Source organism: Xenorhabdus innexi, assembly GCF_002632485.1.
GTDB classification, from domain to species: Bacteria; Pseudomonadota; Gammaproteobacteria; order Enterobacterales; family Enterobacteriaceae; genus Xenorhabdus; species Xenorhabdus innexi.
On record NZ_NIBU01000006.1, the window covers coordinates 57,672 to 141,359 of the forward strand.

Genomic DNA, 83,688 nt, shown 5'->3' on the forward strand with positions numbered 1-83,688 from the left:
CGGGGATCGGTAACAACAACTGCTGCGCGGCTGGTTGTCAGGATCTCTTCAATGTAGGTTTGCAGCTCTAAATCTATTGACAGGTAAATGTCTTTACCTGCTTGCGGCGGTTGCTCATGCAGCTGACGGATGACTTTGCCACGGTTATTCACTTCAACTTCTTCATAGCCGGGTTTGCCATGCAGAATGGATTCATAATAACGTTCAATACCCAGTTTCCCGATATCATGAGTAGCTGCATAATCCTGTAAAAGCCCATCTTGTTCTAGCCGTTCCACATCTTTGTCATTAATTTTGGAAACATAGCCGATAACATGGGTGAGGGCAGAACCATAAGGATAATAACGGCGTTGATATCCCTTGATTTCCAGACCGGGGAAACGGTACTGATTAACTGAGAATCGGGCAACCTGCACCTGAGTCAGAGGTGTTTTCAGCGGAATTGAAGTAAAACGACGGGCACGTCGCCGTTCTTTTTGGAAATTCTCGATATCTTCATCAGTTAACCCGATGATAGAACGCAGCTCATTTAGCGTCTTATCAAGATCATCCACTTTTTGTGGCACAATCTCCAATTGGTAAATCGTACGGTTTGCTGCCAGCAGTGTCCCGTTACGGTCATAAATAAGCCCGCGGCTTGGCGCAATGGGAACAAGCTTAATACGGTTCCCATTTGAGCGTGTCTGGTAATCTTCATGCCGGGTTATCTGGAGATTATAGAGGTTGGCAACCAGAACCCCTGTTAAAAGGATAATGCCAACAAACGCCACGAGTGCGCGGCGTATAAAGAGGGCTGATTCAGCCGTATAATCGCGAAAAGGAGTTCGTTTATTCTTCATCCCATTACCAGAATTCACGGTGATAGATTACCTAATTTATTCCCGATGATAAGGGTGATTAGTGGTGATACTCCATGCCCGGTACAGGCTTTCAGCAACCAAAACCCGTACCAGAGGATGTGGAAGAGTCAGTGGGGAAAGTGACCAGCTCTGTTCTGCCGCTGCTTTACAGGCAGGAGCTAACCCTTCCGGACCACCAATCAGCAAACTGACATTTCTTCCGTCCTGTTTCCAGCGTTCAAGCTGTTGTGCCAGTTGGGGTGTTTCCCAACGGGAACCGGGGATATCCAGCGTGACAATACGATTGCCTTTACTGACCGCCGACAACATCTGCTCGCCTTCTTTTTCCAAAATGCGTTTAATGTCGGCGTTTTTGCCTCGTTTTCCTGCCGGAATTTCAATGAGTTCGAATGGCATATCTTTGGGAAAACGGTGCAAGTAATCCATGAAGCCGGTCTGTACCCAGTCCGGCATTTTTGTTCCTACAGCGACAAGTTGTAACTTCAAACTCAGCTCCAGAGTTTTTCCAGTTCATACATACGGCGGCTGTCTTCCTGCATGACATGTACCATCACTTCGCCGAGATCCACAACAATCCAGTCTGAAACCCCTTGCCCTTCAACACCCAAAGGCATAATGCCGGCTTCACGGCAGTCATCAACCAGATTGTCAGAGACTGACATCAGATGGCGGGTTGATGTACCGGTGCAGATAACCATGCAGTCTGTAATGCTGGATTTTCCGCGAACATCTATAGAAACAATATCCTGTGCTTTTGAATCTTCAAGTTTATCAATAATAAATTTTTGTAGTTCTGTGCCTTGCAAAAGGATCACCTTAATTTTATCAAAGTAGTTGAGTAACGCAGAATAATAGCATGCCCGTCTCTATAAACGTAAGCTACTGATCCGGGAAATCACATATGATTTAACTATCAACTATATAACTGCTGGGAATCAATATAATTTTGTATTAATGGAGGCAATAAATCATCACAGTTTAAGCCCTGTTGATGGCGGCGGCGAATATCGGTTGCTGAAATGTCCAACAACGGTGTTTCAGCCAGATAAATGTAACCGTGTGATTTATGACTTAAGGGGGCAGGTGTATCAATTTTGTGTTGTTCAAGCCACTCCTGCATTTCCGGCGTTGAAAGTTGTTTTGAATATCCGGGACGGGAGCAGACCAGTAAATGGCAGATATCCAGTAATTCAGACCAGCGATGCCAGGTATGAATAGATTGCAGGGAGTCCTGCCCGATGATAAATGCCAGCGGGCATTGCTCACCAACTTCTGCACGGAATGATTTTAATGTATCAATCGTGTAAGAAGGTGTCTGACGCTGCAATTCCCGCGTATCAACAGTAAACAGGGGATTATCCTGTATAGCCAGACGCACCATTTCCAGCCGTTGCTGTGCGGTAGCTTCTGGTTGAGGGCGGTGCGGCGGGACATGATTAGGTAACAGAATAACCTGTTTAAGCCCTGCCAGTTTTGCTAATGCTTCTACCGGACGTAAATGACCATAATGGATAGGATCAAAAGTACCACCAAATAAAGCATGAATAATGGGTGAGTCTGAGGGTGAATTAGTGGTGTGAAGCATTCAAAAAACTCTCTGGTAATATTTTTCCGTGCGTTTTTCCGAGGTCTTTTCCATATAACAGCAGCATAGAAAGAGTTTCCAGATCAGCCCAAATAGATTGGCCATAATCCTGTTTAATACGCAACTCCATCCGGGTCAACAAATGTATAGCAGTGTGCAGATCTTGTAGTGATAGCCGCTGTAATGCGGTTGTCAGAAGCACTCGACGGTTCTGCCAGACTTTATGTTGATCAAACAGTGTCTTTAATGGTGTTATCTTTTCCTGACGCTTAAATGTTAACAGTAGCATCAGTTCTCGCTGTATAGTACGAAGCAGAATAATCTCTTCGGTATCTTCCTGCCGTAATTGTTTCAGGACATGCCATCCGCGTTTGACCTTGCCAGCCAGCAAAGCATCAACCCAATGGTAAGGTGCAAAATGTGCCGCATCATTGACAGCCTCTTCGACCCGATGAAGGGTCAACCGATTATCAGGATAGAGCAATGAAAGGCGTTCCAGCGCCTGCGACAATGCCAACAGATTACCTTCATAGCAATAGCACAGTAACTGGTTAGCCTCATCCTCCAGTGACAGACCCATATTTTTAGCGCGTTGTGCAACCCATTGAGGCAGACGATTCTGCTCAGGATTCAGACAGCTAACATAGACACCATTTTTCCCGATTGCTTTGAACCAGTTGCTGTTTTCCTGCGCTTTAGTCAGTTTATGCCCGCGCAATATCAACAAAATATCATCATGCAATAATTCGGATAGCTTGGTCAGACGCTCTGCCATTGCCGCATTGGGGCCATTTTCAGGTAATAGCAGAGTAATTGACTGGCGGCTGGCGAAAAGACTGAGCGACTGACACAGGCTGAAGATGTCATCCCACTCGGTATGGTTATCCAGTGAGAATGAGAAATGCTCCATAAAGCCGTGCTGTTCAGCCACCCTACGGATATTGTCCTGACTTTCCTGTAGCAGCAATGGTTCATTGCCCCATAGCAGGTAGTTATTCCGCAGCCCTTCATTGAGCTGCGAAAGAAGTTGTTCAGGATAGAGTCTGATCATTGTTTTTGTGTTTCAGCCGATTTTGGTTGCTCTGCACTTTGAATTGTCAGCAGTTTGCGTATCAACTGACGGGCAGCCTGTTCACGCATTTCCTGCTTAACAAGTTCGTTTTCTGCATCTTTTGCCAGAGCTTCCAACGGGTTATCAAAGAACGAACGTTCAACTCTTGCCTGTAATGGATAAATATTACCATTCGGCATCAGAACCTGTGCATCAACATCCAGCACCATCTGGCGTTCCGCCGCTTTACCATCCTGAAAGACTGAAACAGTGACATTGTTTTCACTTGAACCCACTAATTTCAGTATCGGTAGTGAGGCACTGGCCTGTTCAGCAATTCTGACATCATTCAGACGTAGTTGCTGACGTACCGCCCGTGCCAGAGGACCATAAGGATCGCCAGAACTCAGCTGTAATGTCTGGAGTTCTTTGGGAACCTGTGTTGTGCCACGAAGATGAAAGCCGCAGCCAGCGGTGACAAGCACCGCTAACCCCAGCAACAACGTGAAAATACGATGTCGCATACTCTTTCCTATAATATTAACCAACGACCAGATTCAGCAATTTACCCGGAACATAGATAACTTTTCGGATGCTCACGCCTTCAAGGTATTTCGCTACGCTGTATTCCTGAGAAGCCATCTCCTGAACATATTCTTTTGTCGCATCTGCCGGAACAGTAATGCGGCCACGAACTTTACCGTTGATCTGAATGATGACCAGTTTAGTATCATCAATCATCGCCTGTTCATCAGCCTGCGGCCATGCAGCGGTATCAATATCACTTTCATTACCGAGGGCTTTCCACATTACGAAGCTGGCATGTGGTGTGATAGGTGAAAGCATACGCACAACGGCGGTCAGTGCTTCCTGCATCAGCGCACGATCCTGCTCTGTCTCCTGTGGTGCACGGGTCAGTTTATTCATCAGTTCCATGACGGCAGCTACTGCGGTATTGAATGCCTGACGGCGACCGATATCATCGGTGACTTTCGCAATCGTTTTGTGCAAATCGCGGCGCAAATCTTTCTGTTCTGTTGTCAGGCTGGTGATATCCAGAGGCTGGATTTCACCTTTATCAGCATTGTTATTGACATGCTCGTGAACCAGACGCCATACACGTTTCAGGAAACGGTTAGCCCCTTCTACACCAGATTCCTGCCATTCCAGAGTCAGCTCTGGTGGTGCAGCGAACATCATAAATAAACGAACGGTATCAGCACCATATTTATTCACCATCTCTTGTGGGTCGATACCGTTATTTTTGGATTTTGACATTTTGCTCATGCCGGTATAGACCAGCTCATGCCCATCCTGATCCACTGCTTTGATGATGCGGCCTTTCTCATCACGCTCAACAATAGCATCAGCCGGAGACACCCATATTTTTTCGCCGTTGCTACCCGTGTAATAGAAAGCATCTGCCAGAACCATACCCTGACACAGCAGACGTTTTGCCGGTTCATCCGAATTGACCAGACCAGCATCACGCATCAGTTTGTGGAAGAAACGGAAATACATCAGGTGCATGATGGCATGTTCAATACCACCAATGTATTGATCAACAGGCAGCCAGTGGTTGGCAGCAGCAGGATCAAGCATTCCTTTATCATAATCCGGGCAGGTATAACGTGCGTAATACCAGGAGGATTCCATAAAGGTATCAAAAGTATCAGTTTCACGCAGAGCCGGCTGACCATTAATCGTTGTTTTGGCCCATTCTGGGTCTGCTTTAATCGGGCTGGTGATGCCATCCATGACGACATCTTCCGGCAGAATAACCGGCAGTTGATCTTCAGGAACCGGAACAACAGTACCATCTTCCAGTGTTGCCATCGGAATTGGTGCGCCCCAGTAACGCTGACGGGAAACTCCCCAGTCACGCAGACGATAGTTAACCTTACGTTTGCCTGCTCCCATTTCAACCAGCTTATCAGCGATGGCATTGAAGCCTTCTTCGTGGCTCAGGCCACTGAATTCGCCGGAATTGACCAGAGCGTTCTTATCGGTAAATGCGCCTTCCTGAACGTTTGGTACGTTACCCTCGTTGTCCAGAATGACGGCTTTCATTGGCAGGCTGTATTTAGTCGCAAATTCCCAGTCACGCTGATCATGGGCCGGAACCGCCATAACCGCACCTGTGCCGTATTCCATCAGAACGAAGTTGGCTACCCAGATAGCAATTTTTTCGTTAGTTAACGGATGGATCACGAACATGCCGGTTGACATGCCTTTCTTCTCCATCGTTGCCATATCAGCTTCAGCAACTTTAGTATTACGACATTCGTTGATAAAGTCTGCCAGCTCAGAATTATTTTCTGCTGCCTGTTTGGCCAGAGGATGACCAGCGGCTACAGCAACATAGGTAGCCCCCATAAAGGTATCTGGACGGGTGGTATAAACGGTCAGTGTTTCCTGACTGTCAGCAACATTAAAGGTAATTTCAGCACCTTCTGAACGGCCAATCCAGTTACGCTGCATAACTTTGACCTGCTCCGGCCATTCTTCCAGTTTATCCAGATCATTCAGCAACTCTTCAGCGTAATCGGTGATTTTAATAAACCACTGTGGGATCTCTTTGCGTTCTACAGGGCTGTCACAGCGCCAGCAGCAGCCATCAATAACCTGCTCATTTGCCAGAACAGTCAGATCGTTCGGACACCAGTTAACAGCGGAGGTTTTTTTGTAAACCAGTCCTTTTTCATACAGCTTAGTAAAGAACCACTGTTCCCAGCGATAATATTCTGGTGTACAGGTTGTGACTTCCCGATCCCAGTCGTAACCGAATCCCAGCATTTTCAGCTGACCTTTCATATATTCGATATTGGAATAAGTCCACGGTGCTGGTGCGGTATTGTTTTTAACCGCAGCGCCTTCTGCCGGTAAACCGAATGCATCCCAACCGATAGGTTGCAGCACATTTTTACCCAGCATACGCTGGTAACGGGAAATTACATCGCCGATAGTGTAGTTACGAACATGGCCCATATGTAGTCGGCCAGAAGGGTAAGGTAGCATGGACAGGCAGTAGTATTTTTCTTTACTGCTGTCTTCGGTCACTTTAAAAGTTTGCTTCTCTTGCCAATGAAGCTGGACTTGTTGCTCTATGTCTTCTGGACGATATTGTTCTTGCATGGAACCGATGATCCTATGGTGAGTAATAATGCTACGCTTTATACATTTGGTCTTTCAAGCTGCTTTGCCGATGCGGTGCAACTCGAAATCCATCAGGTATGGCGAATGTTTGTTTATGAAATTTAAGATGACATAGCATAGCGGATAGGAATAGGGGCAACAACACCTGTTAGTGGAACAACATAGAAAATTACTGAATTTTTATCCTATTCATCTTGCTATTTTCTATCAGAAACAGATGCAGTTTAAAGTCGGCAGTAAGCCAATGCCGCCGACCGGGAAATCAGTGCAGAATTTTTGCCAGAAAATCGCGGGCGCGTTCTGATTTTGGATTGACGAAGAAATCTTCTTTCCTGCTGTCTTCGACGATTGTACCTTCATCCATAAAGATCACACGGTGAGCCACTTTTTTGGCAAACCCCATTTCGTGGGTCACGACCATCATGGTCATCCCTTCGTTAGCCAGTTCGACCATAACATCGAGTACTTCATTGATCATTTCCGGATCAAGGGCGGAAGTGGGTTCATCAAACAGCATAGCAATCGGGTCCATGCAGAGAGCACGGGCAATGGCAACACGCTGTTGTTGTCCGCCGGAAAGCTGAGAAGGGAATTTATGGGCATGGTTTGCTAACCCGACTCTCTCCAACAGTTTCAGGCCTTTTTCAATTGCTGCCTGCTTATCACGTTTTAACACTTTGACCTGAGCCAGTGTCAGATTGTCAATGATCGACAGATGAGGAAACAGTTCAAAATGTTGAAATACCATGCCAACTTTGGAACGTAATTGTGCCAGATCTGTTTTTTTATCATTTACCTGTGTGCCATTGACCAGAATCTCACCCTGCTGGACGGCTTCAAGGCCGTTAACCGTTTTTATCAGCGTGGATTTACCTGAACCGGAAGGCCCGCAGACAACAACGACTTCACCTTTTTTGACTTCAGTAGAACAGTCACTCAGAACCTGAAACTGGCCATACCATTTGGATACATTTTTCAGCGAGATCATTAAACAGTCCTTTTCTTTAAATAGTTAACCAGCATCGAGGCGGAAAAACTAATGACAAAATAAACCAAACCGGCAAACAGAACCATTTCAACCTGTGTACCGTCACGTTCACCAATATTGCTTGCTGTACGGAAAAAATCAGCCAGACTCAGAACATATACCAGAGAAGTATCCTGAAATAAGACAATGCCCTGTGTCAGCAGCAACGGTATCATTGCCCGGAATGCCTGTGGCAGAATCACCAGACGCATACTTTGCATATGCGTCATCCCTAATGCCAATGATGCGGCTGACTGACCACGGGAGATACTCAGGATACCGGCCCGGATAATTTCAGAATAATAGGCCGCTTCAAAGATTGAGAACGCTACCATAGCTGAAATTAATCGGATATCCGTTTTTGGTGATATGCCCAGAACATTTTGCACTAAGCTAGGCACAATTAAATAGAACCATAACAACACCATCACCAGAGGTACGGAGCGGAAAAGGTTAACGTAGAGAGCAGCAAACCAGCTCAGTGCCTTAATGGATGAGAGCCGCATCATTGCCAGAATGGTTCCCCAAGCAATACCAATAACAATAGCTATCAGCGTGATCTCAGCGGTAATGATTAATCCATTCAACAGCAGCGGCAGGCTGGGAACGATCGAACTCCAGTCAAATTGATACATGTTCTATTTCCCTCCCATCATACCCGGCAGACGTATCTTTCTCTCAAGCATACTCATTGCCAGCATAATCAAGAGATTAATGCCCACATATGCCAGAGTGATCACCGTAAATGTTTCATAAGCATGTGCTGAGTAATCGAGTAATTTTCCTGCCTGTGCTGCCATATCCACCAGACCGATAGTTGAAGCAATCGCGGAGTTTTTTACCAGATTGAGCATTTCTGAGGTCATTGGTGGCGTAATGATACGGTAGGCATTGGGTAGCAGAACATAGCGGTAAGTCTGAGGCAGGGTCAGACCCATAGCCAAGCCTGCGGCTTTTTGCCCCCGGGGCAGGGATTGAACCGCAGCCCTGACCTGCTCACATACGCGCGCTGCGGTGAATAACCCGAGACAAACCAATGAGGAAAGGAAAAACTGGATATTAGGATCTAAGTCCATTTTGAACCAGTCACTCAGGTTTTTGGGCAACAATTCCGGGACAACCAGATACCATATAAAAAACTGGACGATGAGGGGAACATTACGGAATAGTTCGACATAGCAGGTTCCCAGCCCGGAAAGAAACCTATTCGGGACAGTACGCAGAATGCCGAAAAAAGAACCGATAATAAATGCAATAATCCAGGCACAGATTGAAAGAGCAACAGTTACCTGAAATCCAGAAATGATCCACCCCAGATAGGTGGTATTACCAAAAGGCGCCTCCTGTAGAAAGATGCCCCAGTTCCAATCAATTGACATACATATGCTCCCTGAAACATAAAAAATGAGGTAGGAACGACTACCTCATACCCGTCGTGCCAATAAAATCTGGATTTTGGGTTTATAGTTAATTCAATGACTTATCATTTGGTGCTTTAAACAACTCTTTCATCTCATCAGACAGAGAGAAATTCATATTCAGGTTTTTTGGCGGAATTGGCTGTTTGAACCAGATATCGAACATTTTTTCGGCTTTGCCTGATGTCTGTATTTCTGCAACAGTCTCGTCCAGCAGCTTTTTGAACTGAGGGTCGTCCTTACGCATCATACAGCCATAAGCTTCTTTGGATTGAGGTTCACCAACAATAATCCACTGTTCAGGTTTTTTCGCTTTGGCGCGTTCTCCTGCCAGTAGTGCATCATCGACCATGAAGGCAACAGCACGGCCTGATTCCAGCGTTCTGAATGAATCACCATGATCTTTTGCGCTGATAATGCGCATCTTCATTTTTTTCTCGTCATTGAGCTTATTCAGCAGCATTTCAGATGTTGTACCGGCACTGACAACAACATTTTTTCCGCCCAGATCATCAAACCCTTTGATACCGGAGTCTTTATTAGTCAGAAGGCGGGTATTGACGATAAAAATAGAATTGGAGAATGCAGCTTGTTTTTGGCGCTCAGGCGTGTTTGTGGTCGAACCACATTCAAAATCAAAAGTACCATTCTGGAGTAATGGGATACGGTTCTGAGAGGTAACCGGAATCAACTTAACTTGCAGGTCAGGCGAACCAATTTTTTTCTTAATCGCCTCCACGATTAAATTGGAATGATCTTGGGCGAAACCGACAACATTCTGTTTTCCATCATAATAAGCAAATGGAACAGAAGATTCTCTGTGCCCGACAGTCACAACGCCACTGTCTTTAATTTTTTTCAATGTGCCGGTCAGTTCCTCAGCATGGGCAGCTCCTACCGCGCTAAGTAACATCATGGTTAACATCAACTTACGCATATACAGCTCCTTCATGTGGTTGTTTCTTTAAATATAAACACGGTTTGTTTGCAGATACCTATGAGCCTTTCTATTTTCAAGCTACTCCTTCGTCGGTTGCATTCATTCATACAACCACGGTTTTTTATAACTTGAAATTTACTGGGTCATGCTTCCATTTTTATAAAGGCTATTATCATAGAAACGATTTTCTAAATTATTTTGTATATAGGTCGTAAAAAAATAATTCATAATGTTACTTTTTTGAAACATTGATGTTTTCATTTTGCGAGCCAACTCGAACTATAAACAAACAATTTTGTTTAAGTGTGATTTTGTCGAAAATAATTTTGAATCTCGTTCACAATTTGCACTTTTTAGGATTATGTACCGCAAAAAGGTGACTGTTTAGTCAGGTTTTATCTTTTTAATGAGTGTTTTTGAGGTGAGATCAAACAAGTAGATAATTTTGGATAAAACAAGCAGAAGGTGATACGAAATATAAGAAAAAATAAGTTCAGCGCATTCAATATGTGCTGAACTTATGCTTTGATAATTTGAATTTAATTTCTGTTTAATTATTAATTAAATGCGGCGACGGTTATTGATTAATCCGAGTAAAATAAACAACACTGTCATTCCCCACACCGGCCAATTGCCAACGCGGAAATAGGGAGTAACCCCACTGGCTGGAGTGACTTCTGCTTCCAATACCTGACGGGTAAACTGCGGGATTTCAGACTGTATTGAACCGTCCGGTCTTATTACTGCGGTAATTCCATTATTGGTTCCCCGCAATAATGGCCGGCCCAGTTCAAGAGAACGCATCCGTGCCATCTGGAAGTGTTGCCACGGCCCAATAGAACTCCCGAACCATGCATCGTTGGAAATTGTCAGCAGAAATTCTGTGCTGGGTTTGAAATTATCGCGGACTTGTTCACCCAAAATAATCTCGTAACAGATTGCAGCAGTAATTTCATGCCCTGCAACAGAGAGCTGAGGCTGTATATAATTTCCCTGACTGAAAGAGGACATCGGCAGGTTAAAAAAGGGTGCCAAAGGGCGCAATAATGATTCCAGAGGGACAAACTCACCAAATGGAACGAGGTGATGTTTATCGTAACGATCAAGCGCAGGGTAGTGATAAGGCGTTTTTTCCCCTAACACAATAATGCTGTTATAGAATTTATATCCGTCCAGTGTAGGACGTGCATCAGGAATCCCGGTTATCAGGCTGGAGTGATTCTCCCTGAGCAGCTTATCCAGTTTGATTAAAAAGCTACTCATATCGTGTTCATAGGCAGGGATCGCCGCTTCAGGCCAGATAATGAGAGGTGTTTTTCCAATAAAAGGGCGGCTGTTATTCAGGTAGATATCCAGCGTTTTCCCCAATTCATCGGGGTCCCATTTTATTTCCTGCGGGATATTGCCTTGTACCAGAGCAACATGAGTCGATTTTTCCGGCAGCAGGGTATACCACTGATAGTGCCTCATTGGCCACGGTAACATTAGTAGAGCAATGGCTGCGATGGCAGCTATCAATTTTTTATGTACCGTAGCAAAAACCAGTAACCCGCTGATAATCATCAGCAGGAAAGTGATGCTTTCTACCCCAAAAATCGGCACAATAGCTTTTAATGGGCCATCAATCTGACTGTAACCAAATTGAAGCCACGGAAATCCGGTAAGTACCCAACCGCGTAAAAACTCAGTTAACTGCCACAGTGCGGGGCTGGCAATCATCAGCCTGACCCCGTTTGAAGCTGGGAAAAACCGGTTAAGTAACCCGGCAAACAGGGCCGGATAAAGTGCAAGGTAAGCCGCCAGCAGGATAACTAAAAAGATATTAACGGCGGTTGGCATTCCTCCGAAACCTGCAATGCTGACGTACACCCAGTTTGTTCCGCTGCCGAACAGCCCTAGCCCCCAGCAGAAACCAATAAAGATGGCTTGTCGGCTGGTTCGGTTTAACGTCAGGATTTGCAGACCGAAGAGGGAAATAAGAGCCGCAGGCCAGAAATCAAAAGGTGAAAAAGCCAGCGTTCCACTGGCTCCGAAGAAAAGCGCCAGCAAGGCGCGCAGCCGCTGGCAACTTATTAATGAGGTTTTGTTCATCCAGATCCTATTAGTCTTTATCAAGGCCAGGAACTTCAGCATCATCCGGTATTTTTACATGAACCTGAATAATTTTACGGCTATCTGCCATTGCTACTTTGAAATGATAGCCATTAATGCTGATGGATTCTCCACGGGATGGCAGATGCCCGAATGCCTGCATAACCAGTCCACCGATGGTATCAACTTCTTCGTCACTGAAATTAGTGCCGAAAACATCGTTGAAATCTTCAATCTGAGCCAATGCTCGTACTGAATAAGTATGGCGGCTCAGGGCACGGATGTCGTTATCATCGTCATCATCGTATTCATCCTCAATTTCGCCAACAATCAGTTCAAGTATATCTTCAATCGTGACCAGACCGGAAACACCGCCGAATTCATCGATAACAATCGCCATATGGTAGCGTTGGGAACGAAACTCTTTCAGCAATCGGTCAACGCGCTTACTTTCCGGCACTACTACCGCCTGCCGCAGAACTTTATCAATGCTGAAAGGTTCTGTGTTCGTGCGCATAAATGGCAGAAGATCTTTTGCCATTAAAATGCCTTCTATGTGATCTTTATCTTCGCTGATCACAGGAAAGCGGGAGTGGGCTGATTCGATAATTACATCCAGACATTCGTCCAGTGATTGATTGCGTTTTAAGGTAACGATTTGTGAACGTGGGATCATAATGTCACGCACGCGCTGGTCAGCAATATCCATCACCCCTTCGAGCATTTCTCGGGTATCGGGGTCGATCAGGTCGTTCTGTTCTGAATCACGGATCAGTTCAACTAAATCGTTACGGTTTTTCGGCTCACCGTGGAAAATCTGATTAAGAAGTGCAAAAAAGCCTTTCTTAGGTCCAGGGCTATCGTTACTAGAAGGATGGTCGTCGCTCATGGCGTTCTAATTACATTTCCTCATTAATTAAAGTGATCGTAATATTTAACATAAAAATATTATTGATGGTTATTCTTTTTCCGCAAGATAGGGATCAGGATAACCCATTTTTCCCAGAATTTCTGTCTCCAGAGATTCCATTTCTTCTGCTTCTTCATCTTCGATATGGTCATATCCGAGCAGATGAAGACAGCCGTGTACCACCATATGTGCCCAGTGTTCTTCGACTGTTTTTTGCTGTTCGAGTGCTTCTTTTTCAACAACCTGACGGCATATGATTAAATCACCGAGCAAGGGCAACTCAACTTCAGGCGGCACTTCAAACGGGAAAGATAACACATTGGTTGGTTTGTCTTTCCCCCGATAAGTGAGGTTTAAATCGTGGCTTTCTGCCTCATCAACTAAACGGATTGTAACTTCACTTTCTGCCTGAAATTGTGGCAAAACGCTTTCCAGCCAGCGTTGGAAAAGGACTTCCTCAGGAAGCCCTTCTGGTTTTTCACATGCAACTTGTAAATCTAATATCACTGAACTCATTGTGCTTCCTGCCTGCGCTTTTCATTAAGCGCCTGTTTACGTTTCTGCTCAGCCGCTTCCCATGCTTCATAGGCGATGACGACTTTGGCAACCACCGGGTGGCGCACCACATCTTCGCTGTAAAGGAAGTTAAAGCTCAGTTCATCAACGTCAGATAAAACTTCCATCGCGTGACTAAGGCCTGATTTCTGGCCTCTGGGCAGGTCGATCTGGGTTACGTCACCCGTGATAACCGCTTTGGAGTTGAAACCAATACGGGTCAGAAACATTTTCATCTGCTCAATGGTTGTATTCTGGCTTTCGTCGAGAATAATAAAGGCATCATTGAGCGTTCGTCCACGCATATAGGCCAGTGGAGCAACTTCAATAACGTTTCTTTCGATCAGCTTCTCAACTTTTTCAAATCCCAGCATCTCAAATAATGCATCGTAAAGCGGACGCAGATAAGGATCGACTTTCTGGCTCAGATCCCCCGGCAGAAAACCCAGTTTTTCCCCGGCTTCAACAGCAGGACGGGTGAGCAATATCCGGCGGATTTCCTGACGCTCCAGTGCATCAACTGCGGCTGCAACGGCCAGATAGGTCTTACCCGTTCCCGCAGGCCCGATACCAAACGTAATATCATGACCAAGAATATTGGCAATATACTGTGCCTGATTAGGCGTACGGGGTTTGACTACGCCACGTTTGGTTTTGATATTCACAGCCTTACCGTAGTCAGGAACGCTTTCTGCTGATTGCTCCAGTACGCGGGTTTCCGTGATAGCCAGATGAATCTGCTCAGGTTCAAGATCCGGTATCACGCCGCGTACAGGTGCGGTTTCAACATACAGGCGGCGCAGTATACTGGCTACTGCGCTGACACACAGTGGCTTGCCCACCAATTTGAAACGATTGTCGCGGCGGTTTATTTCTATTCCCAAACGGCGCTCAATTTGTTTCAGATTGTCATCAAGTGGGCCACACAGGCTCATTAATCGCTGATTATCTGCGGGTTCCAGAAAGATCTCTTGTGTTGCTACTTGTGGGTTTATTTGTGTCACTGATTATCTCTATGTTAAGGCCTGTGAATCCGGCCTGTTTGTTAAAGTTATCCTGTTTTTAAGACTGATTTATATCATTAAAGTTGGCTTGTCTTATTAAGGTTGATAAGTACCAACACCGATTTCGTCTTCCTTACGGGTTCGGGCAATGACTGATTCGGGTGATTCATAGACACGTAAATCCATTTCATCTTCAGTACGGATGACCTTACCGCGCAGGGAATTGGCATATACATCAACGATTTCAACATCAACAAATTTGCCAATCATATCAGGAGAACCTTCAAAATTGACTACACGGTTATTCTCCGTGCGCCCGGAAAGCTCCATAATATTCTTACGGGATGGGCCTTCAACAAGAATACGCTGAGTGCTGCCCAGCATTTCCCTACTGAAGCTCATCGCCTGTTGGTTAATACGCTGCTGGAGCAGGTACAGGCGCTGTTTTTTCTCTTCCTCACTCACATCATCCGGTAAATCTGCCGCAGGTGTCCCCGGACGTGCTGAATAGATGAAGCTGAAACTCATGTCGAAATTAACATCGGCAATTAGTTTCATCGTTTTTTCAAAGTCATCCTGTGTTTCACCGGGGAAGCCAATGATGAAATCTGAGCTGATTAGGATATTCGGACGTGCCTTACGCAGACGACGAATTATCCCTTTATATTCCAGCGCAGTATGAGCGCGCTTCATCAGGGTCAGAATGCGGTCAGAGCCACTCTGGACGGGTAAATGCAGGAAGCTGACCAGTTCCGGTGTATCTTCATATACCGCGATGATATCGTCGGTAAACTCAATCGGATGGCTGGTGGTAAAGCGTATACGGTCAATGCCGTCAATAGCCGCCACCAGACGCAGTAATTCAGCAAATGTGCAGATCTCACCGTCAAATGTTGCACCACGATAAGCATTAACGTTCTGGCCGAGCAGGTTAACTTCACGCACACCCTGTGCAGCAAGCTGAGCAATTTCAAATAGGATATCATCGCAGGGACGGCTGACTTCTTCCCCTCGAGTGTAAGGGACAACGCAGAATGTGCAGTATTTATTACAGCCTTCCATGATGGAAACGAATGCACTCGGGCCTTCAGCACGGGGTTCCGGCAGGCGATCGAATTTCTCGATCTCAGGGAAACTGATATCAACAACAGGGCTGCGGGTGCCTTTTACATGATTAATCATTTCCGGCAGACGGTGCAGGGTTTGTGGCCCGAATATAATGTCAACGCTCGGAGCGCGTTGGCGAATATAATCCCCTTCCTGAGAAGCAACACAGCCACCAACGCCGATAATCACTTCAGGGTTTTTGTCTTTCAGCCCTTTCCAGCGCCCGAGTTGGTGAAAGACTTTTTCTTGGGCTTTTTCACGGATTGAACAGGTATTCAGGAGTAAGATATCTGCGTCTTCGGCGATATCGGTTAACTGATAACCGTGAGTGGTTTCCAGCAAGTCAGCCATCTTGGATGAATCGTATTCATTCATCTGACAGCCCCAGGTTTTGATATACAGTTTTTTTATCGTCGACATTTTGTGTATCCGGTGTTTCCAGTGGAATGATGCGTCAACACTGAAAAGCATAGTGTATTGAACCAGCGTATTGAATACAGTGTGTTTAGCATAATGTTACAGGCTATTGTATTCATTTGAGGCACCAGTGACCAGACTGTAACACCGGATATTCACAGCCGGAAAGGGAAAATTCCGGTACACTATTTTAATCAAGAAGTTAATAGCGTGATGAATATGAATAATCCACAACAAAAATTCGATATGGTTATCGTGGGTGCCGGGATGATTGGTGCGGCAACGGCACTGGGATTGGCGCAGGAAGGTTGGCGTGTCGCTCTGTTGGAACATCAGCCCCCGCAACCCTACAATGCAGAGAGTGAGCCGGATATCCGTATTTCTGCCATTAGCCGGGCATCCGTGGATTTACTGAAGCAGTTGGATGTGTGGAAACATGTTGTACAGATGCGCTGTGCACCTTACCGGAAGCTGGAAACATGGGAGCAGAATGATTCAAATGTGGTTTTCGATGCCGCAAGCCTCGGTTTACCGGAGTTGGGGTTCATGGTAGAAAACCGCATTTTGCAATTGGCTTTATGGCAGGAATTTGAGCGATACCCTAACCTGACGCTGCTTTGTCCCGCAGAGCTGAAATCGATGCAGCGGGATGATAGTCATAAAACGTGGCGGCTTGAACTGGCTGATGGTACAGAATTAAACACGCGTTTGATTATCGGTGCTGATGGAGCCCGTTCTCAGGTTCGGCAATTAGCGGGTATTGGCAGCAGAGGGTGGCAATATCGTCAGTCATGTATGCTGATTACCGTCAAAACAGAGCAACTTCAGCAGGATATAACATGGCAGCAGTTTTTTCCTTCCGGCCCCCGCGCTTTTCTGCCATTGTTTGAACAGTGGGCATCGTTGGTATGGTATGACTCTCCCGCCCGCATTCGCCAGTTACAGGCGATGTCAATGACACAGCTTGAACGGGAAATATTTCAGGCATTTCCGGCTCGTCTGGGCAAAGTCACCCCGATTGCGGCTGGTTCATTTCCTCTGACTCGTCATCATGCCAGCGATTATGTACGTGAGGGGGTGGTTTTGCTGGGTGATGCAGCTCATACGATCAATCCATTGGCTGGGCAAGGGGTAAATCTGGGTTATCGTGATGTGGATGCTTTGCTCAAGGTGTTGATTAGTGCCAAAGAGTCACTGGAAGAGTGGGATTCTCTGGCTGTCCTGAAGCGTTACCAGCACCGGAGAATGCCTGATAATCTGGTTATGCAGGCGGGAATGGATCTCTTTCACACGGCATTCAGCCACGATTTACCGGGATTGAAGACCGTGCGTAATCTGGCATTGATGGCGGCGCAGCGTTCAGGTGTGATGAAAAAACTGGCGCTGAAATATGCGCTGGGAGTTTGATTCCTGTTTTTTTAAGTTTTCCATACCGTGTCTTAAACGCATTCTGGAAAAATACTCTTACCTGCGGCAAAAAGCAGGTAAGGGAGCCAAAGAGAAGAAAGAGAGATTGATTGCAAGGAGAGAAGTTCTTCGCGTTTGAGACCGGTGCTTTCCATAATCGGTTCAAGACTGATACCGTTTTGATTGTTGAAATTCTTGCAACGTTGAGCTCTGCAGTTTTCATGTTGCTGTTCAGCATTCAGCATTCAGCATTCAGCATTCAGCATTCAGCGCCGCAGAGGGTTCTGTTGCATTAATATTAATGACGAAAGCTCAAATGTATAGTTCGAGTAGCCTAAAGAGATCTCACCCTCAGGCTCTCAGGTGGTGTAATCCCCCGAATTTGGCGACTAAGAAAAGTTTTCGGAGATTCTCCACCCATTCATATGGGAATAATTTCTGTAAAAATATAAACTTTATTTGAATTCAATCACAATATTGTATTCTTTTGATAATACGATAGATATAACTATTGGTGATATATGCAATGTTTTGTTAACATTTTCTCGTGTTAATACGAAGAATAATTTTTACAAAATCTAATATTTGAACTAAAAAATATCAGTATTGTTTTTTAATTAGTCAGTTTGCTATAAAAATATAAAGAATTGTTCTTGTGGCTAAATCTTATTCGACAAATACACGATTAAAGCACCACATTAAGAAATAATCACCCATAAACAAGGCTAAAATAGTGTTCTGGCACCCTAAGGTCAAATAAATAAAAGAGAAATAAATGAAAAAAGTAGAAACTTTAGGGATAGGTCTAATGGCATATTCCTTATTCTTAGGTGCTGGAAATATTATATATCCCCCTATGTTAGGAATTGAATCAGGAAGTAACTTTTTTTCTTCAATGTTGGGTTTTTTAATAACGTCTGTTGGGCTTCCGGCGATAGTGCTGCTTGTTATGAGTAAATTTAAGAGTGAGAATGTACTTACTTCGTTCATTTCTCCATCTCTTTCAGTACTATTCTGGGTGAGCTTATACCTTTCAATAGGCCCAGCTTTCGGCATGCCTAGAGCAGTCAATATTGCGTATGAAATAGGTATTCAATCGTTATTTCCTTCAGTGAATCTAACGGTGTTCTCTATAGTATTTTTGTTAATCGTAATGTTGTTCAGCTTTAGATTAGAGAATCTAATTAATATCATAGGGAAAGTTATTACTCCATTAATAATCTTGATGATTTTCTCTTTTACATTCTACGCAGTTATTAATCCAGCAGAAGTTCAAGCTGAGCCTTCTAATAAATTCAGAAATAATCCATTTATCTCTGGATTGTTAGAAGGATATATGACGATGGATGTCCTTGCAGCTGTTGGATTCGGAATTGTCATCTTGAATAAAATCCGATCTCATTATCGTATAGATGAGCCTGTCTATAGAAAAGCGGTGATTTCTTCATTACTGGTATATATGGCTCTCATGTCTTTGACATATCTCTCGCTAGCATACATAGGGTTATCTTCTTATTCCATCCTGAGTCATGTATCAAATGGTATAGATCTTCTAACCCAGTACTCAGATTTTAGCCTTGGAAATTACGGCAAAGTGATATTCTCTCTGATTGTTCTGCTGGCATGCTTTACAACTTTGGTTGGTTTGGCAAGTGCGTGTGGCCAATTTGCTTTTAAAACGTGGGGAATTAACTACAAGCTCGTTTCCTTTTCAGTAATAGTTATGACATTTATTCCTGCGAACTTTGGCCTTGATAAAATCATTCAGTTCAGCCTTCCTGTCATACTCGTACTGTGCCCTATTGCAATGATATTATTGATTGGCTGTATGTTTTCCGAGAAAAAAAAGACTTTCGGGACAACTAATTTAGTTCTTTTTGGGGGGGCTTGCGCGTTACTTGATACAGCTAATATATTAGGATATATAAACGATCAGTATTTTTTAAAGGTAATCAGACATTACAATCCATTGTTCGATTATCATTTATCTTGGCTTATTCCTGTTTTTATTTATATATCGATAAAGTTAACATATCGAATTTTTATCTGGAAAAAAAATACCGACAACTTAAATTAATCAAGAATGACAATAAAGTTTAGCATTATCGGGAGATAGCCCCTGGGAGCATAGATAACTATGTGACTGGGGAAAACGCAGGGCGCGAGCACACTATTTACCTATGCTTTAATGATTATTTTTTCTTTAAATGAGGTTTTGATGGTGTTTTTGTCGAGTTAATCTTGACAGCTTATGTAATTCTGTAGACTTTTAAAGCAACCTAAAGAACAATATTGATAATTTTAGTTTAAATATTAATTAAAGCATGCTTGCGCTTTGGGAGAGCTAGTGTAGCCAACAAAGAGGGAATAGGAAAGACGAAGCGTATAAACGTTTTGTTTTTTTATTGTAATTTACACTTTCAACCTGAGTTACAATTTGACAATAAGACATAATATAAAAAAACCTTAAATGATAATGTGAATTTATAAAGCACATTGCTAATGACATTATTTTTTGCAATTTTCTAGTTAATGATTTTTAGGTGGATTTTGATTTAATCCTATAATCCATCAAGTAGTTAAAAATATAAATTATTACCTCGGAACGAAATATGAATAATAAAATCTATACTGACCTTGATAAATCTTTATTTAAGTTATCTGAAGAGGGTTTAACAGATACTGAACGTGGAAAAGCATTGTCAGATCTAGGGTCATATGTAAAGAAAACACAGAATAAATTCTTAGGCTATCAAACCAATCAAAAACTTAGTTACTCATCGGAATTGAGTAACTATCTGGATATTCAGTTAAACAATGTTGGTGATCCGTTTCTGTCGGGTAGTTTTAAGCTTAACTCAAAGGTTGCTGAGTGCGCTGTATTGGATTATTTCGCTAAACTTTGGAATGCATCTGACAGTAATAACACCACATTGGGAGAGGGTTATTGGGGCTATGTTTTGTCAATGGGAAGCACTGAAGGAAATTTATATGCTCTGCGTAATGCGCGTGATTATCTGGCCGGAAAAATACTCTGGATTGATCTGAATTCAAACAATCACATTGAACAAGGAAGCTGTCTGGGAGGTAATGATAATTCGCTGACCCCCATACTTTTTTACTCCGAAGATACACATTACTCAATTGATAAAGCGAAAGATCTTTTGGCACTGTCTACTTTTGCTGAAATCGGTGAATCCCGTTATCCGGGGCAATGCCCGATTCCAACGAGTAATGGAAAATGGCCGACAAAAGTGCCATCTCTGCCAACGGGATCAATTGATATCAATAAGCTGAGCATACTGGTAGAGTTTTTTGCATCGCGTGGTTTCCCGATAGTGATAAATTTCAACTATGGCACAACCTTTAAAGGTGCACTTGATGATGTCAGCGGCGCGATTGATTTACTGCTGCCTATACTTGAGAAATATGGTCTCAAAGATAGAACACTTCAAATTACACTGGAAAATGGCACAGTTGTTAAAAGTCCTCGAAATGGATATTGGTTCCACATTGATGCCGCTCTGGGCGGTGTTTATGGCTCATTTATGGAAAAAGCGAGAGAGCAGGGAATCGATATTGGTGCAGGAACGCTTCCTTCATTTGATTTCAGAAATCCAATCCATTCGATTGTGACCAGCGGTCACAAAGAAATGGGGACACCATGGCCGACAGGTGTTTATATGACCAAACAAAAATACCTGTTAAACTTCGCCAATGTGGATTATATCGGCGCTCAGGATTCTACTTTATCGGGTTCGAGAAATGGTTTTTCAGCGCTACTGCTTTGGCATTATCTGGCCAGATATTCTTACAATGACCAGATTGAAAGTATCGTCCATCGACTTAAGATGAGTGAAAGTGTCTATCAGAAATTGCGAGCGTTGGGTGTCGAGCTTGGCCTTGATCTCCACGTACATCGTTCACCCCTTTCCCTTAGCATCCTATTTCGTTGCCCTAACAATGCTATTGTTGATGATTTCTCCCTGTCTACGGAAGCTAAAAATGGCATTAAGTATGCACACCTTTTTGTTATGCAGCATGTGACAGATGAACTCATTAACCAGCTAATAGCGGCATTGCGCCAACCTGATGCTTTTAACAGAGTGAGATCTTTGGATAACCAGGCGCAACTAACTGATATGATTATCTAATTAACCCGAATATATAGACACTGACTTAATTCAAGTAGGCGAGTGAATGCCTCTGACATTGTAATCGCAAGCATATATTCGGTTTCAAAGGGCCTGCTTGGGAAACGGAAAACATCCTACGTAAAGGATGTTTTCTGTACAAAATAATGTAGCGATGCCTGTGAAACATCCCATTCAGGGGCAGCAGACATCGCTCGGATCTTAAATTTTGGTTTGAGTAAAGCACATCAGATATTTTTGAACGTAAATGATGATCAATAAATGAAGAGTTAGTCAGTTTTAGCGTATTAAAATCACATAACCTCTTAATCTTTTCCGGTAGATGAATGTCAAAAAAATCACGGGCATTCTCAGTTTGAGCCATGAATCTTTTGAATGCAGCGTTATGGGGTGTGGGGACTGTCTTTTTACTGTTCATCTACTAAACAGGAAATCGACCAGTATGAGGGTGATATTTTTGTCGGTACTCTTTGGGGGTCAGGCCATTACAGCGTTTAAATAACTCCCTGAAATAACGGGTGTCTTCATAACCCACTTCGTGGCTGATTTCTTCAATGGTTTTTTGTGATTTTTCCAGCCAGTGTTTGGCCTGTGACAACCGTATTTTCTGGATATACTGGATTGGTGTCTGCCCTGTGGCAATTTTGAATCTGCGTTTCATCTGCCGTTCGCAGAGGTGTATTTTACTGGCTAAATCAGCGACGGATAAAATCTCAGAAGGGAAAGCGTGCATCCAATCCTGTAATTTGTGAATGAGCAGGTCAGAATGCTGGCGATAAGGGACAAAACTGACTGAATCATAAGAACTTTTATTTTCACTTTCCCCGAACAGAAAATGTGCGCAATGTTCTCTGGCACATGTGCCATAGAGCAGTTCGACAATATTCATCATGGCGCTGGCTGTGCCATAAGCGCTGGAAATACAGAATCGGTTATTGTCGCAAGTTATTTTTTTATCCATATAAAGAGGAATATGGGGAAACAACGTTTTAAATTCAGCGGAGAAATGGGGGTGAATAGTCGCCCCTGTTTTCAATAGACCAGCTTTGGCCAGCATGAACGTACCTGAACATACGGAAACAATCGGAATATGTTTCTCATCCATGGCCTTAATCCAGTCTATTATTTCCGCTGAACAGTGTTGTGGCTGCCATTCAGGAAAACCCAGTGAGCCGATCAGAATGAGATCAGGATATCCAACCTGATAAAGACTGTTGTGAGACACTGGAGTATATTCAATCAGCAGGTCATGGATTTCATCCATTTTCTGGGAGGAGGGGGAAATAACATGGACATGAGGAGAAGGGCCGCCAACAGTATTGGCGGCGATAGTCAGTATTTCAATTGGCATGGTAACCGAGGTGACTGACGAATGTGAAAAAACCAGAGCCGTAATAGAGATTTGTTTCATAGTCGTATTCTCTTCCTTAAGAACGTCTTACAATGCTGTGTTAATTTCGTTATGAAATTAATTTTAAAATGAAACAATCCATCTATTCAATGAATTTCACATCGTAATAATCACGCTGTTTGTTGATGCCAGAGTTGAGCATAAAGTCCATTTTGTTGTAACAGGTCAGCATGTGAACCGGATTCGATGATTTTTCCCTGGTCTAAAACGAAGATTTTATCTGCATGGCGAAGTGTATTCAGCCGGTGGGCAATGCTGATAATAGTCCTGTTCTGTCGGATCTCATCCATGTTACTCATAATGGCGGCTTCGGATTCATAATCCAGCGCAGATGTCGCTTCATCCAGAATCAGAATTCTGGGGTCATTCAGTAGTGCCCTTGCCAGTGCGATACGTTGTCGTTGGCCGCCTGACAGGTTACAGCCTTTCTCTCCGACCTGATGGGCGAATTTATGGGGAAACTGGTTGATGAAATCGATGGCTCCGGCCAGCGTTGCCGCCCGGTAAAGTTCTTCATCTGTGGCATTGGGTTTACACAGGCGGATATTGTCAGCAATGCTGCCGGAAAACAGAATACTCTCCTGTAGTACTACGCTCATATTGCGCCGCAGTGATACCGGATCAGCAATAGCCAAATCCATGCCATCCACCAGAACCTGACCATGTTGAGGTATATAGAGGCGCTGTAATAAACGGGTCAGGGTACTTTTTCCTGAGCCGGATGGCCCGGTTATACCGATAAACTCCCCAGCACTGATTGCCAGTGACAGGTTAGCCAGTACTTCAGGCGTATCTTCATGATAACGGAAGCGAATATTTTTAAACTCAATCTGTCCGGCCAGTTCAGGAGAAGAAACTAATCCCTGTTTACTGTTTTCCATCGGCTCATCAAGAATGTCGCCAACACGTCTCAGCGCGATCAGGGTATGCTGGAAATCCTGCCATACCTGCGCTAGACGCAGGATCGGCTGAGTGACATGTCCGGCCAGCATATTGAAAGCAATCAGCTCTCCGGGGGAGAGTTCTCCTGCCAGCACACTTTTGACACCCCACCACAATAATAATGCCGCGACAATTTTCTGGATGAGAGCAATTCCTTGCCCGGCGGCAAGCCCGCTTTTCTGGGCGGAAAAACGCCGGATTAACTGTTGGCTCAGTACGCTCTGCCACTGGTGCAGAAAGCGTTTTTCTGTTGCTGTGGTTTTGATGGTCTCAATACCAGTAACGGCTTCAGTCAGGAAACTGGTTGCCTGAGCATCGGCTTCATATTCCGCTGCCACTTTGTGCCGGATAATCGGGCCGACGGTTATCCAGAGCAGAAAATAGAGAACCAGAGAACCTGTCACAATCCACGTCAGCAGGCTGGAGTAATGGAACATCACGCCAAGGAACAGAATAATGAAGATCAGGTCGAGCAATAGCATCAGAGTAGAACCAGTCAGGAACTGGCGGATCTGAGCCATCTCTCTGACACGGGCGATGATCTGCCCTGTCTGACGCTGTTTAAAGTAGGGCAGTGGCAGCCCCACCAGATGACGATAAAGCCGACCGGAGAGTTCTGCATTGATTTGGCTTGCCATATGCCCGAAAACGGTATTACGCATAAATCCGTACAGGGGTTCTGCAATGGCGAGCGCCAGCATTGCCAGACCGAGAACATGCAGGCTGGAAAGACTGCGTCCGACTAATACTTTATCAATGATGTTTTCAAACAATAGCGGTGAAGCCAGTGCAAAAAGCTGTAATACAACAGCCAGCAGGAAAATATCTTTTAACTGTTTTTTCTGCCTGAAAACGGAAGGATAAAACCAGCTAAGACCAAACTTGACATGCTTTTTAGTCAGGTTTTTTTCAGCAACCAGCAGGATCTTATATTGGGTGCACAGCTCATGGACTTTCTGTTCTCCTGTCATAGGGTTGAGAACAGTGAACCGGATTGAATGAGTTGTTGTATTAATACTTTGCAGCACCCACCAGCACTGTTCCAGCTCAATCAGTGCGGGCAGAGGCAGGGTAGCCGCGCTTTCTGCTGACAGTGAATCAAACTTACTGTGCAGCCCGATAGTATCTACTGCTTCCCGTAGCTGCCAGTCTGTCAGCTCAAGGGAATCCAGCCCCAGCGCATGGTGTAATTGTCCGGCATCGGCAACTTTCTGAAATTGTTTTCCCAGCCAGACGACGCACTCAACAGCATGGTTATTGACGTGATTTTCTGTATCAGTACTGTGTATACCCGAAAAAATATCAGCCATGATTATTTTTCCCTCAGCGCTTCGGATTGATATTCCTGAATCGGGCTGAGCAGATAATCAATTACCCTCCGCTGATCGGTTTTGATATCAGCAACAATTGACATTCCTGCCGTAAGTTCAACAGGTTTACCCTCCACCATAATATTGTTCTGATTGAGGCTGATTTGCGCCGGAAATACCAGCCCCAGCCGTTCATCTACTGCGGAATCGCGGGAGACACTCAATAACCGGCCTTCAATAGTGCCGTAGCGCGTATAAGGGAAAGCATCGACTTTTACAGTCACCTGTTGTCCCGAACGGATAAAGCCGACATCTTTGTTCAGGATCTGGATTTCTGCGAGTTGTACATGGTCGTCAGGAACAATCACCATCAGATTCTGCGCCGGTTGCAGCACTGCTCCCAGAGTATGGACACTCAACTGCTGGACGGTTCCTGTCACCGGAGAGCGGATGACGGAAAGATCTTCCCGTTCTTTCATTTTTGACAGTTCCTGTTTCAGAACTGACAGCTGCATATCCGCCTGCTTGATTTTTTCAAACCACTCCCGATTTTTCTGCGTTTTCAGGCTGTTCAGCCGTTCTTCCAGATTCTTGTACTGCGTCATTACAACACCAAGCTCTGCTTTTTGTTGTGTCAGCAGTCGTTCTGTCTCCAGAAGCTCTTTTTCCTGCTCCAGATATTCCACCCGGCTGATAACCTGCTGCTGGCTTAATGTTTTTCTGGCCTGTAAACGCTGGCTGATATTCTGGCGCAGATTACTCAGCGCCTGAATATCATTCCCCTTGGCTTTTTGTGAAGCGAGATTAACATTCATTTCAGCGTAAATATTGGACACTACTGCATCGAATTCCTGCTTCTCATGCTGGTAATGAGTCAGAATTTTTTGCTGGCTGACAACAGATTGCTGCTGAAAAAGTGCTGATGATTTGGGGTCATGATTATCTAACAATGCCTGATAGCGGATCTTTTCTTCGGTTAAATATTCACGCTGTTCAAGCATACGTGCAATGTCCTGATTGACACCGAGTGTATTCAATGTCAGCAATTCTGCACCTTTTTCAACGTGCTGCCCGTTAGTGACATGGATGATAGCCAGTCGGCTCTGTTCATAGGCCTGAATCACCTGTGAACGCCCGGAGACGATCAAACGTCCGGTTGCTGTGGCTTGTACATCCAGTTTTCCCAGATAAGCCCACAACAGAAGTACTAATACGCTGATACTGAGGGCTATTGCGGTATAGCGGGCGAACGGCGAAGGCGGGCGCTGAGACAGTGCCAGATGAGTGGGTAAAAAATCGTAATGTTGCGAAGGGGAACGCAGGCGGTTCAGCCCTTTACGCAAGATGGCCTTAAACATGGGAAGAACCCTCCTGTTCCTGTTTTAGTTCCTGTTGCAACTGCCAGAGCTTTTGATAATGCCCGCCATGCTGCAAAAGTTGCTCATGGCTACCCTGTTCGACGATCTGACCCTGATGCAGCACAATGATCCGGTCGCACTGGCGCACTGTGGACAGCCGGTGCGCGATAGTGATGACCGTTCTGCCCTGAGCGATACCGGCCATATTGGTCTGAATAATTGCCTGTGATTCATCATCCAGCGCGCTGGTGGCTTCATCGAGGATCAAAATCCGCGGGTCAGAGAGCAGGGTTCTGGCAATGGCCAGACGTTGTCGCTGTCCGCCAGACAGGGACTGACCACCTTCTGCGATAACCGTGTCGTAGCCTGACGGCAGTTTAAGAATAAAATCGTGTGCTCCTGCCAGCTTTGCGGCTTCAATGACATCAGACAAAGGGGCATCAGGCCGTGACTGAGCAATATTTTCCTTTACAGTTTTATTGAACAGGAAGTTTTCCTGTAACACGATCCCGGCTTGCTGCCTTAATGATTCCGTATCAAATTGTTGTAACGGAATCCCGTCCAGCGAGATTGAGCCATGTTCCGGGGTATACAGGCGTAATAACAGACGGGCAAGGGTACTTTTCCCGGAGCCGGATGTGCCAACAATGCCAAGGGTTTCTCCTGCCCTGATATTCAGCGTGAAATGGTTAATCGTCGGAGGAATATCGGGCTGATAACGAAAAACGATATCAGAGAATGAAATAGCCCCCGTTAATGTTACCGGCTTCTTATCTGAATCTGATTGTTTTTTAGTAGATTGTCTTTCAGTAGACTGTTTTTCAGTGGATGATTTTTCAACAGACTGTTGCTCTGTTGGTAAACTCAGCATATCTGCCAGCTTATCGACAGCAATCCGGGTACGGATAAACTGCCCCCAGAGCTGCACCAGTTTAGCTAGCGGCTGCTGAGTATGATTGACCATCATATTAAAGGCAATCAACTGACCGATAGTCATATGCAGGGAGAGAACCTCTGATGCACCAAACCAGATAATAACGGCACTGGTGACTTTCTGTAGCAGCATAACCAGATGGCTGGAGCGGTTATCCCATTGCTGAACTTCATAGCCGGTACTTACCATATTGTCAGTCTGGCTATCCCAGCGGCGGATAAAACGTGGCTCTGCTGCGAGGCTTTTCAGCGTCTCCGCGCCTGCAACGGTTTCTGTCAGAAATGAAGTATTAAGTGCCGCATGAGTGAACTGCTTCTCTACCGATTTTTCGAGTTTTGGCGTAACCCACCATGCCAGTAAGGCATAGAAGGGAATGGTAATCAGGAAAATCAGGGTTAACGTACCGGAAAGCAGGCTCATGACATAAATGAAAACAAACATAAACAGCACATCGATGCATAATGTAAACATCGAACCTGTTAAAAATTCCCGGATGGTTTCCAGTTCCCGTACCCGCGTAACAATCGCGCCTACCTGACGAGTTTTGAAAAACAGTAAAGGCAGGCCAAATAAATGCTGAACCAGCTTCAGCCCCAGTTTGATATCAATTCGGTTGGCGGTATGGGAATACTGATATTCGCGCAGTCCCCTCAGGATAACTTCAGTTATTCCGGCGCATATCAGACCGAATACCAATACATCTAATGTGGAGAGCGCCTGATGTACTAATACCTTATCCATCACAACCTGAAAGAATAAGGGAGAAATCAGAGCAAGAATCTGCAAGACGAAAGAAAACAGCAGTATTTCAGACAGATTTTTCTTTTGTCTGATAAATTCGGGAACGAACCAGCGGATATTAAATCGGCTACTGTTTTGTTTTATTTTCAGCCAGTTGCCACTCCATAAATTGATAAAGTCTGCTTTATCTAATATTTCTGGTTTTTCCTGATGGGGTTTTTGTATTAGTACCCGTTGCTCGTCGCATTTTGCTAAAATAAAAGGGTTGCTATTATTATCAAATACAATTGCTGGTAAAGATAATGTATTAATTTTTTTATTTATTGAGCGATTATTCTTAATGGATATATTATGTTCTTTCTTTAATCTATTTAAAGCGGCAGGATAATCATCATTATTATTTATGTTTTTATCAGAGATAACCGATTGCTTGCCATTAGATATCATTATTATTAATTTAATTAATGATAATGTTGTTTTTTCTATTTCATTCATGCATGGAAGTCTATTTGTAACAAAAGTAAAAACTCAAATTAAAGAAACAACCAGAAAAAGAAAATGGTATTTCTCGATGAAATAATTTTAATAAATGTAATGACCGATATTATCTGCTATCATCGGGGATATCGGCGTTGGTTATTGGGACAAAGTTGGGGGAACAAACGGACATTCTAATATTTATATGTTGATTTTCAAGAGCAAATAGATATATTTTCGATCAGAGTGGCTGATGATTTATTTGTTTTTTCTCGGGTTTTATCTGCCATGACAAATTTATGTTGAATTGTATGTATGTTTTAAATCTTCATTCTCATTATTAACTCATGCTGTAATGGTGTTTTTGATACGGTTTAACTAGCTGATTTTATTGCGATCAGTCTATGACAAAAACGAAATTTAATAATAAATGAAATTCTGCTGAATACAGCACTCATTTATCATTTAATTATTCAGATTTAATATGCTGTTAACATTGAGTTAATATTTATTTAATGGATAGTGATATGTCAGAAAAATTTGTTCAAACAATTTCAAGCGTTAATTACAACAAAGGCGTGTTCTCTCTTTATTTTGTTGGTCAGGAGCCTAAGCGGATGGCAAATGGTGTACTGGCAGAAAATGATCAGGAACTGGAGCTGAAACAAGTTATCCATATGCCAGCATCCGGTTTTATGTATATGGTTTCCATGGTGAAAAATATGCTGGAAGATCCGCGTATGGAAGCTGAAATTAATAGGCTGATTACTGCTGGTTTTCTACCGATGCCGGAAATGAACGCAGAAGCAGCGGAAACAAGTGAAAGTGCAGCGCCTGTTGAAGCTGAGCAGCCTGCCAAACCGGCAACGCGGAACGCGAAAAAATCAAAATAAATTCAATATTCCTTATACCCAACGGGTTTCAGGTTGCATCGCGTATGGATTTCAGACTTAAACCTGAAAGAAAAACGGGTATAAAATTCTACCAGATAGTTGCTCTATTATGATGATTACACATCAACAGGCAACACTGACCCAGACTGAAATACAGGCTATCATTGGTGGGGTAATGTTACTTTGCCAGCATTCCCCTCTGCATCGCCGTTATTTAGTTGCCGAGTGGCAACAACGTATCTTACCGTCATTTCAGCTCAATCAGTTTTGCTATTACGAAGATGAACACCAACGCCCAGTTGCTTTTTGTAATTGGGCTTTTTTGTCTGACAGCAGTCGGGCTGCAATTCTTTCCGGTGAAAGGGAAATAGTGCATGAAGACTGGCGCTCTGGTCAGCATATCTTTTTTCCAGAAATGATCGCGCCGTTCGGACATGCAAATGATATTGCCCGGGATTTGCGCCGACGTGTATTTGCCGGCTGGAAAGGGCGCAAAGCCTGTACTGTCCGGGGCATTCTGGATGCTAAAAATGACCGCTGTATCCGCCGGATACAGTGGTTTACTGTTTAATTTCTTGCCCAACACCAGGAATATTTATGGGAAAATCATCTAACCGAAGTACGGAATACTTCTTTACCGGTAGATATGAGGATGATAATGACGGTAACACGATACACGCGATAGGCGTTGGTGGCGTCATTAATGCTTATGGCGGTAATGATTATATTGTCGTCGGGTCAATCGGTGCCACCGTCAATACAACATGGGGGCATGACACGGTTGTCGGGGGTGCCGGTTATCTGAACATCAATGATACCAGTGGCTCTCTGACGGTCAAAGGCGGGTCAGGGTATACCGCCATCAATAAAACTCATAATGGTACGATAGAGTTTGCCGGTGTAGCCGGTGGACTGAACATCAATCACACCGGTGATAACGGTGCTGTCAATTACTCAGGTGTTTCCGGTTATAACGGTATCACCCGCAAAGGTGTACAAGGTGATATCCGGTTTCAGGGAGCCGGTGGTTATAACAGCCTGTATTCTGATGTTGAACAGGGGAATATCCACTTTGCCGGAGCTGGCGGGTATAACCGGATTATCCGTAAAGGCGCTGATAGTGATTTGAGCGGCGAAGGAATAGAGTATGCGGATGCCAAAGAGATTATCCTGAAAAGTGCAACCATGCATGGCTCATGGATTGACAACGATAGTCAGGTGTCAGGCATCAAGTCAGCACGGGAGCCGAATACTTACCTGTTTGCCTTTGCTGACAGCACTTATACGAAAATTCATAAAATCCGGCTCCTCAATGATCCGGTAACCGGAAAACTGACTTACCATTCAACCGCTTGGTATAAAGAAGGTAATCACCTCAAAGGACTGGAAAAACAGGACATCACTGAACAGAACGGTTTTGTGGATGTGGGTATTGATGGAGCATATACCCTGTCAAACCTGATTGTAGAACACAAACAAGCCGCCACGATTCAGGCAGTACAACAAAAACTGACAGAAAATGAATGGATGACGTATGGCAGCGGTTTGCGCATTAAGGCAGACGATGTCATTTTGTCAGATGCCAGAATGGGCGGTTATGCTGTTTATCGGGATGGCACAACTGTTGATGTAAAAGCCGTTAAATCTCATCGCACACCAAATACCTATGTGTATGCCAAAAAACTGGGAATTCACACTAAAATTGTTGTGGTTGAGCTGAAAAACGATCCTGAAACCGGAATACTGCAATACATTGCACGTCCTTGGTATAAGGAAGGAGACCATACGACTGGTCTGGCTGATAAAATCATCTCAGAACGTTATGGCTATCACCCTATGGGCACAGGGGCATACTCACTGAGTGAACTCCATTACAGCGCCAGAGTGATACAGACAACAACTGATCGAGTTGCCGGAACATATGAATACAGTGATCAGCCACTGTTTCCGGTCACTGAGCGTCGTGAAACTTCAGGCGATGTCCGTTTTGAAGGTGCCGGTGGCGGTAACGTTGTCAAATCCAATGTCACAAAAGGCAATGTCTATTTTAGTGGGGCAGGTATTGCCAATGTTATCGAGCATACGTCTGAATTCGGCAACACGGAATTTAACGGTGCCGGTGGTGCAAACGTTATCATCAAAAAAGGCAAAGAAGGCAATTTAACATTTAATGGTGCCGGGGTTGCCAACGTACTTCTTCATCAGGGCAAGCGCGGGGATATGGAAGTCAATGCCGGTGGCGCGGCTAACGTGCTGGTTCGTGTCGGTGACGGCCGTTATCTTGCCCATCTTCTGGCTGTCGGGAATATCTCCATCCACAAAGGGAATGGTGACAGCCGCATCTCAATGGGCGGTGGCTTCAATACTCACACTCAGATGGGGCACGGAGATGCCGTCTGGTCTGGTGTTGGCGGAGCCAATGTGCTGACCAGCATAGGACAGGGGAAAGTTTCTGCTGTTCTGGCTGGTGGTGCCAATATCCTGACTAAAATGGGGAAAGGCGATCTGGCAGCCGGTCTGCTCGGTGGTGCCAATATTATTACCCATATCAGCGACAGCTCAGACGATACAGCATCTGATAAAACAATACGTGATAAAACAATTCATTATAAAACAACAGCTATTGCGTTGGGTGGTGCTAACGTTCTGACCAAAAAGGGCAAGGGTGATCTGCTATCTGTTATGGGAGGTGGTGCCAACGTCCTGACACATATCGGGAATGGAGCCACTTCCGGCGTTCTGTTAGGCGGAGCGAATATCCTGACTAAAGTCGGTGATGGTGATACTACCGGTATTATGCTGGGGCTGGGTAATGTCCTGACTCATGTCGGCGATGGACAAACGCTGGGCGTAATGGCGGCGGCAGGTAATATCTTCACCAAAGTCGGTGATGGTGAAACCCTTGCTGCTATGCTGGCATTCGGCAATCTCTTTACCCATGTCGGAGATGGGAATACGTATGCACTGATGGCGGGTGGCGGCAATATCTTCACTAAAGTGGGGGATGGCAATGCGCTGGCGCTGATGCTGGCATTCGGCAATGTCTTCACTCATGTTGGTGATGGCCTGAGTGTCGCCCTGATGATTGCCAAAGGTAACATCGCGACTAAAGCCGGTAACGGTGATGCCCTTGCTGCTATGGTCGGCAAAGGGAATATTTTTACTCAGATCGGCCATGGTTCTACCTTTGCAGCTATGATTGGCGGTGCCAACATTCTGACCAAAGTCGGTAATGATTTGACTGCGGCTTTAATGATAGGCAAGGCTAACATTTATACCCATGTCGGAGAAGGAACCAGCATCGGCCTGTTGAGCGGTACGGCTAACATCATGACTAAAGTCGGTGATGGCACAACACTGGCTGCGATGTTTGGTAAGGCTAATATCATGACGCATGTCGGCAATGGCATGACGGGAGTGTTGGCGCAGGGTAAAGCGAATATCGTGACAAAAGTCGGTAACGGCTTTATGGGCGTTGTGGCGGCTTCGGAAGCCAACGTGGTGACACATATCGGTGAAGGAACAACCGCCGCCCTGCTGAACAGCAAAGGCAATATCCTGACCAAAGTAGGCGATGGAACGGCTGTCGGCCTGCTGATTTCTAAAATAGGCAACATCATGACCCATATTGGTGATGGTGCTACTGTCGGGTTTGCCAAAGGCGAAGCTAACATCATCACTAAAGTTGGCGATGGTACAGGCGTAAATGCAGTCTGGGGCAAAGCCAATATTCTGACGCATTATGGTGACGGAGATCGCTATAACTTTGCCAAAGGTGAAGCGAATATCATCACTAAAGTGGGGGATGGTCAGGAAACTACCGTTGTTCAGGGACAGGCCAATATTATTACCCATATCGGCAACGGTGATGATTACACCGGTACATGGGGTAAAGCAAATGTCATCACTAAAGTCGGTAACGGACGCAATGTTGTGCTGGCTAAAGGGGATGCCAATATCGTGACTCAGGTCGGTGAAGGGGACAGCTTCAACGCATTATGGAGTCAGGGTAATGTTGTTACCAAAGTGGGTGATGGTATTCAGGCAACGGTTGCTAAAGGTAAAGGCAATATCACCACAACAGTCGGCAACGGTCTGAGTGTTACTGCCGTTCACGGTGATTTGAACGTGAATACCAAAGTGGGTGACGGTGTCTCTGTCAACGTGGCATGGGGTAAATACAACGTTAACACCAGAGTCGGTGACGGCCTGAATATCTCTGTTATGAAAGGGACGGGCAATGCCAATATCCGCGTGGGCGACGGGCTGAACATCAATGCCTCTTATGCGCGGAATAATGTGGCTGTTCAGGTGGGTAATGGTGACTTTTACAGTCTGGCCGTGGCAGCAAGTAATACTGAGAGCAATAAACTGGGGGCGCTGTTTGATAACGTCAAACAGACACTGCTTGGCTCAGCAGGCAGCCAGGCCATCAGCTATCTGGTTAACGGCGATGAGGCCCACACATCAGGAACCCACAAAGGACGCGGAGCGATTGATCTGCCGGAAGTGTCTTCTCTGGACGGTTTCAGGCTGACAGAAGTGGATGAAGTGACTTCTGAACTGCAAGACAATCTGCAAAGTGCGGTGTCGGCAGTGGATACCCCGGACATTGATGCTATCCAGCGCAGCCTCAGTCATGAAGAGTCGCAGCACCACGATATTGCTGAGCATGTCAGTCAGGATCAGGCGGCACGGAATGCGTTGCAGGACAAAGAAAAGGCAGAAGCTGATCGTCATCGTCTGGAGCAGGAAAAAGAAAAACAGTTGGCGGCGATTTCCGGCACACAATCACAACTGGAAAAGACCGATTTGACTGCGCTGAATGCCAATGGTGAGTCGCAGCGTGAAGCTATTAATGATGAAGCCCGCTCGGTCACACAAGAGTTGATGACAAAAACAAAAGGATTGGAAGCGCTGGCTGATCTTAACGCACACCATGGGCAATCCGGTCAGCAGTGGCGTGATCAGTTTGCCGACGGTTTATTGGGCAATATCCAGACGCATCTGGACAGTGCTAAAGAGACAGCACAGCAACAACTGGAACATGTTCAGCAGGCCTCTTCGCAACGTCTGGGAGAAGTTAAGGATGCTGTTGCCAAATCTGAATCGGGTGCCACCGAAGGAGATCAGCATCGTCAGCACGCCATGCAGAAGATTGATGATGCTCATACTGATATTGAATTCAGGGAGCAGAAAGCTATTGCGCATATGAGGCAGGCAGAGCAGGCCGCCCGTGACGGAAAATCCGCTGCACAGAAAGCAGAACAACGGGGCCAGCGTGCGGTATCGGCAGCAGAGATAAAAACAGCACAAGTGCAGTCAGATGCCAACAGCGCAAAACTGGATGGTAATCAACTGCCGGATCGTGAAAAAACGGCAGGAAGCGGGTTATCAGGTCAGGCTCCTGCCTATACTGAATTTCCTGCTGAACATCATGCCGGGGAAAACGATACCGGAGAAACCCGTTCTCCTGCCGATTTTGGCACTGATGTACAGACAGAAGACGAATTCGGGCTGGAACTGCAATATCTGGAAGAAGATCTGGGTGAGCTGGTGAATGCAAAATCGGCACTGGATCGTTTACAGATTAATGCGGGCATACGTACCAGAAAGCAGCATATAAATCTGGATCATCATAATACGGAAGCCACCCATAATCCGGGCATAGCGCAAACCCCTGCCGCTCCTGATCTCAGTGGGCTGACCGCGCTGGGCGCAAGCCAGCCGGAGCAGACTGATACGCCTGAACATTCCGATGCGGCACTCAGGGCACAGAAAGTCGCTAATATTTATCAGTGGCTGGACAGTGATAATAACCTCACAACCGAAACTTATATTCCGGTGCCGGGTTTCGAACGTGTGGATGCGGATATTCCCGACACGCTGAGACAAAAAATGGTGACCTTCGTCGAAGGCTACCTGAATGGCACAGAAAACAGTATTCCGAAAGCGCAGAGAACTTCACTGGCAAAACTGTTCGTTGATGCCACCGTTGATTATAACTGGGATAAGCGGGTCGAATTTGTTTCAAAGCTGGAACACTATGGCTATAGTTTTGCGCCTGTACATGGCGATAAAAGCATTGTCTCATTCTGGTCGGGCAGAAATTTCAAACAGTACCGTAATATTCTTGATGCCGCCCAGACAGATGGCAGAAAGGTTGTTTACGATATTGATGTGAAAGGTAACGCTTTTGCGATAGAGCTGAACAAGATGCTGACGCGCTGGGGTGACATGTTCCTTGACCCGGATATTGCCGAGCAGAATGCACTGAAATCAGTGATTAACGCATCGGCACGGAGTAATACGGGTTTCTGGAGCTCCCTGTATGCCACCGGCTCGCGTGATGATGTTTATGTTATCGCAGAAGGTGGTCTGCGTTTAGGTAACTATTTCTGGAATGTTGAACTGCCGGTATTGCGTCAGTTGCAGCGTGAAGGGTTAGTAGGTGAAATCCGTCTGCTGGATAAAGCAGCTAAAGAATATCAGGGAGTATCACCTGAGAATATCGGCCGCAGGCTGACGGATGCAGGCGTTTCTGTCAAAGCCCGTTTTGATTCACTCAGCTTTGAAGAGCAGGAAAGGCGGCTTGCCCTGAACCCTACCGATTATAAGCCGGATACGCTGATTGATCTGGATATTAAAACCAGTGCCATTGACACCCTGCTGAATCAGGCTCTGCCATTTTACGGGCTGCGCACTGAACGCAACCTGTTGGTACGTGAATCGGATGATTACAATGGTTTTGAAATCCGTCCGTGGCCGGGCAGAAGCAATGATGGTTCTGAAATCATCGGCTTCAAAAACATTATTGTGGAAGACACGGAGAATACTGAACAGACTAAAGCCATCGAACGCTTTATCCTCGCTAACTATGATAATTACCAACAACTGCCCGATACGCTGTATCTGGTGGAAGACCGTATTGTTTCCCATGATAACGGACGCACCCGTATTCTGGCTGAAAAAACAGACGGTAGCTGGCGTTATAAACCGAAAACTGAGCTGATGTCTGCGGATGAATTACAGCAAGCCGCATATGTTAAAGGCAAGATCCGTGGAGAGAGTTATCAGCGTGTATTGGATGCGCTTACAGATTATCAAAACGGGCTGGAAAACAGCCGGGACTACGATCTGGAGGCAATTGAAAAACTGTCCGGCCTGCGTCATCAGGTGGAAGGTTATCTTCTGGGGCATCCTGATTCGGCGCGTGTGCCAGCGCTGAAAAACCTGCTGTCACAAATTCAGGTACGTCTGGACGAAACACTGGCGATTGCCGAGTCCGCAGTGGAAAGCAGCGCGAAAGGCAGCTTCAGTGATTTGTACGCCAAACTGGGTAATGCCAGCCTGAAAGAGTCTAAACATCTTTATATTGATGAGCAGGGAAATCTCGTTACCCGCGGCAAATCCAATATTCAGATCAATGTCAAAGCAGAGCGTGCGGAAAAGGCGCTTGAGCAGATAAGAGCCTCTGTTGCCAAAGAGTATGGTCAGTCCGTGGCAGAAGCGGTTTTCTCAGACTTAACTTCTCGTGATTTGGCGAAAGATGGTAAAGGGATTGATGTCGCCGGTCTGAAAAAGGTACATAAGGCCATTGAACAGCAACTGTCTCCCGTCAGTGCCACGCTGTTTATCTGGAAACCCAGTGATCACAGCAGATTGGGACATGCAGCCCTGCAAATCGGGCACGGGCGTATTGAAATCAGTGCAGAAAATGCGGCCGAATTCAATGAGAAAAACTATGTCAGCTGGTGGCCGAAAGGCGGAAAATCAACCAATGTCTGGCGTATTTTTGATGTCTCCACCGAAGAACATCCTGATGTAAAGCTGCGCTGGCGTGATCTTAGCCAGCCAGCGGGACAAAATGATGCACTGGCGCTGGACGTTGCTTCTGAAGAAAAAGATAACTTTGGTCTGCACGATGGTGCACGTAAGCTGGAACGGTTTATTGAAAAATTACAGACGGCAAAAGGTGTTGATGCGAGATTTGAAGAGATCAGCGAAGGCTTTGCTATGGCAGCCCTTGCAAATCCTAATCTACTGAAATCTGTCGGTGTACCTGAGCATATCTCCCGTCCGTTTATGCAGCAATGGGAAGACAGCAGCATGGATATGCTTGAAGTGGGTAAAAACTTTGCGGAAGCATTACGGACAGCGGCAAAACAGCAGACACCAGAACGGATTGAAAAACGTATTGCTCAGGTGATCAGCCAGTTTGCAGAGAGTGAACTGAGAAATATTAAGGACTTCAAAGCCAGTGAGCCGGATCAGGGGCGTGTCTTCCGTATTAATCTGGCGGGATTAGACGTGGCAGCAATGCAGGCTGAGTGGCATAAAATCAGCCAGAATCCTGATGCCCGTTATCAACTGTTAACCGGTAACTGTTCAAGCACTGTTGCCCGGGTACTTAAAGCGGGTGGTGCGGACCAGATTATCGGGCATAAAAGGCAGCCTCATTTTGGTATCTGGACACCAACCGAACTGTTCAATTATGCACAGGCATTGCAGGAAGCACAGGCAGAAAGCACGGCCAGAAAGGCAAATCGCCGGAAACATGCTGAGGGTGAGGTAAAAATACCGCTGGGTGAAAATGTCCAGTTGGATAGTACTCCGGCAAATAATACGGAGGCAGATGCTGAACACCGGGTTCAGAATCAGCCTGTCGGGGAATGGGAAACCGTGACGGTTAAACCACAGGCTGAAGGCGGGGAAAGCCGCTTTAGCGGTCAGGTGATTATTCAGACTGAAAACGATCCTGTTGCTGCACGGGCCGCTGCTGATCTGGCGGGTAAACATCCCGACAGCAGTGTCATTGTTCAACTTGATACTAACGGTCAGTATCGTGTGGTTTACGGTGAACCGGCTCAACTGTCCGGTAAGTTACGCTGGCAGATAGTCGGGCACGGGCGTGATGAAGCAGTCTCAAACCTGACCCGCATGGGAGGATACAGTGCGGATGAACTGGCACAGAAGCTGAAACAGTTCAGAGCAGATTTCACGCAGGCAGGTACTCCTGAACATATCAGTCTTGTCGGTTGTTCATTGATCCGTGATGACAAACGTGATGGTTTTGCCCGCCGCTTTATTTCGGCTCTTGACAGTCAGGGACTGCGCACTACCGTATCCGCGCGTAGCAGTGATGTTGCAGTAGACAGCAGCGGGCGAAAATATACCCGCGATGCGCAGGAGCAGTGGATTCATAAGCTGGTGGACAGCAAGGTTGTACTGGGCTGGAATGAGAAAGGGGAAGTAGAGTCATATTCCGAACGTATCCGTCATGGTATCTCTGAAAACAGTATCAGCCTGTCCCGTGTGGGGCGCACTGGTGCGGAGACCGAAACGAAAGGCGCTATTGCTGAAAATACCGCAACATTCCATGCACCTGTGCAAGATGAGAAACAACCTGAAAAACAGAAAAATAATCTCACTGATGAGATGGCTTCTGACCGGAAGCTGAGTTATTCCGGCAATATTCAGGTGCAGGTTGGTGATGGTGAATTTACTGCTGTCAATTGGGGAACCACAAATGTGGGGATCAAAGTCGGTACAGGTGGTTTCAAATCGCTGGCTTTCGGTGATAACAATGTGATGGTTCACATTGGCAACGGAGACAGCAGGCACAGTGTTGATATTGCCGGTTATCAGGCATTTGAAGGTGCACAGTTATTTGTGGGGAATCGTAACGTCAGTTTCAATCTGGGGCGCAGTAATGATCTGATTGTGATGCTGGAAAAATCCATTCCGACCCCGCCATTAATCAATCCATTTGATGGTGCTGCGCGTATTTCTGCTGTATTGCAGAACATTTCTGCAAAAACGACAACATCACAAACTGTTTCATCACAAACTGCGCCGGGTCTGTCTGGTTCAGCCGACTGGCTGACAGCGCAGGAGCAGCAATGGACACTGGAGGGAGCGAAGAAATACGTCAGCGATTTATCCGGCATCGATCTGACCAGTAGCGTCAGATATGAAACTCTGACGGAACTGAATACAGAGAATGATCGTAGCAGCCGCGGCCTGAAAAGTGATCTAGAAAGTAGCCTGAACAAGAAATATAACCAATGGCTGGGAGGGAAAGGCAATAAACCTGAATCAGGTAGTCTTAGTCGGGCGGATAAATTCCGGCAGGCAAATGAGAAACTGGCCTTCAATTTTGCCATTGGCGGGCAGGGTGCGGATATTCAGGTGACAACCGGTAACTGGAATTTCATGTTTGGTGACAATATTCAGTCCATACTGGATACCAATCTGGGTTCACTGTTCGGCCTGATGACACAGGAATACACAGCCACAGGTATGGCAAAAACGACGTTTACGTTCAGCCCGACAGATTTGCCACGTCAGATTAAAAATAAGCTGCTGGGGAATCTTGCCGGAGTCAGTGCAGAGACCACACTGGCGGATATTTTTGCTGTTGATTACACATCGGATGGACGTATTGTTTCCCGTAACGGTATTTCTGAAGCCAATCAGCCGGCAGATGGCATTGCTATTCTGCGGGAAATGCTGGAGATCATCGGGGAATTCAGTGGTGATCAACTACAGTCGTTCACCGATCCGGAAAAATTGCTCAATGGTCTGAAAGCAGGATTGAACACGGGCACTGATGGCATTCAATCTTTTGCGGAAAGTCACGGATTGAAAGCGAAAACACCGGATGAAATTCCAGAAGATAATTCCCCTCTGAATGAAAATGCTAAACAGGCGGAGAACATTGAAGGGGAGCAGCCTGAACGAGCATTCGGATTTAATGCACTGAACCTGCCAAACCTGTTTGCAACTCTGTTTAGTCAGGGTAAACAGGCAGAAATGCAATCTCTGGTGACCAATCTGAAAGAAAACCTGACGACAGATTTGCTGAATATGCAGGATAAAACATTTGATTTTCTGCGTAACAGCGGGCATCTGCAAGGTGATGGTGATATTCATGTCTCTCTCGGTAACTACAACTTTAACTGGGGAGGAGATGGTAAAGATTTGGGTGCATATCTGGGGGATAACAATAACTTCTGGGGAGGGCGTGGTGATGATGTTTTTTACTCGGTAGGTACCTCTAATATCTTTGCTGGTGGAGAAGGTAATGACATCGGCGTTCTGATGGGGCGTGAAAATATGATGTTCGGCGGTGCAGGCGATGACATTGCTGTACTGGCGGGACGCATTAACTACGCCTATATGGGGGACGGTGATGATCAGGTTTTTGCTTTCGGTGAAGGCGGAATGATTGAAGGTGGTAAAGGCAGTGACTATATCGTGGCTTCCGGTAACTTTAACCGAGTTAGTGCCGGTGAAGATCAGGATTATGTTGTCACCATCGGTAATAACAATCAGGTAGATCTGGGTTCGGGGGATGATTTTGCAACCGTATTCGGCAACTATAATCGGATCGATGGCAATACAGGTCGTAACGCCATTAAGCTGATGGGTTATCACGCGGTGATCAACGGCGGGACAGGTAATGATCATCTGATTGCAGATGTCGTTTCCAAATTCAGCCGCTTTAACGGCGGTGAAGGGAATGATCTGCTGGTGCTGGGAGGCTATCAGAACCGCTTCAAGGGTGGCTCCGGGGTCAATAGTTTTGTCGTCAGTGGTGATGTTATTGAGAACGTTGTTGAGGATATTAAAGCCACCGATAAAATAATCTTCAATAACCTGAACTGGCAAAACCTGTGGTTCCGGCGCAGCGGCTATGATCTGGTATTGCTGACAAATCGCAGTATTCAGGATAAATCGCTACAAGGGCAGTTTGAAGCTGTGGGGTCTGTGACTTTCACGAATTACTTTAATGGCAATCGTGCAGATATCATCACCCAGATGGAGGATAAAAGTACACAGGATGAACACGGATATACCGCACTCTCAGCTAATGCTGTAGATACTTTAGTGCAGGCGATGAGTGGGTTTTCACCTGAGATTGGTAACAATGGTTTTATTGACTTGCCGGATAGCCGGACAACATCCGCTATTATTACCGCCTGGGCTGATACTATGACCGGGAAATTCAAGTCGGCCTGATGGCAGACAGGATTTTACTGTTCAGATGTTCTGATGAATAAAAAACTGGCTCACGCTAGTGAGCCAGTTTATAGGATTTTGTTTCCTGGGTTATCATAGTGCTGTTTAGTTTTTTCGAGACAGAGCGAAATTACCTTCAACTGTATGGTCAGGGTTATTATATGTACCACCAAAACCACTGCCTCCCTCAGTAAATTCACCACCGAGGACAGAACCATGTACTAATCCTGAGCTTGATGTCCCAGTTGCTGTAATTTTAATTGGTTGAAGGTAAGGCTGGTCAATTGGGGAGTTGGACATAGTCTTTACGGTGTCTGATATGTGGGATTCATAGTTGCCCCCCTTATCCAGGTAGCCTTCGAAGCCGATACTGTTATCCTTATGAAACGTAATATCTATATACATATCCAAGGCTACTTTACCTGTATCATGGAGAGCCTTACCTTCATAGTGATGCGGCACGTCATGTGCCAATGTGAGTTTACTCGGGTCATTTTGTATACTTTGAGCTCGATACATGTGACCGCCAATGCTACCTATAAGAATTGTTCCATCTTTGTTGGTATATCTCTTATCTTTACTGTTTAAATCCTCTTTACCATTTACCAGAACATACTTATCTTTCAATCCATTAGCATCTATCATAACGTATACATAATCGGATAAGGATTTTCCTGTCGCATCAGGATTAGGATCTCCACCAGGCGGACCATCAATATTTGAAAATCCGGTATACTCATTCAGAGAAGGGTTTGTCCTGTCACCCGCAGGAGGTCTTAAAAAATTCTTGTAAAGCGTTAGCGTATTCTTCTCTGTTCTTTCTGGTGGTGTTACTTTTCCAGGATGGTTTGTAAGATTATATCTATTTCCTCCCCCTTTAGAACAGGCTGTAACAGAAAGAACCAAAGCGAGAACTAAAAATATTTTAGACTTCGTGTTCATATAATGACTCCAATTTTTTTAAAAAAAAACTAAGGAGATACTGTTAATATTAAGTTTAAGTTAGATTTATTTTTTTTCAAATCAAAAAGAAAACAATTTTTTATAATTAAATCAATTGCATGGTTTGGTTGTGGGAAACTTTATCAAAAATTAATTCTGAATTTGACCTCTTTTCAAAACGAAAATAAAATATCAGAGTAATCGGAATTGCTATAGCTATAGCAATTTATTTTGTTAAATAAACTCGTATTTATCTGAATATCTATGTATTCTTATGGTGATTAAAAATCACTCCTGAACTCAAGAGAAATATCTTTGTCAGTATAAGAATAATAAGGATGGTTGCTTTTGTTTTTGTTATAAGAAAAAGATATTCTCGGGTAAATGCCAAATAAATTAATACTTCTGTTTGAGAGTGAAAGGGAGACGGAGTCAGTAATATCCTCTCGTTTAACCCTAAATGAATCAAGGCTTTTTGTTTTATAATTTGTTTTCATTTTATCATAATTTAATTCTACCAGGTAATCATCTAAAAACAGTTTTCTTATCAGGAAGCCAACGCCTTGAACATGATAACTATCCCATCTGTACTCTCTGTTAATTACTCTATAATTTCCGGATAAAGACAGATATAAATCATTAAATGGCAAAAATATCAATGAACTGTTAATGAGATTAATATCTCCATTTAAATCTTTATTTCTATTATAGGTATAATATTCGTTTTTATTTTCATAGAAAATTGTATGTTTGAATTTGTCATTAAAGCTTGTTAACTTAAATAAGTCAAATCCAATGGCATCATAAAAAGAGTGAAAGCCTGTTTCGCTATTTGATACGCCACCACCATAAAATGCTTTTGTATAAAAAGGTTTTAAAAAGAAGTAATTATAATAATCCTCAAATCCGATTTTATTGCCTATTTTAGTCGTTAATTGGTCATATCTTTTTTCTTTCAGGTATCTTATGCCATAAACATCAACATCAAGTTCAGAGAATAAGCCAGAATCAAAAAAAATTTTTTTACTGATGCCTGCGTTGTAAGATAACCCTATGTCTTTTACGTTAAGGTATTGTTTATTTGGACGAATTTCAGATGTAAAATTGTTACTCATTTTAGTAATATTTGTATCTCTCTGAAATGAGAAATTCACATAGGAATTAGCTTCTTTTTTATCTTCAATGTACTTTAAATAATCATTTATGTTCTTCTTTTCCTGTTCATCATTAGCGTTAACGAGTAAATTATTGAAGACTTTTTCAGATTGATTATATTGTTTATTGAGTAAGTAAAGTATAGCTAAGTCAAATTTAATGGTTTGGCTGTCATAGTTATTGAGGATGGTTTCTAACTTCTTGATAGCTTTCTGGTACTCTCTTTTTTTCATGAGGACTTTCGCTTCAGCCCAAAGAATCAGGTAAGGGTCCTGACTGTGTGATTTTTTATAAAGATTAAGTATTTTCTCCAGGTCATCATGTTGCTGATAAATTAAAGAGAAAATCAACCTTTCAAGCAATTTAGGTTGTCTTATTATCTCATCCTCCGAATAGACATTCGGGTTATTTTCTGTTTCTTTGGCTATTACGGTGCTACTTATAGGCAGAAGCAGGGCAGTAACACCAATCATAAGGATAGATTTAATTTTTTTCATGGAGTATTAGGCTGCAATAATAGAATATTAAAGGGTGATGAAATTACCCTAGCCGTAGATGCAATTATTCACTGAGTTAGCGGTGGGCCAAACATCTGATACCGGAATGTGGCGTTTTCCTTCTTTAAGGTGGCCTGTAACAAAAAAGCGCAAAGAAGTAGATGAGATGATTTTGGTTTTTATATTCTTCATACAATTACCCTAACCTGTTTTTTTAATTAAGGAGACATTTTTAAGCTTAATTTAAAAAAAATTTTTTTCAAACAAAGATGAAAAATACACAAAGTACATGTCTGTTTTCAATGCAGATAAGGATATTACAGGCCGCTATAACTCGCGGCAGTAATATGATGGTACTATTATGAAATTCATATAATAAATGAAATTATTTATATGGGTGATAACTTTTATTAACGGATAATCATCTCCTGTAGAGGTATTCAGCCACAGGTTTTGGCTTTGTCTTAGCGGCCTTAATGGGATTATTGGGACTCGCTATAGTGGTTAAACGGACTTTGTCTCTGCTAAGTGTTGATTTTAAATGTTAATTTGAGATATTTTACTTTTAAATGATAAATTCACCATTCTTTATTCTGGTTATTATCAATTATTGAATTAGAGCTTATCCTGTCAGTTAGGCTCTGCATAAATTGATACAACTAAATGCGATTAATTATTAATCGATATATAAATATTTTAAAATCTATTTACGGTATTTAGTTGTATGTCTGAAAAATTTGTTCAAACCATTTCCAGTGTCAATTATAACAAAGGCGTGTTCTCCCTTTACTTTGTCGGGCAAGAACCTAATAAAATGGCCAATGGTGTATTGGCTGAAAACGATCAGGAGCTGGAATTAAAACAGGTTATTCATATGCCTGCTTCTGGTTTTATGTATATGGTTTCCATGGTGAAGAATATGCTGGAAGATCCGCGTATGGAAGCTGAAATCAATAAATTAATTACTGCTGGATTTCTCGCTGTTCCTTCTGAGACTGAAAGTCAATAAGTGGCTGTCGGGTCTTTATTCATTTTTTTAATTTAACCTGTTTTATTAACACTGAGATAAACATCAACGCCCAGTTGCTTTTTGTGATTGGGCGTTTTTGTCTTTAATTTTGGCATTTAATTTAGAGATTGAGTTATGGGAAAACCGTTCTGGCGAAGTGTTGAATACTTTTTTACAGGAAACTACACCGCTGATGATGGTGATAATAATATTGTTGCTATCGGATTTGGCGGTCAAATTCATGCTTATGGCGGTAATGATCATATTACGCTGGGTTCAGTTGCTGCATTGGTTTATACCGGTTCAGGCAATGATACCGTTGTCGGGGGGGCTGCCTACCTGAAAATCAGTGATACCAGCGGTAACCTGAGTGTAAAAGGTGCCGCAGGATATGCAGAAATCAATAAAGAAAAAGAGGGAACTATCTCTTTCGCTGGCGCTGCGGGTGGTGCGGTTATTCAGCATGACGGTCGCTCCGGTAATATACATTATTCGGGTGCTGCCGCTTATAACAATTTATATCGTCGCGGGCACAGTGGCGATATCACATTTAAGGGTGCGGGTGGATATAACCATCTCTATTCAGATGTAGTCAACGGCAATATTCATTTTATGGGAGCGGGTGGCTATAACCAAATCACCCGTAAAGGCGTCGATGATAACTTCGGCGGCGAAGGTATGGCCTATGCAAAAGCTGAAGATATTGTGCTTACAACGGCAATGCTGGCAGGCAACTGGATTCAGAACCACCAGAAAGTGGCTGCTGTTAAATCAGCACGGGAAACGAATACTCATATCTTTGCACTTGTTGATGGAAATTTTACTAAATTAAACAAGCTGCACCTGAGTAATGATCCCCAAACCGGCAGGCTGAAATATTTCATCACATCGTGGTACAAAGAAGGCAATCACCTTAAGAATCTGGAATCTCAGGATATCTCTGAAAGTAATGGTTTCCAGATTATCAACCTTGATAGTGCTTATACCTTGTCCGACCTGAAGGCTGAACACCATCAGGCATTTACGATACATGCCATAGAGAAAAAACTGCCAGAAAATGAGTGGGTCACTTATGCTGATGGTGTTCAGATCGCCGCAGAAAATATTACGTTGTCCGATGCCAAAATGGGGGGATATGCCATCTCAACTGATGGCTCAACGGTTGATGTAAAACCGGTGAAATCCAACCGGATGGCAAATACTTATCTGTATGCCAAAGTATTGGGGGAATATACCAAGGTTGTAGTTGTGCAACTGAAGAACGATCCTGAAACGGGAAAGCTGAAATATATCGCTACACCGTGGTACAAAGCCGGTGATCAGACGGGCGTAATGGCTGATCAATTTGTTGGCCCTAACTACGGTTATTCCTCTTTAGGCAAAGGCAGTTATACACTGAGTGATGTTAATTACAGTGTGAATACTGTCAGGGTCACATCTGAAACGATTACTGATGCGAGTAGTGCCTTTGAACAGGCATTATTTGCCTCTGATGCAATAAAAAATGACAGTAGCGGTGATGTCCGCTTTGAGGGAGCCGGTGGCGGCAATGTGATTAAATCCAACGTCGCCCGGGGAAATGTTTATTTTAAGGGCGCGGGCATTGCCAATGTTATTTTACATAACTCAGAAATCGGTGACACGGAATTCAGTGGGGCTGGTGCCGCCAACGTTGTTTTTAAGAAAGGCAGAAAAGGCCACCTGAATTTCAGAGGAGCCGGTATTGCCAATGTTATTACCCATATCAGCAGCACTCATCAGGTACGCAATCCATCAGCGGACTCCCAGAGTGGCAATACGCATGTTATCGCTTTGGGTGGGGCGAATGTCCTGACCCGTCAAGGGAATGGCCGGGTTTTTGGGGTGATGGGCGGGGGCGCTAACGTCCTGACGCATATCGGGAACGGCGTCACCACCGGGGTCATGCTGGGCGGGGCTAACGTGCTGACCAAAGTGGGCGACGGCGAAACCACCGGTATCCTGTTTGGTCTGGGCAATGTGCTGACCCATGTGGGGAACGGCAGCACACTGGGCGCGATGGGCGCGGTCGGTAACGTCTTTACCAAAGTGGGGGACGGGGAAACCGTGGCGGCGTTGCTGGCGGTCGGCAATATCTTTACCCATATCGGGCAGGGGGACGCGTACGCCCTGATGGCCGGGGGCGGGAATGTCTTTACCAAAGTGGGGGACGGCAATGCGCTGGCGCTGATGGTGTCGCTGGGCAATGTCTTTACCCATGTGGGGGATGGCCTGAGTGTGGCGCTGGTGGTGGCGAAAGGCAATCTGGTCACGAAAGTGGGCAACGGGGATACACTTGCCGCCATGGTGGGTATGGGAAACCTGATGACCCATATCGGCGACGGCAACACCTTTGCCGCGATGCTGGGGGAAGCCAATGTGTTCACGAAAGCCGGTCATGAACTGACGGCGGCGCTGATGATAGGCAAGGCCAATATCTATACCCATGTGGGGCAGGGCACCAGTCTCGGGTTGTTTGCCGGTAACGCCAATATCATGACCAAAGTCGGGGACGGCACGACACTGGCGGCGATGTTTGGTCAGGCGAACGTGATGACCCATGCCGGAAACGGGCTGACGGGAGTGCTGGCGTTAGGGAAAGCCAATGTGGTGACCAAGGTCGGCCATGATTTTATGGGCGTGTTAGCGGCCGCGCAGGCCAACGTCATCACGCACGTGGGGCAGGGGATGACCGCCGGCCTGTTGCTGGGGAAGGGCAATATTCTGACCAAAGTGGGCGACGGGACGACGGTGGGGTTGCTGGTCTCGGAACTGGGCAATAGCCTGACGCATGTCGGCAGCGGGAATACGGTGGGGTTTGCCAAAGGCAAGCTGAACCTGCTGACCAAAGTGGGGGACGGGCTGGCGGTCAACGCGGCCTGGGGCGATGCCAATATCCTGACCCACGTGGGGCACGGCGACCATTACAACTTTGCCAAAGGGCAGGCCAACGGGGTGAGCAAAATCGGTGACGGCCAAATGGTCAGTGTCATGCAGGGCACGGCCAATACCATCACCCATGTGGGGCAGGGGGATGACTATACCGGGGTCTGGGGGAAAGCCAATGTGGTGACTAAGGTTGGTCGCGGCCGTCAGGTGACACTGGCAAAAGGGGACGCCAATCTTGTCACACAGGTGGGCGAGGGCGACAGCCTGAATGCCCTGTGGAGCCAAAGCAATGTGGTCACCAAAGTGGGGGACGGGATGCAGGTGACCGCTGCGAAGGGGAAAAGCAATATCACGACCACGGTGGGGCATGGTCTGAGCGTGGTGGCGGCTCACGGCGATTGGAATGTGAATACCAAAGTGGGGAACGGCATTTCGGTCAACGTGGCGTGGGGCAAACTCAATGTCAGCACCAAAGTGGGTGACGGGCTGGCAGTCTCGGTGATGAAAGGAACGGGCAATGCCCATCTCCATGTCGGTGACGGAATGAACATCCATGCCGCCTACGCCCGCAATAACGTGGCTATCCAGATTGGCAGCGGGGATTTTTACACTCTGGCGCTGGCGTCCAGCAATACGGAGAGCCACAAACTGGCAACGCTGTTCGGCAATCTCAAACAGACGTTACTGGGGGCGCTGGGCAGTCAGGGGATTAACTTTCTGGTGCAGGGGGATGAGGCTAATACGTCAGGCAGTTACCGTGGGCGGGGGGCCATCAATCTGCCGGAAGTGGGCAGTCTGAAGGGCTTTGAGCTGACCGAAATCGGCGAAGTGAGTTCCCGCCTTTCCACCGATTTGCAGGCATCGGTCAGTGAGCTGAAGACCCCGGATATCAGCAGGCTGGAAACCCTCATGCAGGAAGAACCGCAAACGGCGAAAAATCAGCCACCCAACCTGATTGTCAACGGGGATTTTGAGGCGGGGGCGCAGGGCTGGCAGGCCACGGACGGTATTGAAGTCGATCATCCGGCCGCCTCTTATGGGCTGGATAATGAAGGTTACGGCCATTATGTGACGGAGCTGGATACACAGGCCAATACCACGATTTATCAGGATCTCCGTCAGCGCAAAGCGGGGGAGGTGATCACCCTTGATTTTGACTTTGCGCGCCGGGCAGGCAGCACGGATGACAATGGCATGGAAGTGCTGTGGAATGATCAGGTGGTTTTCTCCTCGGCGGACGATGATATCGCCTGGCAGCATAAACAGTTGGTTCTGGTTGCGCAGGGCGGTGATAACCGACTGGCATTTAAAGGTACTGGCAGAAGTGATGGCCGGGGTTACATTCTGGATAATGTTGTTGCACACACAAATTGTTCTGAAAAAGCAAAAGTAAAGCAGACACCACAAACCTCAGTTGCTGGTGACATATTGAGCGATAAGGATAATGCCGAAGCCGATCGTGAACGTTTGATGCAGGAAAAAGAGCAACAACTGGCCGCGATTGCAGGGACTCAGCAACAACTGGAATCGACCGATCTTGATGCCCTGAATACCAACGGGTTGTCTCAGCGTGATGTTATCCGGGAAGAACAGCAGGCAGTCACGGATGAACTGCTGGCGAAAGCTAAGGCACTTGAGAATCTCGATAAGCGGGAAAACAGCCATTATCAGGGAAATTCCGGTGCACAATGGCGTGATGATTATGCTGGTATGGTACTGGATGATCTTCAGACTCAACTGGATAAAGCAAAAAAAATTGCCGGTCAGCAACTGGCGTCTTCGAATGCTTCTATTCAGCAATATCAGCAGCAGATCAATACGGCATTGGAAAAATCAGAAGCGAGTATTGTCAGAAGCGAGCAGAATCAACGGAATGCCCAGCTGGATATAGCCGATGCTCGTATCCGGGCAGAATATCGGTCTAAAGAGGCACAGACCCAGCAGAAACATGCTGAACAGGCTGTCTCTCGTGGGAAAAACGCGGTTCAGCAGGCTGAGCAGGATGCGGCAATTGAAGCGAAAAACAGCAGCCAAAAACCCAACCGCAGAGAAAATCAGGGAAGTGGCTTGTCTGGCAAGGCTTATGAATCAAAGGGGGCAGATCACACAGGCAGCCATATCGCTCAGGATGTCACAGAGCAGGAAGAGGGACGTTTCAATCTGGAGCTGGCAGGGACGGACGGTAATCTGGCGTCATTGTCTGATGCAAAACAGGGACTGGAACGTTTACAAATTAAGGCGGGGATTATTGCCAGAAAAACAAACGATATGCTCGCCGCACATCAAGAGCATGAGCAGACTCGTAATACAGCTCTTCCGGCTGAAATTCATAGCGACATTGATGCTTCTGAAACCCTGAACAGGGCGCTGCCTGATATTTCAGGTGTGATGACAGATAAACTGGAAGCATTGGGAAATGAACGTTTAGCGGCGGATTATGGTTTACCACAAAACAATGGCTTACCACAAAACAGGCGTGCACAGACGGATACAGCATTATCCTCCATTACTGCCAGAGCACAAAAAGTCGCGGATATTTATCGTTGGTTGGATAGTGACAATGATCGTCTGATGGATTTTGCAAGCGATGATTATATCCCTGTGCCGGGAATTACCCGCATTGATGCAGAATTGCATGAGAGTAACCGACAAAAAATGATCGACTTAATTGAAGGTTATCTCAACAGCATTAAACATACGATCCCTGATAATCAGGTAGCTTCAATGGCGAAATTGTTTGTGGATTCTACCATTGATTATGACTGGGATAGACGAGTCCGCTTCATGACGCAGTTGGAACAGTATGGTTACCGTTTTGATCCGGCGGATAATGAACAGCGAGTGGTGATATTCCGTTCGGGAAATAATGCCCGACAATACCGTGAAGTGCTGGATGCTGCTCAGACCAGAGGCGGGAAAGTGGTTTATGACACTGATTTGCCGGGGCATGTATTGAGTAACACTCTGAGTGAACAATTACTCAATTGGGCAGCACGCTCACTTGATCCTCATGATAATCGTCAAAAAGAGCAGCAATCGGCAATTCTGGCTTCTGTCCGCAGCAATATGGGGCTATGGCGTTCAGTGTATGCAACTAAAGCCCGTGGTGATGTCTATGTGATTGCAGAAGACGGTTTATTGCTGGGTAATACCTTCTGGAACCTTGAACTGCCGGTACTTCGTCAATTACAGCGTGAAGGTATGGTTGAGGAGATCTACCTGCTGGATAAACCGGCTGCTGAATATAAAAAGTTGCCGCTCAGCGCAATAGGCACCCGGCTGACAGACAGCGAAATTGATGTCAAGGTACGTTTTGATGCCCTGAGTCCGGTTGAGCAACAAAAATATCTGGAGATGAATCCCCGTGGTTATCAGCCGGATACACTGATTGATTTAAACGTCAGACTGGGCGCGATAGATAATATGCTGAATAAAGCGCTGCCATTTTATCGTCTGCGCTCTGAACGCAATCTTCTAATTCGTGAAGGGGCAGAAAACACGTTTGAAGTACATTCATGGCCTGAAAATCGCCACTCCCCAATCAAGATAATAAAGCTGGAAAACCCAAAAGATCCGGCTCAGATCAAAGTTATTGAGCAGTTCATTCTGGCTAATTATGAGAGCTATGATCAACTCCCCAAAGAGCTGCATTTGGTAGAAAACACTATCGCTTCTTATGAGCAGGGACGTACACGGGAGCTGGCCGGAAAAGTAAACGGCCGCTGGATATACCGGCCACATGTTGAATTGATGTCAGCAGATGAATTGCAGCAAAAAGCTTACATTAAAGGTAAGCCGTTGGGTGAAAGTTATCGTAATGTCATTGATGCCCTGCAACGTTATGAACAGGCATTGACGGAAGACAGAGACTACTCTCTGGATGCCATTGAAAAATTAACCTATCTGCAACAACAGGTGGAAGGGTATCTGCTCGGGCATTCTGAATCAAAACGTACTCCGGCGATGCAGCAACTGTTATCCCAGATTTATAGTCGTTTATCGGAATCTATGATTCTGGCAGAACCGACGCTAAGGAGTTCGGGTAAAGGCAGTTTCAGCGAATTGTATAATAAACTGTCTAACTCTAATCTCAGTGATTCCAAGCACCTCTATATTGATACGCATGGTGATTTTATCACTCAGGGCAGATTCAGTGTGAAGATCGCCAAAGATACGGCAGGTAGGGGGATCAGACAGGTGATGGATGCCGTGACCAGAGAATATGGGCAGAACGTCACTAATTCCGTCTTTTCCAAACTGAAAGCCCGTGATTTGGCAAAAGATGGCACAGGGATTGATATTTCGGGATTAAAAAAAGTTCACCGGGAAATAGAGCGTCACTTATCGCCTGTCAGTGCCACGCTCTATATCTGGAAACCCAGCGATCACAGCAGCGTAGGACATGCCGCACTGCAAATTGGTCATGGACGGGTAAAAGTCAGCCCTGAAGAGGTCAGGGATTTCAATGACATGAACTACGTCAGTTGGTGGCCGGCGGGCAGTAAATCCCTCAATTTGCAGGAATTGCTTGAGACGAATAACAGTCAGTCTGATTTTCGCATCCGCTGGCGTGATCTCAGTATGCCTGCCCATCAGAATCCAGCGTTGAGATACGATGTCGCCTCTGAAGAGGATGATGATTTTGGCCTGATTGATGGCTCAGATGAGCTGAAAGAGTTCGTTGAAAAACTGAGAGCCGCCAAAGGCGTGGATGCCAAATTCAAAGATGTCAGCGAAAGTTTTGCGATGGCTGCACTGGCTAATCCGGAAATGCTTAAATCGGCTGAGATACCGCCTCATATTTATCAGCCATTCATTACCCAGTGGCGGGATGACAGCATGGATATGCAGGAAGTGGCTCAGCGCTTTGCCGAAGTTTTGCGTATGGCAGCAGAATTGCAGGATTCTAAGCGTATGGAACATTTAATGGCTAATGTTACGCGCCAGTTTGCTGAACGCGAATTAGCTGACATTAACGCGTTCAAAGATGGAAAAGCAGATCAAGGGCGGGTTTTCCGCATCAATCTGGAAGGCCTTGATGTGGCGGCAATGCAGGCTGAGTGGGAAAAAATCAGCGCAGATCCGGATGCACGCTACCAGCTTTTCGCTAAAAACTGTTCAACAGTTGTTGCCCGTGTACTGAAAGCCGGAGGCGCAGAAAAAATCCTCGGATATGCATGGCGTCCCGGATTGGGGATCTGGAAACCAAATGATCTCTTTAACTATGGTCAGGCTCTGCAGAAAGCGACACAGGCTGAACGGCTCAAACATCAGTATCGTCGTCTGAATAGTGATGGTATAGAACGGATACTGAATCAGCCGGACGATCTGTATGAAGAGATACTGGAAAAAGTCGCGATTGAGAATGATGGTACACCACTGCGTGAAAGTGAATCCCGTAACCCGCTGGCTCGCTTTATGAATAATGAACTGTACGGAGTGAAAGAAGATCGTCGCCGTATCAGTAAAGCGGTGCAGATAACTCTTGGACGGGCAATTGAACGAAAAGCGGCCGAAAAAATCACATTGCGTGGTGAGGCCGGTCGTCTGGAAGGTTATTTCCATCTGAGTGGGACCCGTCCGTCAGATAAAGTCGTGTTATTTATTCATGGCTCAGATTCTTCCGCAGAAGAACAGGCCAGTAAAATCCAGCGGTATTATCAGCAGCAGGGTGTCGATATGCTTGCGGTCAATATGCGCGGTTACGGTACCAGTGATGGTCACCCCAGTGAAAATGGTCTGTATCAGGATGCGCGTACGATGTTCCGCTATCTGATCAACAACCGTGACATTAAACCGGAAAATATTGTCATTCACGGTTATTCAATGGGCGCACCGATTGCGGCTGATCTGGCCCGTTATGCGGATCGAAGGGGACAACATGTTGCCGGTCTGCTGTTTGACAGACCAATGCCAAGTATGACCAAAGCGATTACCGCTCATAATATCCTCAATCCGCAAGGTGTTGTTGCTGTGCTGGCTAAATCAGTCAACGGAAAATTTTCTGTTGAAAAGAATCTACAGGGAATTAGTAAAGAGACGCCTATCATGGTGCTTACCGGTGGGGACGGGCTGGGAACAGAAGGCGAAAAACTGCGGACTAGACTGATTAGCGCCAATTATAACATCTCTGGTGAACATACTTATCTGGGTCATGACTCCAGCCGCCGGATGATGGAATTATATGCCAACAAGATAGTTACCAATCTGTTCGCCGCCCGTGTGCAGGGGGAAGAAAGCATTCTTATCAAAGGTATTAAGAATGACCTGAAACGTTATATGCAGTTTCTACAGTCTCATACTGATAAAACGGGCAGAATATACGATCTGCGGGCGACAAAAAAATTCCTGTCAGGTTACGGGCATAACCGGGCTGAAAGTATGGTTGAAGGTTTCCATGCCGATATGGGGATCAGGCAGTTGGTGGATTTGTTGTTAAAAGGTAACTGGACAGCGGAACAGAAAGGGGCACTTTCCTGGGAAATTGAAAACCGGGCACTAAAAATCAGTTTACGGCCAAGAATAGAAAAACACAGCCGTCTGTTCCGGGATGTCGCTTCTTCTGGTTTTGAAGATCCACAGGCAAATGAACATCTGGCACCTCAGCTAATGTTGCTGAATCTGTCCAATGATGGTTTCGGCGGACGCTGTATGCCGCTGTCGGAACTGGTTCTGCTGGCAAAACACCTTGAGAATGACGGACAGGAAAATGTCAGTAATGATTTTCTGAAGAAACTTTACTCTGCGGCTTCTGTACTCAGCCACCCGGAGCTGTACGCTGAGTCGGAAAAAGCCAATGCCAGTAAACTGCTGGGTGCACTTGCTGCGCTCTATATCAGGGCACCGATGTATGATAACACCTTCAAATCATGGCAGAAAAAACTGTATGGTGAACAGGCATTAACAGTGAATAATGTCATAGAGGAAATTACGGTTCCCAATGCAGATGGCCGGTCGATTCTGCTTGAGCTGAATACAGCGGATCATGCAATGGCGGCATGGTCAAAAGAGAACAGTGGCAGTGGCAAGCGGATGTATGGGTTTTATGATCCTAATGTCGGTATTGTGGAGTTCTCTTCAGCAGAGAAATTCAGTACTTATGTTAAGCGTTTCTTCAGTCGTTCTGGCATGAATATGGCGCAATATTACGGTATGCCGAGAAATGAGCGGCAGGAGAATTTTTTCAATCAGGTGATTTTTGTGGATGGTCGGGCACTGGCCTCTTATCGTCCGGTCATTGATGACAAAATGACTCTGAAAGATATTCTGGCCATGGAGATCTTTGATGGCTCACCGATGAAAAATGCGTTAGGCACCGAACGCCCTCTGCACAATCAAAATGTCTCTTCGTGGGCAGAACTCACAGTGACAGCGCAACCGGAAAGCGGCACCAGCCGTTTTGACAGCCAGATTATTATCCAGACTGAAAATGATCCGGTTGTAGCCAGAGCCGCAGCCAATCTGGCAGGAAAGCATCCTGACTCCAGTATCGTTGTTCAGCTTGATTCCGGCGGAAAATATCGGGTGGTATACGGTGACCCTGCCAGACTGACAGGCAAGGTACGCTGGCAGGTTATCGGTCATGGGCGTGAAATTTCTGAATTGAATCACACTCGGATGGGAGGCTATAACGCAGTTGAATTAGCCATCATGTTAAGACAGTTCGAACGTGACTTCCGGCATAGCGGAACACCGGAGCATATCAGTCTGGTGGGCTGTTCTCTGATCAGTGATGACAAGCGGGATGGCTTTGCCCGTCATTTTATTACGGAACTGGATCAGCAGGGCATCCGGGCCTCAGTATCTGCGCGCAGCAGTAATATTGCGGTGGATAATACCGGGCGTAAGTACACCAGAAGAGAGGCACGGGAGCAGTGGGTACATAAACTGCATGACAATAAAACAGTGCTTAGCTGGAATAACAGCGGTGAACTGGAAACGCGTTCTGAGCGGGTGCGTCATGGCATCTCGGAAAGTGATATCACGCTTGCGCGTATAGGTCGCAGAAACGTCAATACCGCCGCAACCGGCGCGATTGCGGATAATAATGAAGTCTTTCACTCACCACAAAAACATCATTATCAAAATGACCATGATGTGAGCAGAGCATCAGCGAATAATCAACTGAGTTATTCCGGCAATATACAATTACAAATCGGTGACGGGGAATTTACCTCCATTAACTGGGGAACCACGAATGTCAGTATCAAATTAGGCACTGGTGGCTTTAAATCACTGGTCTTTGGCGACAATAACGTCATGGTTCATCTGGGTGACGGTAACAGCAGACACAGTATTAATATTGCTGGCTATCAGGCACTGGAAGGCGCACAACTGTTCGTTGGTAACCGGAACATCAGCTTTAATCAGGGGCGCAGTAACGATCTGATTGTCATGATGGATAAATCCATCCCGACTCCGCCGATGCTTAATCCGTTTGATGGAATATCCCGTATTTCCGGTGTATTGCAGGATATCTCCGGCTCATTCTCTTCTCCGGGCTGGCTGGCCGTTCAGGAGGAGCAGTGGACAATCGCCAGTGTGAAGAAATATCTACAGGATATGTCAGGGCTGGATTTGACCAGCAGTGTTGATTACCGCTCACTGACTGACATTGATTCCCAGAACTTACGCAGTGGTCGTGGCCTGAAGAGTGATATCGAAAGCGCCCTGAACAAAAAGTACAACCAGTGGCTGGGAGGAAATGCGCCGAAAGCGAGTAATCTCAGTCGGGCAGACAGATTCCGGCAGGCCAATGAAAAACTGGCCTTTAACTTCGCCGTTGGCGGGCAGGGTGCGGATATTCAGGTAACAACCGGTAGCTGGAACTTTATGTTCGGTGACAATATGCAGTCGCTGCTGGATATTAATCTGGGCTCGTTGTTTGGCCTGATGACACAGCAGTACACAACTACAGGGCTGGCAAGAACCACATTCACTTATAGTGTTCTGGATCTGCCGCGCCAGATAAAAAATAAACTGTTGCGCAGTCTGGCTCATGTTGATGCAGATACCACACTGGGAGAAATCTTTAATGTGGATTACACCGCAGAAGGCAGCATTGTATCCCGAAACGGTCAGCCAGTGGATGGTGTTGCGGTTATACAGGAGATGCTGGAGATTATCAGCGAATTCAGCGGTGACCAATTGAAGGCGCTTATTGATCCGCAAACCCTGAAAGATTACCTCAAAGTGCATTCAGCCGCAGATACGGATGCACTGAATTCTTTCCTTGAGAACCACGGACTGAAAAAGAAAGCCCCTGTTGAGGATCACCAAAAACCGGCAGCGGGTATACCGGAAGAACAGAACAGAGACAACGCACAGCCGGAGCGTGCATCTGGTTTTAACGCATTTAATCTGCCAAACCTGTTTGCAACACTGTTCAGCCAGAAAAAACAGCAGGAAATGCAGGCGTTGGCCGTTAATCTGAAGCAAAACCTGACAGCGGATTTACTGCATATGCAGGATAGAACGTTTGATTTTCTGCGTAACAGCGGTCATTTGCAGGGGGATAGTGATATTCACGTTTCTCTCGGTAACTATAACTTTAACTGGGGTGGTGACGGTAAAGATCTGGGTGCTTATCTGGGGGATAACAACAACTTCTGGGGTGGTCGCGGTGATGATGTGTTCTATTCACTGGGAACCTCCAATATTTTCACCGGCGGTGAAGGTAATGACACCGGCGTTCTGATGGGACGGGAAAACATGATGTTCGGCGGAGCCGGTGATGATGTGGCGGTGTTGGCGGGTCGTATTAACTATGCCTATATGGGTAAAGGTAACGATCAGGTCTTTGCTTTTGGTGAAGGCGGTGTGATTGAAGCAGGGGAAGGACGCGACTATATCGTGGCTTCCGGCAACTTCAACCGCATAGACAGCGGGAAGGATCAGGATTACGTCGTTGCCATTGGTAACAATAATCAGGTCGGACTTGCGGAAGGCAATGATTTTGCCACTGTATTCGGCAACGATAACCGGATTGAGGGTAATGAAGGAAATGACTCCATCAAACTGATGGGCTATCACGCACTGATCAACGGAGGAGAAGGTAACGATCATCTGATTGCGGATGTGGTTTCCAAATTCAGCCAGTTGAATGGCGGTGAGGGAGATGACCTATTGGTGCTGGGGGGATACCAGAACCGTTTCACCGGCGGGAAAGGAGTGAATAGTTTTGTTGTCAGCGGCGATGTGATTGACAACATTGTTGAGGATATTAAATCTGGCGACAAAATTATCTTCAATAACCTGAACTGGCAAAACCTGTGGTTCCAGCGCAGCGGTTACGATTTGGTACTGCTGACAGCCCGTCATATCACCGATACCTCAGCTCAGGGGCAGTTTGAAGCCACAGGCTCAGTCATTTTTAATGATTATTTCAACGGTAATCAGGCGGATATCATCACCCGGATAGGGAATAAAGATGCCCGTGGAGAACGTGAATTCACCGCATTGTCCACTAACGCGGTCGATTCACTGGTGCAGGCCATGAGCGGATTTGCCCCGACAGTCGGAGACAGCGGTTTTATGGACTCCCTTGATAACCAGACGAAATCCGCGATTGTGGCGGCGTGGTCAGATACCACCATCGGCAAAGATAGACTGATTTAATAGGTTTTTTATTTACTGAATAAAATAGGATGGAAAATAATGGCTCGCATTAAGTGAGCCATTATTTTTTAGCAATTTCGCCGTAAACCCTCGCCCGATGAGGGCGGGGATATAAGGGAGAGTATGCAGACTTCTGAGCTGCTTGTTGATGCTGGGGAAAGTAGTCGTTCTGCCCAATATATCCAAGCCGATATTCGTTCTCTCAATCAAGATTGGATAGCAGCCGGGCTTTCTGGCTCTCCCGATGCTTTAATACGCAAATTTCTGAGAGTACATTATCCTGGATTATCGATAGATTCAATCGGGGTGCGTGATATATTTGACTTTTATAATCAACATCTATTCATATAAATTGAAAAAATACATTTTATTTCAATGATGAAGGTTTATCTTTTATGAAGATAAATAAGAAACATATCTGAATGTTGGATTATAATTTATTTACGTTGTTAAATTCTTAATTTAAGAATGTAAAATAGAAATAGCTTTTTAAATAAAAATATTATTAGTGCTCATACCTATCATTCTTTTTAAGATAACGATGGGTTGAGCACTGCTATAGTCTGTAATGGTCATGATGTGTTTAAAATTTTCGGTTGAATTTCAACTTGTATAAGTTAGCTCCATTACGTTGTATTTGAGTGGGAGTATTGGGACTAAATATAGTGGTTAAACAGACTTTATAATTTAAGCTCATTGATTTTTAAAATAAAAAAAGATAATTTTCCATTGACAATTTCTGTCTGCCTCCTGAATTTGCTTTTCTATGTCTCAACTTAATAAATTGATGCGATCCAATATCATAAATTTCAATTTATTTTCTGGGGGGATTCCTTGCTTATTAAAATGTCGATACTCAGTTATTTCATATGACTGAGTTTTTTTTATCTTCAATTCTTTAAATTTATACTGGGACTTATTTATGGGAAAACCATTTTGGAGAAGTGTTGAATACTTCTTTACGGGGAATTATTCCGCTGATGATGGGGATAATAATATTGTCGCCATTGGGTTTGGTGGCCAAATCCATGCTTATGGCGGTAACGATCATATTACAGTGGGTTCGATTGGTGCTTCAATTTATACCGGAGCAGGTAATGATACTGTTGTCGGGGGGGCTGCCTACCTGAAAATCAGTGATACCAGTGGTAACCTGAGCGTAAAAGGTGCCGCAGGATACGCAGAAATCAATAAAGAAAAAGAGGGAACTATCTCTTTCGCTGGCGCTGCGGGTGGTGCGGTTATTCAGCATGACGGTCACTCCGGTAATATACATTATTCAGGTGTTGCCGCTTATAACAATTTATATCGTCGCGGGCACAGTGGCGATATCACATTTAAGGGTGCAGGCGGGTATAACTATCTTTATTCAGATGTAGTCAACGGCAATATTCATTTTGTCGGTGCTGGCGGTTATAACCAAATTACCCGTAAAGGTGCAAATGATAACTTTAATGGTGAAGGTATCACTTATGCGAAAGCTGAAGAAATAGTACTGACGACAGCAACACTGGGCGGAAGCTGGATTAAAAAAGCACAGCCGGTTATTGGTATTAAATCTGTGCTTGAGGCAAATACCTTTTTATTTGCATCTGTCGATGATAAATACACCAAAATCAATAAAGTCCGTATTCATAATGATCCCCAAACAGGCAAGCTGAAATATTATACAACCTCCTGGTATAAGGCGGGAACTCATCTCAATAATCTGGAATCTCAGGATGTTTCTGAATCGGGAGGTTACCAGTTGGTTGATGTTGAGGGTGTGTATAAATTGTCAGACCTGACAGTTGAACATCACCAGTCATTTACAATTCATGCATTGGAAAGTGAATTACCTGAAGATGAATGGGTAACTTATGCGGGGGGTGTTAAGATCACCGCAGAAAATATTACGCTGTCCGATGCCCGAATGGGCGGGCATGCCGTTTCGATGGATGGTAGCACTTTTGATGTGAAACCCGTGAAATCCAACCGGATGGCGAATACCTATCTGTACGGCAAATATTTGGGGGGATATACCAAAATTGTGGTCGTACAGCTGGCGAACGACCCTGAAACGGGTCAGCTTAAATACATTGCTACACCGTGGTACAAAGCCGGTGATCATACGGCAGTCATGGCAGACCAGCTTATTGGCACCCGTTCCGGCTATAAAGTTATTTCTAAGGGCAGTTATACACTGAGCCATGTTAATTACAGTGTGAACACTGTCCGTGTGACATCTGAACGGATTGATTCTATGCATGAGTTCAGTGAGAGGGAATTATTAGCCCAAAAACAGGATGACAGCAACGGTGATGTCCGCTTTGAGGGAGCTGGTGGCGGCAATGTGATTAAATCCAACGTCGCCCGGGGAAATGTTTATTTTAAGGGCGCGGGCATTGCCAATGTTATTTTACATAACTCAGAAATCGGTGACACGGAATTCAGTGGGGCTGGTGCCGCCAACGTTGTTTTTAAGAAAGGCAGAAAAGGCCACCTGAATTTCAGAGGAGCCGGTATTGCCAATGTTATTACCCATATCAGCAGCACTCATCAGGTACGCAATCCATCAGCGGACTCCCGGAGTGGCAATACGCATGTTATCGCTTTGGGCGGGGCGAATGTCCTGACCCGTCAAGGGAATGGCCGGGTTTTTGGGGTGATGGGCGGGGGTGCTAACGTCCTGACGCATATCGGGAACGGCGTCACCACCGGGGTCATGCTGGGCGGGGCTAACGTGCTGACCAAAGTGGGCGACGGCGAAACCACCGGTATCCTGTTTGGTCTGGGCAATGTGCTGACCCATGTGGGGAACGGCAGCACACTGGGCGCGATGGGCGCTGTCGGTAACGTCTTTACCAAAGTGGGGGACGGGGAAACCGTGGCGGCGTTGCTGGCGGTCGGCAATATCTTTACCCATATCGGGCAGGGGGATGCGTACGCCCTGATGGCCGGGGGCGGGAATGTCTTTACCAAAGTGGGGGACGGCAATGCGCTGGCGCTGATGGTGGCGCTGGGCAATGTCTTTACCCATGTGGGGGATGGCCTGAGTGTGGCGCTGATGGTGGCGAAAGGCAATCTGGTCACGAAAGTGGGCAACGGGGATACACTTGCCGCCATGGTGGGTATGGGAAACCTGATGACCCATATCGGCGACGGCAACACCTTTGCCGCGATGCTGGGGGAAGCCAATGTGTTCACGAAAGCCGGTCATGAACTGACGGCGGCGCTGATGATAGGCAAGGCCAATATCTATACCCATGTGGGGCAGGGCACCAGTCTCGGGTTGTTTGCCGGTAACGCCAATATCATGACCAAAGTCGGGGACGGCACGACACTGGCGGCGATGTTTGGTCAGGCGAACGTGATGACCCATGCCGGAAACGGGCTGACGGGAGTGCTGGCGTTAGGGAAAGCCAATGTGGTGACCAAGGTCGGCCATGATTTTATGGGCGTGTTAGCGGCCGCGCAGGCCAACGTCATCACGCACGTGGGGCAGGGGATGACCGCCGGCCTGTTGCTGGGGAAGGGCAATATTCTGACCAAAGTGGGCGACGGGACGACGGTGGGGTTGCTGGTCTCGGAACTGGGCAATAGCCTGACGCATGTCGGCAGCGGGAATACGGTGGGGTTTGCCAAAGGCAAGCTGAACCTGCTGACCAAAGTGGGGGACGGGCTGGCGGTCAACGCGGCCTGGGGCGATGCCAATATCCTGACCCACGTGGGGCACGGCGACCATTACAACTTTGCCAAAGGGCAGGCCAACGGGGTGAGCAAAATCGGTGACGGCCAAATGGTCAGTGTCATGCAGGGCACGGCCAATACCATCACCCATGTGGGGCAGGGGGATGACTATACCGGGGTCTGGGGGAAAGCCAATGTGGTGACTAAGGTTGGTCGCGGCCGTCAGGTGACACTGGCAAAAGGGGACGCCAATCTTGTCACACAGGTGGGCGAGGGCGACAGCCTGAATGCCCTGTGGAGCCAAAGCAATGTGGTCACCAAAGTGGGGGACGGGATGCAGGTGACCGCCGCGAAGGGGAAAAGCAATATCACGACCACAGTGGGGCATGGCCTGAGTGTGGTGGCGGCCCACGGCGATTGGAATGTGAATACCAAAGTGGGGAACGGCATTTCGGTCAACGTGGCGTGGGGCAAACTCAATGTCAGCACCAAAGTGGGTGACGGGCTGGCAGTCTCGGTGATGAAAGGAACGGGCAATGCCCATCTCCATGTCGGTGACGGAATGAATATCCATGCCGCCTACGCCCGCAATAACGTGGCTATCCAGATTGGCAACGGGGATTTTTACACTCTGGCGCTGGCGTCCAGCAATACGGAGAGCCACAAACTGGCAACGCTGTTCGGCAATCTCAAACAGACGTTACTGGGGGCGCTGGGCAGTCAGGGGATTAATTTTCTGGTGCAGGGGGATGAGGCTAATACGTCAGGCAGTTACCGTGGGCGGGGAGCCATCAATCTGCCGGAAGTGGGCAGTCTGAAGGGCTTTGAGCTGACCGAAATCGGCGAAGTGAGTTCCCGCCTTTCCACCGATTTGCAGGCATCGGTCAGTGAGCTGAAGACCCCGGATATCAGCAGGCTGGAAACCCTCATGCAGGAAGAACCGCAAACGGCGAAAAATCAGCCACCCAACCTGATTGTCAACGGGGATTTTGAGGCGGGTGCGCAGGGCTGGCAGGCCACGGGCGGTATTGAAGTCGATCATCCGGCCGCCTCTTATGGGCTGGATAATGAAGGTTACGGCCATTATGTGACGGAGCTGGATACACAGGCCAATACCACGATTTATCAGGATCTCCGTCAGCGCAAAGCGGGGGAGGTGATCACCCTTGATTTTGACTTTGCGCGCCGGGCAGGCAGCACGGGTGACAATGGCATGGAAGTGCTGTGGAATGATCAGGTGGTTTTCTCCTCGGCGGGCGATGATATCGTCTGGCAGCATAAACAGTTGGTTCTGGTTGCGCAGGGCGGTGATAACCGGCTGGCATTCAGGGGCACCGGCAACGATGACGGCAGAGGCTATATACTGGATAACATAGTGGCGATCTCAGATCGCTCAGATGACAGCAATAATAATGAAGCTGAGCTTTCGTTAAAAAATTCAGTTGCTGAAAGTGTGTTAACCGATAAGAGCAGTGCCGAAGCCGATCATCAACGCCTGATGCAGGAAAAAGAGCAACAACTGGCCGCGATTGCAGGGACTCAGCAGCAACTGGAATCGACCGATCTTGATGCCCTGAATACCAACGGATTGTCTCAGCGTGATGTTATCCGGGAAGAACAGCAGGCTGTGACAGATGAGTTACTGGCGAAGGCCAAAGCGCTGGAGCTTTTGGATGAGCAGACTCATGCACACCATCAGGGAGCATCAGGAGTACGCTGGCGTCATGACTTTGCCGGTGGTTTACTGAATAAACTTCAGACACAGGTGGATACGGCAAAAGCAACAGCGGAGCAGCAGCTGGATAAAGCATCTTCTACCGTTCTACAGCAACAGCAGCAGATAGAAAATACGCTGGATAAATCAGAAGTCCATGTTGCCAAATCGAAACAGGATCAGCTGAATGCCATGAACGATATTGCTGATGCACGGGCTAAGGCCGAATACCGGAAGGAAGAGGCACAGGCACAGCAAAAACAAGCGGATGTGGCCAGACTGAGTGCCAGTAAAACGCTCCACGGTATTGAGGCAGAAACAGACGAAACAGCAAAAAATAGTGGCTATAAACCTCGCTTTAATAATGTCGGCAGCAACCTGTCAGGTAAAGCCTATGAGACAGAATATGCTGGTGATACAGCCAGCCACGTTGGTTCCGCTACTTCAATCATGCAGGAAATCGGAGCCTTCAGCCAAAAATTGCAGGAATCGGAGAGTGATTTATCTGCCCTTGCGGATGCTAAACAGGCAGTGGAGCGTTTACAGATCAATGCAGGTGTTCGTACTACACTGGCAAATTTACAGGCAAATTCTGTTCATATACCGCGCCCATCAAGCGGACAGCTATCACCGCATAGCAATATTCCGGCTGAATCAGTGGAGAATGTATCTGGCTGGGGCAACAGCAAATTATCATCCGTTTCTGGCCTGGATCTGAGTGGCCTGCAACCTCTGGGAAGATCAGATTCCCGCACCGGTTCACCAAGTAGTTCCCTGCGGAGTCATTCTTCGCAGAAGACAACAAAGACCCCACAGAAACATAGTGGTTCAGCATATCCTTTCATCGGAGAAAGAGCGGAAAAAGTCGCGGAGATTTACCGTTGGCTGGAGGGTGGCCACCATCAGTTTAATGATAATTCAACGAATAACTATATTCCTGTTCCGGCTAGCAAACGTTCCGATATAGAAATAAATGACAATATCAGGGAGAGGCTGACTGATTTTATTGAGAATTTCTTTACTATCATCCGGCATACCATCCCTAAAGATCAAATTGCCCCGCTGGCGAAGCTGTTTGTGGATTCCACCCTCGATTTTGACTGGGATAAACGCGTTCAGTTTATCACTAAACTGGAGCGTTTCGGTTACAGCTTTGAACCTAATTATGGTGAGAAAAGTATCGTTTCCTTCTGGTCAGGTCAGGAGTTCAGCATTTACCGTTCTGTACTGGATGCAGTGCAGCAGGATGGTAAAAAAGTGGTTTACGATATTGATGTAAAAGGGAATGTGCTTGCCCTTGAACTCAATAAAAAGTTGATGGACTGGTGTAATACTTCCCTTGATCCTGATGATTTCCAACAAGAAAGACTGCATACGGCTATCAACGAAGCAACACGCAGTAATATTGGTTTCTGGTGTTCTATTTATGCGACCGGCGCCCGTGACGATGTTTATGTCATTGCTCCGGGCGGCGTGCGTTTAGGCAATTTCTTCTGGAATGTTGAATTACCGGTATTGCGCCAATTGCAACGTGAAGGGCTGGTCAATGAAATTCGCCTGTTGGATAAACACGCCTATCATTACCGGGGAATGCCGCTGGAGTCCATTGGTCATCGGCTGACTGATCCGGGTGTCAAAATGAAAATACGTTTTGATGCATTGAGTCCGGCGGAACAGATGAGATACCTTGAACATGATCCTGACGGTTATCGCGCCGATACCCTTATCAATCTGGATATCAAGGTAAGTGCTATCGACAATATGTTAAATAAAGCGATCCCATTCTATCGCTTGCGCACTGATCGCAATATTTTGATACGTGAAGGTTTAAATAAGAGTTTTGAAGTTCTTCCGTGGCCGGAAACTCGTCCTGCTTTGTTTAAGGTGATTAAAGTCGATAATCCGCAGGATCAGGCACAGATTAATACAATCGAGCGTTTTATTTTTGCCAATTATCAGAACTATGAACAGATTCCGGCTGAACTGCGTCTGGTGGGCAGTCACATTATTTCTCTGGAAGAGGGTTATACCCGCATTCTTGCCGAAAAAGTGAATGGAACCTGGCAGTATTTGTCAGATATCAAACTGATGTCGGGGGATGAGTTCCAGAAAATGGCTTATATAAAAGGTAAGCCACAGGGCGAAAGTTATCGTAATGTCATCGAATCGCTGCATGCTTATGAGCAGATCCTACTGGAAAAACCGGATTATTCGCTGGATGCGGTTGAAAAATTAACCTATCTGCAACAACAGGTGGAAGGGTATCTGCTCGGGCACTCTGAATCAGGCCGGGCTCCGGCGATGAAACGGCTGCTTTCTCAGATTAATATCCGTCTGAAAGAGTCACTGGTTCTGGCTGATCCGACGTTGAAAAGCGCAGGAAATGGTACTTTCAGCGAGTTATACAATAAACTCGATAACGCTAACCTCAAAGAGAGTAAACATCTCTATCTGGATTCGCAGGGCGACTTTATAACACGCGGTCAGTTCAGTCTGCACATTGGCAAAAATACCGCAGATGCCGGATTGAAACAGGTGATGGCAACTGTCACCAAAGAGTATGGTCAGGATGTCACGAATGCTGTTTTCTCCAGACTGACGGCACGTGATCTGGCGAAAGACAGCAAAGGTATCGATATTGCTGGTCTGAAAAAAGTGCATCTGGCGATTGAGCAACATTTGTCCCCTGTCAGTGCAACACTGTATGTCTGGCGGCCAGGTGAAAACAGCACTCTCGGTCATGTTGCCATGCAAATTGGTCAGGGACGCGTTCTGGTCAATGCAGAAGATGCCGCTCATCTGAACCAAATCAACTATGTGAGCTGGTGGCCGTCAGGTAATAAATCGGCTGATATACGAGAACTTCTTAATATCGCCACACCGGATCAGCCTGATTTACGACTTCGCTGGCGTGATCTGAGTCAGCCGGCTTTTCAGGCTCCTACCCTGACATTTGATGTTGAGGCTGAGGAAGATGATGGTTTCGGTTTGGTTGATGGTTCAGCAGAGCTGAAAGAGTTCATTGAAAAACTGAACGTTGCCAAAGGCGTGGATGTTAAATTCAAAGATGTCAGCGAAGGTTTTGCGATGGCTGCCCTTGCCAATCCTGAACTGCTCAAATCCGCAGAAATACCGCAGTATATTTATCGTCCGTACCTTGCACAATGGGCTGATCCCGGCATAGATATGCATGAAGTCGGTCGTAATTTTGCAGAAGCCTTACGTATGGCTGCCCGGTTACAGAACTCCCGCCGCATGGAAAAGGCCATTGCCAATGTAATGCGCCAATTTGCTGAAAGAGAGCTGGCAGAGATTGTTAATTTCAAAAATAGTACCGTTGACCCTGAGCGGGTATACCGTATTAATCTGGAAGGCCTTGATGTGGCGGCGATGCAGGCTGAATGGAGTCAAATCAGCAGTGATCCGGATGCCCGCTATCAGCTCATGACCCAAAATTGTTCAAGTGTTGTTGCCCGCATTCTCAAGGCCGGAGGTGCGGATAACGTTCTTGGCAAAGCATGGCGACCCGGCTTCGGAGTCTGGACACCGAGCGAGTTGTTTGATTTTGGTCAGTCATTACAGCAGGCAACTCAGATTGAGCGGATTAAACAAAACCATCTCCGCCTTGATGAAGTACGATTGGATGCAGCGTTAAATCGTAATGGAACCAGACAGCAGTCGGAAAAGTCTTCAGTAACAGTCAATTATGAGGATGATTCATCCCCGCGTGAGCGCACGCCGCAGAATCCGGTAACTCGCTTTATGAACCGGGAACTGTACGGTACAAAAGAAGAGCGTCGCCAGATTGATCAGGAGGTGCAGAACAGGCTCAGTGCGGCAATGAAACGAGGTAGCGTCCAGAAAGTTGTCTTGCGGGGAGAAGCCGGACGTCTGGCAGGATATTATCATCAGGAGATAAATTCATCACAGACGGAGACTTCGGATCGAAAAGTTGTGTTGTTTATTCACGGTTCCGGTTCTTCTGCTGAAGCTCAGGCCAGTAAAATTCAGCCTCATTATCAACAGCATGGTGTTGATGTGCTGTCGATTAATATGCGGGGTTATGGCACCAGCGATGGATATCCGAATGAACAGGGCATGTATCAGGATGTGCGTACCATGTTCCACTATCTGGTTAATGAACGCGATATCAGCCCGGAAAATATAATCATCCACGGTTATTCTATGGGCGCTCCGATTGCGGCTGATCTGGCCCGTTATGCGGACAGCAAAGGAATGGCGGTTTCCGGTTTATTGCTGGACAGACCGATGCCGAGTATGACCAAAGCGATCACAGCTCATGGAATACCGAACCCATCCGGCTTTACCGGAATACTGGCAAAAGCCGTTAACGGTAAATTCTCCGTGGAGAAGAATCTGCACGGGATCTCTAAGCAAACGCCGATTATGTTGCTGACAGATAAAGAAGGTCTGGGTAGTGAAGGGGAAAAACTCCGTACCAGACTGGTGACATCCGGCTATAACGTTTCCGGTGAACATACTTACTATAACCATACATCCAGTTATCAGATGATGATTCAGTATGCCGGACAGATTATTGCCAATCTGTCTGAAAGAAGTTCACATATGCAGGAACAGGAAAGTCATACTCTTAAAGGCATCAAGAGTGATTTGAGACGCTACACCCAAGCCCTGAAACCTCAGGTCGATCATCTGGGCAGAGAACAGGATTTACGTGCGACAAAAGCCTTCCTGTCAGGTTACCGACACAATCATGCTGAGCGCGTTGTGGATGGTTTCCATTCAGATATGGATATCAGGCAATTGGTGGATATGCTGGTTAAAGGAAACTGGACGGCAGAGCAGAAAGGCGCACTGGCATGGGAAATTGAAAGCCGGGCGCTGAAAATTACCCTGCGACCGAAAGCGGAGAAATATAGCCGCCTTTTCCGTGATGTGATTTCCACTGGCACGGCAGACTCTAAAGCCAGCGAGCATCTGGCTCCGCAATTGATGTTACTCAATCTGTCCAATGATGGTTTTGGCGGGCGCTGTGTACCGTTGTCAAAACTGGTTCTGCTGGCAAAAGAACTGGAGAATGGCGGTCAGGAAAATGTAGGACGTAACCTGCTGAATAAGCTGTACTCTGCGGCTTCGGTGCTCAACAACCCTGAACTGTATTCCGAGGCTGAGCAGACTAACGCCAGTAAATTGATGGGTACACTGGCCGCACTCTATGCCAGAGATCCGATGCTGGACAGCACCACTAAAATATGGAAAGAGAAACTGAGCGGAGAGCAGTCGCTGAGTGTGCAAGGCGTGATTGAAAAAATCACAGCAAACGGTGCAGATGGAAAACCGGTTCTGTTGGAGCTGAATACATCAGGTCACGCGATGGCTACATGGTCAAAAGGCAGTGGCGAGAACCGGGTATATGGCTTCTACGATCCTAATGTCGGGATTGTGGAGTTTTCTTCCGCAGATAACTACCGCAATTACATCACACGGTTCTTCGGTCAATCCGGCCTGAACATGGCAAAAAGCTACAATATGACCAAAAATGCTCAGCGGGAAAGAATGTTCAATCGTGTGGTGGTATTGGATGGACACGCACTGGCATTTTATTGTCCGGTATTTGGCGACAAAACAACCATGAAAGATATTCTGGCCATGGAAATTTTTGATGGCTCACCGATGAGAAAGGGGCTTAACCGGCTTCATCCGCTGAATAACCATGATCTCAGTGAATGGGAAGAGATAGATGTTCTGCCGAGATTAGAACGGAAAAAAATGCGGTTTGATGGTCAGGTTATTATTCAGCTCGAAGATGATCCTCATGTGGCTGATTCTGTCTCTTATCTGACCGGTAAGCATCCGAAAGAGAGTGTGCTTGTCCAGCTTGACCGCAACGGTCAGTATAAAGTGGTATACGGTGATCCGAGTCAGTTGAACGGTAAAATCCGCTGGCAGGTTGTCGGGCATGGCGGCGATGAGATTGATGGCTATAACAGCACGACCATGAGCGATTACACGGCATCTGAACTGGCGATGCGGTTAAAACAGTTCCAGAATAGCTTCCAGTATGGCGGAACACTTGATTATATCAGTCTGGTAGGGTGCTCTCTGCTCAGTGATGATAAACGGGATGGCTTTGCGTATCGTCTGATTTCTGCTCTTGATGAACATGGCATTCGTACTACAGTATCTGCCCGTCGAACCGAAGTTGTGATTGGTAAATCAGGGCGTAAATATACGCGCTCTGCCCATAATCAGGCAGAAAATAAGATTACTGAAAATAAAATTGTTTTGCACTGGAATGATAACGGGGAAGTCGAAGGGCATTCCGAGCGTATACGTAATAATGTTTCTGAAAATAACGTTTCACTTGTACGTGTGGGCAGCTTGCGTAGCAGCACTAACAGCAATAAAAGCCGCAGAAAACATCCTGTACATGGTGTTAATACAGACAAGAATGCTATTGCAGACAACACCGAAGTATTCCATGCACCGAAAAAATATCAGGCTCAGCCTGAGGATTATCCGACAGGAATGTCGTCCGATAACCGCTTGAGCTACTCCGGTAATGTGCAGGTACAGGCAGGCGATGGCGAATTTACCTCCATTAACTGGGGAACCACCAACGTTGGCGTTAAAGTCGGTACGGGTGGCTTCAAGTCTCTGGCCTTTGGTGATAACAACGTTATGGTTCATCTGGGAGATGGTGACAGCAAACACAGCTTCAACATTGCCGGTTATCAGGCACTGGAGGGGGCACAACTGTTCGTTGGTAACCGAAACATCAGCTTTAATCAGGGGCGCAGCAATGACCTGCTGGTGATGATGGATAAATCTATCCCGACACCACCTATGCTGAATCCGTTTGACCATGTTTCCCGTGTATCGGGTATTTTGCAAAATATTGCCGGATCATACGCATCCCCTGATTGGTTGTCTGAACAGGAAGCGCAATGGACAACAGAAAGCGTCAGGAAATACCTACAGGATATGTCAGGGCTGGATATGACCAGCAGCGTGGATTACACATCGCTGACGGATATTGATTCTCAGTACAAACGCAGTGGTCGCGGCCTGAAGAGTGATATTGAGAGCACACTGAACAAGAAATACAACCAGTGGCTGAGTGGGGCAGGTAATAAGCCTGCAATGAGCAACCTGAGCAGAGCAAATAAATTCCGCCAGATGAACGAAAAACTGGCCTTCAATTTCGCCGTTGGCGGGCAGGGTGCGGATATTCAGGTCACAACCGGTAACTGGAACCTGATGTTCGGCGACAATATTCAGTCGATTCTGGATATTAACCTCGGTTCACTGTTTGGCCTGATGACACAGCAATACACCTCAACGGGGATGGCAAAAACCACCTTCACCTTTAATCCGGCGGATCTGCCGCGTCAGTTTAAAAACAAACTGTTGAGAAACCTTGCCAGCGTCAATGCGGATACCACACTGGCGGATATTTTCGGTGTGGATTACACCGCAGACGGCACGATTATCTCCCGTTCTCAGCAGCCGGTGGATGGTGTTGCCATTCTGCGGGAAATGCTGGAGGTTATCAGTGAGTTCAGCGGTAACCAACTGTCGGCATTTATTGATCCAGAGACACTGCGTAGCGGCCTGAAAACCAATCTGGCAGCGGGTGCTGACGGGTTGAATTCGTTCCTTGAAGGCCACGGTATAAAAGAGAAAGTACCGTCAGATCAGACAGAGCAAGTTGCAGAAGCCACGACCCATGAACCACCAGAGCGCACATTCGGTTTTAATTCCCTCAACCTGCCGAACTTGTTTGCTACTCTGCTGAGACAGAATAAACAGGAAGAGATGAAAGGGCTGGTTTCCAACCTGAAACAGAACCTGACAGACGATCTGTTGCATATGCAGGAAAAAACCTTTGATTTCCTGCGTAACAGCGGGCATTTGCAGGGAGATGGTGATATTCATGTTTCCCTCGGTAATTACAACTTTAACTGGGGCGGAGACGGTAAAGATCTGGGCGCTTATCTGGGGGATAACAATAACTTCTGGGGCGGTCGCGGTGATGATGTTTACTACGCGTTGGGAACATCGAATATCTTCACTGGCGGTGAAGGCAATGACACTGGTGTTCTGATGGGACGCGAAAACATCATGTTTGGTGGTAAGGGCAATGATGTTGCCGTGGTTGCCGGACGCATCAACTATGCCTATATGGGAGACGGAGACGATCAGGTCTTTGCCTTTGGCGAAGGCGGTGTTATCGAAGCTGGTAAAGGGCGCGACTATATCGTGGCTTCCGGTAACTTCAACCGCATTGAAGGGGGTGAAGATCAGGATTATGTCGTGGCTATCGGTAACAACAATCAGATTGATTTGGGCGATGATCATGACTTTGCGACGGTTTTCGGCAATTACAACCGGATCGATGGCGGAGCAGGCAACGATGCCGTCAAACTGATGGGTTACCATGCCCTGATTAATGGCGGAGCCGGTGATGATCACCTGATCGCAGATGTTATCTCCAAATTCAGTCAGTTTGATGGCGGTGAAGGTGATGATCTGCTGGTATTGGGCGGCTACCAGAACCGCTTTGAAGGCGGTGCGGGCGTGAACAGCTATGTGGTCAGCGGAAATGTGATTGATAACGTGGTTGAAGATATCAAACGCGGTGACAAAATCGTCTTCAACGAACTCAACTGGCAGGATCTGTGGTTCCAGCGCAGTGGCTACGACCTGATTATGCTGACCAACCGCCATATTGAGGATAGTTCTGAACAAGGGCAGTTTGAGGCTATCGGTTCTGTCACGTTTAATGATTACTTCAATGGCAAACAGGCGGATATTGTGACCCGAATGGGTGATAAAAATGCTCGTGGTGAACGTGAATATACTGCCCTCTCTGCCAATGCGGTGGATTCACTGGTGCAGGCCATGAGCGGATTTGCCCCGACAATGGGTGACAGTGGTTTTATCGACTCGCTGGATGGGAAGACCCAATCTTCCATCATGATGGCTTGGTCGGATACGACAAGCGGGAAATCCAGATTGGTTTGATCACTATTATTAATTGGCTTTAATTAAAGGAATGGCTGCCCTTCGGTATTAATACTGAAGTGCAGCCTGACATTCAGCGTGCAGAACCGGATGAGTTATTTCCAGTTAAAACAATAAGGAAGTGAATTCCCGACATTTTGTTGCAACAGACTACCCAATTTTTTAGCATCATCGTTACTATATTCGCCGATAAATTCGTATTCATGTTTACCGAATAAACGGCTATCAGCACTGCTACCCAACTGATAAGCAACTCCATCTACTATTATTGCGAGATTCTGTTTAAATAAATCCACCAGTTTCTGATAACCGGCTTGATTGTTATCCGAAGAGACCCGGATAAAAATTTTCTGGTTTAAACCATCCCAAACAAGTAATGCAAATTTTTTGATAGCGGTTTTATTCTGGAAGTCAGTTAACGTACCGAATGGGCCAAGATGCTCACCGGCTGGTTCAAATTCCGCATCAGCCAGATACCCCCACATTTGCTCCTTGCTGGAAAAAGATCCGGTTCCTATCACCAGATTAAACGCTAACATGCAATCAGTTGGTTGTGGTTTTGACTCTGTTTTTAACAGATGCCAGTCACAGGCCATCAAATCATCAGGTGTAGGATGCCAGCGAGACAACTGCCCCTGTTGGTTACTCTTTTCTATATAAACAGAATCATTACCTGACGATTCAGGCGTGAGGCGCAGGTGTTCATACGCGGTATCCCAGTCACTGCGGTGTAATTTATTCCCCAAATATACCTGAATGATCGCCCACGGACAGGAGCCGACAGGGGCTGTTACGGCGTTGATTTGGTATTGATCAGGATTGATTTGGCATTGTTTCTCGCTATTCTTATTTTCTGGCTTATTAATTTCAGACATAAATCCCTCACTTAATGGTTAATTAATAAAGGTAATTTCATTCTGCGGCCAAATAGACAGCTAATACTATTTAATATGTTTTTTTATCTCAACGTAATTCCGTATAACAGCATTAATACGCATTAAAATACGAGTATTTTTTACCGAAGTTGTTTATTTGTTGAGTACGTCATTCAGCAGGTTGTAAAATAATTATTTACTATCGATATTAAATGCTTTATTGGTGATGAAATGGATTTTATTAATTAAGTTAATTACACAACATTTCATTCTTATGATATAAAGTGTGACACAATGAATAGCTAGTTTATGCATTGAATACTCAAAAACAGACTCTCCCGTATTGTTAAACCTGATGATTAATGTTTACAGGCGGAGACGTACCTACCGCCTTCATATTATTTAGCAATGTATTTTGTTGATTAAATGAGGGGCAGATATGAATACTCAAAGTAAAAAACCTGATAAGACGACGAAAAAAGATAATGTACTTCCTGATACGCCAATCAGGGAAAAACAGACTGTTACGCTAAATCAAAACGCAACAAGCAGTACCAGCAATATCTTTGGTTTTGGCTATTCACATGCCAATTTTTCTTACAGCCATTTCGGAGCCTAATCTCATGACAAAAATATTTAAAACTCCTTTCGCAGAGCACGGTGACAGAGTTGCTATTACTGATGAAGCGCAGCCAGACGGTACTGTTTCGTATGGTCAGGGTTACGGAGCTGCTTACGGACTTGACCCAAACGTGAATGCCGCCGCACTAAATATCGAGCGTGAAAAGATGAACGGGATTTTTCACGATATCACGGGCGCGGTAGGGGAGGTACAGACCTTTGGTGCAGCGCAATGGAGTAGTGATGCACAGCCTTATCCTCTGAGGGCATTGGTCTATCACAATCAAAAAATCTGGCAATCACGTATTGATAAAAATAAGACAGAACCACAAGCAGGGAATGACTGGGTAGAATTAAAAGCTGATCTGACTGCCGCTGATGTGGGAGCTTATAGTAAGGAAGAATCGGATAAACACTTTCAGGTGAAAGGTGATTATGCAACCAATACTGCATTGAATGGGAAACTAGATAAATCATCTATTGTGCAGACGGCAGGACAAAGCACTAATCAGATAATGAGCCAAAAAGCAGTGACTGATGCGTTATCCCACGCAGTGTCTATCGATGTATTGTATCCGGTTGGTATAGTTTTATGGTTTGCACAAGATAAGAATCCCAATCATTTATTTTCCGGTACAACATGGAAATATATTGGTGAGCATCGAACAATTCGGTTAGCTGCTTCTAACGGTTCTGATGTGTTATCAATAGGTGGTAGTGATTCAATTTCATTAACGGCATCGCAGATGCCAGTACATCATCATTCATTTAACGTTTCTACCGAATCATCAGGTGGTCACTCTCACTCTCGTGGTTCGATGAATATTACTGGTTTTTTTTCAGTGGGGGCAGAGGCTGAGCCAACACAAAGTTACGCTTCTGGAGCATTTTCTAACTCAACACAGCAACTCAACGTGGGAGCATCATCTCCGGGGAGAAAAAAGGTGCAAACAACTCTTTTCAGACTGAATGCTGCTGAAGCGTGGTCTGGTGAAACATCGTATAGTAATCCGCATACGCATATGGTTAGAGGTTCAACATCAAACACCGGAAGCGGTTCTAACGTAAATATTACAAACTCTTATATTATGTTAATGGGATGGTATCGAACTGCATAATTGTGAATGACCTTAGTATGTTAATGCTAAGGTCTGACTTTTTTAATGAAAACATTTCTGTTTCTATTAAATTAATAATAATATTTTAATTAAATATACTGATTGTATATTAATGCTGGATTAACACATTAAGTTAATGATTGTCATGCGTTATATTAACGTTTATTGTATTTGGTTTTTTTATGATTATTTTGGGGTGGGTTTTAAATAAATTAACCCTATCACACGCCATCAAGTAACCAGACGCAGGCTGCCAAAGAAACCACTACCATAATAAACTACAAATAAAAATTATTTATATTTACATATAGTTATGAATGAGTTTTGGCGCCATTATAAACCAGTGTTAATTATTTTTATTTTAATATCATGTGGTTATTTATTTTAATTTACTTCTATTTGTTGATAATTGCTGACTTGCCATATTTACCACTCTTTCCTATTCTATATAGGCAGGTTGCTTATTGATTATACTGGCGATTGCATTAATACAGTGCATAATGATGTCATTGTTATCGTATTAATATCTGTTCCAATCCAGATTAGATAAAACATATAAAGGAGTGATTTATAATGAAAGTTTCAAATTTCGATATTATAGATGAACCCGATCATTCAGTGAATGAAACTTTGGATGATGTTAGCGATAACCCTTTATTATTACATACACTAACGTATAACATTAAATACCCACCACCACGAACTTCATCACCAACAAGAGCAGAAAAAATAGGTTTATGTCTAAAGCAAGTAAATAATAACTATGATATCATTGCCCTGCAGGAATGCTTCTTCCAAATTTATTATGAGACAATTATAGAAAACTCAAAAACTGAGGTATCTTCATATAAATATTACTCAAATATTGTAGGTTATCCTGATAGCTTTTTATTTAAAGACTCAGGGGGAGCAGTGTTTATAAGCAAATGGCCAATTATCAATGAATGGGAGCATGTATTCACTGAGCACACTATCGATGATGGTTTGGCAAGACAACAAAAAGGTGTTATTGCTGTCGAAATAGATAAAAATGGGCAACATTATTATCTGGTTACAACTCATACGTCACCCTATGAAAAGCATCGTGATGTGAGAGAAATTCAATTAAAAGAGATGGCTGAATTTATTAATGAAAAACTTATTAACCCATACCCTGTAATTATTATGGGAGACCTTAATATTGTCTATGGTTCTGCAGAAGAGAAAAACATATATAATACAATACCAAATCTGAAATATGTGGCTAATAGCGGGTATTACAAATATTCATGGGACCCGGAAATAAATAATTTAGCTGACGATGATGAACAGTGTACACTTGATTATCTTTTTTATTTGGACAATGTAAAACATAAAAAACCTTTGAGTGTAAAAGCTAATATTATTAGACCTGTCGAGAACGGATCTATTGATTTATCGGATCATTTCGCCATTCAGGGAATATTCAGATTTGGTTGATATTTTCGGCTCTGTATAAATGTTATATAGACTGTTTGTTATTCGGCATCGGAGCATGAATGGGATTTGTTGTTTTTTTTAACAGGGCATGAGAATCGCTTTTATTATAGAATTATCGCATTGAGATTGCGTTGAACTACCTTAAGGAGCTACAGACAAATGTTAGAGATTGCCCTTGAAGCAGTCAATACCATCAGAAAGCGGACTCAGGATGCTTTTGACGGAGCCGGACAATTTGATTATAAGCCGGATCGTTCTGCTGTCACCCAAACCGATCTTATGCTGGAAACCGAGATCCGTAACATATTAGAAAAACGTAGTCCGGGTGTTCCTGTTCTGGGGGAAGAGTTTGGCCTGAATGGCAGCGAAAAATTTGAATCAGGCTGGGTCATTGATCCTATTGATGGAACAAGAGCATTTTTGTACGGCGTACCGCTGTTCAGTACGTTACTGGCTTTTGTCGAAAACGGTGAGCCGAAGGTCGGGGTGATCAGTTTTCCGGCTATTTCAACCGTTGTTTATGCTTCTCAGGGGGAAGGGTGCTGGATGAGTGTGGCAGGCAAGCCGTTACGCCAGCTAAAAGTAACAGATAACTCACCAGAGTCTGTTGAAAATGCAGTGATTTCAGCTTCCGGTATACACAGTTCCGGTTATCACTTAGAAAATGGTACGGTTGCTTATAATCTGGACTCGTTAGTGAAATCTGCCCGTGATTTTGTTTTTGTTAATGATTGCTACCAGCACACTATGGTTGCGTCCGGCAGGCTGCATTGTGCTATCGATACGATAATGAAACCGTGGGATAGCGCGGCAATTCTGCCCTGTATTAAAGAAGCGGGCGGTGATTTTTGTGCACTGAATGGCAGTCGTGAAAGAGTCATGTTCGGTGGCAGTCTGGTTTCGGCCTGTAATTCAGCGCTGCTGGAGCGGGTGGTAGAGATGATGAATTCCCCGGCTGTAAATTAAAATGACATATGCCCGTCGTCTTTCAAGTTGCCTCTTTGTTGGCTACGCTCACTCACCCCAGTCACATAGTTACCTATGCTCCCGGGGACTCATTCCCTTGCCGCCGCGATGCATTTTGAAATCCATAGGGTATATGCACATTTAATAGAAAACCCGGATGTGGCCAATTTTCGGCGATCACATCGCGGGTAGTTATGCAGATTCAGTGTCATACAGACTTAGTTTTTCAGGATGTGTGACAGAATGTTCAGAGCCTTACTGAACTGTGCATCTGGAATAGTCAGCGGATAGAGGAAGCGGATCACATTGCCATAGGTGCCGCAACTCAATAACAGCAACCCTTCCTGCTTAGCTCTGGCCTGCACTTCACGGGTAAAATCGGAGGATGGTTTACCGGTTTGCGGATCGTTAAATTCCACTGCGACCATAGAACCCAGTGCACGGATCTCGGCGATTGCCGGGCATTGAGAACGCGCTTGAGTGAGTATTTCTACCAGATGCTGTCCGAGTTGATTGGCTCGTTCACATAGCTGTTCTTTTTCAATAATGTTAAGCACTGCATGAGCGGCAGCCACTGCCAGCGGATTACCGGCATAGGTGCCACCAAGCCCGCCGGGTGCTGGTGCATCCATCACTTCTGCACGTCCTGCCACACCGGAAAGCGGCATTCCGCCCGCCAGACTTTTCGCCATAGTGATTAGATCTGCCTTTACATTATGATGCTCCATCGCGAACAGTTTACCGGTGCGGGCGAAACCGGTCTGCACTTCATCGGCGATCAGCAGAATGCTATGTTTGTCACACAATGCCCGTAACGCCTGCATAAACTCTGTGGGCGCTATATTGAACCCGCCTTCGCCCTGTACCGGCTCAATAATGATCGCCGCGACCTGATCCGGCTCGATATCAGTTTTGAAAATCTGTTCCAGACTTGCCAGAGCTTCATCCACCGATACGCCATGCAGCCCGTTCGGGTATTGAGCGTGGAAAACGGAACCGGGGAACGGGCCAAACCCGATTTTATACGGTGCGACTTTGCCGGTGAGTGCCATCGCCATAAAAGTACGACCATGAAAGCCCCCACTGAAAGTAATCACTCCCGGTCGACGAGTATAAGCGCGGGCGATTTTGACGGCATTTTCCACTGCCTCTGCTCCGGTGGTAAAAAAGGCGGTTTTTGCCGGGCCGTTAACCGGAACCAGTGCGTTAATACGTTCAGCCAGTGTCACGTAGCTTTCATAAGGCACAATTTGATAGGCAGTATGAGTGAATGCATTGAGTTGTTGTTCAATTGCGGACAGTATTTCAGGGTGGCGATGTCCTGTATTCAGTACAGCAATACCCGCTGCAAAGTCGATGATTTCATTACCTTCCACATCCCACAGAGTAGCATTTTCCGCCTTTTGCACGAAGTAGTCACTCAGCACACCTACTCCGCGTGGAGTAGCATTCAGACGACGTTGATTCAACTCTGTATTTTTCATTTATTATTCTCCTGAAAATGGCATCAATTAATAGGATTTGTAGGGTTAGTCGGATTTGTAAGATTAACTGGATAGTGCAGTAACCAGTTGTTGCAGTTTTTTTTGAAAAGTACGTCGGATAGCCAGTGCTTCCTCTAATGTTACTTGAGTAAATTTTACTTTGGCTCCGGGTGGCAATTGCCCGAGGGTATCCAGATCGCTGCTGACAACAGTGCCCAACGTCATATAACCACCTCCCGAAACGGCATCCCGATGTAAGACAATCGGTGTACGCCCGGCCGGAATTTGAATGGAGCCAATCGGGTAGCAGGCATCCACAATATTAGAGGGATCAGAACCCGCGCCGAATGGAGGTGTGCGCTCAATAAAATTCAGCGGACGCCCATCCAGAAATCGGTAGCCGGTGCGGTCAGATTCGGAGCTGATCCGCCATTCATCACTGAAAAAACTATCGATCGACGCGGAAGTCAGGCGATGGATGTACATACCGGGAACGACCCGTAGTTCAGCATTTTTATGAAATTCCGGTTTAAACTCTTCCGGCAGGTGATGACCGACAGGGCCTTGTCCACAGTTCGCAGTGACAGGCAGAGTGTCACCGGCCTGTAACCGGCGGCCCTGATATCCACCCAGCGAACCGAGGCTGTAGGTGGAACGACTGCCCAGTACCAGAGGGACATCAAGCCCGCCCGCAATGGCAAGATAACTGCGGGCACCGAAGGATGAACCGGTGATTTTCAGTTGTTGCCCTTTTTGTGCCAGCAGGCAGGTATTAAGAGGAACAGGCTGCCCATCCAGTTGTATGCCCATCGGTGCACCACTGACGGCAAAAACAGTATCCTGCTCAAAAAGCAGTTCCGGCCCCATCAGAGTGCATTCCAATGCTGCGGTTTCCGGTTCGTTACCAGCCAGCAGATTTGCTACTGTCAGTCCAACACGATCCAGTGTACCGGAAGGTGGAATACCCAAGTGATAATAGCCTTCCCGACCACCATCCTGTATTGAACTTGACAACCCGGGTTTCAGCACTTTAATTGCCATATAACACCTCAATCGCTATACAACACTGCTTGTAAATTTGCAGTACAAGAGTGTGGATCGGATTCAAAAGCTGCAAGGTCAAACTCAACAGGGCGGATACGCAATGTGAATTCCTCACGTTCAACCTGTGCAATGGCCTGATCATATTCATGTCGGTCGATAGGCCTGAACTGGACAATATCGCCTGTGCGGAAAAATACCATCGAATCTTTAAGGTAAGGCAGGCGCTGTTGCATATCGTAAATTGGTGCAGGCGTGACACCAAACAGTTGATAACCACCCGCCCCCCGTACTGAATAAATGCAGCCGAAGCAGCCGCCGTGTCCCAGCGAAAGCTGCGGAGTATCGGTACGGGGGATCAGATATTTGGGCACCTGAATTTGTTGTGCCTGTTCCACCATCTGGTACATGAACGGTAATCCGGCAACAAACCCGACCATAGAAACAAACCACGGCGCGCCGCTGTGTTGGGCAATGAATGCGTCAATATCAGGCAGCCCGTTGATTCGTGCGGCGTATTCCAAATCGGTCGATTGAGGCTCCTGATGGCGCTCCCGAAAACGCATCAGGGTTTCATGCGTCCAGGGGTCGTTGTACAACACCGGAATTTCGATAATACGGGTAGCCAGTTTTTTTCCTGTATCTTCTTGTTCCGCTACCGCCTGAATTTTCTCCAGTAATGTCTGAGGTGGCAGAATATCCGGGTTGAAGCGTATCTGGCATGATGCATTTGCCAGACAAATGTCTAAGATGCCCGGTAGCGCAAGGTTTTTAATCGCTTTTGTTAATGTCATGCTACGGAAGAATGCCCTCAGAGACATTGCTTCGCTGATTTCAATGAAAAGATGTTCGTCGCCGCCAAAGGTGTAGCGTAAATCTGAGTCAGACATATCAGCATCCTCCTGATTTAGATTTAGGCAGTCATTTGTCCAGATGTGGAGGGGCAATGGTGATGCCTGCTTGCCGCAAGCGAGTTACTATTGCCTGAAGCAATGAGAGTGCACCGGGTGTATCGCTGTGCAGACAGACAGAGGAAAACTCAATGTTAATATCTTCTCCTTCAACTGTACGGACTTTTCCCTCCTGACAGGCTCGTAAAACTTTGTCAGCGACTGTTTCAGGATCGAGTGGTGCAACCTGTCGGGTGAATACAATAGAACCGCTATGATCGTAATCGCGATCGGCGTAAAACTCACAAACCACGGGATGACCGTGATTGATTGCCTCACGCCAGATAGCCGAACCGTGCATGCAGAATATTATCAGCTCCGGGGCATGGTTATGCAGGGTAGAAACGAAATAATGCGCGGCATCATTGTCACGGGCCAGATGCATATATAAAGCACCATGTGGTTTTATATGCTGTAGTGACAGGTTATACAGCGCAGCAAACTCGCGCAATGCACCGAGCTGATAAAGGACATCGTTAGTTAATTCCTGTGGCGTCATATTGATGTGACGGCGGCCGAATCCGGCAAGATCGCGGAAGCCGGGATGAGCACCAATGGACACGCCTTTTTGGTGTGCCAGTTCCACGGTTTTACGCATGATGCTGGGATCACCTGCATGAAAACCGGTGGCAATATTGGCGGAGCTGATTAATGCCATAATTGATTCATCCACATCATCGCCGATAGTCCATGGGCCGAAACCTTCGCCAAGATCTGAGTTGATATCGATGTTTGTCATGGTTATGTGCTTTGTTGTTAATCAAATGTTAAAAATATAATACGGTATGACAAAAATAAGAAGTTTTTTCATGATATCCCTGCGATACATATCGAACACACATTGAGTATAGAACATGTGATCGTTTCGACGATCGCATGTTCTGACTAAATATCATGACAACTCAATCGGGAAATTATGAAGTTAATAAGATAGGAATAATGTTACGGAAGTTACTCTGATTTTTCCGTACAGAGTGTGTTTTGTCATGCTATTAATAATATGAGCCGCACCTTCGGAATATTGAGGTGCAGTTTGTTCAGGTCAACTATTTGTTCAAGTCAACTATTTGTTCAAGTCAACTACAGTAATACTGTTCAAATTCGAGGATGAGATTCTCTTCAGTATATACTCTTCATCTTTCAATTGGTTACTTTATGGATACAGGCTGAAAGATGAAGAGAATAATTAACTGATATTATCGGAAGTGGCAGACAAGCGCTGTTTCATGGCAGTTATTCTGGTAAATATCCCAAAAACCTGCCGGTTGTTTATCGATATCACTTTGTAACAACATGGGTTTATGCCACTCAAGCTGTAAACCCGCTTTTTGACTTGCTTCTGCAAATTGCTCACGGCTCCAGCTATACATAGTAAAAGGTTGAGGAGGAGTATCAGGAATACTTGTAAATTCGGCTTTAAAGAAAAGGCCTCCTCCACAAGGTTCTTCGCTAAGGATCTCGCAGAGGTAATTTGTACAGTTTCCTTTTGCTAACCGATAGTCAGGCTCCAGTGTGTAAGCAACCAGTTTCCCGGAAGGTGCTAGTGGTGTATTCTGCAATTAATGACATCACTTTGTATTCCCACGGTAAAGCCACTTAAAAGGTTTAGCTAATACCCGGTTGTAATATTCGATATATTTTAAAATGCATGTCCGTAATATCGCTTTGCTGCTGACGGAAAGCCGCCTGAGCAAATGTCGGGAGACCAGACTGAACCAACATTCAATTTGATTTAACCAGGAAGCGTGTTTGGGGGTATAAACGAATCGGATCCGATGTGTCGGGTCTGATAGAAACTGCATGCGTGTCTCCATGGATTGAAGCGTTCCCCACTGGCCTTTCACTCCCAGTCCCTCATTAAGACCACAGGCTTCGGCAATGAAT

General features: G+C 45.7%; 44 protein-coding genes and 1 pseudogene (1 of these 45 cut by a window edge). 14 read left to right on the top strand and 31 right to left on the bottom strand.

Annotated elements, in window-relative coordinates:
• From mrdA to miaB, 16 genes are all read right to left on the bottom strand, one after another.
• Window positions 1-839: the beginning of a peptidoglycan DD-transpeptidase MrdA gene (gene mrdA / locus Xinn_RS03870; protein ID WP_086953824.1), read on the bottom strand. It extends 1,090 nt beyond the left edge of the window; the window shows 839 of its 1,929 coding nt (coding positions 1-839); it begins with the start codon at window positions 837-839; its stop codon lies beyond the left edge, outside the window.
• A gap of 36 nt (window positions 840-875) precedes the next feature.
• Window positions 876-1,346 (bottom strand): 23S rRNA (pseudouridine(1915)-N(3))-methyltransferase RlmH, encoded by a 471-nt coding sequence (gene rlmH / locus Xinn_RS03875; RefSeq protein WP_099137604.1) that lies wholly within the window; start codon window positions 1,344-1,346, stop codon window positions 876-878.
• 2 nt (window positions 1,347-1,348) lie between these two features.
• Window positions 1,349-1,675: a ribosome silencing factor gene (gene rsfS / locus Xinn_RS03880; RefSeq protein ID WP_086953823.1), complete on the bottom strand. Its 327-nt coding sequence runs from the start codon at window positions 1,673-1,675 to the stop codon at window positions 1,349-1,351.
• Between the two features lie 98 nt (window positions 1,676-1,773).
• Entirely contained in the window at window positions 1,774-2,445 is a 672-nt protein-coding gene (nadD, locus tag Xinn_RS03885; protein ID WP_086953821.1) for a nicotinate-nucleotide adenylyltransferase, read from the bottom strand.
• The gene (holA, locus tag Xinn_RS03890; RefSeq protein WP_086953819.1) at window positions 2,429-3,496 is read right to left on the bottom strand and encodes a DNA polymerase III subunit delta; all 1,068 of its coding nucleotides are present in this window, start codon (window positions 3,494-3,496) and stop codon (window positions 2,429-2,431) included. The genes nadD and holA overlap by 17 nt, the downstream gene beginning before the upstream one ends.
• Complete coding sequence (lptE, locus tag Xinn_RS03895; protein WP_086953818.1) at window positions 3,493-4,020, bottom strand: LPS assembly lipoprotein LptE; 528 nt, start codon at window positions 4,018-4,020, stop codon at window positions 3,493-3,495. Before lptE ends, holA begins: the two co-directional genes overlap by 4 nt.
• Before the next feature lie 16 nt (window positions 4,021-4,036).
• Window positions 4,037-6,631 (bottom strand): leucine--tRNA ligase, encoded by a 2,595-nt coding sequence (leuS, locus tag Xinn_RS03900; RefSeq protein ID WP_086953816.1) that lies wholly within the window; start codon window positions 6,629-6,631, stop codon window positions 4,037-4,039.
• A gap of 283 nt (window positions 6,632-6,914) precedes the next feature.
• Entirely contained in the window at window positions 6,915-7,640 is a 726-nt protein-coding gene (locus Xinn_RS03905; protein ID WP_086953815.1) for an amino acid ABC transporter ATP-binding protein, read from the bottom strand.
• Complete coding sequence (gltK, locus tag Xinn_RS03910) at window positions 7,640-8,314, bottom strand: glutamate/aspartate ABC transporter permease GltK (protein ID WP_086953814.1); 675 nt, start codon at window positions 8,312-8,314, stop codon at window positions 7,640-7,642. The genes Xinn_RS03905 and gltK overlap by 1 nt, the downstream gene beginning before the upstream one ends.
• A 3-nt stretch (window positions 8,315-8,317) precedes the next feature.
• On the bottom strand, window positions 8,318-9,058 hold the full coding sequence (locus Xinn_RS03915) for an amino acid ABC transporter permease (RefSeq protein WP_086953812.1): 741 nt from the start codon (window positions 9,056-9,058) through the stop codon (window positions 8,318-8,320).
• An 88-nt stretch (window positions 9,059-9,146) separates the two neighbouring features.
• Window positions 9,147-10,034, bottom strand: coding sequence for a glutamate/aspartate ABC transporter substrate-binding protein (locus tag Xinn_RS03920; RefSeq protein WP_086953810.1), 888 nt, complete (start codon window positions 10,032-10,034; stop codon window positions 9,147-9,149).
• A 564-nt stretch (window positions 10,035-10,598) separates the two neighbouring features.
• Complete coding sequence (gene lnt, locus Xinn_RS03925; RefSeq protein WP_086953808.1) at window positions 10,599-12,128, bottom strand: apolipoprotein N-acyltransferase; 1,530 nt, start codon at window positions 12,126-12,128, stop codon at window positions 10,599-10,601.
• Between the two features lie 10 nt (window positions 12,129-12,138).
• Window positions 12,139-13,017 (bottom strand): CNNM family magnesium/cobalt transport protein CorC, encoded by an 879-nt coding sequence (gene corC, locus Xinn_RS03930; RefSeq protein WP_086953807.1) that lies wholly within the window; start codon window positions 13,015-13,017, stop codon window positions 12,139-12,141.
• A 69-nt stretch (window positions 13,018-13,086) separates the two neighbouring features.
• A complete protein-coding gene (gene ybeY, locus Xinn_RS03935) occupies window positions 13,087-13,554 on the bottom strand; it encodes an rRNA maturation RNase YbeY (RefSeq protein ID WP_086953806.1) in 468 nt (155 codons plus the stop codon).
• Window positions 13,551-14,528 (bottom strand): PhoH family protein, encoded by a 978-nt coding sequence (locus tag Xinn_RS03940; protein ID WP_422646001.1) that lies wholly within the window; start codon window positions 14,526-14,528, stop codon window positions 13,551-13,553. The genes ybeY and Xinn_RS03940 overlap by 4 nt, the downstream gene beginning before the upstream one ends.
• 165 nt (window positions 14,529-14,693) lie before the next feature.
• Window positions 14,694-16,124 carry a tRNA (N6-isopentenyl adenosine(37)-C2)-methylthiotransferase MiaB gene (gene miaB / locus Xinn_RS03945; RefSeq protein WP_086953803.1) on the bottom strand — a complete coding sequence of 477 codons (1,431 nt, stop codon included), beginning with the start codon at window positions 16,122-16,124 and terminating at the stop codon, window positions 14,694-14,696.
• Window positions 16,125-16,340: 216 nt separating this feature from the next.
• Between miaB and ubiF the strand changes: the two genes are divergently transcribed.
• The gene (gene ubiF / locus Xinn_RS03950; RefSeq protein ID WP_086956462.1) at window positions 16,341-17,528 is read left to right on the top strand and encodes a 3-demethoxyubiquinol 3-hydroxylase; all 1,188 of its coding nucleotides are present in this window, start codon (window positions 16,341-16,343) and stop codon (window positions 17,526-17,528) included.
• 32 nt (window positions 17,529-17,560) lie between these two features.
• Here ubiF and Xinn_RS21750 read toward each other — a convergent pair whose 3' ends face one another.
• Entirely contained in the window at window positions 17,561-17,773 is a 213-nt protein-coding gene (locus Xinn_RS21750) for a hypothetical protein (RefSeq protein ID WP_143706511.1), read from the bottom strand.
• A gap of 530 nt (window positions 17,774-18,303) precedes the next feature.
• Here Xinn_RS21750 and brnQ point away from each other — a divergent pair.
• Window positions 18,304-19,605 (top strand): branched-chain amino acid transport system II carrier protein, encoded by a 1,302-nt coding sequence (brnQ, locus tag Xinn_RS03960; RefSeq protein ID WP_086953801.1) that lies wholly within the window; start codon window positions 18,304-18,306, stop codon window positions 19,603-19,605.
• Window positions 19,606-20,140: 535 nt separating this feature from the next.
• Window positions 20,141-21,682: a pyridoxal-dependent decarboxylase gene (locus Xinn_RS03965; RefSeq protein ID WP_086953800.1), complete on the top strand. Its 1,542-nt coding sequence runs from the start codon at window positions 20,141-20,143 to the stop codon at window positions 21,680-21,682.
• 208 nt (window positions 21,683-21,890) lie between these two features.
• Here Xinn_RS03965 and Xinn_RS03970 read toward each other — a convergent pair.
• From Xinn_RS03970 to Xinn_RS03990, 5 genes and pseudogenes are all read right to left on the bottom strand, one after another.
• Window positions 21,891-22,100 (bottom strand): annotated as a pseudogene (locus Xinn_RS03970) (Rpn family recombination-promoting nuclease/putative transposase); the annotation flags it as partial.
• A gap of 3 nt (window positions 22,101-22,103) precedes the next feature.
• The gene (locus Xinn_RS03975; RefSeq protein WP_086953799.1) at window positions 22,104-23,093 is read right to left on the bottom strand and encodes a GlxA family transcriptional regulator; all 990 of its coding nucleotides are present in this window, start codon (window positions 23,091-23,093) and stop codon (window positions 22,104-22,106) included.
• A gap of 110 nt (window positions 23,094-23,203) precedes the next feature.
• Window positions 23,204-25,345 carry a type I secretion system permease/ATPase gene (locus tag Xinn_RS03980; protein ID WP_086953798.1) on the bottom strand — a complete coding sequence of 714 codons (2,142 nt, stop codon included), beginning with the start codon at window positions 25,343-25,345 and terminating at the stop codon, window positions 23,204-23,206.
• 2 nt (window positions 25,346-25,347) lie between these two features.
• A complete protein-coding gene (locus tag Xinn_RS03985; protein ID WP_086953797.1) occupies window positions 25,348-26,703 on the bottom strand; it encodes an HlyD family type I secretion periplasmic adaptor subunit in 1,356 nt (451 codons plus the stop codon).
• Window positions 26,696-28,873, bottom strand: coding sequence for a peptidase domain-containing ABC transporter (locus Xinn_RS03990; RefSeq protein ID WP_153043402.1), 2,178 nt, complete (start codon window positions 28,871-28,873; stop codon window positions 26,696-26,698). The genes Xinn_RS03985 and Xinn_RS03990 overlap by 8 nt, the downstream gene beginning before the upstream one ends.
• 509 nt (window positions 28,874-29,382) lie before the next feature.
• Here Xinn_RS03990 and rtxH (Xinn_RS03995) point away from each other — a divergent pair.
• The 3 genes from rtxH (Xinn_RS03995) (at window position 29,383) to rtxA (Xinn_RS04005) (ending at window position 41,772) form a co-directional block, all read left to right on the top strand.
• Window positions 29,383-29,748 (top strand): protein RtxH, encoded by a 366-nt coding sequence (gene rtxH, locus Xinn_RS03995; RefSeq protein WP_086953796.1) that lies wholly within the window; start codon window positions 29,383-29,385, stop codon window positions 29,746-29,748.
• 109 nt (window positions 29,749-29,857) lie between these two features.
• Window positions 29,858-30,319, top strand: a complete 462-nt coding sequence (gene rtxC / locus Xinn_RS04000) for an RTX toxin-activating lysine-acyltransferase RtxC (protein ID WP_086953795.1) — start codon at window positions 29,858-29,860, stop codon at window positions 30,317-30,319.
• A 26-nt stretch (window positions 30,320-30,345) separates the two neighbouring features.
• Window positions 30,346-41,772, top strand: a complete 11,427-nt coding sequence (gene rtxA, locus Xinn_RS04005) for an MARTX multifunctional-autoprocessing repeats-in-toxin holotoxin RtxA (protein WP_086953794.1) — start codon at window positions 30,346-30,348, stop codon at window positions 41,770-41,772.
• A 105-nt stretch (window positions 41,773-41,877) separates the two neighbouring features.
• Here the strand turns inward: rtxA (Xinn_RS04005) and Xinn_RS04010 are convergent, their stop codons facing one another.
• Both Xinn_RS04010 and Xinn_RS04015 read right to left on the bottom strand, forming a co-directional pair.
• A complete protein-coding gene (locus Xinn_RS04010; protein WP_086953793.1) occupies window positions 41,878-42,714 on the bottom strand; it encodes a hypothetical protein in 837 nt (278 codons plus the stop codon).
• Window positions 42,715-42,995: 281 nt separating this feature from the next.
• A complete protein-coding gene (locus Xinn_RS04015; RefSeq protein WP_086953792.1) occupies window positions 42,996-44,366 on the bottom strand; it encodes a surface lipoprotein assembly modifier in 1,371 nt (456 codons plus the stop codon).
• Between the two features lie 724 nt (window positions 44,367-45,090).
• On the opposite strand from Xinn_RS04015, the gene rtxH (Xinn_RS04020) reads away from it, so the two are divergent.
• The 4 genes from rtxH (Xinn_RS04020) to rtxA (Xinn_RS04035) all read left to right on the top strand — a co-directional run bounded on the left by rtxH (Xinn_RS04020) (window position 45,091) and on the right by rtxA (Xinn_RS04035) (window position 73,291).
• Window positions 45,091-45,375: a protein RtxH gene (rtxH, locus tag Xinn_RS04020; protein WP_086953791.1), complete on the top strand. Its 285-nt coding sequence runs from the start codon at window positions 45,091-45,093 to the stop codon at window positions 45,373-45,375.
• Window positions 45,376-45,510: 135 nt separating this feature from the next.
• Window positions 45,511-58,899, top strand: a complete 13,389-nt coding sequence (gene rtxA / locus Xinn_RS04025) for an MARTX multifunctional-autoprocessing repeats-in-toxin holotoxin RtxA (RefSeq protein WP_099137605.1) — start codon at window positions 45,511-45,513, stop codon at window positions 58,897-58,899.
• A 123-nt stretch (window positions 58,900-59,022) separates the two neighbouring features.
• Window positions 59,023-59,250, top strand: coding sequence for a hypothetical protein (locus tag Xinn_RS04030; protein ID WP_086953789.1), 228 nt, complete (start codon window positions 59,023-59,025; stop codon window positions 59,248-59,250).
• Window positions 59,251-59,821: 571 nt separating this feature from the next.
• Window positions 59,822-73,291, top strand: a complete 13,470-nt coding sequence (rtxA, locus tag Xinn_RS04035) for an MARTX multifunctional-autoprocessing repeats-in-toxin holotoxin RtxA (RefSeq protein WP_099137606.1) — start codon at window positions 59,822-59,824, stop codon at window positions 73,289-73,291.
• 95 nt (window positions 73,292-73,386) lie between these two features.
• On the opposite strand, the gene Xinn_RS04040 is transcribed toward rtxA (Xinn_RS04035), so the two are convergent.
• Entirely contained in the window at window positions 73,387-74,166 is a 780-nt protein-coding gene (locus Xinn_RS04040) for a Thoeris anti-defense Tad2 family protein (protein WP_086953787.1), read from the bottom strand.
• A gap of 439 nt (window positions 74,167-74,605) precedes the next feature.
• On the opposite strand from Xinn_RS04040, the gene Xinn_RS04045 reads away from it, so the two are divergent.
• The 4 genes from Xinn_RS04045 to Xinn_RS04060 all read left to right on the top strand — a co-directional run bounded on the left by Xinn_RS04045 (window position 74,606) and on the right by Xinn_RS04060 (window position 78,329).
• A complete protein-coding gene (locus tag Xinn_RS04045; protein WP_086953786.1) occupies window positions 74,606-74,785 on the top strand; it encodes a hypothetical protein in 180 nt (59 codons plus the stop codon).
• 4 nt (window positions 74,786-74,789) lie between these two features.
• Complete coding sequence (locus Xinn_RS04050; RefSeq protein ID WP_086953785.1) at window positions 74,790-75,905, top strand: phage baseplate protein; 1,116 nt, start codon at window positions 74,790-74,792, stop codon at window positions 75,903-75,905.
• A 573-nt stretch (window positions 75,906-76,478) separates the two neighbouring features.
• Window positions 76,479-77,363 (top strand): endonuclease/exonuclease/phosphatase family protein, encoded by an 885-nt coding sequence (locus tag Xinn_RS04055; RefSeq protein WP_086953784.1) that lies wholly within the window; start codon window positions 76,479-76,481, stop codon window positions 77,361-77,363.
• 159 nt (window positions 77,364-77,522) lie between these two features.
• Window positions 77,523-78,329 carry an inositol monophosphatase family protein gene (locus Xinn_RS04060; protein WP_086953783.1) on the top strand — a complete coding sequence of 269 codons (807 nt, stop codon included), beginning with the start codon at window positions 77,523-77,525 and terminating at the stop codon, window positions 78,327-78,329.
• A gap of 218 nt (window positions 78,330-78,547) precedes the next feature.
• Here the strand turns inward: Xinn_RS04060 and Xinn_RS04065 are convergent, their stop codons facing one another.
• From Xinn_RS04065 to Xinn_RS23385, 6 genes are all read right to left on the bottom strand, one after another.
• A complete protein-coding gene (locus Xinn_RS04065) occupies window positions 78,548-79,813 on the bottom strand; it encodes a 4-aminobutyrate--2-oxoglutarate transaminase (RefSeq protein ID WP_086953782.1) in 1,266 nt (421 codons plus the stop codon).
• 63 nt (window positions 79,814-79,876) lie between these two features.
• Entirely contained in the window at window positions 79,877-80,854 is a 978-nt protein-coding gene (locus Xinn_RS04070; protein ID WP_086953781.1) for a 5-oxoprolinase subunit C family protein, read from the bottom strand.
• 8 nt (window positions 80,855-80,862) lie between these two features.
• Complete coding sequence (locus tag Xinn_RS04075) at window positions 80,863-81,744, bottom strand: 5-oxoprolinase subunit B family protein (RefSeq protein ID WP_086953780.1); 882 nt, start codon at window positions 81,742-81,744, stop codon at window positions 80,863-80,865.
• Between the two features lie 31 nt (window positions 81,745-81,775).
• Complete coding sequence (locus Xinn_RS04080) at window positions 81,776-82,543, bottom strand: 5-oxoprolinase subunit PxpA (RefSeq protein WP_086953779.1); 768 nt, start codon at window positions 82,541-82,543, stop codon at window positions 81,776-81,778.
• A gap of 457 nt (window positions 82,544-83,000) precedes the next feature.
• Complete coding sequence (locus tag Xinn_RS04085; RefSeq protein ID WP_099137607.1) at window positions 83,001-83,363, bottom strand: hypothetical protein; 363 nt, start codon at window positions 83,361-83,363, stop codon at window positions 83,001-83,003.
• 9 nt (window positions 83,364-83,372) lie between these two features.
• On the bottom strand, window positions 83,373-83,688 hold a 316-nt coding region (locus Xinn_RS23385), incomplete at its 5' end, for a transposase (protein ID WP_211285986.1).

Bases quoted from the DNA above. Each gene is read 5' to 3' on its own strand.
- nadD (WP_086953821.1), bottom strand. From the start codon at position 2,445: ATGCTTCACACCACTAATTCACCCTCAGACTCACCCATTATTCATGCT.
- holA (WP_086953819.1), bottom strand. From the start codon at position 3,496: ATGATCAGACTCTATCCTGAACAACTTCTTTCGCAGCTCAATGAAGGG.
- lptE (WP_086953818.1), bottom strand. From the start codon at position 4,020: ATGCGACATCGTATTTTCACGTTGTTGCTGGGGTTAGCGGTGCTTGTC.
- leuS (WP_086953816.1), bottom strand. From the start codon at position 6,631: ATGCAAGAACAATATCGTCCAGAAGACATAGAGCAACAAGTCCAGCTT.
- Xinn_RS03905 (WP_086953815.1), bottom strand. From the start codon at position 7,640: ATGATCTCGCTGAAAAATGTATCCAAATGGTATGGCCAGTTTCAGGTT.
- gltK (WP_086953814.1), bottom strand. From the start codon at position 8,314: ATGTATCAATTTGACTGGAGTTCGATCGTTCCCAGCCTGCCGCTGCTG.
- Xinn_RS03915 (WP_086953812.1), bottom strand. From the start codon at position 9,058: ATGTCAATTGATTGGAACTGGGGCATCTTTCTACAGGAGGCGCCTTTT.
- Xinn_RS03920 (WP_086953810.1), bottom strand. From the start codon at position 10,034: ATGCGTAAGTTGATGTTAACCATGATGTTACTTAGCGCGGTAGGAGCT.
- lnt (WP_086953808.1), bottom strand. From the start codon at position 12,128: ATGAACAAAACCTCATTAATAAGTTGCCAGCGGCTGCGCGCCTTGCTG.
- corC (WP_086953807.1), bottom strand. From the start codon at position 13,017: ATGAGCGACGACCATCCTTCTAGTAACGATAGCCCTGGACCTAAGAAA.
- ybeY (WP_086953806.1), bottom strand. From the start codon at position 13,554: ATGAGTTCAGTGATATTAGATTTACAAGTTGCATGTGAAAAACCAGAA.
- Xinn_RS03940 (WP_422646001.1), bottom strand. From the start codon at position 14,528: ATGAGCCTGTGTGGCCCACTTGATGACAATCTGAAACAAATTGAGCGC.
- miaB (WP_086953803.1), bottom strand. From the start codon at position 16,124: ATGTCGACGATAAAAAAACTGTATATCAAAACCTGGGGCTGTCAGATG.
- ubiF (WP_086956462.1), top strand. From the start codon at position 16,341: ATGAATAATCCACAACAAAAATTCGATATGGTTATCGTGGGTGCCGGG.
- Xinn_RS21750 (WP_143706511.1), bottom strand. From the start codon at position 17,773: ATGCTGAATGCTGAACAGCAACATGAAAACTGCAGAGCTCAACGTTGC.
- brnQ (WP_086953801.1), top strand. From the start codon at position 18,304: ATGAAAAAAGTAGAAACTTTAGGGATAGGTCTAATGGCATATTCCTTA.
- Xinn_RS03965 (WP_086953800.1), top strand. From the start codon at position 20,141: ATGAATAATAAAATCTATACTGACCTTGATAAATCTTTATTTAAGTTA.
- Xinn_RS03975 (WP_086953799.1), bottom strand. From the start codon at position 23,093: ATGAAACAAATCTCTATTACGGCTCTGGTTTTTTCACATTCGTCAGTC.
- Xinn_RS03980 (WP_086953798.1), bottom strand. From the start codon at position 25,345: ATGGCTGATATTTTTTCGGGTATACACAGTACTGATACAGAAAATCAC.
- Xinn_RS03985 (WP_086953797.1), bottom strand. From the start codon at position 26,703: ATGTTTAAGGCCATCTTGCGTAAAGGGCTGAACCGCCTGCGTTCCCCT.
- Xinn_RS03990 (WP_153043402.1), bottom strand. From the start codon at position 28,873: ATGAATGAAATAGAAAAAACAACATTATCATTAATTAAATTAATAATA.
- rtxH (WP_086953796.1), top strand. From the start codon at position 29,383: ATGTCAGAAAAATTTGTTCAAACAATTTCAAGCGTTAATTACAACAAA.
- rtxC (WP_086953795.1), top strand. From the start codon at position 29,858: ATGATGATTACACATCAACAGGCAACACTGACCCAGACTGAAATACAG.
- rtxA (WP_086953794.1), top strand. From the start codon at position 30,346: ATGGGAAAATCATCTAACCGAAGTACGGAATACTTCTTTACCGGTAGA.
- Xinn_RS04010 (WP_086953793.1), bottom strand. From the start codon at position 42,714: ATGAACACGAAGTCTAAAATATTTTTAGTTCTCGCTTTGGTTCTTTCT.
- Xinn_RS04015 (WP_086953792.1), bottom strand. From the start codon at position 44,366: ATGAAAAAAATTAAATCTATCCTTATGATTGGTGTTACTGCCCTGCTT.
- rtxH (WP_086953791.1), top strand. From the start codon at position 45,091: ATGTCTGAAAAATTTGTTCAAACCATTTCCAGTGTCAATTATAACAAA.
- rtxA (WP_099137605.1), top strand. From the start codon at position 45,511: ATGGGAAAACCGTTCTGGCGAAGTGTTGAATACTTTTTTACAGGAAAC.
- Xinn_RS04030 (WP_086953789.1), top strand. From the start codon at position 59,023: ATGCAGACTTCTGAGCTGCTTGTTGATGCTGGGGAAAGTAGTCGTTCT.
- rtxA (WP_099137606.1), top strand. From the start codon at position 59,822: ATGGGAAAACCATTTTGGAGAAGTGTTGAATACTTCTTTACGGGGAAT.
- Xinn_RS04040 (WP_086953787.1), bottom strand. From the start codon at position 74,166: ATGTCTGAAATTAATAAGCCAGAAAATAAGAATAGCGAGAAACAATGC.
- Xinn_RS04045 (WP_086953786.1), top strand. From the start codon at position 74,606: ATGAATACTCAAAGTAAAAAACCTGATAAGACGACGAAAAAAGATAAT.
- Xinn_RS04050 (WP_086953785.1), top strand. From the start codon at position 74,790: ATGACAAAAATATTTAAAACTCCTTTCGCAGAGCACGGTGACAGAGTT.
- Xinn_RS04055 (WP_086953784.1), top strand. From the start codon at position 76,479: ATGAAAGTTTCAAATTTCGATATTATAGATGAACCCGATCATTCAGTG.
- Xinn_RS04060 (WP_086953783.1), top strand. From the start codon at position 77,523: ATGTTAGAGATTGCCCTTGAAGCAGTCAATACCATCAGAAAGCGGACT.
- Xinn_RS04065 (WP_086953782.1), bottom strand. From the start codon at position 79,813: ATGAAAAATACAGAGTTGAATCAACGTCGTCTGAATGCTACTCCACGC.
- Xinn_RS04070 (WP_086953781.1), bottom strand. From the start codon at position 80,854: ATGGCAATTAAAGTGCTGAAACCCGGGTTGTCAAGTTCAATACAGGAT.
- Xinn_RS04075 (WP_086953780.1), bottom strand. From the start codon at position 81,744: ATGTCTGACTCAGATTTACGCTACACCTTTGGCGGCGACGAACATCTT.
- Xinn_RS04080 (WP_086953779.1), bottom strand. From the start codon at position 82,543: ATGACAAACATCGATATCAACTCAGATCTTGGCGAAGGTTTCGGCCCA.